General features: G+C 60.6%; 88 protein-coding genes, 2 rRNA genes and 5 pseudogenes (1 of these 95 running past the window's edge). 37 read left to right on the forward strand and 58 right to left on the reverse strand.

Annotation, left to right across the window (positions count from 1 at the left end; genetic code table 11):
• The 3 genes and pseudogenes from AC1DWG_RS08365 to AC1DWG_RS08375 all read right to left on the reverse strand — a co-directional run.
• A protein-coding gene (locus tag AC1DWG_RS08365) for a methyl-accepting chemotaxis protein (protein WP_477787664.1) crosses the window boundary here: on the reverse strand, positions 1-531 show its 5' portion. It extends 291 nt beyond the left edge of the window; the window shows 531 of its 822 coding nt (coding positions 1-531); the start codon lies at positions 529-531; the stop codon falls past the left edge of the window.
• 36 nt (positions 532-567) lie between these two features.
• Positions 568-1,392 (reverse strand): annotated as a pseudogene (locus AC1DWG_RS08370) (cache domain-containing protein); the annotation flags it as partial.
• A gap of 122 nt (positions 1,393-1,514) precedes the next feature.
• Positions 1,515-2,831, reverse strand: a complete 1,317-nt coding sequence (locus AC1DWG_RS08375; protein WP_477763414.1) for a Na+/H+ antiporter family protein — start codon at positions 2,829-2,831, stop codon at positions 1,515-1,517.
• Between the two features lie 366 nt (positions 2,832-3,197).
• Here AC1DWG_RS08375 and AC1DWG_RS08380 point away from each other — a divergent pair, with 366 nt between their 5' ends.
• Entirely contained in the window at positions 3,198-4,874 is a 1,677-nt protein-coding gene (locus tag AC1DWG_RS08380; protein ID WP_477787622.1) for an MFS transporter, read from the forward strand.
• Positions 4,875-5,002: 128 nt separating this feature from the next.
• Here AC1DWG_RS08380 and AC1DWG_RS08385 read toward each other — a convergent pair whose 3' ends face one another.
• From AC1DWG_RS08385 to AC1DWG_RS08395, 3 genes are read right to left on the reverse strand one after another with little or no spacing between them, the layout of a single operon-like run.
• Positions 5,003-6,316, reverse strand: coding sequence for a sensor histidine kinase (locus AC1DWG_RS08385; protein ID WP_477787623.1), 1,314 nt, complete (start codon positions 6,314-6,316; stop codon positions 5,003-5,005).
• On the reverse strand, positions 6,313-6,981 hold the full coding sequence (locus AC1DWG_RS08390; protein ID WP_477754510.1) for a response regulator transcription factor: 669 nt from the start codon (positions 6,979-6,981) through the stop codon (positions 6,313-6,315). The genes AC1DWG_RS08385 and AC1DWG_RS08390 overlap by 4 nt, the downstream gene beginning before the upstream one ends.
• A gap of 3 nt (positions 6,982-6,984) precedes the next feature.
• Positions 6,985-7,305 (reverse strand): PepSY domain-containing protein, encoded by a 321-nt coding sequence (locus tag AC1DWG_RS08395; RefSeq protein ID WP_477754511.1) that lies wholly within the window; start codon positions 7,303-7,305, stop codon positions 6,985-6,987.
• A 316-nt stretch (positions 7,306-7,621) separates the two neighbouring features.
• On the opposite strand from AC1DWG_RS08395, the gene AC1DWG_RS08400 reads away from it, so the two are divergent.
• From AC1DWG_RS08400 to codA, 4 genes are all read left to right on the forward strand, one after another.
• Complete coding sequence (locus tag AC1DWG_RS08400) at positions 7,622-8,701, forward strand: patatin-like phospholipase family protein (protein WP_477787624.1); 1,080 nt, start codon at positions 7,622-7,624, stop codon at positions 8,699-8,701.
• Positions 8,702-8,776: 75 nt separating this feature from the next.
• A complete protein-coding gene (gene queD, locus AC1DWG_RS08405; protein ID WP_008049817.1) occupies positions 8,777-9,133 on the forward strand; it encodes a 6-carboxytetrahydropterin synthase QueD in 357 nt (118 codons plus the stop codon).
• 95 nt (positions 9,134-9,228) lie between these two features.
• Complete coding sequence (locus tag AC1DWG_RS08410; protein WP_477763350.1) at positions 9,229-10,059, forward strand: alpha/beta fold hydrolase; 831 nt, start codon at positions 9,229-9,231, stop codon at positions 10,057-10,059.
• Positions 10,060-10,154: 95 nt separating this feature from the next.
• On the forward strand, positions 10,155-11,399 hold the full coding sequence (gene codA, locus AC1DWG_RS08415; RefSeq protein ID WP_477787625.1) for a cytosine deaminase: 1,245 nt from the start codon (positions 10,155-10,157) through the stop codon (positions 11,397-11,399).
• Positions 11,400-11,512: 113 nt separating this feature from the next.
• Here the strand turns inward: codA and AC1DWG_RS08420 are convergent, their stop codons facing one another.
• A complete protein-coding gene (locus AC1DWG_RS08420; protein WP_477763348.1) occupies positions 11,513-12,505 on the reverse strand; it encodes a diaminopimelate epimerase in 993 nt (330 codons plus the stop codon).
• A gap of 165 nt (positions 12,506-12,670) precedes the next feature.
• Between AC1DWG_RS08420 and AC1DWG_RS08425 the strand changes: the two genes are divergently transcribed.
• Positions 12,671-13,822, forward strand: a complete 1,152-nt coding sequence (locus tag AC1DWG_RS08425) for an MFS transporter (RefSeq protein ID WP_477787626.1) — start codon at positions 12,671-12,673, stop codon at positions 13,820-13,822.
• Between the two features lie 175 nt (positions 13,823-13,997).
• On the opposite strand, the gene AC1DWG_RS08430 is transcribed toward AC1DWG_RS08425, so the two are convergent.
• The 4 genes from AC1DWG_RS08430 to AC1DWG_RS08445 all read right to left on the reverse strand — a co-directional run bounded on the left by AC1DWG_RS08430 (position 13,998) and on the right by AC1DWG_RS08445 (position 19,786).
• Entirely contained in the window at positions 13,998-15,392 is a 1,395-nt protein-coding gene (locus AC1DWG_RS08430; RefSeq protein ID WP_477787627.1) for an MFS transporter, read from the reverse strand.
• 924 nt (positions 15,393-16,316) lie between these two features.
• Positions 16,317-17,225: a LuxR C-terminal-related transcriptional regulator gene (locus AC1DWG_RS08435; protein ID WP_477787628.1), complete on the reverse strand. Its 909-nt coding sequence runs from the start codon at positions 17,223-17,225 to the stop codon at positions 16,317-16,319.
• Entirely contained in the window at positions 17,222-18,640 is a 1,419-nt protein-coding gene (locus tag AC1DWG_RS08440) for an aminotransferase (RefSeq protein ID WP_477787629.1), read from the reverse strand. The genes AC1DWG_RS08435 and AC1DWG_RS08440 overlap by 4 nt, the downstream gene beginning before the upstream one ends.
• 39 nt (positions 18,641-18,679) lie before the next feature.
• Positions 18,680-19,786, reverse strand: a complete 1,107-nt coding sequence (locus AC1DWG_RS08445) for a polyamine ABC transporter substrate-binding protein (RefSeq protein ID WP_477787630.1) — start codon at positions 19,784-19,786, stop codon at positions 18,680-18,682.
• Between the two features lie 217 nt (positions 19,787-20,003).
• On the opposite strand from AC1DWG_RS08445, the gene AC1DWG_RS08450 reads away from it, so the two are divergent.
• Positions 20,004-20,786 (forward strand): enoyl-CoA hydratase-related protein, encoded by a 783-nt coding sequence (locus AC1DWG_RS08450; RefSeq protein ID WP_477765539.1) that lies wholly within the window; start codon positions 20,004-20,006, stop codon positions 20,784-20,786.
• Positions 20,783-21,964 (forward strand): acetyl-CoA C-acyltransferase family protein, encoded by a 1,182-nt coding sequence (locus AC1DWG_RS08455; RefSeq protein WP_477787631.1) that lies wholly within the window; start codon positions 20,783-20,785, stop codon positions 21,962-21,964. The genes AC1DWG_RS08450 and AC1DWG_RS08455 overlap by 4 nt, the downstream gene beginning before the upstream one ends.
• Before the next feature lie 211 nt (positions 21,965-22,175).
• Here AC1DWG_RS08455 and AC1DWG_RS08460 read toward each other — a convergent pair.
• From AC1DWG_RS08460 to vgrG, 6 genes and pseudogenes are all read right to left on the reverse strand, one after another.
• Positions 22,176-22,385 (reverse strand): annotated as a pseudogene (locus AC1DWG_RS08460) (type VI secretion IcmF C-terminal domain-containing protein); the annotation flags it as partial.
• 22 nt (positions 22,386-22,407) lie between these two features.
• Positions 22,408-23,037 (reverse strand): DUF2931 family protein, encoded by a 630-nt coding sequence (locus tag AC1DWG_RS08465; RefSeq protein ID WP_477787632.1) that lies wholly within the window; start codon positions 23,035-23,037, stop codon positions 22,408-22,410.
• A gap of 13 nt (positions 23,038-23,050) precedes the next feature.
• Positions 23,051-23,707, reverse strand: a complete 657-nt coding sequence (locus AC1DWG_RS08470) for a DUF2931 family protein (protein WP_477787633.1) — start codon at positions 23,705-23,707, stop codon at positions 23,051-23,053.
• Positions 23,694-24,323, reverse strand: a complete 630-nt coding sequence (locus AC1DWG_RS08475; protein WP_477765536.1) for a DUF2931 family protein — start codon at positions 24,321-24,323, stop codon at positions 23,694-23,696. Before AC1DWG_RS08475 ends, AC1DWG_RS08470 begins: the two co-directional genes overlap by 14 nt.
• 12 nt (positions 24,324-24,335) lie before the next feature.
• Positions 24,336-24,965 carry a DUF2931 family protein gene (locus tag AC1DWG_RS08480; RefSeq protein ID WP_477765535.1) on the reverse strand — a complete coding sequence of 210 codons (630 nt, stop codon included), beginning with the start codon at positions 24,963-24,965 and terminating at the stop codon, positions 24,336-24,338.
• Entirely contained in the window at positions 24,962-28,942 is a 3,981-nt protein-coding gene (gene vgrG / locus AC1DWG_RS08485; protein WP_477787634.1) for a type VI secretion system tip protein VgrG, read from the reverse strand. The genes AC1DWG_RS08480 and vgrG overlap by 4 nt, the downstream gene beginning before the upstream one ends.
• A gap of 334 nt (positions 28,943-29,276) precedes the next feature.
• Between vgrG and AC1DWG_RS08490 the strand changes: the two genes are divergently transcribed.
• Positions 29,277-30,398, forward strand: a complete 1,122-nt coding sequence (locus tag AC1DWG_RS08490; protein ID WP_477765178.1) for an HlyD family secretion protein — start codon at positions 29,277-29,279, stop codon at positions 30,396-30,398.
• Positions 30,395-31,987, forward strand: a complete 1,593-nt coding sequence (locus tag AC1DWG_RS08495; RefSeq protein WP_477765177.1) for a DHA2 family efflux MFS transporter permease subunit — start codon at positions 30,395-30,397, stop codon at positions 31,985-31,987. Before AC1DWG_RS08490 ends, AC1DWG_RS08495 begins: the two co-directional genes overlap by 4 nt.
• A gap of 21 nt (positions 31,988-32,008) precedes the next feature.
• Here the strand turns inward: AC1DWG_RS08495 and AC1DWG_RS08500 are convergent, their stop codons facing one another.
• From AC1DWG_RS08500 to AC1DWG_RS08520, 5 genes are all read right to left on the reverse strand, one after another.
• On the reverse strand, positions 32,009-32,449 hold the full coding sequence (locus AC1DWG_RS08500; protein WP_477754666.1) for a carboxymuconolactone decarboxylase family protein: 441 nt from the start codon (positions 32,447-32,449) through the stop codon (positions 32,009-32,011).
• A gap of 115 nt (positions 32,450-32,564) precedes the next feature.
• Positions 32,565-34,007, reverse strand: coding sequence for a mechanosensitive ion channel domain-containing protein (locus tag AC1DWG_RS08505; RefSeq protein ID WP_477765176.1), 1,443 nt, complete (start codon positions 34,005-34,007; stop codon positions 32,565-32,567).
• A 240-nt stretch (positions 34,008-34,247) separates the two neighbouring features.
• The gene (gene ycaC / locus AC1DWG_RS08510; protein ID WP_477765175.1) at positions 34,248-34,874 is read right to left on the reverse strand and encodes an isochorismate family cysteine hydrolase YcaC; all 627 of its coding nucleotides are present in this window, start codon (positions 34,872-34,874) and stop codon (positions 34,248-34,250) included.
• A gap of 56 nt (positions 34,875-34,930) precedes the next feature.
• Entirely contained in the window at positions 34,931-35,614 is a 684-nt protein-coding gene (locus AC1DWG_RS08515; RefSeq protein ID WP_477754664.1) for an isochorismatase family protein, read from the reverse strand.
• Between the two features lie 92 nt (positions 35,615-35,706).
• On the reverse strand, positions 35,707-36,573 hold the full coding sequence (locus AC1DWG_RS08520; protein ID WP_477765174.1) for a pirin family protein: 867 nt from the start codon (positions 36,571-36,573) through the stop codon (positions 35,707-35,709).
• Between the two features lie 104 nt (positions 36,574-36,677).
• Here AC1DWG_RS08520 and AC1DWG_RS08525 point away from each other — a divergent pair, with 104 nt between their 5' ends.
• Positions 36,678-37,586, forward strand: a complete 909-nt coding sequence (locus AC1DWG_RS08525) for a LysR family transcriptional regulator (protein ID WP_477765173.1) — start codon at positions 36,678-36,680, stop codon at positions 37,584-37,586.
• 143 nt (positions 37,587-37,729) lie between these two features.
• Here AC1DWG_RS08525 and AC1DWG_RS08530 read toward each other — a convergent pair whose 3' ends face one another.
• Positions 37,730-37,864: a hypothetical protein gene (locus AC1DWG_RS08530; protein ID WP_477765172.1), complete on the reverse strand. Its 135-nt coding sequence runs from the start codon at positions 37,862-37,864 to the stop codon at positions 37,730-37,732.
• A 2-nt stretch (positions 37,865-37,866) separates the two neighbouring features.
• Between AC1DWG_RS08530 and dkgB the strand changes: the two genes are divergently transcribed.
• Entirely contained in the window at positions 37,867-38,670 is an 804-nt protein-coding gene (gene dkgB, locus AC1DWG_RS08535; RefSeq protein WP_477787635.1) for a 2,5-didehydrogluconate reductase DkgB, read from the forward strand.
• A gap of 3 nt (positions 38,671-38,673) precedes the next feature.
• On the opposite strand, the gene AC1DWG_RS08540 is transcribed toward dkgB, so the two are convergent.
• The 7 genes and pseudogenes from AC1DWG_RS08540 to AC1DWG_RS08570 all read right to left on the reverse strand — a co-directional run bounded on the left by AC1DWG_RS08540 (position 38,674) and on the right by AC1DWG_RS08570 (position 47,959).
• Entirely contained in the window at positions 38,674-41,901 is a 3,228-nt protein-coding gene (locus tag AC1DWG_RS08540) for a transporter substrate-binding domain-containing protein (protein ID WP_477787636.1), read from the reverse strand.
• The gene (locus AC1DWG_RS08545; RefSeq protein ID WP_477760269.1) at positions 41,902-42,528 is read right to left on the reverse strand and encodes a response regulator; all 627 of its coding nucleotides are present in this window, start codon (positions 42,526-42,528) and stop codon (positions 41,902-41,904) included.
• A gap of 108 nt (positions 42,529-42,636) precedes the next feature.
• On the reverse strand, positions 42,637-43,038 hold the full coding sequence (locus tag AC1DWG_RS08550) for a chemotaxis protein CheY (RefSeq protein WP_477787637.1): 402 nt from the start codon (positions 43,036-43,038) through the stop codon (positions 42,637-42,639).
• A 127-nt stretch (positions 43,039-43,165) separates the two neighbouring features.
• Positions 43,166-43,882, reverse strand: coding sequence for an MgtC/SapB family protein (locus AC1DWG_RS08555; RefSeq protein ID WP_477765169.1), 717 nt, complete (start codon positions 43,880-43,882; stop codon positions 43,166-43,168).
• A 128-nt stretch (positions 43,883-44,010) separates the two neighbouring features.
• Entirely contained in the window at positions 44,011-46,725 is a 2,715-nt protein-coding gene (gene mgtA / locus AC1DWG_RS08560) for a magnesium-translocating P-type ATPase (protein ID WP_477765168.1), read from the reverse strand.
• A gap of 587 nt (positions 46,726-47,312) precedes the next feature.
• Positions 47,313-47,480 (reverse strand): annotated as a pseudogene (locus AC1DWG_RS08565) (SidA/IucD/PvdA family monooxygenase); the annotation flags it as partial.
• Positions 47,477-47,959, reverse strand: coding sequence for a sigma-70 family RNA polymerase sigma factor (locus tag AC1DWG_RS08570; protein ID WP_477765167.1), 483 nt, complete (start codon positions 47,957-47,959; stop codon positions 47,477-47,479). The gene AC1DWG_RS08570 and the pseudogene AC1DWG_RS08565, both read right to left, overlap by 4 nt.
• Before the next feature lie 192 nt (positions 47,960-48,151).
• Here AC1DWG_RS08570 and AC1DWG_RS08575 point away from each other — a divergent pair.
• Together AC1DWG_RS08575 and AC1DWG_RS08580 are read left to right on the forward strand one after the other, a co-directional pair.
• Positions 48,152-48,566: pseudogene (locus tag AC1DWG_RS08575) on the forward strand (hypothetical protein); the annotation flags it as partial.
• Between the two features lie 217 nt (positions 48,567-48,783).
• Positions 48,784-51,207: a TonB-dependent siderophore receptor gene (locus AC1DWG_RS08580; RefSeq protein ID WP_477787638.1), complete on the forward strand. Its 2,424-nt coding sequence runs from the start codon at positions 48,784-48,786 to the stop codon at positions 51,205-51,207.
• Between the two features lie 113 nt (positions 51,208-51,320).
• Here AC1DWG_RS08580 and AC1DWG_RS08585 read toward each other — a convergent pair whose 3' ends face one another.
• The 6 genes from AC1DWG_RS08585 to relB all read right to left on the reverse strand — a co-directional run bounded on the left by AC1DWG_RS08585 (position 51,321) and on the right by relB (position 54,464).
• Positions 51,321-51,815 carry a PaaI family thioesterase gene (locus tag AC1DWG_RS08585; protein WP_477765165.1) on the reverse strand — a complete coding sequence of 165 codons (495 nt, stop codon included), beginning with the start codon at positions 51,813-51,815 and terminating at the stop codon, positions 51,321-51,323.
• Positions 51,816-51,860: 45 nt separating this feature from the next.
• Entirely contained in the window at positions 51,861-52,322 is a 462-nt protein-coding gene (locus tag AC1DWG_RS08590) for a GyrI-like domain-containing protein (protein WP_477787639.1), read from the reverse strand.
• 114 nt (positions 52,323-52,436) lie between these two features.
• The gene (locus tag AC1DWG_RS08595; protein ID WP_477787640.1) at positions 52,437-52,973 is read right to left on the reverse strand and encodes a glyoxalase superfamily protein; all 537 of its coding nucleotides are present in this window, start codon (positions 52,971-52,973) and stop codon (positions 52,437-52,439) included.
• Between the two features lie 275 nt (positions 52,974-53,248).
• Complete coding sequence (locus AC1DWG_RS08600) at positions 53,249-53,710, reverse strand: GNAT family N-acetyltransferase (RefSeq protein ID WP_477765179.1); 462 nt, start codon at positions 53,708-53,710, stop codon at positions 53,249-53,251.
• A 50-nt stretch (positions 53,711-53,760) separates the two neighbouring features.
• Positions 53,761-54,168, reverse strand: a complete 408-nt coding sequence (locus tag AC1DWG_RS08605; RefSeq protein WP_477765162.1) for a VOC family protein — start codon at positions 54,166-54,168, stop codon at positions 53,761-53,763.
• A gap of 104 nt (positions 54,169-54,272) precedes the next feature.
• Entirely contained in the window at positions 54,273-54,464 is a 192-nt protein-coding gene (gene relB / locus AC1DWG_RS08610; RefSeq protein WP_477787641.1) for a type II toxin-antitoxin system RelB family antitoxin, read from the reverse strand.
• Positions 54,465-55,009: 545 nt separating this feature from the next.
• Here relB and AC1DWG_RS08615 point away from each other — a divergent pair.
• Entirely contained in the window at positions 55,010-55,369 is a 360-nt protein-coding gene (locus AC1DWG_RS08615) for a DUF6124 family protein (protein WP_477765160.1), read from the forward strand.
• Between the two features lie 76 nt (positions 55,370-55,445).
• Here the strand turns inward: AC1DWG_RS08615 and AC1DWG_RS08620 are convergent, their stop codons facing one another.
• A complete protein-coding gene (locus AC1DWG_RS08620; protein ID WP_477765159.1) occupies positions 55,446-56,618 on the reverse strand; it encodes an MFS transporter in 1,173 nt (390 codons plus the stop codon).
• 256 nt (positions 56,619-56,874) lie between these two features.
• Here AC1DWG_RS08620 and AC1DWG_RS08625 point away from each other — a divergent pair, with 256 nt between their 5' ends.
• From AC1DWG_RS08625 to AC1DWG_RS08640, 4 genes are all read left to right on the forward strand, one after another.
• Entirely contained in the window at positions 56,875-58,698 is a 1,824-nt protein-coding gene (locus tag AC1DWG_RS08625; protein ID WP_477787642.1) for a glycoside hydrolase family 15 protein, read from the forward strand.
• A 177-nt stretch (positions 58,699-58,875) separates the two neighbouring features.
• Positions 58,876-59,265, forward strand: coding sequence for a hypothetical protein (locus tag AC1DWG_RS08630; protein ID WP_458370074.1), 390 nt, complete (start codon positions 58,876-58,878; stop codon positions 59,263-59,265).
• 11 nt (positions 59,266-59,276) lie between these two features.
• Entirely contained in the window at positions 59,277-59,909 is a 633-nt protein-coding gene (locus tag AC1DWG_RS08635; protein ID WP_477753891.1) for a BRCT domain-containing protein, read from the forward strand.
• A 24-nt stretch (positions 59,910-59,933) separates the two neighbouring features.
• Positions 59,934-60,836, forward strand: a complete 903-nt coding sequence (locus tag AC1DWG_RS08640; protein ID WP_477753892.1) for an alpha/beta fold hydrolase — start codon at positions 59,934-59,936, stop codon at positions 60,834-60,836.
• On the opposite strand, the gene AC1DWG_RS08645 is transcribed toward AC1DWG_RS08640, so the two are convergent.
• Positions 60,805-61,788: a GlxA family transcriptional regulator gene (locus tag AC1DWG_RS08645; RefSeq protein ID WP_477787643.1), complete on the reverse strand. Its 984-nt coding sequence runs from the start codon at positions 61,786-61,788 to the stop codon at positions 60,805-60,807. The two genes, AC1DWG_RS08640 and AC1DWG_RS08645, sit on opposite strands and share 32 nt — an antisense overlap.
• 88 nt (positions 61,789-61,876) lie before the next feature.
• Here AC1DWG_RS08645 and inhA point away from each other — a divergent pair, with 88 nt between their 5' ends.
• Positions 61,877-62,563 (forward strand): isonitrile hydratase, encoded by a 687-nt coding sequence (gene inhA, locus AC1DWG_RS08650; protein WP_477777755.1) that lies wholly within the window; start codon positions 61,877-61,879, stop codon positions 62,561-62,563.
• Between the two features lie 267 nt (positions 62,564-62,830).
• Here inhA and AC1DWG_RS08655 read toward each other — a convergent pair whose 3' ends face one another.
• The gene (locus AC1DWG_RS08655) at positions 62,831-63,337 is read right to left on the reverse strand and encodes an SRPBCC family protein (protein WP_477753895.1); all 507 of its coding nucleotides are present in this window, start codon (positions 63,335-63,337) and stop codon (positions 62,831-62,833) included.
• Positions 63,338-63,533: 196 nt separating this feature from the next.
• On the opposite strand from AC1DWG_RS08655, the gene AC1DWG_RS08660 reads away from it, so the two are divergent.
• Positions 63,534-63,932, forward strand: a complete 399-nt coding sequence (locus AC1DWG_RS08660; protein ID WP_477765154.1) for a GFA family protein — start codon at positions 63,534-63,536, stop codon at positions 63,930-63,932.
• Between the two features lie 65 nt (positions 63,933-63,997).
• On the forward strand, positions 63,998-64,402 hold the full coding sequence (locus AC1DWG_RS08665) for a lysozyme inhibitor LprI family protein (RefSeq protein WP_477765153.1): 405 nt from the start codon (positions 63,998-64,000) through the stop codon (positions 64,400-64,402).
• A gap of 120 nt (positions 64,403-64,522) precedes the next feature.
• Here the strand turns inward: AC1DWG_RS08665 and peaD are convergent, their stop codons facing one another.
• The 4 genes from peaD to peaA all read right to left on the reverse strand — a co-directional run bounded on the left by peaD (position 64,523) and on the right by peaA (position 69,091).
• Positions 64,523-65,641 (reverse strand): quinohemoprotein amine dehydrogenase subunit beta, encoded by a 1,119-nt coding sequence (gene peaD / locus AC1DWG_RS08670; protein WP_477765152.1) that lies wholly within the window; start codon positions 65,639-65,641, stop codon positions 64,523-64,525.
• Between the two features lie 21 nt (positions 65,642-65,662).
• Positions 65,663-65,986: a quinohemoprotein amine dehydrogenase subunit gamma gene (gene qhpC / locus AC1DWG_RS08675; protein WP_008016081.1), complete on the reverse strand. Its 324-nt coding sequence runs from the start codon at positions 65,984-65,986 to the stop codon at positions 65,663-65,665.
• Position 65,987: 1 nt separating this feature from the next.
• The gene (gene peaB, locus AC1DWG_RS08680; protein ID WP_477765151.1) at positions 65,988-67,418 is read right to left on the reverse strand and encodes a quinohemoprotein amine dehydrogenase maturation protein; all 1,431 of its coding nucleotides are present in this window, start codon (positions 67,416-67,418) and stop codon (positions 65,988-65,990) included.
• Between the two features lie 92 nt (positions 67,419-67,510).
• A complete protein-coding gene (gene peaA, locus AC1DWG_RS08685) occupies positions 67,511-69,091 on the reverse strand; it encodes a quinohemoprotein amine dehydrogenase subunit alpha (RefSeq protein ID WP_477787644.1) in 1,581 nt (526 codons plus the stop codon).
• A 567-nt stretch (positions 69,092-69,658) separates the two neighbouring features.
• Between peaA and AC1DWG_RS08690 the strand changes: the two genes are divergently transcribed.
• Positions 69,659-71,149: an aldehyde dehydrogenase family protein gene (locus AC1DWG_RS08690; RefSeq protein WP_477765149.1), complete on the forward strand. Its 1,491-nt coding sequence runs from the start codon at positions 69,659-69,661 to the stop codon at positions 71,147-71,149.
• A gap of 123 nt (positions 71,150-71,272) precedes the next feature.
• Here AC1DWG_RS08690 and qhpG read toward each other — a convergent pair whose 3' ends face one another.
• The 7 genes and pseudogenes from qhpG to AC1DWG_RS08725 all read right to left on the reverse strand — a co-directional run bounded on the left by qhpG (position 71,273) and on the right by AC1DWG_RS08725 (position 79,927).
• Positions 71,273-72,568, reverse strand: a complete 1,296-nt coding sequence (gene qhpG, locus AC1DWG_RS08695; RefSeq protein WP_477787645.1) for a flavin-dependent monooxygenase QhpG — start codon at positions 72,566-72,568, stop codon at positions 71,273-71,275.
• A complete protein-coding gene (gene qhpE, locus AC1DWG_RS08700; RefSeq protein ID WP_477787646.1) occupies positions 72,565-73,242 on the reverse strand; it encodes a subtilisin-like serine protease QhpE in 678 nt (225 codons plus the stop codon). The genes qhpG and qhpE overlap by 4 nt, the downstream gene beginning before the upstream one ends.
• Positions 73,232-74,950: an ABC transporter ATP-binding protein gene (locus tag AC1DWG_RS08705; RefSeq protein ID WP_477787647.1), complete on the reverse strand. Its 1,719-nt coding sequence runs from the start codon at positions 74,948-74,950 to the stop codon at positions 73,232-73,234. The genes qhpE and AC1DWG_RS08705 overlap by 11 nt, the downstream gene beginning before the upstream one ends.
• The gene (locus AC1DWG_RS08710; protein ID WP_477787648.1) at positions 74,950-76,854 is read right to left on the reverse strand and encodes a sigma-54-dependent Fis family transcriptional regulator; all 1,905 of its coding nucleotides are present in this window, start codon (positions 76,852-76,854) and stop codon (positions 74,950-74,952) included. Before AC1DWG_RS08710 ends, AC1DWG_RS08705 begins: the two co-directional genes overlap by 1 nt.
• A 259-nt stretch (positions 76,855-77,113) precedes the next feature.
• Entirely contained in the window at positions 77,114-78,139 is a 1,026-nt protein-coding gene (locus AC1DWG_RS08715; RefSeq protein WP_477787649.1) for a histone deacetylase family protein, read from the reverse strand.
• Between the two features lie 151 nt (positions 78,140-78,290).
• Positions 78,291-78,773, reverse strand: a pseudogene (locus AC1DWG_RS08720) (M20/M25/M40 family metallo-hydrolase); the annotation flags it as partial.
• A gap of 380 nt (positions 78,774-79,153) precedes the next feature.
• Positions 79,154-79,927 carry a ParA family protein gene (locus AC1DWG_RS08725; RefSeq protein WP_477787650.1) on the reverse strand — a complete coding sequence of 258 codons (774 nt, stop codon included), beginning with the start codon at positions 79,925-79,927 and terminating at the stop codon, positions 79,154-79,156.
• A gap of 180 nt (positions 79,928-80,107) precedes the next feature.
• Between AC1DWG_RS08725 and AC1DWG_RS08730 the strand changes: the two genes are divergently transcribed.
• The 6 genes from AC1DWG_RS08730 (at position 80,108) to AC1DWG_RS08755 (ending at position 85,909) form a co-directional block, all read left to right on the forward strand.
• Entirely contained in the window at positions 80,108-80,377 is a 270-nt protein-coding gene (locus tag AC1DWG_RS08730; RefSeq protein WP_008051067.1) for a hypothetical protein, read from the forward strand.
• Between the two features lie 295 nt (positions 80,378-80,672).
• Positions 80,673-81,524, forward strand: coding sequence for a sugar phosphate isomerase/epimerase family protein (locus AC1DWG_RS08735; RefSeq protein ID WP_477787651.1), 852 nt, complete (start codon positions 80,673-80,675; stop codon positions 81,522-81,524).
• Positions 81,525-81,538: 14 nt separating this feature from the next.
• Positions 81,539-82,609, forward strand: a complete 1,071-nt coding sequence (locus AC1DWG_RS08740) for an isopenicillin N synthase family dioxygenase (RefSeq protein WP_477765141.1) — start codon at positions 81,539-81,541, stop codon at positions 82,607-82,609.
• 45 nt (positions 82,610-82,654) lie between these two features.
• Complete coding sequence (locus AC1DWG_RS08745) at positions 82,655-83,449, forward strand: ABC transporter substrate-binding protein (protein ID WP_477765140.1); 795 nt, start codon at positions 82,655-82,657, stop codon at positions 83,447-83,449.
• A gap of 64 nt (positions 83,450-83,513) precedes the next feature.
• Positions 83,514-85,061 carry an amino acid ABC transporter permease/ATP-binding protein gene (locus AC1DWG_RS08750; protein ID WP_477787652.1) on the forward strand — a complete coding sequence of 516 codons (1,548 nt, stop codon included), beginning with the start codon at positions 83,514-83,516 and terminating at the stop codon, positions 85,059-85,061.
• Between the two features lie 59 nt (positions 85,062-85,120).
• Positions 85,121-85,909, forward strand: coding sequence for an SDR family oxidoreductase (locus AC1DWG_RS08755; RefSeq protein WP_477765138.1), 789 nt, complete (start codon positions 85,121-85,123; stop codon positions 85,907-85,909).
• 74 nt (positions 85,910-85,983) lie between these two features.
• On the opposite strand, the gene AC1DWG_RS08760 is transcribed toward AC1DWG_RS08755, so the two are convergent.
• Genes AC1DWG_RS08760 through AC1DWG_RS08780 form a run of 5 tightly spaced genes read right to left on the reverse strand, consistent with a single transcriptional unit; the run spans position 85,984 to position 91,712 of the window.
• Positions 85,984-86,817 carry a class I SAM-dependent methyltransferase gene (locus AC1DWG_RS08760; RefSeq protein ID WP_477787653.1) on the reverse strand — a complete coding sequence of 278 codons (834 nt, stop codon included), beginning with the start codon at positions 86,815-86,817 and terminating at the stop codon, positions 85,984-85,986.
• Positions 86,811-87,968: an acyltransferase family protein gene (locus AC1DWG_RS08765; RefSeq protein WP_477787654.1), complete on the reverse strand. Its 1,158-nt coding sequence runs from the start codon at positions 87,966-87,968 to the stop codon at positions 86,811-86,813. Before AC1DWG_RS08765 ends, AC1DWG_RS08760 begins: the two co-directional genes overlap by 7 nt.
• Positions 87,965-88,849 carry a class I SAM-dependent methyltransferase gene (locus tag AC1DWG_RS08770; RefSeq protein WP_477756417.1) on the reverse strand — a complete coding sequence of 295 codons (885 nt, stop codon included), beginning with the start codon at positions 88,847-88,849 and terminating at the stop codon, positions 87,965-87,967. Before AC1DWG_RS08770 ends, AC1DWG_RS08765 begins: the two co-directional genes overlap by 4 nt.
• The gene (locus AC1DWG_RS08775; protein ID WP_477787655.1) at positions 88,846-90,141 is read right to left on the reverse strand and encodes a glycosyltransferase; all 1,296 of its coding nucleotides are present in this window, start codon (positions 90,139-90,141) and stop codon (positions 88,846-88,848) included. Before AC1DWG_RS08775 ends, AC1DWG_RS08770 begins: the two co-directional genes overlap by 4 nt.
• Complete coding sequence (locus AC1DWG_RS08780; protein WP_477787656.1) at positions 90,135-91,712, reverse strand: glycosyltransferase; 1,578 nt, start codon at positions 91,710-91,712, stop codon at positions 90,135-90,137. The genes AC1DWG_RS08775 and AC1DWG_RS08780 overlap by 7 nt, the downstream gene beginning before the upstream one ends.
• 424 nt (positions 91,713-92,136) lie before the next feature.
• On the opposite strand from AC1DWG_RS08780, the gene AC1DWG_RS08785 reads away from it, so the two are divergent.
• From AC1DWG_RS08785 to AC1DWG_RS08820, 8 genes are read left to right on the forward strand one after another with little or no spacing between them, the layout of a single operon-like run.
• Complete coding sequence (locus tag AC1DWG_RS08785) at positions 92,137-93,051, forward strand: GDP-mannose 4,6-dehydratase (protein WP_477787657.1); 915 nt, start codon at positions 92,137-92,139, stop codon at positions 93,049-93,051.
• On the forward strand, positions 93,048-94,019 hold the full coding sequence (gene gmd, locus AC1DWG_RS08790) for a GDP-mannose 4,6-dehydratase (RefSeq protein WP_477787658.1): 972 nt from the start codon (positions 93,048-93,050) through the stop codon (positions 94,017-94,019). The genes AC1DWG_RS08785 and gmd overlap by 4 nt, the downstream gene beginning before the upstream one ends.
• Before the next feature lie 3 nt (positions 94,020-94,022).
• Complete coding sequence (locus AC1DWG_RS08795) at positions 94,023-95,465, forward strand: mannose-1-phosphate guanylyltransferase/mannose-6-phosphate isomerase (protein ID WP_477765132.1); 1,443 nt, start codon at positions 94,023-94,025, stop codon at positions 95,463-95,465.
• Positions 95,466-96,263 carry an ABC transporter permease gene (locus AC1DWG_RS08800; RefSeq protein ID WP_477765131.1) on the forward strand — a complete coding sequence of 266 codons (798 nt, stop codon included), beginning with the start codon at positions 95,466-95,468 and terminating at the stop codon, positions 96,261-96,263.
• Positions 96,263-97,516: an ABC transporter ATP-binding protein gene (locus AC1DWG_RS08805; RefSeq protein WP_477787659.1), complete on the forward strand. Its 1,254-nt coding sequence runs from the start codon at positions 96,263-96,265 to the stop codon at positions 97,514-97,516. The genes AC1DWG_RS08800 and AC1DWG_RS08805 overlap by 1 nt, the downstream gene beginning before the upstream one ends.
• Complete coding sequence (locus AC1DWG_RS08810) at positions 97,513-98,880, forward strand: glycosyltransferase family 4 protein (RefSeq protein WP_477765129.1); 1,368 nt, start codon at positions 97,513-97,515, stop codon at positions 98,878-98,880. The genes AC1DWG_RS08805 and AC1DWG_RS08810 overlap by 4 nt, the downstream gene beginning before the upstream one ends.
• On the forward strand, positions 98,864-99,994 hold the full coding sequence (locus tag AC1DWG_RS08815) for a glycosyltransferase family 4 protein (RefSeq protein WP_477787660.1): 1,131 nt from the start codon (positions 98,864-98,866) through the stop codon (positions 99,992-99,994). The genes AC1DWG_RS08810 and AC1DWG_RS08815 overlap by 17 nt, the downstream gene beginning before the upstream one ends.
• Positions 99,995-101,125 (forward strand): glycosyltransferase family 4 protein, encoded by a 1,131-nt coding sequence (locus AC1DWG_RS08820; protein WP_477765127.1) that lies wholly within the window; start codon positions 99,995-99,997, stop codon positions 101,123-101,125.
• A gap of 36 nt (positions 101,126-101,161) precedes the next feature.
• On the opposite strand, the gene mrdA is transcribed toward AC1DWG_RS08820, so the two are convergent.
• From mrdA to AC1DWG_RS08835, 3 genes are all read right to left on the reverse strand, one after another.
• A complete protein-coding gene (gene mrdA / locus AC1DWG_RS08825; RefSeq protein WP_477787661.1) occupies positions 101,162-103,054 on the reverse strand; it encodes a penicillin-binding protein 2 in 1,893 nt (630 codons plus the stop codon).
• 187 nt (positions 103,055-103,241) lie between these two features.
• A 5S ribosomal RNA gene (gene rrf / locus AC1DWG_RS08830) occupies positions 103,242-103,357 on the reverse strand.
• A gap of 158 nt (positions 103,358-103,515) precedes the next feature.
• A 23S ribosomal RNA gene (locus AC1DWG_RS08835) occupies positions 103,516-103,619 on the reverse strand; the annotation flags it as partial.

Raw genomic sequence — 103,619 nt, forward strand, 5'->3', positions numbered from 1 at the left:
CATTGCCTCCACCGCCGACCGGGTGCCGGCCTGCAAGCGGTCGATCATGCCCTGGATTTCCTGGGTGCTGATTTGCGTGCGGCTGGCCAGCGCCCGCACTTCATCGGCCACCACCGCAAAGCCGCGCCCGGCCTCGCCGGCACGGGCGGCTTCGATGGCGGCGTTGAGCGCCAGCAGGTTGGTCTGCTCGGCAATCGAGCGGATCACCCCGAGCACGCTGACAATCGACGACACGTCTTTTTGCAGGCTGTCGAGGGACACGCCGCTGCTGCGGATGTCGTCCACCAACGCATGAATTTTCTCGATGCTGCCGGCCACCACACGCTTGGCAGCCTGGCCTTCTTCGTCGGTCTGCTGGGCAGCCACCGCGGCATTCTGCGCGCTTTTGGCCACTTCCTGAGCCGCCGCTGACATTTCGTTGATTGCCGTGGCCACCTGATCAGTCTCATGGCGCTGACGTTCCATGGCCTGGTCCGAGCGATTGGCCTGGTCGGACACCTGATTCACCAGCCCGGTCAGTTGCGAGGTCATTTCGGTGATCTGCCGTACCAGGCCGTGGATCTTGTCGACGAAACGGTTGAAGGAACCGGCCAGTTCACCGAGTTCGTCCTGGCTGGTGATGGTCAGGCGGCGGGTCAGATCACCCTCGCCTGCCGCAATGTCGTCGAGGTTGGCTTTCATCAAATGCAGCGGACGCAGAATGGTGTTGGCCAGCAACATCCCGGCAGCGGCGATCACCAGCAGCACCACGAGCGCCACGCCGACGATGCTCAGCACCATGCCTTGCATGCGCTCCTGGACCTTGGCTTCGACCACCGCCACTTGGGCTTCGATGCCGTCGAGATTGACCGAGGTACCGACCGCCATGTCCCACTTCGGCAGGTATTCGGTGTAACCGAGCTTGGGCACCAGCACCTGGGTGTTGCCGGGCAAGGGCGAGCTGTATTGCAGGTAGTGCGTACCGTCCCTGGCGACTTTCACCAGGTCGCGGTTGACGTAGACGCCGTTCGGGTCGCGGTTGTCCTTGAAGCTCTGGCCCACGCCTTCGGGGCTGTTGGCCTTGAACAGGCGCACGGTGTTGGAGTCGTAGCCGAAGAAGTAGCCGTCCTTGCCATAGGTGATGCTCGACAGCAGCTTGATCACCTGGGCCCGCGCTGTCTCATCGCCGGGGGCGGCCGCGTCGTAGAGCGGTTTGATCGTGGTCATGGCCACGGCCACGTAGCTTTGCAGGGTCGCCTTGGCATCGCTGAGCAAGCGCTCGCGGGTCTGCTCGACTTCCTTGCGCGCCTGATCCTGCAGAATGAACAGCGTGGTCAGGCTGATGACCAGCGCAAACAGCAACACCGGGAGGACGGCAAGGGACAGGACTTTGGCCTTGAGGCTCATGCGCATGACGTTCACTCTTTTGATTTTGTTGGCGTGGTTAAAAGCTTTAACGGCACGCCGGGTCAAAAGTTGAACGCCACAAAAAGATCGCAGCCTTCGGACGATCTTTTGATCTTTTGCTTGTTAGATCACAGCACCATCGCCGCAATCCAGCCAAACGCCAGCAGCGGCAGGTTGTAGTGCAGGAAAGTCGGGACCACGGTGTCCCAGATGTGATGGTGCTGGCCGTCGATGTTCAGGCCGGAGGTCGGGCCGAGGGTCGAGTCCGAAGCCGGCGAACCGGCGTCGCCCAGGGCACCGGCGGTGCCGACGATGCACACGATGGCAATCGGGCTGAAACCCAGTTGCACGCACAACGGCACGAAGATCGCCGCCAGAATCGGCACGGTGGAGAACGACGAGCCGATGCCCATGGTCACCAACAACCCCACCAGCAGCATCAGCAAGGCGCCGATGCCTTTGCTGTGATCGATATACGCCGCCGACGACTCGACCAGCGTCTGCACCTCACCGGTGGCCTTCATCACTTCGGCAAAGCCTGAGGCTGCGATCATGATGAAGCCGATCATCGCCATCATTTTCATGCCTTCGGTGAACAGGTCATCGGTGTCGCGCCATTTGACGATGCCCGACACCGAGAAAATCAGGAAACCGGCCAATGCACCGATAATCATCGAATCCAGCAACAACTGAATGATGAACGCCACCGCGATGGCCACGCCGGCCACCATCAGGCTCAGCGGGTTGTATTGCACCGCCACCTGCTCGACTTGTTCGATCTTTTCCAGGTCGTAGACACGCTTCTTGCGGTAGCTGACAAACGCGATCAGCAGGCCCGCCACCATGCCCAGGGCCGGAATGCCCATGGCGTGGGTCACATTGATGCCGCTGATGTCCACACCGCTGCGGGCGACGTTGGCCAGCAGGATCTCATTGAGGAAGATGTTGCCAAAGCCCACCGGCAGAAACATGTAGGGCGTGATCAAACCGAAGGTCATGACACAGGCGATCAGGCGACGGTCCAGTTGCAGCCTGGTCAGCACATAAAGAAGCGGCGGCACCAGCAACGGAATGAACGCGATATGGATCGGCAGGATGTTCTGCGAGGCGATGGCCACGACCCAGAGCAGGCCGATCAGCAGCCATTTGACCTGGCCACCGCCGCTGGCGTGCTGGCGATCGACCATCGCCAGGGCCTTGTCGGCCAGCGCATGGGCCATGCCGGACTTGGCAATGGCCACGGCGAAAGCCCCGAGCAAGGCGTAGGACAACGCCACCGTCGCCCCGCCACCGAGGCCGCTGTTGAAAGCCTTGAGCGTCGCTTCGATCCCCAGGCCACCGGTCAAGCCACCGACCAGCGCACCGACGATCAGGGCGATCACCACATGCACGCGGGACAGGCTGAGTACCAGCATGATGCCGACCGCGGCAATTACTGCATTCATTGTCATACCTCTGGGCAAGCGAAAAGAGTCCGGCCGGCAGTCTGCGAGAGCCGCCAGCGGATAAAAGGAATGGGTTTTATTAGAGGGCGCGCACTTTGCCGTAGAGTCGGCGCGGTGTCAAAGCTCGTGGGGACTCTGAGTGTGCAGTGGATTGCGCTCCCACATTTGTTTCTGCGCGCAGCTCAATCAAATGATGGCGAGTGGATATCTGCCGGACCTTGATTATGCTTCATGGAACCTTGCAGCATTTTCTGGCGTCAACTTGAATGCAAGCCACGTAATCCAATGACTTCAGCCCCATGGCCTGGGTACGGTAAGTGTTGGTGGGAACTCCGGCCTACAACAAGAGCAAGACGGAGAATACTCATGGCAGCAATCGACAATACAGCCACGGGCAGCGCGCCCAACCACGGAATCACCAGGGAGGAACGCAAGGTCATTTTCGCCTCGTCCCTGGGCACCGTGTTCGAATGGTATGACTTCTACCTGTACGGTTCCCTCGCGGCGATTATCGCCAAGCACTTCTTCGCCGGTGTCAACGAAACGACTTCCTTCATCTTCGCCCTGCTCGCCTTCGCTGCCGGCTTCGCCGTGCGGCCCTTCGGGGCGATTGTGTTCGGTCGACTGGGCGACATGATCGGGCGTAAACACACGTTCCTCATCACCATCGTGATCATGGGTATTTCCACGGCTGTGGTGGGTTTGCTGCCGGGCTATGCAACCATCGGCGTAGCCGCGCCGATCATTCTGATCAGCCTGCGCCTTATGCAAGGCCTGGCGCTGGGCGGTGAATACGGCGGTGCAGCGACCTACGTGGCCGAACACGCCCCCAAGGGCAAACGTGGCTACTTCACCTCGTGGATCCAGACGACAGCAACCCTCGGCCTGTTTCTTTCACTGCTGGTGATCCTCGCCTGCCGTACCGCTCTGGGCACCGAAGCCTTCGAAGCCTGGGGCTGGCGGATTCCGTTCCTGCTGTCGATCCTGCTGCTGATCGTCTCGGTGTACATCCGCCTGCAACTCAGCGAATCACCTGTGTTCATGAAAATGAAGGCTGAAGGCAAGGCGTCCAAGGCACCGCTGACCGAATCCTTCGCCCGCTGGGAAAACCTCAAGATCGTGATCATGGCCCTGCTCGGTGGCACCGCTGGCCAGGCCGTGGTCTGGTACACCGGGCAATTCTATGCGCTGTTCTTCCTGCTGCAGACGCTGAAGATCGACCCACAGACCGCCAACCTGCTAATTGCCGGCTCACTGCTGATCGGCACACCGTTCTTCGTCATATTCGGCAGCCTGTCTGACCGCATCGGTCGCAAGGGCATCATCATGGCCGGCTGCATCATCGCGGCACTGACTTACTTCCCGATCTTCCATGCGTTGACCCAGTACGGTAACCCCGACGTGTTCATTGCGCAGGAGAAGAACCCGGTCACGGTCATCGCCAATCCAGGCCAGTGCTCGTTCCAGTTCGACCCGGTGGGCAAGGCCAAATTCACCAGCTCCTGCGACCTGGCCAAGACCGTGCTGGCCAAAAAGGCCATCCCCTACAAGAACGTGAACGCCGAGCCGGGCGCTGTTGCACAGGTGCGCATTGGCGAGAAAGTGATCGAGAGCTTCGAGGGCACCGGCATGCCGGCCGCCGACTTCAAGGCCAGGAACGACGCCTTTACCGCCAACCTCGTCACTGCCCTCAAGGACGCCGGCTACCCCGAGAAGGCCGACCCGGCCAAGACCAACTACCCGATGGTGCTGTTGCTCCTGACCATCCTGGTGATCTACGTGACCATGGTCTACGGGCCGATCGCCGCCTGGCTGGTGGAACTGTTCCCGGCACGCATCCGCTACACCTCGATGTCGCTGCCCTATCACATCGGCAATGGCTGGTTCGGTGGTTTCCTGCCGACGGTGGCGTTCGCCATGGTGGCGGCCACGGGGGATATCTACTATGGGCTGTGGTATCCGATCGTCATCGCGGTGATGACGGCGGTGCTGGGTATTTTCTTCATGCCGGAAACCAAGGATCGGGAGATTCATCACACCTGAGGTAGACACAAATCACTGTAGGAGCGAGCTTGCTCGCGATGAACGCAAGGGCGCCGCTGTGAATCAGAAAGGGCGCGTCATCGTTAACGATCATCGCGAGCAAGCTCGCTCCTACAGGACGGCGATTATCAGTGCTTGGGCAATTCGATGACGACCTTCAACCCGCCCCACTCGCTTTCCAGCAACGACAGTTTGCCGCCCCAGCTATCGACGATGTCACGCACGATCCCCAGCCCCAAACCATGCCCATGGGTTTGCTCATCCAGCCGCGTACCTCGACCAAACACCTGATCGCGACGCTCTTCGGGAATGCCCGGGCCATCATCTTCCACACTCAGTTCAAACCCCTGCGCCCGCTCGACCACACTCAGCCGCACCTCGGCATCCGCCCATTTGCAGGCGTTGTCCAGCAGGTTGCCCAGCAGTTCCAGCAGGTCTTCACGATCCCAGGGCAATTGCAGGCCGGGCGGTGCGCGGTAGCTCAGCGCCAGGTGTTCGCCATGGATCATGTTCAGGGTTGCCAGCAATCCGGGGAGTTCAGCATCGCAATCAAACAGCGCGCCCGGCAGCGCATCGCCGGACAACCGCGCACGATTGAGTTCGCGATTGAGCCGTTGCTCGACCTGCTGCAGTTGTTCCTTGAGGACCTTGCGCAGTTGCGGGTGCGCGTCGAGTTGCTCGCTCGAGGCCAGGCTCAACAGCACCGCCAGCGGCGTTTTCAACGCGTGGCCGAGGTTGCCCAAGGCATTGCGCGAGCGCTTGAGGCTGTCTTCGGTGTGGGCCAGCAAGTGGTTGATCTGCGCCACCAGTGGCTCCAGCTCCACCGGCACCTGATCATCGAGTTGCGAGCGCTGGCCCTGTTGCAACTGCGCGATCTGTTCGCGCGCCTGCTCCAGCGGGCGCAAGGCGCGGCGCACGGTGATCCGTTGCAGCAACAGAATCACCAGCAGCCCGGTCAAACCGAGGCCCAACCCGAGCTGTTGCATAAGCCGGAAGCTTTCGCGTATTGGCGTGTAATCCTCGGCGACGCTGATGGAGATCGGCAACCCCGAACGTCGATAGTCCGTACGCAATACCAGCAACTGTTGCCCTTCCGGCCCCAGTTGCAGGTCGTCGTGCAGGCCGGGTTGATCGAGCGCTGGCAGCTCCTGATCCCATAAGGAACGGGAACGCCAATGGCCGTCGGCGAGATCGATGCGGAAATAATGCCCGGAAAACGGCCGCTGATAGGCCGGCGACAGGCGTCGTTCATCCAGTTGCAAGCCTTGCGGCCCGCGCACCAGTGCCGCCAGCAGGTTCTCGCTGTCATTGCGCAACCCGGCCTCGAGGTAGCGCTGCAAACCCATTTCGAACAGCCACAGGCTGGTTTGCGCCAGTATCAGGCCAACGACCACCATCACGCTGATCAGGCCCAGGCTCAAGCGGCGCTGGATCGATCTCACCGGGCTTGCCCGCCGAACAGGTAGCCCTGGCCGCGACGGGTTTCAATCACACTTTTGCCGAGCTTGCGGCGCAAATGGTTGACGTGGACCTCCAGCACATTGGAGTCGCGCTCGGTTTCACCGTCGTAGAGGTGCTCGGCGAGGTGGCTTTTGGAGAGGATCCGCTCGGGGTGCAGCATGAAATAACGCAACAGGCGAAACTCCGCGGCAGTCAGCTGAATGTCCGCACCGTCGCGGACAACGCACTGGCGACCTTCGTCCAGATGCAGACCGGCGGCCTTGAGCGTTGGCTGGTTGACCTGGCCATGGGAGCGGCGCAGCAACGCCTGGATGCGCAAAAACAGCTCTTCGGGATGAAACGGTTTGGTCAGGTAATCATCGGCGCCGGCCTTCAGGCCTTCGATGCGCTCGGCCCAGGAACCACGGGCGGTCAGGATCAGCACCGGCGTGGCCAGCCCTGTCGCGCGCCATTGCGCCAGCACCTCAAGCCCCGGCACGCCCGGCAAACCGAGGTCGAGGATGATCAGGTCGTAAGGTTCAGTACTGCCCTGATACACCGCGTCGCGACCATCGGCCAGCCAGTCCACCGCATAGCCCTGGCGGTTGAGACCGGCCAGCAGTTCGTCGGCCAGGGGCACATGGTCTTCCACCAGCAGCAAACGCATGGATCAGTCTTCCTTGTCTTTGAGTAAACGGCCGGTGGAGGCTTCGATGTCCAGTTCGCGAACCACGCCTTCAGGGGTCAGCAGCTCGACTTCATAAATGTAGACGTCATGTTTTTCTTCGAGCCCGGCTTCCAGCAGTTTCGCGCCGGGGTAGCGATCCATTGCCTGCTGCAGCAGTTGCTCCAGCGGCAGGATCACGCCCTGTTGACGCAGGCGCAGGGCTTCATCCTGGTCCAGGTCGTGGGCCATCACTGCCGAGCAAAAAGCCAGAAGCACCAGCGCTATCCAGCTGCCGGTGCATCGCTTGAATAGAAACACCTTCATTACCAATCCTGATGATCCTTGAGAACCTGCCCGCTGACAGCGTCTAATTCCAGATCCCGGTCGGTGCGAGTGGTGTGAGCTTCTCGAAAGCCACTATGGTATCAGCGTCGCGCTACCTCAGCGTTGCGTCGGGGTCCAGGCGAGCCATCTTAACCAGCTGAACTTAATTGAAGCTGAATTGCCATCATTGCCAACCCCACAAATCCTGCAGGAGCTGCCGAAGGCTGCGATCCTTTCTCACTTTCACTTGAGTCGCCTAGCAAAAGATCAAAAGATCGCAGCCTTCGGCAGCTCCTACACACACATCGAGACCGGTATGACCGCCATCCACATCAAGTCCCCTTCCCTGACCCTCAAGGCCGGTCCGCGCGCCTATGCGCACATCCGCGCCAACGGCCTTAACGCGGCCGAGGTCGGCACCTTGCCTGGCGCGGCCGGCGGTCCGAAGGCGCTGGGGATTCAGGGACTGGACCTGGCGCTGTTCGGCGAGTGGCTGCCGGCGGCACCGCGGGAACGCTCGCTGATTGGCGCATCGGTGGGTTCCTGGCGCTTCGCCAGCGCCTGCCTGCCGGACGCCGCCGAGGGCATCCGGCGTCTCGGGCAGCTGTACACCGAGCAGAGTTTCGCCAAGGGCGTGACCATGGCGCAGATCAGCCAGAGCTCCCGGCGCATGCTCAATGACCTGCTCGACGGTCGCGATGCCTCGATCCTCGGCAACAGCGATTACCGCCTGAACATCATGGTGGTCAAAAGCCACGGCCTGCTCGCCGACGATCATCGCGCTCGCCTGGGGCTGGGCCTGTCCTCGGTCATCGCCGACAACCTGCGTGGCCGGGCGCGGCTGGCCCGGCACTTCGAACGCCTGATCATCCACGACCCGCGCCTGGCGCCGCCGGTCAATGCCTTGAATGACTTCCCGTCGCGCTTCGTCGCCCTCAACACCGGCAATTTGCGCCAGGCCTTGCTCGCTTCGGGCTCGATTCCGATGGTGATGGAAGGCGTGCGTGACCTGCCGGGTGCCGGTGCGGGAACCTACCGCGACGGCGGCCTGCTGGACTATCACCTGGACCTGCCCTACAGCGGCAACGACATCGTGCTCTACCCGCACTTCACCGACCGGGTGATTCCCGGCTGGTTCGACAAGACCCTGCCGTGGCGCCGCGCCTGCCCGGCTCGCTTGCAAAACGTGCTGCTGCTGGCGCCGTCGAAGGACTACCTGGCGCGCCTGCCCTACGGCAAACTGCCGGACCGTAACGACTTCAAACGCTTCATGGGCGACGCCCCGAGCCGGCAGAAATACTGGCGCACGACCATGGACGAAAGCCGCCGCATGGGCGACGAATTCCTCGAACTGGCCGCCAACGGTCGCCTCGGCGAGCGCTTGCTGACCCTTTAGTCAGGACAAACTGGTAAACTCGCCGCCTGCCCGAATCGCTGCGGCGAACGCCACCTGAACAGAGCTGAAAACACTGTGGAAATCTTCAAGGAATTTACTTTCGAATCCGCCCACCGCCTGCCCCACGTACCGGACGGCCACAAGTGCGGCCGCCTGCACGGTCACTCGTTCAAAGTGGCGATCCACCTGAGCGGCGACCTCGACCCGCACACTGGCTGGATCCGCGACTTCTCGGAAATCAAGGCGATCTTCAAGCCGCTGTACGAGCGACTGGACCACAACTACCTGAACGACATTCCCGGCCTGGAAAACCCGACCAGCGAAGTGTTGGCCAAGTTTATCTGGCAGGAAATGAAGCCCCTGCTGCCGGAGCTCAGTGCAATCCGCATCCACGAGACCTGCACCAGCGGTTGCATCTATCGCGGCGAATAAGCCAGCGTTTCGTCAGTGACATGAAAAACAGCCTTCATCGGCTGTTTTTTTATGCCTATGCTTTTTGCCTCTTCCCCCGCCAAGAGGACAAGCCCATGACTGACTGGCCGCTGGATCAGGTCTTTGCCTTCAACGGACATCAAGTGCGCTACGCCGTGCGCGGTGACGGCCCGCCGCTGGTGTTCGTGCATGGCACGCCCTTTTCTTCCTGTGTGTGGCACCGGATCGCGCCGTACTTCACGGCCACTCACCGCGTCTACTACTTCGATCTGCTGGGCTACGGGCAGTCGGCACAACCCGACGACGATGTCTCGCTCGGTGTGCAAAACCAGTTGTTGGCGCAGTTGCTGGAGCATTGGCGCCTGGATTGCCCCGACGTGGTGGCCCACGACTTCGGCGGCGCCACCGCCCTGCGCGCGCATCTGCTCAATGGCAAGGATTACCGCAGCCTGACGCTGATCGACCCGGTGGCGCTGACGCCCTGGGGTTCGCCGTTCGTGCAGCATGTGCGTCAGCATGAAGCGGCGTTCAGCGGACTGCCCGATTACATCCAGCGCGCCATCGTGCCGACCTATATTCGCGGGGCGATCAAGCGGGAAATTCCCGACGCCGAACTCGCCCCCTACGTTCAGCCATGGCTGGGAGAGCCGGGGCAAGCGGCGTTCTACCGGCAGATCGCGCAGATGGACGAGCGCTATACCTGCGAGGCCGAGGGCCTGTACCCGACGATTCGCTGCCCGGTGCAGATCCTGTGGGGAGAGGATGACCAGTGGATTCCCATCGAACGCGGGCAGGCGCTGCATCGGATGATTCCCGGATCGCAGTTTTATCCGATTCCCAACGCCGGTCATCTGGTTCAGGAAGATGCACCCGAAGCGGTCGTCGCCGCTCTTATGCGATTTTTACCCCTGCAACTATCTACCTGAACAAACCCGCTCCCACATTTTGAACTGGCGGGATTCGCCGCAGGCGAGCTAACGTAAGGATATTGCCTACACGATTCGCTAAAAGGATCTGCCCGATGCACATCATCAACGCCCGTCTGCGCAACCAGGAAGGCCTGCATGAGTTGTACCTGGAAAACGGCCTGATCAGCAGCATCACCCGCCAGATCGAAGCCCCGACCCTGGGCCCTGACGATCTGGACGCCGGCGGCAATCTGGTGGTGCCGCCCTTTGTCGAGCCGCACATCCACCTCGACGCGACCCTGACCGCCGGTGATCCGCGCTGGAACATGAGCGGCACGCTGTTCGAAGGCATCGAGTGCTGGGGCGAACGCAAGGCGACCATCACCCTGGAAGATACCAGGACCCGCGCGAAGAAAACCATTCAGACCCTCGCCGCCCACGGCATCCAGCATGTGCGCACCCACGTCGACGTCACCGACCCGCAATTGACCGCGCTCAAGGCGATGCTCGAAGTCCGCGAGGAAAGCCGGCATCTGATCGATATGCAAATCGTCGCGTTCCCCCAGGAAGGCATCGAGTCCTACCGCAATGGTCGAGAATTGATGGAGGAAGCCATCCGCATGGGCGCGGACGTGGTGGGTGGTATTCCGCATTTCGAGTACACCCGCGACCAGGGCGTCAGCTCGGTGAAGTTCCTCATGGACCTGGCCGAGCGCAGCGGTTGCCTGGTGGACGTGCATTGCGACGAAACCGACGATCCGCATTCGCGCTTTCTCGAAGTACTCGCCGAAGAGGCCCGCAGCCGCGACATGGGTTCGCGGGTCACGGCCAGCCACACCACCGCCATGGGCTCCTACGACAACGCCTACTGCGCCAAACTGTTTCGCCTGCTCGGCCATTCGGGGATCAGCTTTGTCTCCTGCCCCACTGAAAGCATCCACCTGCAAGGTCGCTTCGACAATTTCCCGAAACGCCGGGGCGTGACCCGGGTCAACGAGTTGCTGGAAGCGGGCATGAACGTGTGCTTCGGCCAGGACTCGATCGTCGATCCGTGGTATCCGCTGGGTAATGGCAACATTTTGCGGGTGCTGGAAGCCGGGCTGCACATCTGCCACATGCTCGGTTATCGCAACCTGCAAAGTGCGCTGGACCTGGTGACGGACAATAGCGCCAGAGCCATGAACCTCGGCGATCGCTATGGCCTGGAACGTGGGCGGCCGGCGAATCTGCTGATTCTGTCGGCAGAGAGTGATTACGAGGTGATCCGCAGCCAGGGGTTGCCGTTGTATTCGGTGCGTGCGGGCAAGGTGTTGATGAAGCGGACGATGCCGGTGGTGGAGTTTGCTGGTCTGAGCTGAAATTTGCGTTGACTGGACTGGCCCCTTCGCGGGCAAGCCCGCTCCTACAGGGAATTTGTGAACGACACCGATCCACTGTAGGAGCGGGCTTGCCCGCGAAGGCTATCTAACCGTCAGCCAATCATTCGAGCCGTACCAAACAGGCTGACCCGACTCAATTCCCCCAACTCTTCCTCCAGCAAGATCGGCGCCGTGCCACCCGGCATCGTCACCTTGACCTCCCCGGCGCCGACCCAACCTGCCCGCCAGGCCGCACAGGCCACCGCGCTGGCACTGGTCCCCGACGACGCCGTCGGCCCCTCGCCCCGCTCGAATACCCGTGCGGCGATGTGCCCTTCGGACACGCGCATTGCCCATTGCAGATTGATCCCCGCCGGACAAGGTTTGCCTGCACCAACCGGCATGGCATAGGCAATCCGCGTCAGCCCCTCACCCAGCGCCGGCTCACGCATCTGCTCGTTGCTCGGCAGGTCCTCGGCACTTTCCACCAGCGTCACGCAATGGGGATTGCCGACCCGCGCGAACTGGCTGCGCGACCATGCACTATTGAGTACCGCCAATTGTTCAACGTGGCTGAGTTCGCGACCATTGAACACCACCGCTTCAACCCCGTGAGCACTGACCGCCGACGGCCCGAATCCCGGCTGGCCCAGGTCGAGCCAGAAACCCTTTACGCCATCGACCTCTGCGGCTTTCACCGAAGTCTGCCCCGGCGAAGGCGTATCAGCCTTGTCGTGATGAACCCTGAGCAGACAGGCTTCGTTCTGCGGCAACAGCCCTTGATCGCTGAGGGCCTGGGAAAAAATCGTCAGCCCGTTGCCACTGCGCTCGGCCAGGGTACCGTCGGTGTTGACGATCAACAGATCAAAGGGAGGCGACGACTGAAACGGTCCGACCAGCAAACCGTCGCTGCGATGATCTTTGCTGCCGGACGGTTGAGTACCTGGAGCCCAGCTGCAGCAAGCCTCGATCGCGGCTATCGCCCAGGCTTCCAGGGTTTGCGCTGCCTGGCTGGCCTGATGGGGCAAGTCGATGCCTTGGCGGCGCAATTCTTCTGGCGCTACCACGATGTAAATATTGCCCCGTGCATCGTACCTCTGCGCCATGGCGCCCTCCGCGTGTCATTGGAATGGCTCAACATATCGCGAAAAACACCGGCGCTGTGCAACGATGTCGTCCTGTACGACTGTAGAACTTTCCGGGCACTGATCGAACCCTCACAGGCCGATCACTGTCCGTTGAGGACGCGACGCTTTTTGCCAAGGATTGTTATGACCAGCCTCAACAGCCAAACCACCTTCGTTCCCGGCCGCCTGGAACAAATGTCCACGCGCATCGCCTTTTTCATCGCCGGGTTCGGCATCGCCGCGTGGGCGCCGTTGGTGCCCTATGCCAAGTCCCGGGCCGGGCTGGATGAAGGCACCCTGGGATTGTTGCTGCTGTGCCTGGGGGTGGGTTCGATTCTGGCGATGCCGCTGGCCGGGATCCTGGCCACACGTTTCGGTTGCCGACGGGTGACGACCGGCGGCACCCTGCTGATCTGTGCCGCCCTGCCATTGCTGGCGACGGTGTCGTCGATTCCGGCCCTGATCGCAGCCTTGTTCATGTTCGGCGCGGGTCTTGGCACCGTGGATTCGACGGTCAACCTGCAAGCGGTGATCGTCGAGCGCGCCAGCGGCAAAAACATGATGTCGGGGTTCCATGGCCTGTTCAGCCTGGGCGGGATTGTCGGTGCGGCGGGCGTCAGCGGGTTGCTTGGCCTGGGGATTTCCCCGCTGGGGGCCACGCTGGTGGTGATCGTGATGCTGCTGATCGCGCTGGCCAGGGCCGTGCCGCACCTGTTGCCCTACGGCAGCGAGAGTTCGGGACCGGCGTTTGCGGTACCCCATGGCATCGTCCTGTTTATCGGCGGCATGTGCTTCATCGTGTTCCTCGCCGAAGGCGCGGCGCTGGACTGGAGCGCGGTGTTCCTGGCACAGGAACGCGGTATCGACACGGCGTATGCGGGGCTCGGGTATGCGGCGTTTGCCCTGACCATGACCGCCGGGCGTTTGACCGGTGACAAAATCGTACGGCGGTTGGGCGCGACACGGGTGATTGTGTTCGGCGGGTTGACGGCTGCCGCAGGCTTGTTCCTGGCGACGTTCGCACCAAGCTGGGAGGCGGCGCTGGTGGGTTATGCGCTGCTGGGTGCCGGTTGTTCGAACATTGTGCCGGTTCTGTACACCGCTGTCGGCAAACAGACGGTCATGCCCGAAAGCATCGCCGTGCCGGCCATTACCACCCTGGGTTATGCGGGCATTCTGGCGGGGCCGGCCGTGATCGGCTTCATCGCCCATGGCAGCAGCCTGAGTTTTGCCTTTGCCTTGATGGCGCTGTTGCTGGTGGCGGTGGCCATTGGCGGGAAAGTGTTGAAGGTCTGAAAAAATTCCACCGGTAAGCCCCCGAACCCAATGTGGGAGATCAATCGCCTCCGACTACAAAATCCCCGCCATTCAAAGCGCACCAAACCTGAAACGCAAAAGGCCGCTGATTGCTCAGCGGCCTTGTTCAATCCGATGGGTTACTCCGTTTTGCAGACGTCATCGAAGCCGTCATTCACAGGTCGGTAATTTCCTTATGGCGAGGCACCAGCATCTTCATCACACTCCACGCCACCAGATAGGCCAGCGCGCAGACGGCGAACATGATCATGTAGCCGGTACGGATTTCACCCACCGATTTGTAATAGTCAAACACCCAGCCACCGATCTTGGTCAGCAAGACTCCGCCCAACCCACCCGCCATACCGCCAATGCCGACCACGGACGCGACGGTCTTTTGCGGAAACATGTCGGACACCGTGGTGAAGATGTTGGCCGACCAGGCCTGATGCGCCGACGCGCCCACACCAATCAGCAACACCGGTACCCAGACGCTGATGTGACCCAATGGCTGCGCCAACAGCACCACCAATGGGAAAACGGCAATCACCAGCATGGCTTTCATGCGGCCATCATACGGCTTGTCGCCACGTGCCATGAAATAGCTGGGGAACCAGCCGCCGCCAATACTGCCCACCATGGTCATGCTGTACAGCACGGCCAGTGGCACCACGATGGCTGCGCCTTTCAGGCCGTACTGCTCCGACAGGTAGGTCGGAAGCCAGAATAGAAAGAACCACCACACACCATCGGTCATGAACTTGCCGAAGGCAAACGCCCACGTCTGACGGTATTTCAGCAATTGGAACCACGAAACCTTTTTGCCAACGCCCGTCTGCACAGCGGCGCCAGCGTGGGAATCACTGCGGATGTGCGCCAGTTCCTGCGCCGACAGGCGCTTCTGCTGCTCCGGCTTGTCGTAAAACGCCAGCCATACGCCCATCCAGATAAAGCCCAGCATGCCGATTACGATGAACGCTGCCTGCCAGCCCCACAGGCCAGCGATCAGCGGCACCGAAATGGGTGCCAGGATCGCGCCGACGTTGGCCCCGGAGTTGAAAATGCCGGTGGCGAAGGAGCGTTCCTTCTTCGGAAAATACTCAGCGGTGACCTTGATTGCGGTCGGGAAGTTGGCCGATTCACCGACCGCCAGCACAGCGCGCGACAGCATGAAGCCGGCGATCGAGACCGGGATGACCGCAATACCGAGCGCGCCACAGATGGCGGCGATGCCCTCGCCCATGGGTTCTGCAAAGGCGTGCATGATCGCGCCGGTCGACCAAATACAAATCGCCACCACAAAAGCAGCCTTGGTGCCGATCTTGTCGACCACTCGCCCCGCGAACAGCATGGAAATCGCGTACGTGAACTGGAACACGGCGGCAATGTTGGCGTAATCCGTGTTGCTCCAGCCAAATTGCCTCGACAGATCCGGCGCCAACAGGCTGAGCACCTGGCGGTCGAGGTAATTGACGGTGGTTGCAAAAAACAACAATGCACAAATGGTCCATCGGTATTTACCGACAGACTGGCTGACGCGTTGCGCGGTCATTGGCTCGTTCAGGTTCATGGCATCACTTTATTGTAGATTTTTGGTGATGATCTCTCGGTATAAAACGAGATCGATTGGGCCGCGGGGCTTCAGTTCAATGCATCAGTCCACGACGAAACGGGCCATATTCCGCCGAGGGATTGGGCTAACTCATTCGGGATTTCGGACAACTCATCAGACAACGCACTGCGAAACAGAGGGCTGATTGCTCAGCCTGCGTTTCTCACGCGAGTCAGTGGCGGGCTGTCACAGGTAACGGGCGCAAGGGTGTGTGGACGTAGAAGCCGATGGCTGAACGCGGGAATTTCAGGGGCGAGAGGGAGGCGATTGGATTCATGTTGATGTCGACACTCTTATTATTTTTAAATGAGACTTCGATGTCATACGTCGTCGTATGACTTATGAGATTTATAGCCAGTACCATGGGACACTGTCAACAAGAAAACCCCTTAGATCTGAACGGCCTGACCACCTTAAAAATGCGACATACAATCGAATAACGTCGTTAAACAGGCTCTTTGACCCAATTACGCGACTCTCCGCTCGCTCCCTTGCCAGTTTTTAACGTGGTTATCGACCCCTCCTCGTTGTATGACAACCAACAGCAAACCAGTCAGGATCCGCTCCACTACGCTCAATCAGGCGCAGAGCCAATCGGTGCGAGAGCATCGCGATGGACGAGTTCGCGGCAATCCGGTGTGAGAGCGAGCTTGCTCGCGATGAGGGCGTGTCAGCCAACATCAATGGCGTCTGACACTCCGCCATCGTGAGCAAGCTCACTCCCACAGGGTTCTGGGCTGGTCGAAAATTCTGTGGTCAACCATTTACAACTGTGGGAGCGAGCTTGCTCGCGATGAGGGAGTGTCAGTCGACATCAATGGTCCCGACAGACCGCCATCGCGAGCAAGCTCGCTCCCACAGGTTGTTGGTAAACCTGAAAAGTCAGTGTTTACGCAACCACTCGATAAACAACGCAAACAACTCCGACTGCGAACCCACCTCCAGCTTCAGGTACAGGTTCTTGCGGTGCATGCGCACGGTTTCCGGCGAGATGTTCATCTGGCTGGCAGTGGATTTCACCGAATGCCCGCGCAGGACCATGTGCGCCACTTGCCGCTCGCGCTCGGTCAGCAACTCACAACCGAAGTTCTCGAACGCTGCCTGCACGCGATGCTTGAGATCATCGCGCAGGCCTTGCTCGTTATCACGCTCAATCCCGGAACTGTGCAGCAGTCCACGCTGACTGAATTCGCTGATGAATTCACGCACCAGCGGTTCGACGGCGCGCAGCAGATTCAGCTGTTCGGCGCACAGGCATTCACCGCCGAACCCCTGATACAGGCTGACGGAAATCTTCGTGTCATTGCCGGTATCGACGATGTAGTAGCTGTCTTCCGAACAGCCCGCCTTCAGGTAATAGGATTTGTAGTAGTCACTGTCGAAGAAGTTGTCCGGGGCAATTTCCTCCAGGTGATAGAACCCTTGCGCTAACCCCTGCTCCACCGCCAGGCAGAACGGGTCGAGCAAATAACCCCCGGCAAAATAGCGCTCCAGGATCGAAACCTGATATTCCTGGGCAATCCCGCGCTGATGCAGCAACTGGGGCGCGCGGTCCTTGCGCTCCAGGCTGATCATCATCGACTCGACGGACACCAGTTGCGCCAACGCCGACGCCAGGTGTTGCAGGGCGTCAGGCTCATCGACATGGGCGAATGCCTCGCGCATTCCCCCATGCCATTTGTGCAATGCCCCGAAGGGCACCGCGATCAGCGTATCGTCGTGTGGTTTGCTCATGCCCCGCAGTCTAGCGGCTGGACACGCCCTTGGTAACAGCCTGACTGACGAAATCATTGGCCCGCGTACTGTCCGCTCGCTTCAAGCTCGGCGGCCACTTCCAGAATGCACACGCGCAGGGTCTCGACGATTTCATCGACCTGGGCAACCGTCAGGATCAGCGGTGGCGACATCACGTTGAGGTGCATGATCGGCCGCACCAGCAATCCCCGGGCCTGGGCCCGCACGTGGATCTTCTCGCCGATGTTGATCTCGTCGGGGAACAGCGCCTTGGTGCGTTTATCGGCGACAAACTCCACGCAGGCCATGAGTTTCTGGCAACGCACATCCCCCACCAGCGGCAAGTCCCGCAGGGTTGCCAGGCGTTCTTCCAGATAAGCGCCCACCGTGTCGACATGGGCCAGCAGGTTTTCCCGCTCGATGATTTCGATGTTCTTCAACGCCGCCGTGCAGCACACCGGGTGGCCGCTGTAGGTGAAGCCGTGGGTGAAGCAGCGGCCCTTGCCCGGCTCGGCGATGACTTTCCACATGCGCTCGGAAAAGATGCACGCGCCCAGGGGCAGGTAAGCCGAGGTCAGGCCCTTGGCGGTGGTAATGATGTCCGGTTGCACGTCGAACACATCCCAGGAGGCGAAGAACTTGCCCAACCGCCCGAAAGAGGTCACCACTTCGTCGGCAACGAACAGGATGTCGTAGCGCTGGCAGATGTCCCACATGCGTTTGAGATAACCCTGCGGCGGAATGATCACCCCGCCCGAGCCCATGATCGGTTCGGCAAAGAAACCGGCGACCTTGTCCGCGCCAATCGACAGGATCTTGTCTTCGAACTCCTTGGCCAGAAACTCGAGGAACTGCGCCTCGTCCATGCCATCCGGCGCGCGGTACGGGTTCGGGTTGGAGACGTGGTGGATCAGCGGGTTGGCGTAGTCGAACTCCGGCACCCGGTCGGCGGCCTTGTTGCCGATCGACATGGTCAGGGTGGTGGAGCCGTGATAGGCGTTGAACCGGGCGATGACGTGCTTCTTCGCAGGTAGGCCACGGCAGTTCTGGTAGTACTGGATCAACCGGTACGCGGTGTCCACGGCGGTGGAGCCGCCGGTGGTCAGGAACACGTGGTCGAGGTCACCGGGGGCCAGGCTGGCGAGTTTTTCGCACAGCTGGATGGCGACGTTGTTCGACATGTCGGAAAACGGATTGGAATAGGCCAACTGGCGAACCTGATCGGCGATGGCCTCGGCCATTTCCTCGCGACCCAGGCCGATGTTGGTGCACCACATGCCGCCCACCGCATCGAGAAAGCGGTTGCCCTGGGTGTCGTAGATGTAGGCGCCTACGCCTGCGACGATGTTCAACGAACCTTGTTCGGCATGCTCGTCGAACATGTGGTAGCCGTGCATGTGATGGGCCTTATCGGCCTTGACCAGTCTGGACTCATCCGCCGGCGAAAGTACGGTGCGTGTTGGAGTCGCCATAAATAAACCTCTAACCGAATTGACTAATGTTCGAACAAATCAAATGCCGCTTTTCACGGTGCTCCAGACCCGGGTAATCGCTCGCATGTCCTTGGCGTCCTGGGTCTTCTGCGGGAACAGGCGCTCGCGGGTTTGTGCGTCGGGGTAGATGGCCGGGTTGTTGCGCACATCGGCGTTCAACAACGGTGTGGCCGCGGCGTTGCTGTTGGCGTAATTGATGAAATCGCTCACGTCCGCCATCACCTGCGGCTGCATCAGGTATTCCAGGAGTTTGTGAGCATTGGCGACGTGCGTCGCATCGGCCGGGATGTACATGTTGTCGAACCAGATCAGCGAGCCTTCCTTGGGAATGAAGTACGCCAGGTCGATCTTCTTCTTGGCTTCGGCGGCACGGGCCATGGCGGTGGCGTAGTCGCCGGACCAGGTCATGGCCATGCACACATCGCCGTTGGGCAGGCTGGTCAGGTAATTGACCGAGTCGAACTTGCGGATGTACGGCCGCACCGACAGCAGCAAGTCCTGGGCGGCTTTCAGATCTTCCGGTGCGGCGCTTCTCGGGTCACGCCCCAGGTACTTCAGGGCCATGGGGATGACTTCGGTCGGGGCGTCGAGCAGGGTCACGCCGCAGTCGGCGAAGCGCGAGACGATCTTCGGATCGAAGATCATCGCCAGCGAACCGATTGGCGCGTCCGGCATGCGTTCCTTGATCTTGTCGACATTGTAGGTAACGCCATTGCTGCCCCAGGTGTACGGCGCCGAGTACGCGGTGCCCGGGTCATACCCTTGCAGGTCCTGCAGGACTTTCGGATCGAGGTTGCTCCAGCCCGGCAGCAGCTTCTTGTCCAGCGGCTGGAACACCTTGGCCTTGATCAGCGGTGGCGCAAGCGACGCGTTCAACACGATCAGGTCATAACCGGAATGACCGGTGAGCAGCTTGGCCTGCACCGTTTCATAGGAATCGAAGGTGTCGTAGACCACCTTGATACCGGTGGCCTTTTCGAAATCGGCGATGGTTTTCTCACCGATGTAGTCCGCCCAGTTGTACAGCCGCAGCGTATTGCTGTCGTCCACTTGAGCGGCGTAGGCATTCAAAGTCAGCGGTACAACAAACAGACTGGAAATCACCTTAAGCAGCGTCTTGCCCATAGCAAATGCACCTTATAGCGAGTTCGGCTCTGGATGAGCGGATGCCCTCACTATTGGTGGATTCGCCGGGCACAGCCATACCCCGAATGGGTGTGTGTCGCTTTTTGGCTCACCGGCATGGCAAAAAGCGGCAGTGCAGTTGACCCGTTTTGCCATAGATCCGGGGTTTGTCCGGCGCTTAAAGTGGCCATATGATCCGAACGACCCTGGGTTTGCGATGACCGACCTGATCAAACACGAGCAACGCGACGGTATGCTGACGCTGACCATCGACCGCCCGGACAAGCTCAACGCACTGAACAACGCCATGTACACGCAGTTGGCCGACCTGCTGCTGGCCGCCGACGAAGACGAGCAGACCGGCGTGATCATCATCACTGGCGGCCCGACCTGCTTCACCAGCGGCAATGACCTGGTGGATTTCCTCCAGCACCCGCCGACTCATCTGGACGCCCCGGCGTTCCACCTGATGAAGGTCGTCACGCGCCTGCAAAAACCGCTGGTCGCGGCAGTCTGCGGGGCGGCCATCGGCATCGGCACCACGTTGTTGCTGCATTGCGATCTGGTGCTGGTCACCCGTAACGCCAAGCTGCGCATGCCGTTCGTCAACATCGGCCTGTGCCCCGAATTTGGCGCCAGCCTGTTGCTGCCACGCCGGCTCGGCCATGCCCGCGCCGCGAGCCTGCTGCTGTTGGGCAACGGCCTGGACGGCAACGAAGCTGTGGCCTGGGGCATTGCCAACGAAGCCTTCGATGACGGCGCACAATGCCTGGCGGCGGCGACAAAAATCGCCCAGCGCTTCCTGGCCATGCCCCAGCAAGCCTTGCGCCAGTCCCGGCAGCTGATGAAACAGGCTTCCCTGGCCGAACTGGAAGCCACCCTGCGCGAAGAAAACACGCTGTTCATCCAGCGCCTGAATACCGACGAGGCGAAAACCGCCTTGAACGCCCTGATCAATCGCAGTACAGACAAGAATCCACCGAAAGGAAACCAGCCATGAACACTCCAGAAATCTACGTCGTCAGCGCCGCCCGTACCGCCATCGGTACGTTCGGTGGTTCGCTCAAGGACGTGCCACTGGCCGATCTCGCGACCACGGCCGTGAAAGCCGCCCTGGAGCGAGCCGCCGTGGACCCGGCGCTCGTTGGCCATCTGGTGATGGGCAACGTGATCCCGACCGAAACCCGCGATGCCTACATCTCCCGCGTCGCGGCGATGAACGCCGGCATCCCGAAGGAAACCCCGGCCTACAACGTCAACCGCCTGTGCGGTTCGGGCCTGCAAGCGATCATCAACGCCGCCCAGACCCTGATGCTCGGCGATGCCGACATCGTCGTCGGCGCCGGTGCCGAATCCATGAGCCGCGGCCCGTACCTGATGCCGGCCGCCCGTTGGGGTTCGCGCATGGGCAACGCCCAGGTCATCGACTACATGCTCGGCATCCTGCATGACCCGTTCCATGGCATTCACATGGGCATCACCGCCGAGAACGTCGCCACGCGCAACGGCATCACCCGCGAAATGCAGGACGCCCTGGCCCTGGAAGACCAGAATCGCGCCGCCCACGCGATTGCCAACGGCTACTTCAGCGAGCAGATCGCGACCGTGGAAATCCAGGATCGCAAAGGCGTCAAACTGTTCAGCGTCGACGAACATCCGCGCGCCACGTCCCTGGAACAGCTGGCAGCGATGAAGCCGGCGTTCAAGAAGGACGGTTCGGTCACCGCCGGCAACGCCTCGGGCCTCAACGACGGTGCAGCGGCACTGGTCATGGCCAGCGGCAACGCGGTCCAGGCCAACAACCTGAAGCCACTTGCCCGCCTGGTCAGCTACGCCCACGCCGGTGTCGAACCTGAGTTCATGGGCCTGGGCCCGATCCCGGCCACGCGCCTGGCGCTCAAGCGCGCCGGCCTGACCGTCGCCGACCTGGACGTGATCGAAGCCAACATCGCCTTCGCCGCCCAGGCCTGCGCCGTCAGCCAGGAACTGGACCTCGACCCGGCCAAGGTCAACCCGAACGGTTCGGGCATCGCCCTGGGCCACCCGGTGGGCGCAACCGGCGCGATCATCGCCACCAAGGCCATCCACGAACTGCACCGCACCGGCGGCCGTTACGCGCTGGTGACCATGTGCATCGGTGGTGGTCAGGGGATTGCTGCGATTTTCGAACGCGTCTAAGCAGTAACTGTAAAAAAGGCCGGTGATCGCGCAGATCACCGGCCTTTTTTTCACTTCCGTGCGCCGATTGTTTGATGGTTTTTATCCACGAACGGTTCGCAATCCGTCATTGCCGCTCCCTCCACGCCACCTGACCACCGGCAGCAAAAATCAACTGCCTGACCCACTCCATCGCACGCTTCACCAGCAAACCTGTTGCCACGGGTCGAAATCAGCGCGGCACCTTTTCACCCTCGGCAAGAAAAATCTGCGTCGGCAGCTTGAAGCCGCGCAGCTTGAGCAGCGCCAGCGGCCGCGCGCCCAGTTCGGTGCGCAGGTGTCAGGTCAGGCCCAGGCCGTCCGGGGACTTGAGCACCATGCGGTAGTGGCTGTCGCCGTCGTCCAGCGTGGTGACCCGAGCCTGTTCGAGCAGGCGGATCAGGCGCTTCATTGGGGAGTGGCCCTTACCAAGTGCCATAGGGAATCCCGTGTTGATCGATATAGGCCTGCGCCTCAGGCTTCGGTGCGCGGTAATAGTTACCCTTACCGTTTTGATAAGGCCCAAGCGGCTCGATCTCGGCCTGAAAACGCCCGACTTCCTTGAATCCAAGACATCCCGCGCCCACCCAAACCTTGACGATGCCACCGGGCGCCATCCCCAACGTGATTCTGTTGCGATACAGCGTTACATTCTCCTGATCCGCTTTACAAAAAACCCGCTCCGGCCTGACCATCTCATCGCGCACCCACTGCGGGATCCGGATACCGATCTTGTAGGTTTGCGGCTCCACCAGCGATTGCCAGCGCACGAAGATGCGGTCCGGCAGGTCGACATTGTTCACCGGCATCATCGATCCGCCCCCTTTGTGCCAACCTTCAGGTTTGCGCGTGTAACCGGCCACCCCGGCAGACACGCGAAAGAACGCCAGCCCGCGCTGATCGAGCACATCCACGCTCTCGACCCACACTTCCATGAAACGCGGTGCCGCCAGGCCGACGTACCAGCTGTGGTAGGGCAACTTGGGCGGTGTGGGACCATTGGCGCAGGCACACAGGCTGAACAGCAGGCCGACCAGCAGGCTCAGGCGCTTCATTGGGGAGTACCCCTTACCAAGTGCCATAGGGAATCCCGTGCTGGTCCACGTAGGCTTTGTTTTCAGGTTCTATGGGCACGTATTGGCCGTTGCTCTTTCCTTTGTAAGGGCCTAGCGGCTCGATCTCCGCCTGAAAGCGTCCAACCTCCTTGAACCCCAGGCACGGCCCACCCACCCAGACCTTGACGATGCCACCGGGAGCCATGCCGAGGGTGATCATCTGTCGATAGTCATCAATCCACTCTTTTGAGCCAAGGCAAAATACCCGCTCCGGCCTGACCATCTCCTCGCGCACCCACTGCGGGATCCGGATACCGATCTTGTAGGTCTGCGGCTCCACCAGCGATTGCCAGCGCACGAAGATGCGGTCCGGCAGGTCGACGTTGTTTACCGGCATCATTTTCCCCCCTCCTTTGTGCCAGCCCTCCGGGTTACGGGTGTATCCAGCCACGCCCCCAAACACGTGAAAGAACGCCAACCCGCGCTGGTCCAACACATCCACACTCTCGACCCATACTTCCATGAAGCGCGGCGCGGCCAGGCCGACGTACCAGCTGTGGTAGGGCAACTTGGGCGGTGTGGGACCATTGGCGCAGGCACACAGGCTGAACAATAGGCCGACCAGCTGGCTCAGGCGCTTCATTGGGGAGTGGCCCTTACCAAGTGCCATAGGGAATCCCGTGCTGGTCCACGTAGGCTTTGTTTTCAGGTTCTATGGGCACGTATTGGCCGTTGCTCTTTCCTTTGTAAGGCCCAAGCGGCTCGATCTCGGCCTGAAAACGCCCGACTTCCTTGAACCCAAGACATCCCGCACCCACCCAAACTTTGACGATGCCACCGGGCGCCATCCCCAACGTGATTCTGTTGCGATACAGCGTTACATTCTCCTGATCCGCTTTACAGAAAACCCGCTCAGGCCTGACCATCTCATCACGCACCCACTGCGGGATCCGGATACCGATTTTGTAGGTTTGCGGCTCCACCAGCGATTGCCAGCGCACGAAGATGCGGTCCGGCAGGTCGACGTTGTTCACTGGCATCATCGACCCTGCCCCTTGGTGCCAGCCTTTTGCTTTGCCGGTGTAACTGGCTACTCCTCCCGACACGTGAAAGAACGCCAACCCGCGCTGGTCCAACACATCCACGCTCTCGACCCACACTTCCATGAAGCGCGGTGCCGCCAGGCCGACGTACCAGCTGTGGTAGGGCAACTTGGGCGGTGTGGGACCATTGGCGCAGGCACACAGGCTGAACAGCAGGCCAACCAGCAAGATCAGACGCTTCATTGCGGATAGCCCTTACCAAGTGCCATAGGGAATCCCGTGCTGGTCCACGTAGGCTTTGTTTTCAGCTTCTATGGGCACGTATTGGCCGTTGCTCTTTCCTTTGTAAGGCCCAAGCGGCTCGATCTCGGCCTGAAAACGCCCGACTTCCCTGTAGCCCAGACACGCTCCACCTAACCAGACCTTGACGATGCCGCCAGGGGCCATGCCCAAATTGATCGTATCTTCGTAGAGCGTCATTTCCTTTTGAGCAGGTTTGCAGAACAACCGCTGTGGCTTGATCATCTCGTCACGCACCCACTGCGGGATCCGGATACCAATCTTGTAGGTCTGCGGCTCCACCAGTGATTGCCAGCGCACGAAGATGCGGTCTGGTAGATCGACGTTGTTCACTGGCATCGTCGACCCCGCCCCTTGGTGCCAGCCTTCCGCTTTGCCTGTGTAACTGACTACTCCTCCCGACACATGGAAAAACGCCAACCCGCGCTGGTCGAGCACATCCACGCTCTCGACCCAGACTTCCATGAAGCGTGGCGCGGCCAGGCCGACGTACCAGCTCTGGTAGGGCAACTTGGGCGGTGTGGGACCACCGGCGCAGGCACACAGGCTGAACAATAGGCCGACCAGCAGGCTCAGGCGCTTCATTGCGGATAGCCCTTTTGCGGCTGATGCGGATGGATCTTGCGTGTGCTGTCGGGTGCCGGTTTGTTGATCATCAAACCTTTGTTGGGCGTCCAGTGGGCGGACTGGTGGATATAACGAGCACGCAGCAAGCGTTCCTGCTCGGGGTCGAGGATGACCTCGGTGCCCGACAGTGCATGCCCAAGGATTTGTGCAGCGATCGGTTGCAAATCCGTGGGTAGTGCCAATCCGGGTTGCGCTTCAAGACTTTTGAAGGGCACACCATGGCGCACACCCAGTTCGCGCATCAGGCGCAGGGCAATCAGCGCCAACTCGCCCCGGACCGGGCGGTCCAGAACAATCGCCAGCAGATAGTCGTCCTGGTTGGACTCCAGCTTGCCCCGGGCGGCCGGGGTGAACGGCCAGGCCTTGGCCTCGATGCTGCCGTCGTCGGCCAGACCACTGGACCGCAAGGCCTGCACTTGAGCCAGGGCCTTGGCCCACTGCGGTGAAGACTGCACCGGCTGGTTACGGCGCAGGGTGATACGACCGGGCGGGGTCAACCACAGCCGCTCCCGGGCACGCGGTAAATAACCGCCGCCGATGTCCGAATGCACCCCGGGCAAACTGATTTGCCGATGGTCGTGCAGTACCCCGTTGAGGGAAAAGTTAAGCCGGCACTCATCGCGGGCCTGCAGCTGGACGATCTGACGCGCACAACCGGGCGGCAGGTACAGGTTCACGCCCGGGTTGTGATCATCGGACACGTTCAGGTCCATGCCAGCGATGGCGGCCACGGTGTCGAACAGGCCAATCAGGTTGAGGCTGATATCGACCGCCGGATCAAAGCTGTAGAGCAGGCCGAAACGGCCTCCCTGCAGCAGTTCACCGAACACACCGCGACTCGGTTTGAGCAGTTCATTAGCACAGTGGCGTGCGGCGGCGGCTCCACGACTAAAGCCGAAGATATCGAACTCAATATTACGAACAGAGGTACCGGGGTTAGCCGTAACGAAGTCGAGCAGAGCCTTCTCTATCGCAGCGGGCGCCTGCTGGACCCGCGCCACTACCCCAGTTTCCCCCAGCCCTAAGCCTTGGCCGAACAGCGAGTCGTCCCCTCCGCTGCGGGTACCGATGCCCTCCAGATAGACTTTTAAATAACCAATCTCTGCCTCCGGCGTTACCGGTGTCGCCGTATTGTCCGGATACAGATCATACAAATGCACCACATTACTCGGCGCATTCCCATAACTGTTATCCGGCGTACGACCAAAACCACTGCCATCAAACTCGTCAAACCCATACTGGTTGCACAACTGAATGATGGATGCAAGATCGCTTTCATCGAACAGTTGCAGATCCTCGCGTCGGCATTGTTCGGTGAGGGCCGCGTTGGCCTGGTTGTTACCGGTGCCATCAAAAAACAACCCGATGCGCAGGGTGATGCCTTCGAGTTCTTCCTCTTCCTCCTCTTCGTCCATGTCGTAGATCAGCGAGAGTTCCTCCGGAGCGGCGGTGTACACCCGCTGGGTGAAACCCTGGCTGTCGGTGGTGCCTTTCCACACGTTGCCGCTGGCACTGGAGATCTTGTACGGGACGCCGGCCAGGACTTGCTCGCCATCGTTGGCAAAAATCTGGTACTGCTGATCGAACGCCAGCGGCGGATCAATCACCGCCGGCAGCGGCGGCAAGCGCGCCGCCTGCGTGACCTTGGTCGGGACGTACTCCAGAAACGCCGCCTTGATGTTGTGATCGCCCGCCGTGCCCGACTCGATGCCACACGTCTCCAGGCGCAGGTAGCTGCCCCCGCCGTTGAGGACGATTTTCTTCTTCGCGGTGATGTGGATTTCGTCTTCGGTGCTGGTGATGTCCAGCCCATGCCGAGCGATCAGCTCCAGGCGATCGTTTTGCGCCTGCACCCTCACCGGGCCCTGATTGGCGATCAGCTTGAGGCCGAGCTTGCGCACGAACAGGCTCAGGCCCTGGCCCACGCCGATGAACAGGCGCTTGACCACACTGAGGTCGGCTTGGCCGCCGGCGTTGAGCATCAGGTTGTCCTGCGCGGCCAGTTGCAGGTGCTGGCCGCTGGTCAGGGCGATGCCTTGGGGCGCGCTGAGCAGCAGCACCGAGGCTTTCAGTTCATCGAGTTGTTGGCGCATCAGCGCCAGTTGCGCGGACACATCCGCGGGGTCGGCGTGGGCGGTTTGGGCGTCCGTGGACAGCTGTTGCAGTTGTTCGCCGGCCTGTCGCAGGCGCTCGATCGCCGGGCCCATTTCCAGCACCTGGCCCTGGGCTTTGCTCTGTTCATCGGCACTGATAAACAGCCCGTTGCCCGCGCGAATCGCCCCCCAGGCATCGGTGCGCAACTCAAAGCCTTCCCCACGTTTGGCCTTCTGCGCATCCACCACATGCCCGAGGTTGAGCTGGCTCTTGCCACTGTGTTCGGTGCTGAGCTTGATGTGCTCCTGCCCGCGGGTATCGTCCAGGCGCAGCTTGTTGTTGGCCGGGGTGCGCAGCACGTTGCGCTTTTCGTTGTACATCGTGACGGGGTCGGGGTGCTGGCTGTCGTGCAGGGCGTGGGCGATGTAGGGGCGGTCGGGGTCGCCTTGTTCGAAGGCCACCGCCACTTCGGTGCCGGCGATCAGCGGCAGGTGCAGGCCGTGGGTGTCGCCGGCGTACGCCCGGGCCAGGCGCAGCCAGGTGCTTTCGCGACCGGCATCCCAGGTGTCGCGGTCGAACAGGAACTGCACCCGGTAGCGGCCCTCGGCGTCGGTATCGGCGTAGGGGTTGTGGGCCTGCGCGCTGGTCACCCGGGCCGGCACGGTGCCGGCGATCAACGGCTTGGGCGGCACCTCAGGGCGGAAGCACACCGTCTGCGCGTAGGGGATGGCCTGGAAGCTGCACTCGAAGCTGCGGTCGCGGGCGGCGCCGGCCTTGAGCGCGATGATCACCGCCCGCGGCGCGAAGGCCTGGGGCGCGCCGTCGGTGACTTCCAGCACCTGCCCCGGCGCCAGGCGGGGACTGCTGCTCATGCCGCGCAGGCGGGTGCGGCGGTTGAGGTAACGCTCGTGGCGCAGGCGCGCATAGAAGTAGCCGCTTTCGCACTGCACGTCTTCGGGGAAGGCATGGCGGTCGCCGAGTGCGGTGTAGGGCTCGGCGTAGTGATAGGCCTCGCCGTAGGTGCCCTTGGCGCCGCGCGTCTGGTCGATGTCGCCGTCGAGGTGCGCGCGGGCGTCACGGTGGTGGTAGGCGCGGATGTTCACGTGCTGCTCCACCACCTGGTGTTCCGACTGCAGGGTCCAGACGCTGTCCACACCGCTGCTGTTCAGCCCGGAGAGCGGGCGCAGCGGCAACTCGACGTCGAACTGGTAGGCGCGCGGGGAGTCGTGGAACTCGACGACATCGATGCCCAGGCGTTCGTCGCTGGTGAAGCGGTACCAGATGCCGACTTCGGCCAGCAGGCGGGCAATAAAGGCCAGATCGCTTTCGCCGTATTGCATCACCTGTTCACGCCGGGGGTATTCGCGGTGCAGGTGGAAGAGGAAGTCCTGGCCCCTGAGCTCGTGGCGGCCGCGCAGGATGTGTTCGACGATTTCCGGCACCGACCGGTGCTGGTAGATCCGGTATTGCCGGCCCCGCGCGAGCAATGCCAGACGCGGCTGCAGGGTGACTTCGTAGCGCGCCTCGTCGATGGAGGCGGACAGGCGTTTGAAGCCACTGATCACCCCGTGCAAGGTGCGCAGCGGCTTGACCTCGGACGGTTCGAAGATCAGGGACGAGACCTTTTCCGGCAGCGCGTGCAGGCTGAAGCTGGCTTGTTGGCCGAGCAGGCGTTCGGCGGCGATGTCGAGCTGGCTGGAGGTGAACTCGATGTAGTAGCTGAAGGGCTGGCTGAGGTGCTCTTCGCCGTGGAAGGCCAGGACGTCGAGGGGGGCATCCACCTCGCGGACCCAGAGTGTGTGGCGGCTGTGGTCGAAGAAAACGGGCAATACGGGGTGCATGTTGCAGACCTCCCTAGTCTATCGATGCAGGCGGGGAGGCTTCGTTGCCGCCCTCGCTCGAGCGCTGGGAAGCTTTCAAGAAGCTGACAATGGTTGATATAGGACGTTTCTAATAAGCGTGTAGGGTGTTTCCGAATAATGCAGCAGGCCACAACACCCTAAGACTCTACCTACAACAGCAAAAGAATCCTCGGCATCTCGACAGCGGCCATGAATGAGTCTTCCTGATCAGAATTCCACCTGACGACCGGCAGCAAAAACCATTTGCCACGAAATATTACATGCGTCATATTACAGTCATCATAATTAACCTCGCCCTGACAGGTATCCCTCCATGACCAGCATGTCCACCGTAGAACCCGATCTGGACTCCCCGGTGAAACCGGCAAAACCTCCCCTGCTCAAACGCCTGCTGTTGCCAACAGTGGGCATCGCAGCGCTGGTGCTGGCCGGTGTGTATGGCGCGCATTGGTGGACCGCCGGCCGCTTCATCGAGGAAACCGACGACGCCTACATCGGCGGCGATGTGACGGTGATCGGGCCGAAAGTGGCGGGTTATATCGACGAAGTGCTGGTGGCCGATAACCAGAAGGTCAAGGCCGGCGACGTGCTGATCCGTCTCGATTCGCGCGACTACCGGGCCAACCTGGCCAAGGCCGAAGGCGCAGTGGCCGCCCAGCAAGCCTTGCTGGCCAACCTCGACGCCACCGAACAACTGCAACAGGCCGTCATCGGCCAGGCCCGCGCCGGCATCGATGCCGCCGGCGCCGAGGCCGCACGCTCCCGGGATGACGATGCCCGCTACAAAAAACTGGTGACCACCAACGCCGTCTCGGTGGAAAGCGCCCAGCGGGCCAACGCCACGTTCAAGACGGCCCAGGCCCAAAGCAACCGCGCCCAGGCTGAACTGCTGGCCGCGCAGCGCCAGTTGAATGTGATCGACACCCAGAAACAACAGGCCCGCGCCGCCTTGATCCAGGCCAGGGCCGAGCGCGACCTGGCGCAATTGAATGTCGGCTACACCGAACTGAAGGCGCCGGTCGATGGAGTGATCGGCAATCGCCGGGCACGGGTCGGCGCCTATGCCCAGGCCGGCTCGCAATTGCTCTCGGTGGTGCCGTCCAGCGGATTGTGGGTCGATGCCAACTTCAAGGAAGACCAACTGGCGCACATGGTGCCGGGGCAACGGGTGGTGATCCATGCCGATGTGCTGTCGGGTCAGGAGTTCCACGGTTACCTGGACAGCCTGGCCCCGGCCAGCGGTTCGCAATTCAGTGTGTTGCCACCGGAAAACGCCACCGGCAACTTCACCAAGATCGTGCAGCGGGTACCGGTGCGGATTCACCTCGATCCGGCCGACAGCGTACTCGGCCACCTGCGCCCGGGGTTGTCGGTCACCGCTGAAGTGGACACGCGCAAGGAGCCTGAAGCGCCAGCCGTGGCCCGCGCGCCATGAGCCGCGCCCTCGCCGCCCCGGCGCAACCGTTCAATGCCGCGAACATGGCGACGGCGACCAAGGTCTTCGCCTTTGCCAGCATGTGCATCGGTATGTTCATTGCGCTGCTGGATATCCAGATTGTCTCGGCTTCGTTGCGTGACATCGGCGGCGGGCTCTCCGCCGGCACCGACGAAACCGCGTGGGTGCAAACCAGTTACCTGATCGCCGAAATCATCGTGATCCCGCTGTCGGGCTGGCTGTCGCGGGTGTTTTCCACGCGCTGGCTGTTTTGCGCGTCGGCCGTGGGCTTCACCCTGACCAGCCTGCTGTGCGGCGCGGCCTGGAACATCCAGAGCATGATCGCCTTCCGTGCCCTGCAAGGGTTTCTGGGCGGCTCGATGATCCCGCTGGTGTTCACCACCGCGTTCGTGTTCTTCACCGGCAAGCAACGGGTGATCGCCGCCGCGACCATCGGCGCAGTGGCCTCATTGGCACCGACCCTGGGGCCGGTGATCGGTGGCTGGATCACCGACATATCGTCCTGGCACTGGCTGTTCTACATCAACCTGGTCCCCGGTATCTTTGTCGCCGTGGCCGTGCCGATGCTGGTGAAAATCGACCAGCCGGAACTGTCGCTGCTCAAAGGCGCGGATTACTTGAGCATGGTGTTTCTGGCGCTGTTCCTCGGCTGCCTGGAATACACCCTGGAAGAAGGCCCGCGCTGGAACTGGTTCAGCGACCGCACGATCCTGACCACCGCGTGGATCAGCGGCCTGGCCGGCCTGGCATTCATCGGCCGGACCTTGCATGTGGCCAATCCGATTGTCGATTTGCGCGCCTTGAAGGATCGCAACTTCGCCCTTGGCTGTTTCTTCTCGTTCGTCACCGGCATCGGCCTGTTCGCCACCATTTACCTGACGCCGCTGTTTCTCGGCCGGGTGCGGGGCTACGGAGCGCTGGACATTGGTCTGGCGGTTTTCTCCACCGGGGTGTTCCAGATCATGGCGATTCCGCTGTACGCCTTTCTGGCCAATCGCATCGACCTGCGCTGGATCATGATGACCGGCCTTGGGCTGTTCGCATTATCGATGTGGGATTTCAGCCCGATCACCCATGACTGGGGGGCCAAAGAATTGATGCTGCCACAAGCCTTGCGCGGGATTGCCCAGCAACTGGCGGTGCCGCCAACGGTGACCTTGACCCTCGGCGGCCTGGCGCCGGCACGGCTCAAGCATGCGTCGGGGTTGTTCAACCTGATGCGCAACCTGGGTGGGGCTATCGGCATCGCCGCGTGTGCGACCATTCTCAATGACCGCACCAACCTGCATTTCACCCGGCTGACGGAGCACCTCAACAGCACCAACGAGGCGCTCAACCAATGGCTGTCCCAGGTCGGCAACAACTTCGCCGCCCTCGGCCAGAGCGGTGACGCCGGAGTCACCGCAAGCCTGCATCAACTATGGTTGCTGACCTACCGCGAAGCCCAGACGCAAACCTATGGCGACGCGTTTCTGATGATCGGGGTGTGCTTCGTCATCGCCACGGCGATGGTGCCCTTGATGCGCAAGGTGCAACCACCGGCCGCGCCGAGCGCCGATGCGCATTGAGCCTCGGCTCCCTTTTCGACATCAGGCCTGAGGAGTTTTGCGGAAACCGACGGCCAAACGGTTCCAGCTGTTGATGGTGCTGATCGCCACGGTCAGATCGACCATTTCCTTGGGCGTGAACTGAGCGCTGACCACTTCGTAGTCTTCATCTGGCGCGTGGGTCAGGCTCAGTTGGGTCAGGGATTCGGTCCAAAGCAGCGCGGCACGTTCGCGATCGCTGAAGAACGGTGCCTCGCGCCACGCCGTTACGGCGAACAGGCGACGCGGGGTTTCGCCGCCCTTGATAGCATCGGCGGTGTGCATATCGATGCAAAATGCGCAGCCATTGATCTGCGAAGCCCGCAGCTTGACCAGTTCAACCAGGTTTTTTTCCAGCGGCAGCTTCGAAACCGCCGTTTCCAGAGCGATCATCGCTTTGAGGGCATCAGGGGACGCGGTGTAGAAATCGGTACGCGGTTGCATCGTGTGCTCCAGGGCAAGTGGGGGTGTGACTACCTTAGCCCCCTGCCCCGTTTGCACAAATAGCCAATATTCCAGAAGTCGAGGAGGCCACTTGCGGTGTCTTGTTGGCCGCTGGTCATACCCGACTGCGCAACCACCGCAGAAAGCCCTTCTTCTCCACTGTCACCGGCAGGTCCTGAGTCAGGGTTTTCGCTTTGAGCAAGCGGTAGTCGAGCAAGGTTTTCATCGCATCGTTGATGTCCTGACGGGCATCCAGGCATGGCTTGAGGTATTCCTTTTCGATGCGGTACAAGCCACAAAAGGTCTTGGCGGTAAACTGCGCAGGCACCGAACTGTCGTCCAGGATACCGGCCTCGCCGATCACCTCTCCGGGCCCCATGCGGCCTGATTCGAACGGCGAGCCATGACGGGGCAGCGTCACGCTGACGACACCGGACTCGATAATGAACAAGTGATCGCTGACCTCCCCCGCGTCGAGGATCGTTTCGCCGGCACGGAAGGTTTGCAGGGTCATGTTCTGGCTGAAGGTGTCTTTTTCTTCCTGACGCAACGTGGAGAAAATCGGCGAACTGTCGAGCAGTGCCCGGGGCCGCGACAGGTTGCCCGCCAGCGTGGGTTCGACGCTCGACAACAGGTTGACCCCGGACGCCTGCAAGTGTCGGTACGCCAGGTCGAACAGCTGATTGCGCACCGTGCGTTTCTCGCTCATCGACGCGACAAACCCATTGATTTCGTATTCCACTCCGGTGCTGCTGGAGCTTTTCAGCGAGACGCTCGGGGCCGGTGTGTCCAGCAGAAAACGGCAACCTTGCATGGCGCGTTCAAGGGCATCAATCACCGTGTTCGGCCGTGCATGGGGGCTCACTTGAAGGGTGATGGAAACGCCAAACATATCGCTCGGGCGGCTGAAGTTGATGATCTTGGCCTTGGCTGCCAATGAGTTGGGAATCACCGCCAGGCTGCCTTGGGCGGTTTGCAGGCGCGTGGCCCGCCAGTCGATGTCGGTGACCCGGCCCTCCATGCCGTCTATGGAGATGTAGTCATCCAGTTGATAGGGTTTGGTGGTGTTCAGGACGATCCCGGAAAACACGTCACTGAGGGTACTTTGCAAGGCCAGGCCGACAATGATCGCCAACGCACCGGACGTCGCCAGCACGCCCTTGACCGGCAGATCGAGTACATAGGCCAGGGCGGCAATGATCGCGATCAGGAAAATCACCGCACCGAGCAAATCCTGGAGCAAGCGCCCGGTATGCCCCACCCGTTGCATCATCACCGCGCCGATCAGCACCGTCAGCATCCGCGCGCCAAACAGCCACCAGCCGATCTGCAATCCGGTGGCCGCCAGGTGCAACGGTACGTTGTCGGCCCAGGGCGGCGGCTCCATCGGATTCAGGCCTTCATTGAACAGCAGAAGGCTGTATAGCGCGAAAATCGTGACCCGCAACAGAAGCTTCCAAGGGTTGCGGTTGTCACCGATTAAACGCCACAACCCGAGGTCGATCAGGATCAGCACCATGGCGCAGATCAATGGGTGTTCGGTGAGGAAAGACAGCATCAAGCAACTCCAGCCAAGGCTAATAACGCGAAGATCGCACAGATTGGCCATAGTGTAGGAGCAATTGATTTGGCGGGATTGTGCAACCGCCACAAAAACAAAGGTAAGAGCGAGCCTGCTCCGGGCGGCGTTCCGACGATAGCGGTCTGACAGTCACTACATCAGTGTCTGTTCTACCGTCATCGTCGGAACGCCGCCCGGAGCAAGCTCGCTCCTACAGGGGAAGGCGTGTTGGCTGGATTACTTGCTATTGGCCAGCGTGCTGTAGCTGGTCATCAGGTTGCGGTAATCCGGAATATGGTTGGAGAACAGCGTGCCCAACCCTTCGATGTCGTTGCGCCAGTCGCGGTGCAGTTCACAGGCCAGGCCGAACCAGGTCATCAATTGCGCGCCCTGAGCGGTCATACGGTTCCACGCCGATTCGCGGGTCAGTTCATTGAAAGTGCCGGACGCGTCGGTGACCACGAACACCTCAAAACCTTCGGCCAGCGCCGAAAGCGCCGGGAATGCTACGCACACTTCCGTCACCACACCGGCGATGATCAGTTGTTTCTTGCCGGTGGCCTTGATCGCCTTGACGAAATCTTCGTTGTCCCAGGCGTTGATCTGCCCCGGGCGAGCGATGTACGGCGCGTCCGGAAAAAGTGCCTTGAGCTCGGGCACCAGCGGGCCGTTGGGACCGGTTTCGAAACTGGTGGTGAGGATGGTCGGCAGCTTGAAGTACTTGGCCAGGTCAGCCAGGGCCAGCACGTTGTTCTTGAAACGATCCGGATCGATGTCGCGCACCAGCGACAGCAGTCCCGCCTGATGATCAACCATCAAAACCGCGGCGTTGTCCTTGTCCAGACGCTTGTAGGAAGTGCTCATTGCAGTAGTCCTCGCATGTTATCGATGCCGAATGAAAATCGGCGTGGGGTCACCGGTCAGCGCTGGGAGTCCAGCACCTCGTGTTCGTTCGCCACTTGCTGGGCCTTGAGGTAACTCTCGATCAGCAACTGATAATGCGGCATGGCCTGGGCGTAGACAGCGGCCCACTGCTCGGCATCCGGACGGTTCCACGAGCCTTGCAGCTCGGATAGCGTCGCCATGATGTCGATCGGCACCACCCCGGCCTGGGCCAGACGGGCAACGGTCAACTCGGTGGCCAGTTTCGAGTGGTTGCCGGAGGCGTCAACCACGGCAAACACCTTGTAGCCTTCATGCACCGCCGCGATGGACGGGAACGCCAGGCATACGCTGGTCAAGGTGCCGGCGATCACCAGGGTTTTCTTGCCGGTGGCTTTGACCGCCGCGTGAAACTCCGGGTTGTCCCAGGCGTTGATTTCACCTTTGCGCGCCACGTACTGCGCATGGGGTGCGGCCTCGTGGATTTCCGGGATCAACGGCCCGTTCGGCCCCTGGGGAACGGAAGCGGTGGTGATCACCGGCATCTTCAGCAGGGTCGCTGCCTTGGCCAGGGCAATGGCATTGGCGCGCAGTTGGGGCACGTCCATGTCCTTGACGATCTGGAACAGTCCGCTCTGATGGTCGATCAACAACATGGCGGCATCGTTGGGATCGATAGTCGGTTTCTGGCCATTGAAATTGGCCGCGTTGACGGTACTCATGTGCGTTTCCTCTTTCTTTCAGGCAATAGCCATCCCTGGCCTCGGACCGGCCTACGCATCCTGTGTAGAACGGGTGTTTGAAACGAAACGGGTTAAGCGTGCATCCGGCCGAAGCGACCGGACTGGAAGTCGGCGAAGGCCTGGTGGATTTCCTGCTCGGTGTTCATCACGAACGGCCCGTGGCCAACAATCGGCTCGTCGATCGGCTCGCCGCTGAGCAACAACACCACCGCGTCTTCGCTGGCTTCGAGGGTCATTTGATCGCCCTTGCGATCGAACAGGGCCAGTTGCCCCTGGCGCACCGACTCCAGGCCATTGACCTGAACCGTGCCGCGCAGAACCACCAACGCGGTGTTGCGCCCTTCATGCAGATCAAGGGTGAGCAACTTGCCGGCATTCAAACGAATGTCCCACACGTCGACCGGGGTGAAGGTGCGCGCCGCGCCCTTGTGGCCGTCGAACTCACCGGCGATCAGGCGCAGGCTGCCGGCGTTGTCCTGCAAGGAGATGGCCGGAATGTCACGGTCGAGAATCGTCTGGTAGCCGGGGTCGGCCATCTTGTCCCTGGCCGGCAGGTTGACCCACAGCTGCACCATCTCCAAGGTGCCACCGCTCTTGGCGAAACCCTGGGAGTGAAACTCTTCATGCAGGATCCCCGAGGCCGCGGTCATCCATTGCACATCGCCGGGGCCGATCTTGCCGCCGCTGCCGGTGGAGTCCCGGTGCTCCAGTTCGCCCTTGTAAACGATAGTCACGGTTTCGAAGCCACGATGAGGATGCTGACCAACGCCACGTCGTTCGGTGGTCGGGGTGAATTCAGCGGGGCCGGCGTGATCCAGCATCAGGAACGGGCTGATGTGCTTGCCCAGGTTGTCGTAGGAAAACAGCGTGCGAACCGGAAAACCGTCGCCAACCCAATGGGTTCGTGGACTGGTGTAGATACCGATGATGTTTTTCATGGTGTCTCCTTATGAGGTGGGTGAAGCCATGGACAAAGCTTAAAACCGTGACCTTTGCTGCGCTAGACTGCAAAAATCAGCTTTAGCGTTCTATTTGGAGAACGATGGTGGAAGACCTCAACACCCTCTACTACTTCACCCAGGTGGTGGAGCATCACGGTTTCGCAGCGGCGGGCCGGGCACTGGACATGCCCAAGTCCAAGCTCAGCCGACGCATTGCCGAACTTGAAGAGCGCCTCGGCGTGCGCCTGCTGCACCGCACCAGCCGGCATTGCTCGTTGACGGAAATCGGCCAGGCCTACTACCAGCGCTGCCTGGCCATGCGCGTGGAGGCAGAAAGCGCCGCCGAACTGATCGAGCGCAACCGCTCCGAGCCCCAGGGCCTGGTACGTGTCAGCTGCCCGACGGCGCTGCTCAATTCCTGGGTCGGGCCGATGCTGACCCGCTACATGCTCAAATACCCGTTGGTGGAGTTGTTCATCGAGAGCACCAACCGCCGGGTCGATCTGATTCACGAAGGCTTCGACATTGCCCTGCGGGTGCGCTTCCCTCCGCTGGAAAACACCGACATGGTGATGAAGGTGCTGGGCAACAGCACCCAGAGCGTGGTTGGCAGCCCGGTCTATTTATCGCGCCTGTCGACACCGGCCTCCCCGGCCGACCTCAGCGGCTTGCCGAGCCTGCACTGGGGCGCGGCGCAGCGCGAATATCAGTGGGAACTGTTCGGTGCCGATGGCAGCACCGCGATGATCCGGCATACACCGCGAATGGTCACCGATGACCTGTTGGCCTTGCGCCATGCAGCGGTCGCTGGGATCGGCATCGTGCACCTGCCCAGCGTGGTGGTGCGCGATGAAATCGCTGCCGGGCAACTGGTGGAACTGGTGCCGGGCTGGGCACCGAAAAGCGGTGTGATCCATGCGATCTTCCCCTCGCGCCGGGGGTTGCTGCCATCGGTGCGCACGTTGATCGATTTTCTTGGGGAGGAATTCAGCCGCAGCGATATTGCTTGAGGGCAGCTACAAGCTTTTAGCTGCAAGCGGCAAGTTGATGGGGGGCAAGGCTTCGGACCGAGTCACGGCCTTCGCTGGCAAGCCAACTCCTACAGGGCTTGCGCAAACCTTGTAGGAGCTGGCTTGCCAGCGAAGGCGTCGGATCAGATACCGACACCAAACCGGACTGCCACGGATTCATGACTTTCGGTAAACATTGCTTTGCCGATCCAGCGGTTTTTCTCACGGATGCAGGCGCGGATACTGCCGCCCATTCCCACTGCAACCTCTGGAGTCATCAATGTCTATTCCCGCCTTCGGTCTGGGTACGTTTCGCTTGCAAGGCCAGGTGGTCATCGATTCGGTGAACACCGCCCTGGCGCTCGGCTACCGGGTGATCGATACCGCACAAATCTACGAGAACGAAGCCGAAGTCGGCGAGGCTATCGCCGCCAGCGGCATCGCCCGGGAAGAACTGTTCATCACCAGCAAGATCTGGGTCGCCAACCTGGCCGGTGATCGTCTGATCGACAGCCTGAAGGAGAGTCTGCGCAAACTGCAGACCGATTACCTGGACCTGACCCTGATCCACTGGCCGTCGCCGGACGATCAGGTGCCTGTCGCAGAATTCATGGGCGCCCTGCTCGAAGCCAGGCGCCTGGGCCTGACCCGGCAGATTGGCGTGTCCAACTTCACCATCGACCTGATGCAGCAAGCAATTGCGGCCATCGGTGCAGAGCACATCGCCACCCAGCAGATCGAACTGCACCCGTACCTGCAAAACCGCAACGTCGTCGCGTTCGCGCAGAGCCAGGGTATCGGCATCACGTCATACATGACCCTGGCTTACGGTGAAGTCCTCAAGGACCCGCTCATCCAGCAGATCGCCGAACGCCTGCAAGCGACGCCGGCTCAGGTCACCCTGGCCTGGGCCATGCAATCGGGTTACGCCGTGATCCCGTCTTCCACTCGCCGGGCCAACCTCGAAAGCAACTTGAAGGCTCGCGAACTGACCTTGAGCGAGGCCGACATGGCCTTGATTGCGACACTGGATCGCGGCCACCGGCTGACCAGCCCAAAAGGCCTCGCACCGAACTGGGATTGAGCCTCAATCCTGCCCGATACTTTGCTCAAGGCGGGTCATGGCTTGCTGCAACTGGTCGACGGCGGCGTCGATCAGCGCCGCATGGCCGTCATTGCACGCCTGCTCCAGTTGTTCGCAACACTCGACCAGGGCAAGCGCTCGCACCATCAGCGCCCCGCCCTTGACCCGGTGTGCCAGCGTCTGCAAACCCGGGCGATTGCCGCCGGCGTGCAACGCCAGCAAATGCACGCGGTCCTCGCGATTGGTCTGCGCCAGATCGTGCATCAGTTGCTCGATCAGCTCAGGGTCCGAATCCGCATAGCGTTCCAGCCCGCTCAAATCGAACTCGGGGAAACCAGGGTCGTCGATTGCCGCTGGGGGTGCGCCGGGAAACCGCTGGGCCAGCCACGCCTGCAAATCCACCAGGCGAATGGGTTTGAACAGGCAATCGTCCATGCCCGCCGCCTGACACCGGGCCTTCTCCTCGGCCTGCGCATTGGCGGTAAAGCCCAGAATCAGCGTCGACGACAGCCCCTGCAGCCGCTCTTGCTTACGTATCGCGCCCGCCAATTCATAGCCACTGAGCACCGGCATATTGCAGTCGGTAATGACCAGATCGAACCCCTGCCCACGCCATTGTTCAAGCCCCTGCGCCCCGTCCTCCGCCAGCACCACACGGTGGCCCAGATAGCTCAGCTGCCGCGAGAGCAACAGGCGATTGGCCGGATAATCGTCGACCACCAGAATCGACAACGCCCGGGTCGTGAGCTGCACCGAATCCCGAGGCATTCCCGCCGCAGGCAACGCTTGCAGGGTGGGCAACACCAGGCTGATGTCTACTCGCGTCCCGCGCCCCGGCTCACTGTCGAGTTGCAACTGGCCGCCCATCGTTTCGCACAGGGTACGACTGATCACCAGGCCCAGGCCGGAACCTTGCCGGGCTGTCTGCTGACTGTTACCCGCCTGCACGAACGGGCTGAACAGGCGTTGCTGGTCGAAAGCGCTGATACCGATGCCGCTGTCTTCGATCTGTACGCTGACGGCGAGGTGCGCCGGGGCTTGAGGCCGAACCCGCAGTATCAGGCTCACCTCACCTTCTCGGGTGAACTTGATCGCATTGCTCAGCAGATTGGACAGCACCTGTTTGAAGCGCGTGGGATCGAGCATCACGTCACAGTCACTGCGCGCGTCGAGATCGACCCGCCACTGCAGATTCTTTTGCATCGCCAGCCCTTCGAAAACCCGGCAGACCGACGTCACCAGCGCGTGCAGATTGACCCGCTCCGGCGCCAACGACAAATGCCCGGATTCGATCCGCGCGACATCCAGAATGTCGCCGATCAAATCCAGCAACTGCTGCCCGGCGTTGGACGCCACCTCGATGGCGGCGCGGTCGGTCACCCCTTCATCGGCCCGTTTCAGTGCCAGTTCGAGCATGCCGATCAAGGCGTTCATCGGCGTGCGGATTTCATGGCTCATGGTGGCCAGGAACGTGGTCTTGGCCCGGTTGGCGTCGTCCGCCGCGTCCTTGGCTTCCTGCAATTGCCCAAGCAATTGCTGGCGCTGACGAATCTGCCGCCGCTGCCAGACGATCCCGGCCAACGCGAGCAACAGCATGACACCCGCCGCCGCAAACGCCTGCACGATCGCTTGTCGGTGTCGCAGCCAGTAACTCTGCTCGACCATCGAGTCATAGCGCCAGGGTTGAGTCAGCTCGTCAATTTCTTCGGGGGGAATACTCAGTAATGCCTTGTCCAGAATCGAATGCAGTTCGGTGGCCTCGCGATTGGTTGCCAGGGTGCTTCGGGCGGGGTCGGTGCCCACGGTGCTGGTCACTTGCAGGCGATCGCGATACTGCCGGGAAATCAGGTAACGGGCGCTGATCAACGAGTTGATACCGCCATGGGCCTTGCCCTGGGCGACCATCTCCATGGCGTCCGTCGACAGTGGCGCATCCACCAGCTCGATCAGCGGGTATTGCTGGCGAATGTACTCGCCGGCAATGTTGCCCTGGGTCAGCGCCAGGGTTCTCCCCGCCATGTCATCCAGCGTCCTGGGGCTGTCCGCGTCCACGCGGGTCACCAGCACCGACGGGCTGCTCAGAAACGACCGGGTGAACCGCAATTCATCTTCACGCTGGGAACTGAGGCCGATACCGGCCAACACATCGATCTGGCCGCTCGTGATGCCCGTCATCATCTCGGCCACCGACTTCATGCCCTGGATATCAAATTGCAACCCGGTGCGCAAAGTGATTTTCGCCAGCACATCGACGCCGATACCGCGAAACTGGCCTTCGCTGTCGACAAATGAAATCGGCGGGATATTTTCGTTGATCGCGACCTTCACCCGCGGGTGGCGTTCGAGCCAGTGCTGTTCGGCCACGCTCAATTGCAAAGACTGAGTGCCCGGGATATGCACCCCGTTGGCCCCCCAACGGCGCAGGATGTTCATTTGTTCATTGGTGGTGATGGCCGCCAGCGCCTTGTTGACGATGCGCAATAGCGCAACGTTGTCGCGGGCTATCGCAAAGGCAAAACGCCCGGACTCCATGGGCGAGAAGTCCGTCAGGTGCACGTTGTTCAGGTAATTCCTGCTGATCAGATAATGGGCATTGATCGCATCACCGAGGTAGACATCAGCCTGGCCGAACGCCACGGCGCCCATCGCCGCCAGTGTCGAGGGAAACAGCTGGACCTGCGCTTTGGAATAGAACTGTTGCACGCTGTATTCGGGCAAGTAGTGATACAGCATCACCAGTCGCTTGCCGGCCAGCGTCGGGTCGAGCACCGGAGGGAAATCGGTGCGGGTGACCAGCACCGGTTGATCCACCGCGTAGGCGCTGGACATCTGTAGCTGCGGATCTTCGGCTTCGAATCGGTTGGCCGTTCCCAGCAGGTCGGCCTGCCCGTCCTTGATGGCCTGCACCGCGTCGGCCCGCGACGGATAACGTTGAACCTCGATGACGACATTCAACAATTGTTCCAGCAATCCGGCGTAATCGGCTGTTACGCCTTCGAACACCTTGCCTGCCGTGTTGAACTCGAAGGGGGGATAGTCGGGAGCCGAGACAGCCAGTACCAATCGGCCCTTTTGCTGCAACCAGCGCAACTCGGTTTCCGACCACCTGACGCTCAGGCCTTCGGCACTCGAGCGTCCCAACAGGGTCAACGACTGTTGTGCACAGACCGTCGATGCCCAGAGTAGAAGGCCAATCAGCACCCCGCCTGCCAGTCGTCGGAGAGCGTTCATTCAGATCAATTGATTGCGCAGGGCGAAATCCCTCAAGTGCACCGACGAGCTCACGTTGAGCTTGAGGGTGAGACGGGTCTTGTAGGTACTGACGGTCTTGTAGCTCAGGTGCATGATTTCGGCGATTTCCAGGTTTTTCGAACCCCGGGCCAGGTACTGCAGAATGGTCAACTCACGGTTGGAGAGCTTGTCGATCAACTGCTTTTCACTGCGTTGCAACTCCCCCATCGACACGGAACTCGAGGGGAGCTGGGCGAAATAGGTATAGCCGGCCATCACGCAATTCACCGCCGCCTTCAAGTCATCCAGGTCCTTGCTCTTGGAAACATAGGCAACAGCCCCGGCCCGCATGCAGCGGTCCTGATAGAACTGGGCCTCCAGCGAGGTGAACACCACCACGCGACATCGCGTGTTTTCGGCCTTGATACGGTCCATCACCTCAAGCCCCGCCACACCCGGGAGACCCAGATCAAGCAGCACGACATCCGGTTGATGCTCGCGGATCAATGCCAGGACCTCATCGCCACGGGAAGCCTCGTAAATACTCTTGAATCCTTCACCCTTGAGTACGAGTTTGATCATGGATCGAACCACCGGATGATCTTCCACAATCAGTGCTGACTTCATGACAACTCCCGTGCAAAACAACACGATCGGGCAAAAAATGCCCTCCAGGCACTGCAGCGATTGGGCACAACGCTGCGCATAGACTTTTGCATGGAAGGCTGGAAAGTACTACCTGACAGAAATGACAGTTCCGACGAATGGTAGCCGACAATCGACAGCGCTCATCAACTGCGTAATGGACGCCAGGTCCGGCAGAGCGGCCTGGCTCAACCGGACTTTGCCCGCGACTGGCGACAACGGCGCCTGCCGTTCATTGAAGATAAACGCGTGATGAACCTGCGGGTTGTCGGCAAGGAAACTGAACAGGTCCAGCGCTCCAATTGCCATCGCCCCATTGACCAGCACCAGGTCCAGAGGCTCGCAACCGTACTCCACCAGTGCAAGGAGCTCGTCGAGGCTCTGCACCGGAGCCACCCGAAAATAGCCGAGCTGGTTGAACAGTCGCTCGATCCGCAGGCGGTTGAAGTGCTGCGCATCGGCGATCAGGATGCGCAAGGATTTGTTCGGCAAGGTGACCTCCAAAAGGATGTCGGTTTCAAGAGGTCGCAAAGCCTACGGAAGACCTTCCCGGGTTTATGTAGGAATATTCCTAAATAAATGCCGGTTAATCTGACGCTTGCCCGGGAAACCTTGGCCGTTACTCCGTGGTACTCGGACTCCAGAACGCCTGCACCACCAGGCTCGACGTCGAAATCCGCGCCACCAGCGCATCCAGTTCATCACCATCGACCGAGGTGGTGGCCAGGGTGGCTTCGATTTCAATTTCATCCGCGCCGAAGGCATGCACATCGACATCGCTGGCCGGATAGTTGCTGCGCGCAAGCTCGGCTTCGAGCAAGGCCAGCACGGTTTTCTGCTGCGTACGCCGGGCAATGACATAGACGATGTTGGTGACTTCCGCCGAAATCACATCCAGCGGCTGACGGTTGATGTTGTTGACGATCGGCCGCAGCAAGGTGTTTGCCGCGAGCACGAACAAGGTGCCAAGCAAGGCCTCGGCCAGCAGGTCGGCACCGGCGCAGGCACCGACTGCCGCCGAGGTCCAGAGCGTGGCGGCAGTATTGAGGCCGCGCACGTTGCCCTCCTCACGCATGATCACCCCGGCACCGAGAAAGCCGATGCCGGAGACCACGTAGGCTATGACCCGCACCGCACCTTCGGCACCGGCCAGCCGGTTGGCCATGTCGACGAAAATCGCCGCCCCCACCGCCACCAGCACGTTGGTGCGCAGGCCGGCGGTGCGTTGCCGGTACTGACGCTCGAAACCGATCAGGCCACCGAGGATGAAGGCCGCGCTGAGGCTGACCAGGGTGTCGAGCAGGGAGGCCAGGTTGAGGTTGTTGATGGCTTGCATATGAAACTCCTGGAAAAACACACGATCCCTGTAGGAGCGAGCTTGCTCGCGAAAGCGGCGGGTCAGTCACATCGATATCGAATGTGCCGCCGTCTTCGCGAGCAAGCTCGCTCCTACAATTGGCAGCATTACTGCCAGCCAAACCGGCGAATGTAGAACCCCTTCACCGCCTGGGTCAGCGCCATGTACGCCAGCAGGATCACCGGCAGGAACACGAAGTACAGCGACGGCAACGCCTGCAATTTGAAGTAATGGGCCAGCGGTCCCATCGGCAGGAAAATCCCCACGGCCATGATCAGTCCGGTCATCACCAGCAACGGCATGGCCGCGCGGCTTTGCAGGAACGGGATCTTCGGCGTGCGGATCATGTGCACGATCAGTGTCTGGGTCAGCAGCCCGACCACGAACCAGCCGGACTGGAACAGGGTCTGGTGATCCGGGGTGTTGGCATCGAACACGTACCACATCAAGGCGAACGTGCTGATGTCGAAGATCGAACTGATCGGCCCGAAAAACAGCATGAAGCGCCCGACATCCGCCGGCTGCCAGCGCTGCGGTTGCTTGAGCATTTCGTCATCGACGTTATCGAACGGGATGGCGATCTGCGAAATGTCGTAGAGCAGGTTCTGCACCAGCAGGTGCATCGGCAGCATCGGCAGGAACGGGATGAACGCACTGGCCACCAGCACCGAGAACACGTTGCCGAAGTTCGAACTGGCGGTCATCTTGATGTACTTGAGCATGTTGGCGAACGTCCGGCGCCCTTCCAGCACGCCCTCCTCCAGCACCATCAGGCTCTTTTCCAGCAGGATGATATCGGCCGCTTCCTTGGCGATGTCCACGGCGCTGTCCACCGAAATACCGATGTCGGCGGTGCGCAGGGCCGGGGCGTCGTTGATGCCGTCGCCCATGAAACCGACCACATGGCCGTTGCCCTTGAGCAGACGGACGATACGTTCCTTGTGCGATGGCGTCAGTTTGGCGAAGACGTTGGTGGTCTCCACGGCTTTCGCCAACTCTGCATCCGTCATGCGTTCGATGTCGTTGCCCATCAGCAGGCCTTGCTGTTCCAGACCGACTTCGCGGCAGATCTTCGCCGTCACCAGTTCGTTGTCGCCGGTCAGCACTTTCACCGCCACACCGTGGGCCGCCAACGCCTTGATGGCTGGCGCAGTGCTTTCTTTCGGCGGATCGAGGAACGCCACGTAGCCGATCAGCGTCAGTGCCTGTTCATCGGCCAGGCTGTAGGTGTCGCGCCCTTCGACCATCGGCCGTGCCGCGACCGCCACCACCCGCAGGCCCTCTGCGTTGAATGCGCCCGTGACCTGACGGATTCTCGCCAGCAGTTCTTCGGTCAAGGCTTCATCGAATTCGCCGTGACGCACCCGCGAGCAGACCGCCAGCACTTCTTCCACCGCGCCCTTGCAGATCAGCAGGTGCGGTTGATCGCGCTCGGCGACCACCACCGACATGCGCCGGCGGGTGAAGTCGAACGGGATTTCGTCGACCTTGCGAAACGCTGTGCCGACTTTCAACTCACGATGGATCTCGACGTGTTCGAGCACCGCCACATCCAGCAGGTTTTTCAGGCCGGTCTGGTAGTAGCTGTTGAGGTAGGCCATTTCCAGCACGTCATCCGAGTCGTTGCCCCAGACGTCGACATTACGTGCCAGGAAGATCTTGTCCTGGGTCAGGGTGCCGGTCTTGTCGGTGCACAGCACGTCCATGGCGCCGAAGTTCTGGATGGCGTCGAGGCGTTTGACGATGACTTTCTTGCGTGACAGGAACACCGCGCCCTTGGCCAGGGTCGAGGTGACGATCATCGGCAGCATTTCCGGGGTCAGGCCCACGGCAATCGACAGCGCGAACAGCAGCGCTTCGGTCCAGTCGCCCTTGGTGAAACCGTTGATGAACAACACCAGCGGCGCCATCACGAACATGAAGCGGATCAGCAGCCAGCTGACTTTGTTGACCCCGGTCTGGAACGAGGTCGGCGCCCGGTCAGTGGCGCCGACACGCTGGGCCAGGGCACCGAAATAGGTGCTGTTGCCGGTAGTGAGAATCACCGCCATGGCCGTGCCGGACACCACGTTGGTGCCCATGAACAGGATGTTGTCCAGGTCCAGCGGATTGAGCGTGTCGCGGTCCTGCTGGCGGGGAAACTTTTCCACCGGCATCGATTCGCCGGTCATCGCCGCTTGGCTGACGAACAGGTCCTTGGCGCTGAGCACCCGGCAATCGGCGGGAATCATGTCACCGGCCGACAGCACGATCAGATCGCCCGGCACCAGTTGCCTGATCGGCAATTCGATACGCTGCGTGCCGCGGTCCTCAAGATCCCGGCGCATCACTGTGGCGGTGTTGCTGACCATGGCCTTGAGGGCATCGGCGGCCTGGTTGGATTTGGTTTCCTGCCAAAAGCGCAGCAAGGTCGAGAGCACCACCATGGAGAAAATCACGATGGCGGCTTTCATGTCTTCGGTCAGCCAGGAGATGACCGCCAGCAACGTCAGCAGCAGGTTGAACGGATTCTTGTAGCAGTGCCACAGGTGCGTCCACCACGGCAGCGGCTGTTCGTGCTCGACTTCATTGAGGCCGAATTGCTCGCGCAGGGCATCGGCTTCGAGTTCGCTCAAGCCGTCGGTGTGACTGCCCAGGGTGTTGAGCAATTGACCGGTGTCGCTGCCGGCAGCGGCCACCAGAGTTTGCGCCAGGGTGGGGGGGACTTCACGGCTGACCGTGGTGTCGGTGAAGGTTTCCAGCAACGCCAGGCGACGGAAGTGCCGGGCGATGTGGCGGTTACGCAGGAAGCCTGCGAAGAATTCCTTGAGGGTAAGTTTCATGGCTGGTGCCCCTTTGGTCAGCCGGGAAACCGTCGAGCAGGCAGGTCCACGCCGCTGCCGCCGGAACAACCGGCAAAGCAAGGCCTGGCGCGCCGGTCACGAATGACAGGCGTGTCGATAGAGCGGCGGCCACGACAAAAAGTCGAAACCACGCACTGTTCAGCGTCGATGAGAGGGACGTCGGGACATGGCCCGGACTGGCCATGATCAGGATGCCGCTGCTCGCTTTTCGGCGAGACAACGGCACAGGAGACTGCGCGTTATCTTGCCGAGAAAATGCCGGTTACCGAGACCGGCCGACAACTGTCACTCGAACAAGTACCCACTGTGGGTCTCCGTAATGGATGAAAACGCGCGAAGCTTACGCCCCGATGTTTGGCGAGTAAACCCGTTACAAAAGCTTGCAGGGGCAATCTCGGGGATCTTCAGGAAGGGTTCAGGATTGAGTGTATTGGGTGATTTCAATCGCCCCATCGCGAGCAGGCTCGCTCCCACAATGGACCTGTGTTCACTGGACTACTGTGGGAGCGGGCTTGCTCGCGAAGGCGGCCTTACAGACGCAGCAAATCTCAGCTCGCCGTCGCCAACAACAAATCCATCACCACCGAGTAATAGGTGTTGTGGTACTCGTTCACCAGTCGTTCGCGCTCGCTGTCGGGTTGCTGGAGCACCAGGTCGGTGAACTCCGGCGAGAACACTGCGTTGACGAAGGGGCTGTCGTCGACCGGCTTGAGTGCCGAGCCGCGCAGAATCACTGGGCGTCCCACTGGCGCATCCGCACACGGCAATGCTTCATGGCATTGACGATGTTCTTTTCGACCAGCGCACGGGAAATACCCAGTTGCTCGGCGATTTGCGGATGGGACAGGCCCTCGATCTTGCGCAACAGGAAGCTCTCGCGGCACAACCGTGGCAGCTCCGCCAAGGCCCGCTGGAGCATGTCCAGGCGCTGGCCGTGATCGAGGACCTTGTGCGGCGAAGGCGTGAAGTAGCGTTCTTCGCTGTCGAGTACGTCCAGCGGCTCGGCGCGACGCAAGGCGTTGCGTCGATGGTCATCGATGACCAGATTCAATGCAGTGCGATAAAGAAACGCCCGGGGCTGCTCGATCGGCGCTTCGCTGGTGCGTTCCAGCACGCGCAGGTAAGCGTCATGCACCACATCTTCGGCCACCTGGCGGTTGCCCAGCCTGGCGTTCAGGAAACACACCAGCTCGCGATAGTAGTTTTCCAACATGACTCCCGTCCGCATGGGGTGCGGTTTCTGTCCTTGAGCCGTTCCGGCGACCGCTGAATCACGCAGCGACACGATAGTGGCAATTTGAGTCGCGTAATTTATAGTAATTCTCATATAGATTTAAAGTACTGCTTCGACTTGCCCGCTAATTAGCCACGGGCCCTGTAGGAGCGAGCTTGCTCGCGAAGGCGGCGGCACGTCATTGCCAAACTGCGCAAAGCGCTGGGGGAAAAAGTACTCTCGGCGCCCATCGAACAGATCGAGCGCTACCGCAGCCACCGGCTGATGATGGTGCTGGCGATTGCCATCGGCACCGGCATCCAGGGCACCGCCGATTTCATCTGTAACACCCAAGTGCGCTCGATCAACACCTTCGATCGCGGAGCTGTCCAGCCAGTTTTCCTCGCCCGAGCCGCACCTGCTGCTCAACGACAACGGTACCCGGCCGACCGTGGTCAACCATCTGCAACTGGACAACGTCAGCTACACCTTCCCGGCCGCACCGGGCAGTGATGCGTTTCGCCTGGGCCCGGTAAACCTGAACATCGAGCAAGGCGACATCATTTTCATCGTCGGCGAAAACGGCTGCGGCAAAACCATCATCGTCATCTCCCACGACGACCGCTATTTCGACATGGCCGATCAACTGGTGCGCATGGAATCGGGCCGGGTCGTCACCGAGCGCGCGACCGCCTGACGGTGGTTGTCGCACGCAAATCATTGTTTTTTTGAAGTTTGTTTTCCGGTTTAGCCAAAGTGGTCCGTCTAATAATAATTATCATTAACTAAAACGCTGCACACACCATTCTGGAGCGATTAGAGCAATGCAAAGCCTTACTCTGTCCCGCGCACCCTTGGCATTAGCCATCGAACGGCAAAAGAAATTCCGAACGGTCGTGCCGGGCGCGCTGTTGACCCTGTTGCTGCTGGGCACATCCCAGGTCGAGGCAGCCCCGGTCAGCGTCAATGTGCCGGCTCAATCGCTGGCCAGTGCATTGCGCCAACTGGGCCAGCAGACCAACCTGCAGATTCTCTACAGTCAGGACATGGTCAACAGCATCAAGTCCACGGCGGTGTCCGGCAACATGGAACCGGAACAGGCACTGAAAACCTTGCTGCTGGGGAGCGGCATCAATTTTCAGTTGAATGGCAACACCGTGTCGCTGGTGCCTGCGGCCGGTGACTCCAGTGCGTTGCAGCTGGGTGCGACGTCCATCACCGGCCTGGCGCTGGGGCCGACCACTGAAGGCACGCACTCCTATACCAGCGATGAAGTGACCATCGGCAAAGGCAACATCAAGGTCAAGGTCAAGGACATCCCGCAGTCGGTGTCCGTCGTCACGCGCCAACGCATGGACGACCAGAACCTGAACAGCCTGCAGGACGCCCTGCGTCAGGTCACCGGCGTGACCATCAAGACCTACAACTCCGGCTCCAGCCTCAACGACATCTACATGCGCGGCTTCCTCGTCGATCAGGTGCAGGTCGACGGCGTCTCGCAACCCACCGGCCAGGGCGACATGGCCACCAGTTTCGACCTGGCGATGTACGACCGCATCGAAGTGCTGCGCGGTCCTTCGGGCCTGTACCAGGGCGCGGGTGAACCCGGCGGTACGATCAACGTTGTGCGCAAGCGCGCCCTGAGCCAATTCGCCCTCGGTGGCGAACTGGCCGCAGGCTCCTACGATCGCTACCGTTCTTCGGTGGACGTCACCGGCCCGTTGAACGACCAGGGCACCGTGCGCGGTCGCTTCATCACCGCTTACGAAAACAACAAGTCTTTCGTCAACTACGCGCAGAACGAACGTCCGATGGTCTACGGTCGCCTGGAGTTCGACCTCGACCCGGCCACCACCCTGTCGGTCGGCGGCGCTTACCAGCAGAACCATTCCACCCCGGCCTTCGGCTTGCCGGCCTACGCCGACGGCTCATTGCTCGACGTGCCGCGCTCGACCTTCGTCGACGCCAAGTGGAACACCCTCGACGAAAAAGTCTGGGAAACCTTCGCCGAACTCGACCACGAACTGGACAACGGCGGTCAGTTCAAGACCACCCTGACCTACCGCGACGCCGAAACCCCGCAGCGTAACTTCACCTGGGCCGACGGCGCGGTCGACCCGGCCACCGGTGACAGCTGGGCCGTGGCCTACGACTACTACACCCACATCAAGACCATCGGTGTCGACAGCTTCGTCACCACGCCGTTCGAATTCGCCAATCGCCGACACGAGTTCACCCTGGGCGCCGAGTACCAGCACCTGGACAAGGACTTCACCTACGGCGGCGGCGAGTACTTCCCGATCAACGTGTTCGACCCGGGCAGCATCGACATTCCCCACAACGACTATGCGCACGTCAACGGCAACTGGTCCAAGTCCGATCAGTACGGCGTCTACACCCGTGCCAAGTTCAACGTCACCGACTGGCTCGATGTCATCGGCGGCAGCCGCGTCACCTGGTACGAAAGCGATGCGAAAAACGCCAACGCCTTCTTCAACAACTTCGGCGAAGCCCACACCAGCATCAACCGCAAGGTCGTGCCGTACGGCGCCATCATCGGCAAGATCACCCCTGAACTGTCGACCTACTTCAGCTACACCGGCGTGTTCAAACCGCAGAGCGAAATCGGCACGGACGGTCAGCCGGTCGGCCCGCGCGAAGGCAAGCAGTACGAGATCGGCCTCAAGCGCGAATTCTACGACGGACGCCTGAACGCCAGCGTTGCGGCCTTCCGCATCTACGATGAAAACCGCGCCGAATACGACAACACCTCCGGTGCCTACATGACCGAAGGCAAGGCCCGCAGCCAGGGCTGGGAAACCGAGCTGAGCGGCAACCTGACCGAGAACTGGAGCATCGTCACCGGTTACGCCTACACCTCCACCAAGTTCCTGGACGGCGATCAGGCCAACAAAGGCAAGACCTTCAGCACCATTACGCCCAGGCACAACTTCAACCTGTGGAACAAGTACGAGTTCACCGACGGTGCGCTCAAGGACTTCAGCGTCGGCGGTGGCGTGCGTGTGGTCAGCGACACCTACTACCAGCGTGACGTGAAGTTCCAGCAAGGCGGCTTTGCCATCGCCACGGCGCAGGTCGGCTACAAGTTCAACGAACACCTGTCGTCGACACTGACGGCCAACAACCTGTTCGACCGCAAGTACTACGACCGCGTCGATGCCTCCTGGGGCACCAACTTCTACGGCGACCCGCGTACCGTGACCCTGAGCCTGCGCGCGCAGTACTGACGGCCGGCAGCTTCCACATGTAGGAGCGAGCATGCTCGCGATGGTCGTTAACGATAACGCGTGTTTACTGGTTGAACGCTGCGCCTATGAGTCCATCGCGAGCGAGCTCGCTCCTACATTGGCTGCGCGGCGGCCCTGAGTTGCTCGGTATCGGCGCGGACAAAGATGGAGTCCCCGACTGCGGTCAGGACATCTCCGGCGAAGACCTCACAGATGACGCGACTTTTGCGCCCGACATCGCCCTCGACTTTGGCACGCAGTGTCAGGGGTACGCCCATCGGGGTGGGCTTGATGAACTTGATGCCCAGGTTACCGGTGACGCAGGTGATGTGAGGCAAGCTGCCCGCTTCGCGCTGTTCTGCCCGGTAGTGATAAGCCATCGCGGCCCAGTTGGAATGACAATCCACCAGCATCGCAATCAAACCGCCGTAAACCAGATCCGGCCAGCCGCAATACTTGTCATCCGGCAAATGCTGCGCCATGACATGCACGCCGTCTTCATGCCAGAAGCTCTTGATGTGCAGCCCGTGCGGATTCTGGCTGCCGCAGCCATAACAAACGCCTTCAGGCGCGGCGATGTCTTGAAGCGAAGTGTCCTGCGTGGTCATAGCGTGTTCGTCCTTAAGATTTAACCCACACATTTCGTTCAGCGCTTATGCCACAACGCCAATATGAATCCGGACTTCGTCAGGGCCGCCATAGGATTCAAAGTCCGTGGCGTAACGACGTTGCACCTGTTGATGCTGTTCAAAGTAGTTCCAGATGTCCCCCCAGGCCTGAATGACCGCAGCGGGCATTGGGCCACGGGCTTCGAAGACCAGATACTTGCCTTCCTGAATCTCGATGCTGTCGAAGTCCGCGCTCGTCGCGGTCACGGGCACACCTGCCGTCACGTTGTACAAACCGTTGGCGTCAGATTCATAAGTTGAGTACACACCAACAACAGGGGCGTTGGGTAAACGGTCCGGGATCTGGTCAGCAACGCTGGCCGAAAAGAACTGGCCCCACAACCCGGGGATCTTCGCACTCTCCTGCCGGAATTCATCCTGGTTCTTCGTACGTACGGTCAGACCTGATACGAGGAAGCGAGAAATGTGTGCGATGTTGGGTTCCATTCCGAGATCTCCTGATTGAAGGTTTCAGATTAAAGCACAGCCTGAATCGGTGCGAGCGAGGTCGAATCGTTGTGCCTTGAAGCGGACCGGGTCACCCCGGTCCGCACCGTCGAATCAGTATTGGCAGAAGCGAATCCGATTGCCGAACGGGTCGTAGACTTGCAGCTCTTTACCCCAGCCCTGCTGAACAATATCCGGACGCCCGTATCCGTAGCGCTTGCCGAGCAATTCGTCCCGCAGCAGTTCAATATTTTTCATCGGCACAAATACCGTCGAGCCAGGACTGGCATCGCCATGATGTTCGGAAAGATGCAGTTGCAGCCCGTCGCGACTGATGCCCAGGTACAGCGGCAGATCAGCCTCGAAGCGGTGCTCGAACTCGACGCTGAACCCCAGGAAATCCAGATAAAACTCGCGCGCCTTGCCTTCGTCGAACATCCGCAGGATTGGAATGGGTTTGTCGAAAGTCGCAGCAGGCGTGGACGGTATGCTTGCCGGGGCAAGCATCGCTGACGCGGTGTTCCAGTCCTTGTAGCCCAGTTGCTGCGCAACCAGTTCCAGCGCGGTGGAATGGGTCACCACTTGATTGCGTTCCTCCAGCGAGGCGCGCAACTGTTTGGCCATTTGCTTGGCTTGCTCGATTGAAAACATGACTGCTCCTGTAGCCGAGATGCCTTGGTGCTCGCATTGCCAAACCTCGACCGTCAAGAGAGGCGACAGGGTTCGTACAAGAAGGAGATGCTTTCACCTTTCCCAGCGGGAGCGAGCGGCGGGCAGCATCGGGCCGATGCCGATAATACATAGGCGATACGGGATGCGGAAGACGGCTCGGCAGAACCCTGTCCGAGGCCTGAGGACTATTCCTTCAGGCGTGAAAGTTGCTGAACCACAAATGCCCCGACGGTCCATCAGTGAGTTCGCATTGGCTATGTCACATCCACCAATGACTTCATATGCGTCGCAAAATCATCCTGTATCGGCCGGAACCCGCAGCGAAGGTAAAAGGCAGCGCCCTCGGGTGTGTCCGTGGTCAGTCGCACAACGCGGAAATGCTCAGACGCCAATTCCAGCAGTTGCTGCACCAACGCTTTGCCTACGTTCTGGCCCCTTGATGCACGTGCGACGTAGACCCGCCGTAATCGCCCTACATCCGGTTCGGCAAAGGGGTCGGATGAAAGACCTCCGATGGCAATCAGCCGTCCGTTGCGGAACGCCCCGAAAAGACACTCACCCTGCTGATCGAATCGATTGGCACCGTTTTCCCATTCCTCGATCAACCGGGAGAGGAACCTGAAGCCTTCTGCAACGGCCTCCGTTTCCAGCTCGCGGATTTGCGGCGCGAGCCCAGAGATTTTACATATCACCAATTCGTCCATTGACGTGACCATATGCTGGCTGCTGCCTGAGTTGTCCGCGTGGTTCGCTACACGCCCGGCTTTCAAGACTCACTCTCGGTAGCGTTTACGGGTGTGCACAGCTCAACCAGCGTTCCGTCAGGGCATCGAACGTAAGACACGGTTTGCCCCCAGGGCTTGGTAGTCGGGGCAGCGATTTCGCTAGCGCCTGCTTGAATCGCTTTGGCATGGGCTACGGGGACATCCTCGGTTATCAGCCCGACTTCGATGCCTAACGGTTTGAGGGAAGAGTGTGCCGGGACGTGGCCGGTACTGAAGTTCGTGGAAGCCAGCTCATCGGCGGCGAACGCCAGCGCGGTTTCGCCTGTTTCGAGTTCGCCATAAGTGCCCGACTCATGGAGAAACCGAACGCTGAGCCCGAAAGCCGATGAGAAGAATTTGAGTGAGGCCTCTACATCCTTGACGTAGATGATCAGGTAGCCAAATTTCATCAACGAACATTCCTTGTCGTGCCAATCGGGCGGTGAATTTAGCAGTTTTGAACCGAGTGTCGAAGTAGTAATAGTGAGACGGTGGACCGCGCAGCGATCACCACTCAAGCACCATCGTGTCCATTAGACTTTGATTCGAGAAGAGCTCGCATATCAGCCATTACCTGATCATGCGGGACGTTCGGGTACGGGCCGTCAAGCGAAGCTTGCACTTTGATGCGGAACCAGCAGTCATAGCTGGCGGCATGTTCGTCAGTCTCAACCTCTGGGGTGGTGGTGGAAAGCTCGGCGCTCACATTGACCTCCGGGATCGCTGTCGTCGCGGGCAAGATGAGGTGTCATTTGCCGGACCAACTGTTCATTGCGCGTTAGATCGTAAGCAACGGACTTCCGACGGCCAACCGCAAAGTTACGTAGGATTCTTCCCGGCATTTTCCAATGTTTCTGTCGCACTTTGGTAAGGCATAACAGCAGGTTAAATACCGCTCTGCGGCACTTGTTTAAGCGGCCTACAGGTTACTTCGTGAAAGCCACAACGCCTTGCGCCGTTGCCTACAGGTACGCCAGAATCCGCCGGCTTGTGCGCCTTGGGGGTGGTCGGTAACTTGATTCGGGTCACTGATTGTCAGTGATCGGGTTTAGTAGCCCACCTCATCATCCAAAATCGGTGCATAAGTGTCCTTCAGTCAGGTGTTTGCCTGCATTTGATGGTGGCTGTGCGCATGGCGCCTTCGGGTGCGCCGGATTTGGATGGTTGTCCGGTCTACTAACTTGCGTACAGCCGCCACCCTTCCGTTTAGTAGCGAGACAGGTTGCGGCTCAACTGAGAGGTTTACCATCCATGTTCAAGCCCACACCCAATCCGCCAGACACCGACCCGGCATCCCCGTACGAAAGCCCCGACTCAAAACAATTCCACGAAGCCGCCGAGCGCGCCCTCGACCACGACCTCAACCCGGGCGCCCACATCATGGCCACCCCGCGCAAACCCAGCTCCATGTTCATCGTCAATCCCGAACTCAGTACCGAAACCCTGCTGGTGCATGCGTGCGAATCGCTGGCTTCGGCCAATGTCATGGCCAACGATCTGGTGGATCATCTGCAGGGGACAAGTCGCCATGCGCTGTTGGGGATTGCGCAGGTGATCATGCTCGGGGAACTGGCGGTGAGTCGGGCGCTGGATCGGCTCGATCCGCCTTAGTTATCTGAGTCAGTGCAAGACAACCTGTGGGAGCGAGCTTGCTCCCACAGGGGGGGCTGTTTTCAGCAATGGATCTTCATTTCAGATGGCGATAGCTCGGGATCGCGGAACCGAGCACCGCCGCCCCCGCCGCAATCGCCAGCCAGAACCCGCTGCGCGCGCCGAAGGCGTCCACCAGCCAACCGGAGCCGGCGGCACCGATCGCCACGCCGATGCTCAGGCCGGTGACCAGCCAGGTCAGGCCTTCGGTGAGTTTGGCCGGCGGCACGATCTGCTCCACCAGGGCCATGGCGACAATCAGCGTCGGCGCGAAAAACAGGCCGGCGACAAACACCGCCAGGGACAAGCCGAAAATGTTCACCGCCAGCAGCAACGGCAAGGTGGTCACCGCCGTCGCTACCCCGCCGTACAGGAACAGGCGCGCCAGCGGCACTTTCGAGCGCAGTGCGCCGAACGCCAACCCGGCCAGGCACGAGCCGATGGCGTACACCGACAGCACGATGCTTGCCGCCGCCGGTTGGCCCTGCTGCTGGGCGAAGGCGACGCTGACCACGTCCACCACGCCGACGATGGTGCCCATGGCCACCATCAACAGCATCAGCAACTGAATGTCGCGGGAACGGATGATCGAGCCCTGGTGATGTTCTTCATGGGGATGCACCGGCGGTTCCGTGCTGCGCTGCAACACGAACGCGGTGACGCCGATGGCCAGCGCCAGCAAGGCCGCCAGCGGCCCGGCCTCGGGGAATGCCACCACGCACAACCCCACCGACAGCGGTGGCCCGACGATGAAGCAGACTTCGTCCAGCACTGACTCCAGGGCGTAGGCGGTCTGCAACTCGGGACGGCCGCGATACACCTCGGTCCAGCGCGCCCGCACCATTGCCGACATGCTCGGCATGCAACCGGCCAGCGCGGCGAAGACAAACAGCGTCCAGTGCGGCGCCTGCAACCGCGTGCACAACAACAGCAACAACAGTGCCCCACCGCCCAGCAACGCCGCCACCGGCAGAATCCGCCCCTGGCCATATCGATCCACCAGGCGCGAGACCTGCGGCGCACAAAAGGCCGTGGCCAGGGCGAACGTCGCCGCCACCGCACCGGCCATTCCGTAGCCACCCTGCAACTGCGAGAGCATGGTGATCAGGCCGATGCCGGTCATGGAAATCGGCATGCGCGCGATCATTCCGGCCAGCACGAATGCGCCACTGCCGGGGGCTTTGAACAACTCGCGATAGGGGTTTGCCATGGGTCCGGCCTCAGTCAGGGCATGCACGTTGCCATAACGGCGAATCGAGGGGGAAGCAGCAATTTGTTGGTTGAATGTGAAGGCCCCTTCGCGGGCAAGCCCGCTCCTACATTGGACGGTGTACACCCATCAACTGTAGGAGCGGGCTTGCCCGCGAAGAGGCCCTCACAGACAACTCACCCCCCTCGCCAAGTGAACTCTCGGCCACCCAAACCAGTCAGCTGATTAGGCCCCCGGTTCCCGGAGTTTCGCGACAATGGCTGATCCCCCTGAACGCCAAAGCCCCATCGACGCCCACGGCATCATCGGCGACATGCGCAGTGCGGCGCTGGTCAATGACAAAGGCAGTGTGGATTTTTTCTGCTGGCCGGAATTCGACAGTCCGTCGATCTTCTGCTCACTGCTGGACACCCCCGAGGCGGGGATTTTCCAGTTGTCGCCGGACTTGCCCGATGCCCGCCGCGAACAGATTTACCTGCCCGACACCAATGTGCTGCTGAGCCGCTGGCTCAGTGATCGCGCCGTGGTCGAAGTCACCGATCTGCTGCCCGTCGGCGACACCGAAGATGACCTGCCGCTGCTGATGCGGCGGATCCGTGTGGTCAGCGGCAGCGCCACTTTCCACATGCGTTGCGCTGTGCGCCATGACTACGCCCGTGCCACGACCCACGCACGCGTGGACAAACGGGACGTGATCTTCGAGGCCGACAGTCAACCGTCGCTGCGGCTATCTTCGGATCAGGCCTTACGCATCGACGCCAATGTGGCGGTCGCCGAATTCACCCTCGAGCAAGACCAGACAGGCCAGTTCCTGCTCGGCGCCGTCAACGATGCTCGCTTCAAGGAAGGCGCAGCCGAACTGTGCCTGGAGCGCACCCTGAAGTTCTGGCACGACTGGATCGGTCAGTCCAACTACCGCGGCCGCTGGCGCGAAATGGTCAACCGCTCGGCCCTGGCGATGAAGCTGCTGACCTCGCGCAAACACGGCGCGATTCTCGCCGCCGCGACGTTCGGCCTGCCGGAAAGCCCCGGTGGCAAACGCAACTGGGACTATCGCTTCACCTGGATCCGCGACGCCTCCTTCACTGTCTATGCGTTCATGCGCCTGGGCTTCGTCGAAGAGGCCAACGCCTACATGCGCTGGTTGCGCGGGCGGGTCAGCGATTGCCATGGCAAACCGATGAAACTCAACATCCTGTACGCCATCGACGGTCGCCAGGAATTACCCGAGGTCGAGCTGCCGCACCTGTCCGGCCATGCTGGCGCACAACCGGTGCGCATCGGCAATCAGGCCTACGAACAGGTCCAGCTCGACATTTTTGGCGAGCTGATGGACGCGATCTACCTGGTCAACAAATACGGCGAAGCCATTTCCCATGAAGGCTGGAAACACACGGTGGAAGTGGTGGATCAGGTCTGCGTAACCTGGGAGCAAAAGGATGTCGGCATCTGGGAAATGCGCGGCGGGCAATACCATTTCCTGCATTCACGGCTGATGTGCTGGGTCGCCCTGGACCGCGCCATCCGCCTCGCCTCAAAACGTTCGCTGCCGGCACCGTTCGCACGTTGGGACCAGACCCGTCAGGCGATCTACGCCGACATCTGGGAGAACTTCTGGAATGAAGAGCGCGGGCATTTCGTCCAGCACATCGGCGGCACCGGCCTGGACGGTTCGATGCTGCTGATGCCGCTGGTGCGTTTCGTCAGCGCCCGCGACCCGCGCTGGCTGGCGACCCTGCAAGCCATCGAAAAGAGCCTGGTGCGCGACGGCATGGTCTACCGCTACCGCAACGACGACAGCCAGATCGACGGCCTGCCCGGCAGCGAAGGCGCCTTCGCCGCGTGCTCGTTCTGGTACGTCGAATGCCTGGCCCGCGCCGGCCAGCTGGACAAGGCTCACCTGGAGTTCGAACAGTTGCTCAGGTACGCCAACCCGCTGGGGTTGTATGCCGAAGAGCTCGACAGCCATGGGCGGCACATGGGCAACACACCGCAAGCGCTGACGCACCTGGCGTTGATCAGTGCGGCGTGTTTTCTGGACCGGAGGTTGAGTGGGGAGAAAAACGTCTGGCAGCCGTGAGTACAAGCTTCCAACACCATCCACAGGTTTCGCAAACTTAGCCCTACACTTTTTAAACACCTGCCGTCAGCAAACACCCCCGAAATTACCCTTTGCCAGCCACTACATCCCCACCTAACATCCTTGCTCAACGGGTACAGCGGAGCTGTCCAGCCTCCCCGAATTCAAGGAACCAGAATGACCCAACGCATCCAACGCAGTATCGATTCCCCGCTCCGAACCGGTTTGAACCGCGAAGAACTCTGGGAGGCCGGTGACAAGGGCTTGATCAAATGCTGGGAAGTCGGCCGTCAGCGCGCCGCCCGCTTCCCTGACCTCGCCCGACAGTGCCTCGCCGGCGAGTTGCCGGTACTAGGCTGGAAAGGTGGCGTGAGCCGCAGCCTGAAGAAACTCGAAAAATATGGCTCCCTCAAATACCTCGCACAGTGGCAAGGGTTGCGTGGGGAAGACCTGGACGTGGATCTGGCACAGGAACGAGCACTGACATGTACTCGGACCGGCATGGTGGTGACGTTTACGCCGGATCGGGCGAAGTATTTCAATCAAATAGCGGAAGTTGAATCCTAGGAGCATGGACGATGGTCGATTTGCATCAGGAATTTCAAAACAGTGGATTCTTCCACGAAGCACGCATTGATAAACGTTCAGCCGACGCGCTGGTAGGCATTGCGGCTGGACTCGCTGCCGATGGCAAGATCAACCAGCAGGAAGCCGAGTTTCTCAAGAGCTGGATCGAAGTTCATTTGTGTCATCTGGGTGATCCAGTCGTGAACATCCTCTATAAACGCCTCTCCAACATGCTGAGTGATGGCGTGCTGGACTCCGAAGAATCGGCTGAGCTACTGGACATGCTGCACCAGTTTGCAGGTCTGCCGATTGGCTCTGACCAGATCTTCACAACTCCTTGCTGTCTTCCACTCGATAACCCTGCACCCGCACTGAACTGGATTGATCGGGTTTTCCTGTTCACCGGAGTTATGGCTTACGGTCCGCGCAAAGAATGCGAGTCGCTGATAGTCGAACGCGGCGGCCTGATTGGTGGCTCGGTCAGCAAAAAAATCAACTATCTGGTGGTTGGCAGCATCGGAAACGATCAATGGCTTCATAGCACTTATGGCACCAAGATCAAAAAAGCCGTTGAACTGAGAGAGAGCGGTGTTCCTATCGCGATCATCAGTGAAGAACACTGGCAAAGGGTGCTGTTCGGGTAACACAACTATCGGCACCAAGGGGGGATGATGATTGAGCAGCCACTAAAGACCGTCCGCACGTCACAACTCGACATTGCCTACGAAGAACACGGCCCCGCTACCGGCGACCCGGTCATCCTGCTTCATGGCTTTCCCTATTCACCGCGCGCCTACGACGAAATCGCCCCTGCTCTCGCCGCTAAGCGTTACCGCGTGATCGTCCCGTATCTGCGGGGATACGGCCCGACGCGCTTCATCAGAGCCGATACGCTGCGCTCTGGCCAGCAAGCCGCCCTTGCCCAGGATTTGCTTGACCTGATGGATGCCCTTTCCATTAAACAGGCGTCCCTCTGTGGCTACGATTGGGGCGGTCGGGCGGCGTGCATTGTGGCGGCACTGTGGCCGGAACGGGTGCGCTGCCTGGTTACGGGCGATGGCTATAACCTTCAGGACATCCCCCATTCGACACTGCCTCTGGCTCCTGAGGCCGAGCATCGCTATTGGTATCAGTACTATTTCCACACACCTCGTGGCGTCGCGGGCCTGACCGAAAATCGCCACGCTTTTTGCGAATTGCTCTGGAAACTGTGGTCACCCACCTGGGCCGACAACGCTGCACGCTATCCGTTGAGCGCCCCGGCCTTCGATAACCCGGATTTCGTCGACGTTGTGATTCACTCCTACCGCCACCGTTTCATGTATGCCCTTGGCGATCCGACGCTGGAATGGATGGAGCAGGCCCTGAGCAAACAGCCGAGTATCAGCGTACCGACGATTTCCTTGTGCGGTGCCGATGATGGCGTCGGTCCCGCGGAAGAAATCGACGAAGATATCAGGCATTTCACCGGCTCCTATGAGCGTCGAGTACTGGCAGGCGTTGGCCACAACATTCCCGAAGAAGCGTCAGAAGCAACACTCAAGGCGCTATTGGATCTGCTCCAGCACTGACCGAAAACCGCTCCCGATAAGCCTGCGGCGTCACGCCCATGGCCCGCAGGAAACTGCGGCGCAGGGTTTCTTCGCTGCCGAAGCCGCATTGCACCGCCACCCGTTTGATCGGCACGCCAGTATCGCTGAGCAAACGCCGTGCGGTTTCGACGCGGATCAGTTCGATGGCCCGGGCCGGGGTCTGGCCGGTGTCGGCGCGGTAGTGGCGCACGAAGCTGCGTTCGCTCATGCCGGCCTGCAAGGCCAGGGTCGGGATGCCAAGGTCGTGGGTCAGGTTTTCGCTGATCCAGGCGTGAAGTTCGTCGAAACGGTTGCCTTCCTGTTGCAGGGACAGGGTCACGCTGAATTGCGACTGGCCACCCGGACGCTTGAGAAACACCACCAGTTGCCGGGCGACCTCCAGGGCCATGTTGCGCCCCAGGTCCTGTTCGACCATGGCCAATGCCAGGTCGATACCGGCAGTCACTCCGGCCGAGGTCCAGACCGGACCGTCGTTGATGAAGATCGGATTGGGCTCGACCTGCAAGCGCGGGTGCTGCTGCGCCAGTTGCTCGCAACGGGTCCAGTGGGTGACCACGCGCCGGCCATCGAGCCAGCCGCTGGCTGCCAGCAGAAACGCACCAGTGCACACCGAAGAAACCCGCCGGCAGCCATGGGCATGTTCGCGCACCCAGGCGACCAGCGGCGCATCTTGCGCCGCTGCGTAAACGCCCCAGCCACCGGCGATGATCAGAGTATCGCTGCCCCCATCCGGCAAAGGTTCGGCCAACAGCGCCAACCCCGCCGACGACATCACCGCCCCGCCGCCGCTGGCAATCACCGTCGGCGTGTAGGGTCGCGGCAGGCCTTGCTGACGGGCAATGTCGTTGGCCGAAGCGAATACCTGCAGCGGCCCGGTGACGTCGAGCAATTGCACGTTGGCGAAAGCGAGTACATGGATGGTTTTCGACATTTGGCGTAATTCGTGGGGATATTGGCGTATGCGCCAAAGCCTACGAGCCTACAGTCAAACCGTCCACCCACTTCACGAGAAAAACACCATGACGTTGCAGATCGGTTTTCTGTTGTTTCCACAGGTTCAGCAGCTGGACCTGACCGGCCCATATGACGTGCTGGCCTCGCTGCCGGATGTGAAAGTGCATCTGATCTGGAAAGACCTGATGCCGGTCACCGCCAGCACCGGCCTGCTGTTGAAACCGACCACCACCTTCGATGATTGCCCGGCACTGGACGTGATCTGCGTGCCCGGTGGCAGTGGCGTCGGGCCGTTGATGGAAGATGACCAGACCCTGGACTTTCTCAAGGCACAGGCCGCCAACGCCCGCTACATCACGTCGGTGTGTACCGGCGCACTGGTGCTGGGCGCGGCGGGATTGCTCAAAGGCAAACGCGCCACCACTCACTGGGCATATCACGAACTGCTCAAGCCGCTGGGCGCAATCGCGGTGAAAGACCGGGTGGTTCGCGACGGCAATCTGTTGACCGGTGGCGGCATCACCGCCGGTATCGACTTCGCCCTGACCCTGGCCGCCGAGCTGTTCGACCAGGCCACCGCCGAACTGGTGCAGCTGCAACTGGAATACGCCCCGGCCCCGCCGTTTACCGCGGGCAGCCCCGAGACGGCCCCGGCCAGTGTGCTGGAGGAGGCTCGCCAGCGGGCTGCCGGTTCATTGAAGCTGCGGGCGCAGATCACCGAGCGCGCGGCGGCGAAACTCGACCGACAGTGAAAAAAATGGCGGCGGGAACCCGGTTCCTGCCGCCACGACTTTTCATGCGCGCAAAAAAAACCCGCCGAAGCGGGTTTTTCCAAGACCATGACGACTCCTTGTCGTAGCGTTCCTTGCAGATGGTCGATCATCCGTGATCCTGAGCACATCCTGTGCTTCAGTGGGTGAAGCGAGATTACGCATCGGATCCAATTTATAACAGACGACATCGCTACCATCGTGTGTAAGACATTCGCTATAAACCACCTTCCAAAACCCTTAAACGCCTCAGGTTTCGAGCCGACTTCCGCCACTCTGTTGCTCGTGGGACTTGGCATTATCGATCAAAAACTGCTCGATATTGTTCATTTGCTCTTCCCAGCCACGACTGTCCATGCGGAAAGCCCTTTCGCGACGGGCCTGGGGAATGTGATCGAAACCGGACTCGGAGACTTTGAGCAATGTGCCGTTGTCCATGTCTTCGAGCTCGAATTTCACCAGTGTGGTGGGCTCCTGGGAGTAATCGACTTCCGGTTTCACGGCATAAGGGTGCCAGCGAAACGAAAACAGCCGTTCCGGCTCGACTCGCTCCACCAGTACGTTCCAGCGCAAATGCTCATAACCGGGGTAGGTAACCTGCCCCTGGGTCCACTCGCCTGCCACAAAACGCTTGCCCTCCAGCGCCACGCCAAACCACTGTCCGAACATTTCGGCATTGGCCAGCACGCGCCAGACCTGTGAACGCTTGGCCTTGAGCAGGATTTTCCTTTCGATGCGATCAGATGCTGGGTTCATAAGTCACCTCCTGTACTGGAACAGTAGTCAGTAAGACCACACGACCACCCCTAAAGTTGTACCAATCGGGATGTGCAATCAACCATGCCCGAGACATTCGATTGCATTTGTGCGGATAGTTCTGGGGCAATCACAAAGCCAGAGGGTCGAAACTGCTAACGTTCTCCCTCGAAACAGCATCGAAAAGGATAGCGCCATGAAAAAATTGCGCGGCAGTTGCCTGTGCAAAGCCATCGAATACCAGCTCGACAGCCTCGACATGCCCATCAGCCACTGTCATTGCCAAACCTGCCGCAAGGCACACGCAGCCGCTTTTGCATCGACCGCCGGGGTCATGCGCGAGCATTTTCGCTGGACCAAAGGCCAGGATCGCCTGAGCCGCTACGAATCGTCACCGGGCAAGTTTCGGTATTTCTGTTCGGCCTGCGGTTCACACCTGATAGCCGAACGGCTGGCCCAGCCGCACGTGATTGTTCGTGTGGCGACACTGGATACCGATCCGCAGATGACGCCACAGGTGCATATCTGGACATCCCATGAGCAGCCTTGGCTTGAATATGAGTCGGTAAAAAAGTACCCGCAATGGCAGGCGTAGATGGCTGAACGTCCCACAGCGCTACACTGCCCCCCAAACTTCCCCTGTCACAGCGAGGTTCTGCCATGCACGCACGCTTTCTCCTGGCACTGACGCCTTTGTTGTTCACCTCCCTGGCCCATGCTGCCGTGAACTGCGACAACGCCACCGACCAGGCCACGATGAACCAGTGCGCGGCGCAGCAGCATGCGGCGGCGGACAAGGAGTTGAATGCGCTGTACCAGCAGATCACTTCGCGACTCAAGAGCAACCCGGACAGCAAGAAGCAGTTGGTGGGTGCGCAGCGGTCGTGGATTGCGTTTCGCGATGCCGAGTGCAAGTTCTCGGCGTCCGGGGTGGAAGGCGGGAGTGTGTATCCGCTGATCTACAGCAATTGCGTGACGGAATTGACCAAGGCGCGGGTGGAGACGTTCAAGACTTACCTGAAGTGTCAGGAGGGGGATTTGGGGTGTCCGGTGCCGGGGGTTTGATTTTGTGCTGTTCTTGAGGGCCTCTTCGCGGGCAAGCCCGCTCCTACAGTGGATTTGTGGTGTTCACGAAAACCTGTAGGAGCCGGCTTGCCGGCGAAGGCGTCAGGTCAGGCGCCGCAATTACCGGACAAATATCTGCGCCGTGGTAATTGCCATGTCCCCGCCCGGCAACTTGATGCTGCCCGTCTGCTTCAGGCTGTCGGCATCGAAGATCGCCACGTCGTTGAACGTCCCCGCCAGGTAAATCTTGCTGCCGTCCTTGTTGAAGGAAATGCAGTAGTAGGAATGATCCAGTGTGGCGGACTGGAGCATTTTCTTCTGTTTGATGTCGTACTTGGCCAAGCGGTTGAGCACGCCAAACATCAGGTTCGGGTCTTTGGGCGAGCGCATGCCGCTGAAGTAGATTTCGGTCAAGGGCCCGAAGTCGGTGGTTTCGGTCTTGCCGGTCTTCAGGTCGACGCTGAACAGGCCGTACAGGTATTCGGCGGTGGCCGGGTCCTGTTTCTTGTCCTTGAACTTCGCCGCGGTGTACAGCAGCGAGAAGTCATGCCGATACGTCTGCTGGTTCCACACGTAGAGCACGTCTGGCGCGCTGTAGTTCGGGCGTTTCCAGTGACGGCTGGGGATCAGCACGTCGAACTTGCCGGTTTGCACATTGACCTTGTAGACATCTGCCCCCGCCACATACAAGGTGCCATCGTTGCCACTCTGCATGATGGTCAGTTGCCGCGGTGCCGGGAAACTGCGCACCGGCTTGGCGTCCATACCGGCATCGGTCTTGTACACGTCGAGCCGTGGCTGCTGCACTTCGTAGCGATCATTCATCATCAGCGTCGGGTTGGCGACGGTGTACAGCTCCTTGCCGTCGTGGCTGAGGGTGAAGGCGAACATCGACTTCGCTTTCTCCCCCGGTTTCTGGGTGATGCTGGCGTGGAACACCTGCTTGCAGCTGTCCAGTTCGACACCGTAGACATCCGCATAGTGATTGTTCAGCACGTAGGCGGTCTTGCGGTCCGGCGACAGTTGCACGGTGCCGGGGCCGAAGGCATCGGGCATCTTGCAGGTCTTGAACAGGGTGTCGGTGGCCAGGTCGATCACGTGCAGGTTGTTGGGGTAATTGGTGGTCAACATGTATTCGTGACCGGCTTGCAACGCAGTGTTTTCATCGGCCAGAACACTGACCGAACAGCTGCTCAGGACGGCGAACGCGGCCAGGCCGCAGGCTTTGATGTTGTGCATGCTGGAATCCTTCTTCTGTGATCACTTGTCTTTGGGGAAGACAGTGCCGAGGTTGCGCCAGTTGTCGTTGGACGCCTGGGCATCCTTGTTCCAGTCCGGGTAGGTGCTCATCATGTCGGGCACCTGGGCCGGCCACCAGCAAGGGTCGGAGCAACCGTAGAGGTCGGCCTCCATCGGCTGGCACAGCGACGACACACCGCCAAACGCATCGATTTCCCAGCCCGGGTCGGTGGTCGAGGCACAGCCCGCCACGGAACTCATGGCCACCACTTCTTCAATGCGGTTTTCATCCGCGGCCTGATCCAGCTTCAACGCTTTGTTATTGATTGCCTTGAGATGTTTCATATCAGTGAGCCTTGCGCGGAGTGATGTAGCTGCTGATGAACGCAGGGTTATTGGCCATGATCCGGGTGTAGACCTCGATGCCGAAGTCGACCCAGTCACGCATCAGTTCGCAGTAGTGATAGGTCGGATGCGTCGGGTCGCCGTAGCGGGCGTAGCTCTCGTGGTAGCAGCCTCCGGAGCACAGGTTGCGGATCTGGCAGTCCTCGCAACCGGTGTTGGTGCGATCCAGACGCTGGGACAGGAAGTCGTTCAACTCCACCTGTTTCACGCCGCTGTGGACGTTGCCGAAGGTCGGCAGACTCGAACCGGTAAAGCGGTGGCACAGGTTCAGCTCGCCCTTGTGATCGACCGCCAGCATCTTCAGGCCCGCGCCGCACGGTAGGGCTTTTTTGTGGCCTTCGTGGATGTCGGTGATCAACTGGTGCAGGTTGGAGAAGCCAATGTTGCGATGCTCCAGCGCCGCTTCCAGGTAACGCCGACCGAGCTTCTTCATGTTGGCGAAGACTTCGATCAGCTCGTCACTGGTCAGGTTGAACGTGCTGATATCGCCGGAGGTCACTGGGGCGAAACCGACTTCGGCAAAACCCAGTTCATTGAACAGGTGATCCCAGATGGTTTCGACGTCGGTCACGCCGGTGGTCAGAGTCACCCGCGCGCCCACCGGGCGACTGTTGTAGCGCGACAGCAACATCTCGGCCTTGCGCCGCACCACGTCGTACGTGCCCTGCCCGCCCACGGTGATGCGGTTGCGGTCGTGCACGGTTTTCGGCCCGTCGATGCTCACTGACAAACCAAAGCGGTGGGCATTGAGGTAGTCCACGGTTTCTTCGGTGAGCAGCGTGGCGTTGGTGGTCATCACGAACTCGACGAACTTGCCGGCCTCGCGAAAACGCTTCTCGCAATAGTCGACCATGTACTCGATCAGCTTGCGGTTGCTCAGCGGTTCGCCGCCGAAGAACACCACGGTGAAACGCTCTTCGTCCGGGGATTCGCGCAGCAGCATTTCCACCGAGGCAATCGCCGTCTCGACGTCCATCTTCTTGCCGGCCGAGGGCTTGTCGAGGTCTTCCTTGTAGCAATAGGTACAGCTCAGGTTGCAGCCGGTGTTGACGTTGAGTACCACGGTATTGATCGCCGTGCGCTCGACGCGCTTGGTGGCGATGTCCGGGGTCAGCGGCGAACCGTCGCTGACCAGTTCCAGGGCCATCAGCTCGCGCAGGGTCTCGGTGATTTCCTCGCCGTTGAAACGCGCGGCCAGGCGCTGGATCAGGTCGTCCGAGGAGCAGCCAGGGCCGCGCAGGGTATCGATGATGGTGCCCGTCAGTTCATCGCTGGCGAACAGCGAACTGCTGGGGATGTGAAACAGCATGCGGTCGGCATCGACCTGCACTTCGTGCAGGTTGCGTTCGACCAGATTCAAGATAGCGCCCATTGCCAACCTCCTGTGCAAGCCCCGGTCTGCGGGGCTTGCGGTCATTCCGAAAAGTGTCTGAAAACGTTTTCAGCCAAGCTCACGTTTCAACATCACGGAATGGGTGGATTGTTCCAGCGTTGCACGGTCACGATCATGTGGCCTTCGCCGGTCAGGGATTTCCCAGCGTCGTCGACGGCGGCGATCACCTTGAGGTTGCCGGCATTGTTGGTGGACATCTTGCGTGCCGGGTTCGGTCCGGCATCGCCCGGGGTGAACACGCCCGCGTCGGCCTGCATGGTGCCGGCGAACTTGACGTCTTCGTCTTCCTTGGCGCGGTCGTCGAAGGCTTCGACTTTCCATTGCGCCGGGAACACGCCGATGCGATACGGCTTGCCGTCAGCGCCCTTGCCCCAGGCTTCCGCGTCGAAACGGCCCTGGACCTTTGGCGTCGAACCGCCGCCCTCGCCGATCCGCGCCACCGAAAATTCCGGCACCACTTTGACCGAAGCGATCTTGCTGTACACCGACAGGCTCGGGCCTTTCAGCGTGCCGACGCTGACCGCGCGTGCACCCGGTTGGGCATTGGCGGCGGCCTTGAGTTTGACTTTGATCTGCTGCGGGCTATGCGAGACCACTTCGAGCACTTCCACGCCTTTGCCAAAGTTCGGCTTACCGGCCAGGCCACTGCCGATCAGGGTCACTTCGGTTTCACTGCCGGCCTTCAGGTAGCCCGGTTGCACCGCCAGCAAACGCTGGGAACCCTGTTTGGCGGCGACGAAGTCCAGGCCACGCTCGTCGTGCTCGGCCTCAAACATCCGGCCCTGCATCGCATTGCCCTGGGCGGCGAACACCTGGCGCATGGTCACGCCATCGATGGTCACGTTGCCGCGCCATTCGTAGCCGGTGTAGAGAATCGCACTGCCGTCGCCATTGAACGGGCTGCCGTCGGCGTACTGGCCCTTGACGCTGACCTTGAAGGTGTCGCTGCCATCGGCACTCACGGTCATGACACCGGCCAGTTCACCCTTGCCCGGCAAGTGACCGCTGAAGCTCCAGTCGCCCACCAGCGCATCGGCTTTCGGCGTCACGCTCTGCCATTTTTTCCAGGCCGGATTGTCCAGCGGATAACGCTTGGCCAGCAGCGGCACCATGTCCTTGCGGGCGATGTCGAACCAGTCGCGGTCCCGGGCCAGCGCCTGATACTCCAGGGACGGCCACTGACCGAGGTGGAAGTTCACCAGGCGTTCCCACTCCTGCGCCGGACGCCGTTGCAGGGCCACCCGCGCACCGGAGTGGCAGCGGCCGCACATCTGGCTGGTCTGGTCGTCGAAGTGTTCGACGGTGTTGAGCCGACGCTCCAGCGCATAGCGCACGCCGTCGGTCTCGCTCGGCGCCAGGCCCTGGGTGTCGGCCAGGTACTTGACCAGCGTCCGGCGGTCGTCATCGCTGATCTGCAAGCCGTGCATGGTCTGCATGCGGGCGATGCTCATCAACCAGCCTTCCGGCGTTTTGCGCTGGTGGCTGATGCGGCTGAGGGCGTTATCGGCTTCGGGGGTGTGACAGCCCTGACAGGTTTCCTTGAGGATGGTCTGGGCGTCGCGGGCTGCCAGGCTATGAGGCGAATGCAGCGCTACACAAGCGGCTACGGCCAGCAGGCTGGCGCTCATGCCTGATCGGAGTTTTCTCTTCATCAACGTCGAACCTCGCACGGTGCGTTCTTATTTTTGTGGCTTATCGTTTTTATGGTTTCTGCCGCCGGCTTTGATCCGCTGACGGAGGCAAGAGAAACGTCTGAGATGAGCAATACACGGAGCGTGCCAGCTTGCGAATACCTCAATGAATCAATGATTTGCCGGAATCGGCGGGAGTTTTTCCAGTCATGCCATCGCGGCAACACGTTCAATTTCGCGACAACTGTTGCACTCTGAGACGAGCATAGGTGAGCGTGCGGCGGGCGGATGACCTTCTATCAATTCACCCGGCTTTTGTAGGAGCTGGCTTGTCGGGTCGCCGCATCGCAGCGATGGTCGTTAACGATAACGCGTGATGACTGGTTCAACGCGGCGCATTCGAGTCCATCGCTGGCAAGCCAGCTCCTACAGGACGCTACGAGTGTGTCAGCGACGTCTCAGTTTGCGACAGTCCTGCGCTCGTTCAAGAGCTGCTTTTTCCGCCAAAGCCTGCTAACACGGCGCTTTTGGCAAACTGGCACAACCGTTGCGAAAGACCTCGCCACACGAACAAGACGAGGTTTCAACATGTCGCTCCCAAACCTGCTTCCCGCCACTTCGGCGTTTATCCAACGCGCCCCGCGCATGCTGATCGGCGGTGACTGGGTCGAGGCCGCCGACGGCCAGACCATGCCCCTGCACAACCCGGCCACCGGTGAGGTGCTGTGCGTGGTGCCACGGGCAACGCCGGAAGATGTCGACCGCGCCGTTCTCGCCGCCCGCCAGGCGTTCGACGATTCAGCCTGGGCCCGCACCCGTCCCCGGGAGCGGCAGAACCTGTTGTGGAAACTCGCCGACCTGATGCAGCGCGACGCCGAGCTGCTGGCGCAACTGGAATGCCTGAACAATGGTAAGAGCGCGGCGGTGGCCCAGGTGATGGACGTGCAACTGGCCATCGACTTCCTGCGCTACATGGCCGGTTGGGCGACCAAGATCGAAGGCTCCACGGTTGACGTGTCGGCACCGCTGATGCCCAACGACCAGTTCCACAGCTTCATACGTCGCGAAGCGGTGGGCGTGGTCGGCGCCATCGTTGCCTGGAACTTCCCGCTGCTGCTGGCCTGCTGGAAACTCGGCCCAGCCCTGGCCACCGGTTGTACCGTGGTGCTCAAACCCGCCGACGAAACCCCGCTGACCGCACTGAAACTCGCCGAGCTGGTGCTGGAAGCCGGGTATCCCGAAGGCGTGTTCAATGTGGTCACCGGCACCGGCATCACGGCCGGTTCGGCCCTGACTCACAACCCGCTGGTGGACAAGCTGACCTTCACCGGTTCCACCGCCGTGGGCAAGCAGATCGGCAAGATCGCCATGGATTCCATGACCCGGGTCACCCTGGAACTGGGCGGTAAATCGCCGACCATCGTCATGGCCGACGCCGACCTGAAAACCGCTGCGGCCGGGGCTGCCAGCGCGATTTTCTTCAATCAGGGCCAGGTCTGCTGCGCCGGTTCCAGGCTGTATGTGCAGCGCAAGCATTTCGACAATGTGGTGGCGGACATCAGCGACATCGCCAACGCCATGAAACTCGGCAATGGCCTGGACCCGAGCGTCGACATGGGGCCGTTGATCTCGGCGCGCCAGCAGGAGCGCGTCTACGGGTACATCGAAAAAGGCCGCGAGAGCGGTGCGACCATTGCCTGCGGCGGTGAGCAGTTCGGCCCGGGGTTCTTCGTCAAGCCGACGGTGATCGTCGATGTCGATCAGAAGCACTCACTGGTGCAGGAGGAAATCTTCGGGCCGGTGCTGGTGGCGATTCCGTTCGATGATGAGGCCGATGCATTGCGCATGGCCAATGACAGTCCGTATGGATTGGGCGCGAGTATCTGGTCCAACGACCTGGCGGCGGTGCACCGGATGATTCCACGGATCAAGTCAGGGTCAGTGTGGGTCAACTGCCACAGCGCCCTGGACCCGGCGCTGCCGTTCGGTGGCTACAAGATGTCCGGGGTCGGGCGTGAGATGGGGTATGCGGCGATCGAGCATTACACCGAGTTGAAGTCGGTGTTGATCAAGTTGTGATTCGTAGCGTCCTTTAGGCCGCCTTCGCGGGCAAGCCCGCTCCTACAGGGGATTTGTGTTCAACGCAAAACCACTGTAGGAGCGGGCTTGCCCGCGAAGAGGCCGGTCCAGGCAGCTCAAATATCAGGGTTTGAAACCTTGAGCCAACAACCAACTCCTGACCATCCTTCCCTGTTCTGTGGTTAACCCAGCCAACACCTGCTCTGCCGGTTCACTGCGCAACCGCCGCACCAACGCCGCCACCTCAATCCCCTGCACATGCCAGATGCCCAACGGCTGATCCGACGTGATCACCACCTCGGCCTCATCGACAAAACCTTCACGCAACACCGGCGCCCGTTCGATTTTCAGTGCCGCAAAATCCACCGCGGCATGGGCCACCTCGGCGTCCGGCCAACTCCGTCGTGCCTGCCAGAACGGCTGATCCGGCCAGCGCTGCTCATCGGCATAAAAATCCCGGCCGATTCGCGCAAAACGCAAAAACAACTGCTCCACCCGCTGCTGATGGAAACGCTGGGCCAAAGCCGCTCGTTCGGGTTTGCACAGCAGCGTGTTGATCACCGCCGGCGCCTGCAACGCCGAGGACAACGACTGAAAGATCCCGTTGCCCGACAGCGGGTCGACGGCCATTGCCGCATCGCCGACCCGAATCCAGTTTTCGCCACACACCTGCGGGCTCAGAATCGCCGTGCTGCTGCGGGCGTGCAGTTGTAGATCACACTCCGCTTCGCCGACAAAAAATGCGGCGGCCAGCTTCGAACCCAGGCGCCGCTGCCGGCAGTAATCGAGCAACATGGCCTTGCCCGGCAACCCGGCGCTGGCCACGTCCACCGTCCATTGCCAGTAGCACTGACCGTCGGTGCGTCGCGCCATCCACGCCCAGCCATCCTCAAGGCTTTCCACGGCACTGGCGGTGCTGCCCGGCGAGCCTTGCCAGCGATTGAGCAAGCTGACCGTCTCGGGTCCACGCAAGCCTTTGCCGATAGCGGGGGCCTGACGTCCGCGGGCCTCGACGAGAAACGGAGTGAGCAGCGGTTCGCGGCCGTCGATTTCGATTCGATGGCCATTGGTCGATGACTGAACCGTCAGCACCCGGCCTTCGATCAGCTCAACCCCCGCGAGGCGCAAATCTTCGCGCAGGCCTCGGTCAAACACCGGACGGTCGAGCAAGTATTCGATGTTCTGCGCATGCTGCTGGCCATTCCACGAGACCTGGCGCTGGGACGGCAACGCCGCATCCGCCAGTGCTTGATGCAGACCGGCGCTGCGCAAGGCTTCTAGCACCCGCACGGACACACCTTCGAGCGCCGCAAACCGGCGCCATTCGCTGATCAGCGTGACGCCATGACCCAACCGCCGCAGCCCCAGCGCGACCGCGGCCCCCGCCGGCCCGGCACCCAGAATGACGATGTCCGTCATGGCCCGATTCGCCGTTCAGGACCACGGTAACGGGCATGCTCGCGCAACCACTCGACGACTTGCTGATTGCTGGCGTCAGGCTGTTCGGCGAGGAACCCGGCGATGTGCCCGCTCAACGCAGCACAACCGAGACTCGCCCCGGATTGCCCCGGATAGGTGCCCTGCACACATGCAGCGAAATCCGCCTGGGCACTGTTGAGCCACGACCATTCCTGCTCGGCGCAGCGCGCATCACCGGTCACCCGCAACACCTGCGGATAGTTGGCCGGAAACACCCCTTCGCCCTGGGCGGGACTCGACGCACACAGCAGCACGCCCCGTGCCACCGCTGCCGCACAGGCTGCGCGCAACAGGCTGCGATCCTGGCGAAGGCCAAGGCTCAGATTGATCAGTCGCACGTCCTGCGCCAGCAGCCAGTCAATCGCCGTGGCGATCTGCAAGGCGCTGGTGACACCGCGCTGGTCGAACACCTGCGCCACGCAAAACAGCGCCGAGGGGGCACGCCGGCCGATCGCCTCGATCACCGCACTGCCATGCCCCAGCGGATCGTCGCGCAAGTCGCCCTCGGCCAGGCCGTCTTCAAGCAATGCAAAGCGCCGACCGGCGATCACTCGCACCCGTTGTGCTGCCGAGTGGCCGCTGTCCACCACACCAATGCGCAACTCAGGTTTCATGCAGCACCGTTTTCGAGGTCAGCACGCCGTCGAGCAATTCGAAACGCAGATCGGCATCGGCCAGGGTTGATGGGCGATGGCTGATCAGGATCCGCGTGCGCCCGGCAAACAAGCGGTCGATGGCGTCGATGACTTCGCGCTCGGTGGCTTCATCCACAGCGGACGTGGCTTCATCGAGCACCAGAATCAAAGGGTCCTGCAACAGCGCCCGGGCAATCGCGATGCGTTGCTTCTGCCCGCCGGACAACTGCTGGCCCCGCTCGCCCAAGGGGCTATCGAGGCCTTCGGGCAAGGACTCGATCAGGCTGTCGAGTTGCGCCAGTCGCGCCACGTCGGCAATCGCCTCGCGGCTGGCGTCCGGCACCGCGTAGGCCAGGTTGTCGGCGAGGCTGCCGCGAAACAGCACGATGTCCTGGCTGACCACCGCAATGCGCCGGCGCAACTGGAACAGATCCAGTTCGCGCACATCGACGTCACCCAGCAGGACCCGACCCGACTGCGGATCGTGGTGACGTTGCAGCAGGTCGATCAGGGTGGATTTACCCACGCCCGAGCCGCCGCTGAGGGCCACTTTCAAACCGTAGGGAATCCGCGCTTCGATGCCGCGCAGGGTCGATTGGCGGCCGGGATGGGCAAAGTGCACATTGTCGAACCAGAGGTCACCGGAACTCGGCATCGGGCGTGGCGTGACGGGCGTCGACACGGTCGGTTGTTCGCCGCGCAACTCCATGACCCGGCCGAGGCTGACGGTCATCCGCTGAATGGCAACGTAGAGCCCGAGCAGGCTTTGCACCGGCCCCACGGCCATGCCCAGGTAGGTGGAAAACGCAATCAGGGCGCCGAGCTGCCAGGTGCCCTGCACCACCCAGTAACCGCCGATCAAAAATGCGCAGGCCCGGGACAGCGAGGTCAGGGTACCGGGCACGGCCTGGGTGAAAAATTCGGTGACTTGCAGGCGCAACAACTGGCTCATGTAGCCCTGCCCCAGCGTCTCGAGGCGCCGCGCTTCGCGCTGTTGCTGGCCGGCGGACTGGATGAACTTCATCACCGGCAGCGTCTCGACCATGAACGACGACATGTCCGCCGAACGCTCGCGCAACTGCCGCACATCGCGCTCGACCTTGCGCCGCATCCAGCGCAGCCAGAGGACATCGAGGGGAATCAGCACCACCGCCAGCAGCGAGAGTTTCCAGGACAGCGTCAACAGCATCGCGATGGCAACCACCAGGCCGATCACACTGGACACGGCCGAGAACAGCGAATCCACGGCAAACCGCTGGATTTCCGCGACATCGCCATCGAGGCGCGACATCAGGTCGCCGATGCGCCGCTGGCCGTAGAAGCTCGGCGACAGGGTTTGCAAATGCCGGTAAAGGTCATCGCGCAGGGCAAACAGCATGCGCCCGGACAGGCGCGTGTGCAGGTAGCGGTTGATGCCCGACAGCGCCGTGCCCAGCAACCCGGCGACGATCATCAGCCCGGCAATCAACACCAGCATCGGGAAGTTGCGCGCCAACAGGCCATCGTCGATCAGCAGTTTGGTCAGCCACGGCTGCACCAGCACCAGCGCCGAGGCGCAGACCGACAGGCCCAACAGCCCGGCAATCGCCAGGCGATGGGGCCGCACAAAGCTGTACAGCCAGCGCAGCGACGCTTGCAGCGCCTCGGGGTTCTGGCTGTCGATCAGCCGAACGATCAGGCGCTGCATCACGAACGCAACTGTTTGAGCTTGCGATAAAGGGTCGCGCGGCTGATGCCCAGGGCGTCGGCGGCGGCCGAGACGTTGCCCTGGTGCGTGTCCAGGGACTGACGGATCAGCTCCAGCTCGTTTTCCCGGATGCTGCCGGCCTGGGGCCGTTCGCTGGCGGTCAGCTCGTCGAGCATGCTGTCGGGCAAGTGATCGAGGGTCAGCACGGTTTCATCCGGCTCGCGCATGGCCAGCGCGGTGCGCAGGACCATCTCCAGTTGGCGGATGTTGCCCGGCCAGTGATAACCGCCGAGCAAGCGATTCAGATCGTCGTGCAGGACAGCGTTGGGGGCGCCCAGTGTCGTCAGCATGCGGTTGACCAGCGCGGCGAAATCTTCGCGCTCGCGCAGGGCCGGGAGCATCACGCTGATGCCGTTGACCCGGTAGAACAGGTCCTCGCGAAAGTGTTTTTCTTCCACCAGACGCTTGAGGTCGCGATGGGTGGCGCAGATCAGCGCGACGTCGATGTCCTGCTCTTCCCCAGCGCCCAGGGGCGCGACCTTGCGATCCTGCAATACCCGCAACAGTCGGGCCTGCAAGGCCAGGGGCATGTCGCCGATTTCATCGAGGAACAAGGTGCCGCCATGGGCCTGCTGCAAGCGCCCGACCATGCCGCCCCGGCGTGAACCGGTGAACGCGCCTTCGCGATAGCCGAACAGTTCGGACTCGATCAGGCCTTCGGGAATGGCCGCGCAGTTCACTGCCACGAAGGGTTTGTCGCAGCGCGCTCCGGCCATGTGCAGGGCGCGGGCGATAACCTCTTTACCGGTGCCGGTTTCGCCCAACAACAAAACCGGCAGTTCATTGGCCAGCCCCTGGCGGGCCATGCGCAAGGCACGGGCGTAGCGCGTATTGCTGCCGGCGAGCGCTTCCAGATCCGGTTGCGCCTTGGCCGGTTTCGCGACAGTGCGCGGCGGGCTGCTGACGTTGATCGAGCGTTGCGGCGCACGCAGGGTTTTGTAGAAGAATTCACCCTTGGCGGTTTGCAGGCTGCCGGCCCCGCCCTGGTGCAGACGCRCCAACAACTGCAGGCCGTCGACTCCGAGAAACTCCTCGCAGCGTCGCCCGACCAGGGCCGAGCGCTCGGCGTTGAGCAACTGGCAGGCCTGGGCGCTGACCGCCAGGATCTGCCCGCCAAGACTCACGGCCAGCAGGCCTTGCCACGGCGATTCCAGGTATTGCCTGCGGCTGTGGAAGGCCAGGACGATTTCGTCAGGATAACTGGCGTTGAACACCCGGCTTTCAATCTGGCTGACCGCCATGGCCAGCAGCGCAGTGCTGTCGTGGGCACGGCCGAGCGGGCCTTCGCGGGTCAGGTCGAGGACGCCAAGAATGTCGCCTTGAGGGCAATGGATCGGTACCGAGGTGCAGGAAAAATCACTGAGGCGATCCAGATAATGTTCGCCGCAATCGATCAGGGTCGGCCGGGCTTCCACCAGTGCCGTGCCGAGGGCGTTGGTGCCGCGGACCGCTTCGCTCCAGCAGGCGCCCAGGGTGATGTCCTGCAGGCCGCTGCCCTTGAGACGGTCGGCGCGGCCTTCGACGGCGAGGATGGTGGCGTCGGAGTTGGCCAGGATGATCAGCCCTTCTTTGCCCTGACGCTCGGCCAGGTAATCGATCGCCGGCAACGCGGCATCGATCAATAAGCGATTGCTGGCCAACAACACGTCCAGGCTGGCACTCGATTCCAGCGCCAGCTCATGCTTGGCATTGAAATGCACGCCATGGCTCAGGCTGCGTCGCCACGAGGCATCGATTTCCGCACGCAGGACGCCATCCGGCACTTCGCCTTCCAGGTGCAGTTTTTCCCGGGCCAGCCGGGCTTCGCGATGCAGTTTGGGGGAGTTTGTTTTTATTAGCGTCATCAAGCGCTCCGGGTCGTCCGCCCTGCGCCTTCATACGTCGGCGCCCTGCCGCAATCTTTACGTTAACGTAAGGGCTATGGCAAGTGCCGTAGGGCGCTTGTGTTCCGTCAGGTGGACCGGGTTATCGTTCATCGCGGGCAAGCCCGCTCCCACAGTGTCCGAGTAGAACCGCAGATTTGTGGACGACGCGAAACCTGTGGGAGCGGCGGTGCGGCGATCCGACTTGCCCGCGAAAGCAATCTTCCAGACACCCAAGATCTCAGAGCTGCCAAACCTCAGGGCTCACAAAAAACGCCCGCGCATTATCCTCCAGACTCTCCAGGTGATACCCGCCCTCCTGCACGATCAGGCACGGCAACCCAAGGCTGCGAATCCGCTCACCGAGCACGGCAAACCCTTCGCGGGTCACCGCCACTTTGCTTTGCGGGTCCAGTTCGAAAATGTCGAAGCCCAGGGACAGCACCAGCACCTCGGCGCCAAAGTCCGTCACCGCCTTCAGTGCTACATCCAATTGCTCCAGAAAGTCGGCCTCGCTGGCGCCATGGGCCATCGGCAGGTTGAGGTTGAAACCCTCGCCCGCCCCGACACCGCGCTCATCGGCGAAACCTGCGACACCCGGATAGACGTTGGTCGGATCGCCGTGCACCGAAACGTAGAGCACGTCATCACGCTCGTAGAAGATCTCCTGAATCCCTTGCCCGTGGTGCATGTCGGTATCCAGCACCGCTACCCGCGAAAAACCGGCGCGCAATACCTGGGCGGCCACCGCCGCATTGTTCATATAACAGAAACCACCCGCCGCTTCGGCCCGGGCGTGGTGACCCGGTGGACGGCACAGGGCATACGCTGCCGGTTCACCCTCGAGCAACGCCCGGGCACCGGCGATGGCGCTTTGCGCCGACCAGTAAGCCGAACGCCAGGTTTGCTCGCCCACCGGGCAACTGCCATCGGCCAGATAGCGCGCGGCTTGCGCGAGAATTCCGCGCAGGGCATTGGGTTCGCGGACAAAGATGTTCGACATCACTTCGTCACCCCAATCTTCGGGAATCTCTTTCCAGCGCTGATGGGCTTCCTGCAAGAACGCCAGGTACGGTGCGCCGTGCACCGTCAGCAGCAGAGCGAGCCCGGCATCGGCCGGTTGCTCAACGGTAAAACCCAACGCATGAGACGCCTGCACCAGGCGCTGCGCACGCTCCGGCACTTCCTGCGGCGTACGCATCTGGCCACGGGAGTAGTAACTGCGTGGATGGTGGAGCAATTGTTCGGGGTGGAAAAAACTGCGCATGGGATAAATTCCTGTCAGCGAACGTAGGTCTTGAAACCAACCGCATCCCACTGTGGGAGCGAGCTTGCTCGCGATGAGGCCAGCACATTCAACATTGATGGCGACTGATCCACCGCTATCGCGAGCAAGCTCGCTCCCACAGGGATCGTGTTTATTCAGTGCTTCCGGCGCGGGCCAACACGGCGTTGAGCAACACATCAGTGCCCTGGCGCACATCCTCGGGCAGTACGTCTTCGGCTTCGTTGTGGCTAAAACCGCCCACGCACGGGATGAACACCACGGCCGTCGGGCAGAACCGCGCCAGGTGGATCGCGTCATGTCCGGCGCCTCTGACAATCGACTGCTGAGCGTAGCCCAGCGCGTCCATGGCCTGTTGTACCGCCGCCACGCAGTCCGCGTCGAACGGCGTCGCCGGGCTGATCCAGTGCGGGGTGATCGCCAGTTTCAAACCGCGAGCGTCGGCGATCGCCTGCAGCCGCCCACGGACCTGTTGCTCCATCGCCTCGATGGTTTCATCGCGGTGATGACGCAGGTCGACGGTGAAGTTCACTAGACCCGGGATGGTGTTGTGCGACGACTTGTTGATGCCCAACTCACCGACCGTGGTCAGGCCTTCGGGGGCGAAGTCCGTCGCTTTTACTGTTTGTAGAACGCTTATGCGTGGGCCTTCAGTAGAAATTAAAAATGTGTGCATGCCTCAAGGTAAAACTTGAGCCTGGCCTTAAACCGCTGGAGCACCTGTGGGCGGAGGCTTCCACCTGTGAACTTCGACAAGCCGAGGACGAAATGCAAAAACTGAAAATGCTGCGTCCAAAAATCTCGGGCAAAAAAAATGGCCATCCCAAAGGCGGCCAGGAAAACAGGTGTTGATTCGAAGCAGGAGCTAGCGATTGCGCGCGAGTTATCGTACTGGCATTTCAATTTCAATTTTATGTTCAGCGCACGGAATCAGATGGCGAACCAAGGCGTGCCATCCCATCGTCAGACGCTGAATTTTCAACCTTGCTCTTACGATCAACCGGCTCTTTCCAAAGCGGAAAACAGGCTGACGAACTCCAATGACAGCTTATGGCGTGGAGCCAAGTGGATCATGGGCACCGACGTTTCATGGGACTCACGCATTTTGACCGTGCTGCTCAAGTAATCCGGTAACACGGGCAAGCCTTCGGCCACCAACTCGTCGATCAGCATCTGGTGCAAGCTGGCACGTGCCACAAATTGGTTGACCACCACACCTTCCACGATCAACGACTCATTATGGTCAGCCTGCAACTCGGCCACTTGCGCGATGACGCTATAGAGCGCCTGACGAGAAAAGCTGTCGCAATCGAATGGAATCAGCACGCGGTCGGCGGCGATCAGTGCGCTGAACGTATAAAAATTCAGGGAAGGCGGCGTGTCGATATAAATGCGTTCGTAATCTTCGGAAAGCTCCACCAACAAGCGGCGCAGCTTGTTGATCTTGAATTTGGACTCAAGCTTTGGCTGCAGATCGGCAAGCTCGCGGCTAGCCGTGACCAGGTGCAGATTTTCGTAGCGAGTATCGGTGATGGCCACCCGATTCTTTTTGCTGGCCGGGCCGCTGGATAAGGTTTGCTTGAAGAAATCGGCAATCCCCATGGGGATATCATCGCCTGTCAGCCCTGTCAGGTATTGAGTCGAGTTAGCCTGGGGATCGAGATCCACCAGCAGCGTCCTGTAGCCTTCGGCAGCACTGACAGCCGCGAGATTGCAGGCGATGCTGGATTTGCCAACGCCTCCTTTTTGATTGAACACAACTCGACGCATGTGGGAGGTAACCTGAAAAAAGATCTCCCTCGATCATAGGATTGAAACATTTCAGTAATATTTCTACGCGACAATTTTGTTTCATTTTTAAGACAGCAACTGCCATACCCTGACTGTGTCATCCGAGATGCAGTTAACGATAGGCGTGCCTGTACTTATGGCATTACAAGGAGGTCGACAATGCAATGTTCACTGGATGAAATACGCCACCAGATCCTGGACGCACAGCCGGTGTTGAAACGACTCGATATCGAGATGGAAGGGATTCAGTTTGATCCGCTGGTACCTTCAAGCGTCACGGCTGCCTACGCCAAGGTAGATCGGGTGATTGAGCATCTGTTGGCCCGGTTCAAGGCAAACCCCATCCTTGGGCCGTTAACGACAGAGCTGAAGTCCCAATATCTTGATGGCATTCGAGCGAAGGTAGCGCATGCCAGGAATGGCAAGTAGCCTGGAACTTCGTTAGCCCGGTGTCGCTTGGGACTCTTCAAAATGATGCCGTAACAATGGCATCTCTCGCTAATAGCCAACGCAGACACGCTCTCGCCCATAAAAATCCCTCCTGGCAAGCGAGATAAATAGCTAGCTATTTGTTAGTGAAAGTCTGAAGTATTCATTTGAACTTTCAGATTCTTTCTGTGTGCGGCCTGTGTCTAACATCGACTCCACAGCGAACCAGGCGCTTGGCAGCCTGGCGCCGTCGAAGTGCTTTTGCAGCAGGCCCTGGGATTTTTGAGGATCACCGATGAAGCTGGAAATTTTCCGAACGCTGTGGGGCTATACCGCCAGCAAGGCTCAGGCGCTCGAGGAGTTGCTGCACGCGGGCTTTGACGGCATGGAAGCACGCCTGCCACTGAACGCCCGTGAACGGACCGAGTTCGGCGCTTTTCTCCAGGCCAATCGCCTGGGCTATATCAGCACAGTCTTCACCGCGTACGACGTGCTGCCGGACCAGTCGGCAACGCCTGCCGTTCACCTCGATGACCTCGACCAGAAACTCGCCTGGGCTGCCGAACTCGGCCCACGCTTCGTCAACGTGCTGGCGGGCAATGACCGCTGGTCCTTGCCACAACAAGTGGAATTTTTTGGCCAGGCGCTGGATCTGGCGCGCAAGCACGGCCAGGTCTGCAGCTTTGAAACCCACCGCTCGCGCTCGCTGTTCAACCCTTGGGTGACCCTGGAGTTGATCCGCCAACTGCCCGACTTGTTGTTCACCAGTGACATCAGCCACTGGGTCGTGACCTGCGAACGCCTGTTGAATGATCCGGCCGATGACCTGAGCGCTTTCATCGAGCGGGTTCACCATATCCAGGCCCGGGTCGGTTACGACCAGGGCCCGCAGGTTCCGCACCCGGCAGCACCCGAATATGCAAAAGAACTGGCTTTCCATCAGCAGCACTGGGAAAGCATCTGGCGCTCACAGCAAGCCCGCGGTTACCAGGTCAGCACCCTGACCCCGGAATTCGGCGCCGACGGCTACCTGCATCATTTGCCCTTCACCAATGTCCCGGTCGCCGACCTGTGGTCATTGAACGTGTGGATGGGCCAGACCGAGCGCGAACACTTCGAGCGTTTCACCCACTCAAGCCATCCTTAGGGAGCCGATGCGTCATGCCTGACAATAAAAACAACAGCGCCAGCACTGACACACACAAAGCCAACTTCAACAGCATTCCGGTGGTCAACATCGCCGGTCTGTTCAGCTTTGAACTGGAACACAGACTGGCCGTGGCCGAACAATTGGGGCGCGCCGCCAGCGAGGTCGGGTTCCTCTATATCACCGATCACGGCATCGACCCGCAACTGATCGCCAACCTGCGCCAGGCTGCCAAAGACTTTTTCGACCAGCCCTTCGACACCAAGATGCGTCACTACATCGGCACCTCACAAACCCACAAGGGCTTTGTGCCCGAAGGCGAAGAGGTCTATTCCAAGGGCAAGCCGGACCACAAGGAAGCCTTCGACGTCGGCTTCGAAGTCCCGGCCGATGACCTGCTGGTGCTGGCCAACACCCCGTTGCTGGGGCCCAACGACTGGCCGCAGCTGCAAGGTTTCAAGGCCTCGGTGCAGGCCTACTATGCAGCCATCTTCGCCTTGGGCCGGCGCCTGTTCGGCGGCTTCGCCCTGACCCTGGGCCTGGAAGAAAACTATTTCGACAGCCTGGTCACCCGTCCGCCGTCCAAGCTGCGCCTGATCCACTACCCCTTCGACGGTGCCGCCCATGATGCACCGGGTCTTGGCGCCCATACTGATTACGAGTGCTTCACCATCCTTTTGGCCGACAAACCGGGCCTTGAGGTGATGAACAATCTTGGCCAATGGATCGATGCACCACCGATGGCCGATGCCTTTGTCGTCAACATCGGCGACATGCTGGAAGTGATGACGGCAGGCGCTTTCGTTGCCACTGCGCACCGGGTGCGCAGCGTGAAGGAGGAGCGTTATTCCTTTCCGCTGTTTTATGCCTGCGACTATCACACCCAGATCAAGCCGCTGCCCGGGTTCGCCCAGGCAGGTAACGACTACGAAGAAATTACGATCGGCGAACACATGTATGGCCAGGCGCTGCAGACCTATCAGTATCTGCGCCAGAGGGTGGCCAACGGGGAGGTTCAACTGCCAGGCAAGGCACGCAAGCCCGCCAGTTTCGGACATTTGAAAAATCAGGCGCAACCGTCCTGATTGAAGTTTTCAGCTACCCCCTACCTACGCCGGAGTCAGTAAATAATGAAAAACAATAAAAAAACCCTTTTGAGCCTGGCTGTATTGGCAGCCGGCATGTTCGGTGCTTCGGTGAGCATGGCCGCGGCAGACACGTTCAAGGTCGGCATGGAAATCACCTACCCTCCTTTCGAGTCCTACGACAAGGACAAAAACGTGGTGGGTTCGGACCCCGAGCTGGCAACGGCTCTGGCCAAGCAAATGAACGCCGAGGTGGAGTTCGTCGACACCAAGTTCCCGAGCCTGATCCTCGGCTTGAACTCCGGCAAGTACGACGCGGTCATTTCCGGCATGTACATCACACCGGAGCGCCAGACCCAGGCCCAGACCATCGCCTATGCCAACACCGGTGCCGCGGTCATGGTGCCCAAGGGCAGCGAGATCAATGCAAAAAAGCCTGAAGACCTGTGCGGCTTGAAACTGGGCCTGGAACAGGGCACGACCTGGGTCAAGGAATTCCGCAAGCTGTCCGATGAATACTGTGTGCCGAACAACAAAGGCGCGATCACTGTCAGCGAGTACCCTTCGGCACCCGAAGTAACCCAGGCCCTGCTGTCCAAGAACATCCAGGCCCAGGTCGAAATCGCCGGCGCGGCAAAAATGATCGCAGAAAAGACCAACGGCCGGGTGGTGATCACCACCGAGCATCCGATCTATCAGCAAACCCTGGGCATCTTCGTCAAGAAAGGTAACGACGAAACCTACCAGGCCGTGCAAAAAGCCTTCGAGGAGAGCAAAAAGAGCGGAGAATACGCCGCAATCCTCAAGAAATATGGTTTGGAAGAACCGACTGCCAACTAAGAACCTGTCCTTGTAGTCTGGTTATCTGCCTGCCCTGCACCGGGGCGGCAGATCGAGGTGCCCCATGCAATTCGATTGGTCGTATTTCTTATCCCTGTTCTCCCTGCCGGACTTCTGGAAGGCCTGCGTCACGGTGGTCCAGCTCAGTGCACTGGCCTGGTTCATCGGCATGCTGCTGGGTTTTGTCCTGGCCACGGCCAAGCTGTCCCAATCGCCCCTGCTGCGCATTCCCGCGGCGGTCTACATCTGGTTCTTCCGCAGCATCCCGTTGCTGGTGCTGGTGGTGTTCGTCTACAACCTGCCGCAATTGTTTCCCGGCAGCGGACCGATTCTGTCCAACCCCTTCTACGCAGGCCTGCTGGCCCTGGTGGTCACTGAAGCGGCGTACATGGCGGAAATCCATCGTGGCGGCCTGATCTCCGTGGCCAAGGGCCAGAAGGAAGCCGGACGCGCGCTGGGTGTCGGCCTGTTCGGCATGCAACGCCTGATCGTGATCCCCCAGGCTTTCCGCATTTCGCTGCCCACCCTGATCAATGAATACATCACGGTGGTCAAGCTGACGTCGCTGGTCTCGGTCATTTCCCTGACGGAAATCCTCACGGTCGGCCAACGCCTCTATGCCACCAACTTCCTGGTCATGGAAACCCTGGCGGCGGTGGGCGTCTACTACGTGTTGATCGTCACCGTGTTCGGTTATTTCCTGCAGCGTCTGGAGCGCTACCTGGACCTGAACTTCCGCAAGCCGCACACGCTCGACGCGGCCACCATCGCCCGCTTCAAGGCCAGCGCCGAAGCCTTGCCCGACACTGCGCGCAAAGCCGCCGGCAACAACGCAACGCCCATCCTGCAACTGAAGAACATCCAGAAGAGCTATGGCACGCACAAGGTGCTGCTGGGTATCGACCTTAATGTCGAATACGGCCAGGTGGTCTCGATCATCGGGCCATCCGGCTCCGGCAAGACGTCGCTGATCCGCACGGTCAACGGCCTGGAAAGCATCGATACCGGCGACATTCTGTTGTTCGGCGAAAAATTCATCGAGGCTTCGGACAAGCCCAACAGCTCCCGCCTGCGCAAAGGCGTGCGGCACATCGGCATGGTGTTCCAGAACTTCAACCTGTTCCCGCACCGCACCATTCTCGACAACGTCACCCTGGCACCGCGTTACCACGGCCAGCCGGGCGAGCTGAGTGAACATCGCGCCTATGCGCTACTGGACAAGGTCGGCCTGCTGGCCCATGCCCACAAGTACCCGCACCAGCTCTCCGGCGGGCAGCAACAGCGCGTGGCGATCGCTCGAGCCCTGGCGATGGAGCCGCAGATCATGCTGTTCGACGAGCCGACCTCGGCCCTCGACCCGGAACTGGTCAACGACGTGCTGAACGTGATCCGCGACCTGGCGAAAGAAGGCATGACCATGCTGATCGTGACCCACGAAATGGACTTTGCCATGTCGATATCCGACCGGGTCGTGTTCATGGAGAACGGTAATATCCAACTGGATGCCGCACCTGAAACCATACGATGCGATGCCAAAGGAGAACGAGTGCGACGCTTCATGGGAATCAGTACCCCATCGCCAAGCCTGTCTGCAACGCTGGATCATGCATGAGCAGGGTGCTGCCATAGGCGCCCCCTTACATTGAGCTTCCTTCTTTCAGGAAAACCCGCATGAATCTTGGAATAGCAGGACGCTGGGCGCTGGTATGCGCCGCCAGCAAAGGTCTGGGCAAAGCCTGTGCACAGGCTCTCGTTAACGAAGGCGTGAACGTGGTGATCACCGCACGGGGCGAGCACACGCTGAATGAAACAGCCCGTCAGCTCAGGGTGATAAACCCTGAAGTGACGGTCATCGCCGTAGCCGGAGACATATCGACGCCCGAGGGCCGGGCGGCAGCGCTCAAGGCCCATGAGCATTTCGATATCCTGATCAACAACGCTGGAGGCCCTCCCCCCGGGGATTTCCGCGAATGGAATCGCGACGCCTGGCTGAAGGCGCTGGATGCCAACATGCTGACCCCTATCGAGCTGATCAAGGCAACGGTAGACGGTATGGCGGCACGCGGATTTGGCCGAATCATCAACATCACGTCGAGTGCCGTGAAGTCCCCTATCGAAAGCCTGGGTCTGTCCAATGGTGCGCGCAGTGGTCTGACGGGGTTTATCGCAGGGCTTGCCCGGCAAGAAAACATTGCCAGTCGTAATGTGACGATCAACAACCTGCAACCGGGCTCATTCGACACCGATCGACTGCGTGACAACCTGGTCGCTGCTGCCCAGGAGTCAGGGCAAGACAGTGAGGCATTCCTTGACCAATGCCGTCGCGAAATTCCTGCCAGACGCTTCGGCTCAGCCGAGGAGTTCGGAGCGCTGTGTGCCTTCGTTTGCAGCAGCCATGCGGGCTACCTGACCGGGCAGAACCTGTTGATCGATGGCGGGGCCGTTCGCTCCAGCCAATAATGGGCAAGGGCTATGTAGGTGTACCCGGGCAATCAGGCTTGAGTTCGCGGCCCCGCCCGGGCGAGCTTTGCTGATCAGGGTTTACGCGCAATGATCACCTGACTTTTCGCCACCACGGCATCCAGCGCCTGCTTGATCTGTGCACCCCGTGGCGAGGCCAGGATCGCCTGCCAGGTATCCGCCCAGTGATTGAGCAACGGATGGTCCGGGTTGCTGAAATCGACCTTGGCTTCCCAGAACAACAGCATCCACATCGACCAGTAGAATCCGTACTGGCTGTGGCTGATCACTTCCAGGCCGGCATCGCTGACCATGGCCTTGAACTGCTCTTCGCTGATGATGCGAATGTGGTTGGGTTTCTGGAAATACTCGGCCGCCGCGATATCTTTCTGCAGGTCTTCGGAGCTGGGATGCGGGACGCTCAGCAGGTACAGCGCGCCCGGTTTACCGACACGCACCAGTTCAGCGAGGAACTGGGCCGGATCGTCCACGTGCTCGATGACCTCGGTCGACACCACCCGCGTGGCGGTCGCATCGGCAATCGGCAGCGGGTTGCAGTCGGTGACGTGGCATTCGACGTCGCGGGCCGGTGTATCGCCCAGGCGCTGGCGGGTCGCTTCGACCTTGGCCGCGTCGATGTCGGCGATGATGATCTTCGCCCCGCGCATCCCGCAGAAATGCACGTTGCCGCCGTCGCCGCAGCCTACGTCCAGCAGCGTGTCCTCGGGGGTTACCGGGAAGCCGGTGAACAGTTCGCCGGTTTGCTGGTTGAACCAGCCACTGAGCATCGCGTCGTGCAGGCCGAGCATGTAGGGGTCGACTTTCTCCGCCACTGGCGCCGCGGGCGCTGTCTCTGGCTGCACAGGCGCGGGCGTGCCCGCCGTGAGTTTCTTTAAAAGGCTCAGCATGAGGTAGCTCCAGAGGATGGGACGGCTGTTCGGGAGGTGCCCAGGCGTTTGACCAGCGAGGCGCCGCGGTTGCGCATGGGCATTTCGATGTAGCGATAGTTGAGTTCGCTCAGCAGCACGATCAGGCCGCCAGCCATCAGCAACATCAGAATCGGATGGCCAGCGGGACTGGGCAGCCCGGCAGCCTGTAAACGGAAAATGAATTCACGAACCAGCAAGTAGGCCGGGATATGGATCAAGTAGATCCCGTAGGAACGGCTGCCGACCCACGTCATCAGGTTTTTGAACACGCCGCGCGGCAACAGGTAATCGCGGTTGTAAGAAGCGATCCACACCAGCAGCGCACACAACAGCGCAATCACGCCGATCCGGTAAGAAGTGAAGGTGAAACGATCCGTTGCCATGAAGCTGAGCAGCAGCGACACCGCGATCAGTGCGGCAACACCCACCCATGGACGACGCAGGAATTTTGGCTCCCAGCGCCGGTACGAAGGCTGCACGCTCCACATCGCCAACAGCACGCCAAGGGCCAGCGCGTCGGTGCGCACCACCATCAGGATCGGCGTGCGCAAGGTAAACAATTGCAGCGCCACCAACGCCAGCAAGGCCCACACCAGGTGTTTGCGCAACAGCACGATCAGCAGCGGAAACAGCAGGTAGAACTGCTCTTCCAGCGACAGGCTCCAGTACACGAAACTGGTGCCGTACTCGTAGTGATAAAAACTGTCGGCAAAGCGGAAATTGGCGTACTGGGCGACGCCGGCCAGGGTCGCCTGAAGGTTCGCGTACAGCGTGCCGAACGCGCCGGAACGGTTGAGAAAAAGACACGCCAGCAACATCAGCGCCAGCCATAACCAGGCCGACGGCAGCAAACGAAAGGCCCGACGCAACCAGAAATTGCGCGTCTGTTGCCAATACTCCCGACGCGTGGTGCAGCGGCGCAAGGCCGGGATCAGGCTGCGGGCAATGACGAAGCCCGAGATCGCGAAAAACAGATCCACGCCCCACCACGGCTGGCTGTACAGCGTGATGCTCTGCAACAACGGAACAGCCGCCGCGAACAGGCTGTCCTGCAGGTGATGAAACAGCACGCCAAGCACCGCAATGCCGCGCAGCAACTCGATGTCCATGATCCGTTTTTCGTTGCTCATGCGCCCTCCTGGACATACGGTTTGCGAGCAATGATCACCTGGCTCTTGGGCATGAACCGGTCCAGCATCTGCTTGATCGCCAACCCGTCGGGCTGGGCCAGCAAGTCCTGCCATGTTTTCGCCCAGCTCTCCATCAGCGGCGGATACGGCGCCTGAATCCGGTCGCGAACCGCACCACCCAGATCGCGCCCGGCGGCCCGTTCACTGGCCCAGAAAAAAATCATGCCCATCACCCAGAAAAACCCGGTGGCCTGACGATGTTCGATGACCAGGCCCGCGTCTTCCACCAGCGCGGCGAATCGCTCGGGACTGAAAATCTGCACATGATTGGGCGATTGAAAATAACTGGCCGGGGCGATGCCTTTCTGCAAATGCTCGCCCACCGGGGACGGTACGCTCAGCAGGTAGAGCGCGCCGGGGCGGCCCATGCGCACCAGTTCGGCCATGAAGGGTTCTGGCTGATCGATGTGCTCCAGCACTTCCATGCACACGACTTTGCTCGCGCAACCATCGGCCAGAGGCAGTGGCAGGCTGTTGCTGACCAGACCTAGATTCGCCTTGTCCGACTGCGCTTGCACTTGCCGCGCCAGGTCGCGGACCTTGTCGTACTCACTGTCGGTGAAGATCACCGACGCGCACTGGCGCACCGCAAACAAGGTCGCGACCCCTTCACCACAGCCGACATCCAGCAAGGTGTCGTCGGCGGTAATGGCAAACCCTTTGAGCAATTCGCCGCTGTCACCCGAAAACCAGCCGTCATGCATTGCATCGTGCAAGCCCACATCTCTTGGCGACACACGAGATTGCTCGACCGGCAACGGCGCGGGCCGGGGCTCGGGTTTCGTCTCTGCAAAGAAACGTCTGACCAATGCGCGAATCATGCCTCAGGGGTTTCCACGACACGGTTCTCGAACAGGCGCTCAAAAAATACGCCAAGCCGTTGCTCGGCGGTGGCCTGACAGCAGAATTTCTTGAGGCTGGCCACTGCGTGCGCGGACATCTGTGCATAACGCCCCGGATCACCCTTGGCCACGTCATAGCTTGATTGGTAAGCCCTGCACAACGACGCCCAATCGGTGACGTAGCGCAAGGTACGAAACGCCCTGCGCGGGTCATGTGGCCAGGCCGTCAGCTCATCGGTGGAGTCAATCAGGAATGCATTATCGGCATCCAGATAATCGATCATCGCCGTGGTCCGTGGCGCCACGGCCGGTTTGCCACAGGACATGAACTCCATCAGCGGAAGACATTGGCCTTCGCCGTAGGACGTGTTGACCACGTAACTCGTGGCCTGCACCAGCTGCTCATAGTCCGCGTCAGCCAGATAGCCGTAAATCAGCACGACCCGGCAGCGGTAAGACTGGTTTTTGTACAAGTGGTGAAGGATGTCGGTCAGCGCTTCTTCGGCATCGTGATGCGTCAATTTGAGCACCAGCGTTGCGTCGTCCACCTCGCGAAACGTCACGCAAAAGGCACTGAGCATGTCTTCCCAATTCTTGCGCCCGTCACTGGGGTTGAACACAGAAGTGTAGATCACGCCGTCGAGGACCAACTCGTGTTCACTCGGCGGGGCCTCGAAATCAATACCCACACCTTGACGAGTGGCCACGGGGCCGAAGGCTCGCAAGTCGAGTTCACGGCTGTCTGCCAGCAACCCCTTGAGCGTCAACCGCACCTGACTGGCCAAGGGCTGACATTGCAAGTGGGCGCCGCGCTCGGAAAACCGATCCCATACCGGGGCCGGTACCGCGATGACCGGATAGTCGGTGCCCATCGCCTCGCGCACCGCATTCACGGTGTAGCTGGAATGTGTAATCGCTGCACCCGCTGCCCGCAACACCGTGCGCCAGTCATTGAGCGGGTCACCGGCAAAGGGTTCGTTGGGGATGGTGCTGAATTCCCACGCGAACACCGGCAGCGTCGGGCAGGCGAAATTGACCGGCGTGCGATGAGGCGGTGAGAACGACAGGAACACGCATTCTTCACCACGGGACAGACAGTCCATGTACAAAGCATCGACTTCGGTCTGCGGGTCGCTGACTTCTACCACTCGCCCCAGCCGCTCCAGCACGGGTCGGTACTCCTTGAGCACGAAGTAATAGCTGTACTCCGAGCGGCCAAGGTTCTGGGCAATGGTGTGCTGGTTGGTTTCCGAATGAATGATGATCAGCATGAGGCGGTATCCGTCACGGTTGCTGTCGGCAAAGCCTGTGGTGCCAGCCCGAAAAAATCCGCCATGCGTTTCTGTACCGGGGCGAAAGCGCAGTAATCGTGCATGCGCTCGACGGCGGCGAGGGACATGCGCTGATACTCCAGGGGTTGTTCCTTGGCCAGACGGTAGCTGTTTTCGTAAGCGGTTTTCAGCGAACCCCAATCCGGCCGGTAACGCAGGGTGCGGTAGATGATGCGAGTGTCCTGCGGCCAGATGGTCAGCTCTTCGCTGGACTTGACCACAAACGCCACACGCTCATCGATGTAGTCCTCCATGGCCGTGTGATCCGGGGCAATCACCGGTTTACCGCTGGCCATGAACTCCATCAGCGGCAGGCACAGCCCTTCGCAGCGCGAGGCATTGACGTAGTAACTGGCGGCTTCGTACAGCCGGGCGTATTGCGGGTCGTCCAGGTAGCCGTGCATGACCACCACCCGACAGGCGAACGGCGAAAGCTGCGCGAGCAACGTCATCAGTTCGTCGTGGTAGGACGACAGATCGCTTTGGGTAATCTTCAGCACCAGTGTCGCGTCAGGCGTTTCGCGGAACGCCCAGCAGAATGCAGTGATCAGTTGATGCCAGTTCTTGCGACCGTCACGCGGGTTGAACACGGTGACGTACACCACACCGTCAACCTGTGTTTCGACCTGGGCGGTGGTGTCCGGCCACTGTCGCGGTTCTGGCTCGGGTACTGCAATCGTCTGCGGGCCGGCGATGGCCGGCAGCCAGCCAGCGAGACGCTCATGGGCGGCATCCGACAACAAGTCGCGAATCCCTTCCCAGTACCACTGGCTTAGAAAATGCGTGCGATGCACCGGGATCGGCAGCGATTTACCTTTGTCCAGGCGCCACATATGCAGGTAATGGCGAGCAATCACCAAGCGGCGCTTGAGCGTCAGCGGCGGTGGCTTCAATGCCTCCAGCTCGGCCTCGAGCGCCGCCAGTTCCTCGGCGGTCGGCACGACGGGAATCAGTGCATCGGCACTCAGCCCGAGTGTGCGCGTATCGAAGATGCACCCCTTGATGTCCAGGGTCGAGCCGGCGCTGATCGGGACGCTGGTGTGGCGACTACGAATGTCGGCGAAGTTTTCCCACAACGGCGTCGGCAACACCAGCACCGGAAAGTCTTCACCCATGGTCCGGCGAATCGCCCGGGCGGTATGGCTGGAGAGTGTGATCACCCGGCCCTGCCGCGCCAGCATTTGCGTCCAGTCCTGACGCGGGTCGTTATCCCATTGTTCATCGGGAATCGAATCAAACTCCCAGGCCACCACGCAGATCGTCGGGCACTCAAGGTCGTTCGGGGTTTTCTGCGGCGGCGTAAACGACAGGAACAGACTGTCTTCGCCGGCGGCCAATAACTGTTTGTAGAGCGGATCGACCTCGGCGGTGGAGGACACCACATGCACTCGCCCAAGGCTTTCGAGCGCAGGGCGATACGCCTTGAGCACGAAGTAGTAACTGTATTCGGGACGACCAAGGTTCTGGCTGATGGAGCTGTCGTTGATGTCCGAGTAAAGAATGAAATTCATGGCATCCCACGATGAAACCGCCATCCCGGCGGCCTCACTCTATGACGGAAAAACCATGGATCGAGCCGGCACTCGCCAGTCCTCGTCCATCGTCTTTTTGCCCGTCTACGTTCTTGTTTTAAAGGACAGATTCGCAGAGTCCCGGAACAACCCACACGAACGCCGGTTAATCGTGACGAGGGGCATTCTAAACACATCCATTGAGGATTCGTGAACCGCCCGGCGAGAATAAATCAGGCTACGCTGAGGAGAACCGATCAGTCACTTTTGGACTTGTTGAAATTACCGAGCAAATGGCACAGATTGGCTACCAAACAACTACAACAAACATTTCACCTGTCTTTCGAGCGATCATATCGACTCGTGAGACCTTTCCATGAAGACTGTGGAAACTGGATGAAATGCATGACCAAGGGGTCGCTGTTTGAAAAAGCGTCTGTTTGTCACGGGTCTGACCGGATTCGTAGGACAACACATCCAATCGCGTTTGCAGGCTGATGCCTCGGAATGGGAGCTTCTACCTGCTCCTTGTCGCTACGATCTCTGCGAGCCGGACAGCCTCGAAGGCCTGTGGCCGGAAATGCCCGATGCGGTGATTCACCTGGCCGGCCAGACTTTCGTCCCGGACGCCTTTCGTGATCCGGCGCGCACCCTGAAAATCAACCTGCTGGGCACCCTGAACCTGCTGCAAGCCCTCAAGGCGCGCGGCTTCACCGGCACATTTCTGTACGTCAGCTCCGGTGATGTCTATGGCCAGGTCACCGAAGAGCATCTGCCCATCACTGAATTGCAGCCACCCTGCCCGCGCAATCCATATGCCGTGAGCAAACTGTCGGCAGAATTCCTGAGTTTGCAATGGGGCCTGAGCGAAGGCTGGCCGGTACTGGTCGCCCGCCCGTTCAACCACATCGGCACAGGGCAGAAAGACAGCTTCGTCATCGCCAGCGCCGCCCGTCAGATCTGCCGGATCAAGCAAGGCCTGCAAGGGCCAGAGCTGGAGGTCGGGGACATCGATGTCACGCGCGATTTCCTTGATGTCGCGGACGTGGTCTCGGCCTATCTGGCCTTGCTGGAAAAAGGCACACCGGGGCAGGTGTACAACATTTGCTCGGGGCACGAGCGGAGCATTCGCAGTTTGATCGAGCAGCTGGCAGATCTTGCCCAGGTCGACCTGCAATTGGTCCAGGACCCAGCGCGACTTCGCCGCGCGGATCAGCGTCGGGTGTGTGGCAGCCCTGCCAGGCTGGTCCAGACCACCGGATGGAAGTCTGAAATCACAACACAACAATCCCTGCGGGCGATCCTGTCCGACTGGGAGAAGCGAGTACGACAAGAATGACTAAAAGTGCATTGATCACAGGTATCACCGGCCAGGATGGCGCGTATCTGGCCAAACTGCTGCTCGACAAGGGCTACAAGGTCCACGGCCTGGTGGCGCGTCGCAGCAGCGACTCGCGCTGGCGCCTGCGCGAGATGGGAGTCGAAGCGGACATCGTCTACCTGGACGGCGACATGGCCGATGCCTGTTCAGTGCAGCGCGCGGTGATCAAGTCGGGGCCGGACGAGGTCTACAACCTCGCCGCGCAAAGCTTTGTCGCGGCCTCCTGGGATCAACCGGTGACCACCGGCATCGTCGACGGTCTGGGCGTTACCCACCTGCTCGAAGCGATCCGTCAGTTCAGTGCGCACACGCGTTTCTACCAGGCGTCGACCAGCGAAATGTTCGGCCTGATCCAGGCCGAACAGCAGGACGAGAACACACCGTTCTATCCGCGCAGCCCTTATGGCGTAGCCAAGTTGTACGGCCACTGGATCACCGTGAACTACCGCGAGAGCTTCAACCTGCACGCCAGTAGCGGCATCCTGTTCAACCATGAATCACCGCTGCGCGGCATCGAGTTCGTCACACGCAAAGTCACCGACGCCGCCGCCCGGATCAAGCAGGGCAAGCAGCATGAACTGCGCCTGGGCAACATCGACGCCAAGCGCGACTGGGGCTTTGCCGGGGACTACGTCGAAGCCATGTGGCTGATGCTGCAACAGGACAAACCCGACGACTTCGTGGTGGCCACCGGCGTGACCACCACCGTGCGCGAGATGTGCCGGATCGCCTTCGATCACGTGGGCCTGAACTACCGCGATTACGTGAAGATCGACCCGGCGTTCTTCCGCCCGGCCGAAGTCGAAGTGCTGCTCGGCAACCCGGCCAAGGCCCAGCGTGTGCTGGGCTGGAAACCAAAAACCGATCTGGATACCTTGATCCGCATGATGATGGATGCGGACATGAAACGCGTCGCCAAGGAGTAGGCCATGCTGATTCCCGTGATTCTCTCCGGCGGTGCCGGGACCAGATTGTGGCCGGTGTCGCGTGAAGGCCATCCCAAACCGTTCATGACCTTGCCTGACGGCCAGTCGCTGCTGGGCAAGACCTATCGGCGGGCCGCGGACCTGCTCGACGGCTGGGGCGATATCGTCACGGTGACCAACCGCGAGTACTACTTCCAGAGCAAGGATCACTTTCGGGACGCGCACCTGGGCCGTCATCGCGGGCACTTCCTGCTGGAGCCGACGGGGCGCAATACGGCGCCGGCCATTGCCGCCGCCGCCCTCTCCCTGCAGGCCCTGCATGGTGACGACGCGATCATGCTGGTCATGCCCGCCGACCACCTGATCGTCAATGTCGACGCGCTGAAGGACGCAGTCGAGCATGCCGTGACATTGGCCAGGTGTGGTCACCTGGTGACCTTCGGTGTCGTGCCGACCGCTGCGGAAACCGGTTTTGGCTACATTGAAGCCGGCACATCGCTGGACGATAAAGGCGCTGCCAGCGTGCGGCGCTTCGTCGAAAAACCCGACCTGCAAACCGCGACGCATTACCTGGAAAGCGGCAACTTCCTGTGGAACTCCGGGATGTTCTGCTTCTCGGTCGCCAGCGTACTGGCCGAGCTGAAAACCCATGCTCCCGACCTGCTGGAGCAGACGCAGACCTGCATGACCGCCAGCGCTGCGGTGGAAAACGCCGGGAGCCTGCAACAGGAACTGTCGCCGGCCCTGTTTGGCGAAATCATGGATATTTCCATCGACTACGCGTTGATGGAGCGCTCCGACAAGGTAGTCGTCGTGCCGGCCCGTTTCGACTGGAGCGACATCGGCTCCTGGGGTGCGGTGGCCGCGCTGGTACCGGCGGATGCACAAAACAACCGCGCCGTCGGCGAGTCGATATTCATCGACAGCCACAACAACTTCGTCCAGAGCGATAACCGTCTGGTCGCGACCGTCGGTGTGGATAACCTGATCATCGTCGACACCGCCGACGCGGTGCTGGTGGCCCACGCCGACCGCGCCCAGGATGTGCGCCGGGTGGCCAGGCAGCTCAAGGATAAAGAGCACGAAGCCTATCGCCTGCACCGTACGGTCAGCCGGCCATGGGGTACCTACACCGTGCTCGAGGAAGGCCCGCGCTTCAAGATCAAACGCATCGTGGTCAAGCCCGGCGCCAAGTTGTCATTGCAGATGCACCACCATCGCAATGAGCACTGGGTGGTGGTCGAAGGCATGGCCAAGGTCACCAACAATGGCACCGGCACGCATCTGGTGGCCAAGAACGAATCGACCTTCATTGCAGCCGGTCACAAGCATCGCCTGGAGAATCCCGGCGTGATCGACCTGGTGATCATCGAGGTGCAAAGCGGCGAATACCTGGGAGAGGACGACATCGTCCGCTTCGAAGATCAATACGGCAGGACGGTTTGAATGCTGCTTTCCCTTTACCGCACGCTGGGCAGCTATCGAGGGTTCATTCTCGGTAGCGTCCAGCGAGAGTTTCAGGCGCGTTATCGCAATTCGTTGTTCGGTGCCCTGTGGACCGTGCTCAATCCGCTGTCGATGATCATTGTCTACACCGTGATTTTTTCCCAGATCATGCGCGCGCGTTTGCCAGGGGTAGATGATGGCATGGCCTACAGCATCTACCTCTGCGCCGGGTTGCTGACCTGGGGCTTGTTCGCAGAGATCACCGTGCGCAGCCAGAACATGTTTCTGGATAACGCCAACCTGCTGAAAAAAATCAGCTTTCCACGGATCTGCCTGCCGGTGATCGTGCTGTTGAATGCCGGTATCAACTTCGCAATCATCATCGGCCTGTTCCTCGGTTTTCTGTTGATCACCGGTCGACTACCGGGCCTGGCGCTGTTGGCGCTCATTCCTCTGCTGGCATTACAGGTGATGTTCTGTGCCGGCTTGGGGATTATTCTTGGCGTATTGAATGTGTTTTTTCGCGATGTCGGGCAATTTTTCGCCATCTGTCTGCAATTCTGGTTCTGGTTGACGCCAATCGTTTACCCGATGAGCATCCTGCCCGACTGGGTGCAGCGCTTGCTGCAATTCAACCCCCTGACCAACCTGATCACCAGCTACCAGAACATCTTCCTGTACGGCCAATGGCCCGTCTGGAGTTCGTTGCTGCCGATCATGGTCGCCAGCGTATTGCTCTTCGTCATCGGCCTGCGGCTGTTTCGGCAGAGGGTCGGTGAAATGGTGGATGAACTCTGATGGGGCACATACGCGTCACCGGCCTGGGCAAGGCCTATAAACAATACCCAACCCGCTGGAGTCGACTGGCCGAGTGGCTGATCCCGTTTTCGCCGATCCGCCATCGCCAGCATTGGGTGCTGCAAGACGTGACCTTCCAGATTGCCCCCGGAGTATCGGTGGGCATCGTCGGGGTCAACGGCGCCGGCAAAAGCACTTTGTTGAAGATGATCACCGGCACCACCCAACCCACCTGCGGCACCATTGAGCTCGAAGGCCGCGTCGCCGCCCTGCTGGAATTGGGCATGGGTTTTCATGCGGACTTTACCGGCCGCCAGAATGCGGTCATGGCCGGGCAACTGCTGGGTATGCAGGTCGAAGAAATACAAGCCTTGATGCCGGAAATCGAACGTTTCGCGGAGATAGGCGACGCCATCGACCACCCGGTGCGCACCTATTCCAGCGGTATGCAAATGCGCCTGGCGTTCAGCGTGGCCACCGCACGGCGCCCGGACATTTTGATCGTCGACGAAGCGCTGTCGGTGGGCGACGCCTATTTTCAGCACAAAAGTTTCGACCGCATCCGCAGCTTTCGCAAAGCCGGTACCACGCTGTTGATCGTCTCCCATGACCGCTCGGCGATTCAGTCGATCTGCGACTCGGCGATCCTCCTGGAAAACGGCCACATGGCCATGCACGACACACCCGAAACCGTCATGGATTACTACAACGCCCTGCTCGCCAAGCGTGAAGGACAGACCGTGCGCCAGGAAGCCCTCGCTGGCGGCCAGGTCAGTACCATTTCGGGAACGGGTGAAGCCAGGATTCTGAGCGTGCGCTTGCTCGACCAACATGAACGCTCCATCGACGCCGCCGAAGTCGGCCAGCCGGTCGTGCTGGAGGTCAATGTCGAGGTTCGCCAGGACATCGAACGGCTGGTACTGGGCTTCATGATCAAGGATCGCCTGGGCCAGGCCATGTACGGCATCAACACCCATCGCCAGGATCAGGCATTGACCGATCTGCAGGCTGGCGAGCGCGTGACCTATCGCTTTGCGTTCGTCATGGGGCTGGGCAAGGGTAACTATTCCGTGGCGTTGAGCTTGTCACGCCTGGATTCGCACCTGGACCGCAACTTCGAGTGGCGCGATTACGGGTTGGTGTTCCATGTGATCAACAACCGCCAGGAAGATTTTGTCGGCTGCTCGTGGCTGGCCGCGAAGACCACCGTCACGCGCTCGAGCGCGCCGGTCACCTCGGAGAGCACGCCATGACGCGTCTTTTGGTGGAGTGCACGCACGTATTCCAGCACCCCAAGGTCAATTCGGGCATTCAGCGGGTGGTGCGCAACGTCGTCAACCAGCTACCGGAATCGGTCGACGGTGTTGAATGCATCCCGGTTGTGATGCTCAAGGGCAAACTCTATCGGGTACTGAAACTCGGCGCGCTGAACATTCCGTTTTTCGATCAATTGATGATGTTCGGCGGGCGACTTGGCCGGCTGGCACATCGTTTCTGGCAATGGCACCAGCGGCTCGACCAACGTTTGGCATCGCGGTTCGCCCGACGCGTAGTGTACGTGGCTTATCGACTGACAGCGCTGACCTGCTTCAGCGTGCCGCTGCACCTGATCGACCAGCTCGATCAGTATCAACTGCCCAAACGTTGCGCACCGTTGCAGCATCAACCGGGGGACCAACTGGTGTTGCTGGACTCGTCCTGGCACACCGACTTTTTCCCGTTTGCCGAACAGCTCAAACGTGAAGGCGTGGGTATTGTTTCAGTAATCTACGATTTGATTCCCCTGACTCACCCGCAGTTTTACGACTCACGGCTGGTGCAGGTGTTCAACGAGTGGTTCGACTGGATCACCCAAACCGCCGATGGCTACGTGGCCATTTCCGCCACGGTGCGTGACCAGGTGCGTGAGGAAGTTCAGCGCCGTCTGGGCTCCGCCAAGGCCGCCGAGTTGTGGTTCGATTATTTCCACCTGGGCTCCGAACTCGATCTGAGGGAAGTCAACGCCACCGTGGAACCGCGTCTTGCCCGGCTGTTCGCGACATCGGAACCGGTGTTTCTGATGGTCAGTACCATCGAGCCGCGCAAGAACCACGCCTATCTGCTGGACGCCTTCGAACGGGCCTGGGCGGCAGGCTCCACTGCCCGGCTGTGCATTGCCGGGCGAGTCGGCTGGAAATGCGATGCACTGCTGGCCCGGGTCCGTAATCACCCGCAGCTGAACCAACGACTGTTCATGTTCAATGATCTGAGCGACACCAGCCTCGAGCATGCCTACACCCACGCCAGCTCACTGGTGTTTCCGTCTTTTGTGGAAGGCTTCGGCCTGCCGCTGGTAGAAGCCATGCAGCGTGGACTGCCGGCCATGGGCAGCGACATTGCGGTCTTTCGCGAAATCGGCGGCGAGTTCATGGCGTACTTCGATCTGGCCAAGCCACAAAGCCTGGCTGATCTGGTCATTGGTTTCGAGGGCAGCGGTCAATTCCCGGCCACTCGCGACGTCGCGGACTGGCGCTGGATCGGCTGGCGTGAAGCCAGTGCGCAACTGGCTTCACGCACCCTGCGCAATCTCCCGGACGTGCCGCTCATACAAGAGAGGCAACATGCGCATTGCCCTTAACGCGCGGATTCTCCAGGCGCCGCGCACCGGCATCGGCCACTACGTCGCCGAACTGGCGAACGCCCTGGCGGGTGAACCGGATATTGAATTGGCGCTGTTTCATGGCTGGGGCTGGAGTGATGTGCTGCCGGAAGCGGCCATGCCCGGTTATTCCCGACTGACGCCATTGCTGCGGCAGATTCCGGGGGCTTATCAGGCCCGACGGTGGCTGGAGCAGAAACGCTTCGATCAGGGCCGCGCGCAAGCCATCGACGTCTACCACGAACCGAGTTTGTGGCCGCTGTCGTTCGACGGTCCGACCGTCATCACCCTGCATGACCTGACTCACCTGCACTATCCCGAAACGCAGCCACCGGCGCGCTTGCGAGAAATCGAACGGCGCGTGGCCGACGGCGTGCGACAGGCAAGCCTGATTCTGACCGACTCGCAGTTCATTGCTGACGAAGCCCAGGCACATTTCGGGTTACCGACCGAGCGATTTGTCGTCGCCCCACTCGGTGTAGCCGCGCGTTTTCACCCGCGGTCCCCCGAGGCTATCGACGCCGTACTCAAGACCCATGGCGTCGAAGCGCGGGAATACTTCCTCTGTGTCGGTACCCTGGAACCGCGCAAGAATCTGTCCCTCGCCCTGCGCGCCCACGCCCGACTGACGGAATCAGTCCGTCAGCGTCTTCCATTGCTGATCGTCGGCATGGCCGGCTGGCAGCGCGAGCAGTTCAGCGAAGAATTGCACCAGGCCCTGGCCAGCGGTCATGTCTGTTTGCTCGGCTATTTGCCTGACGAGCACGTTGCACAGCTACTGGCCGGCGCCCGGGCATTGATTTTTCCGTCGCTTTACGAAGGTTTTGGCCTGCCGGTGCTGGAGGCCATGGCCTGCGGCACACCGGTCATTCTGACCAGCCGTGCGGCCATGCCCGAAGTCGCAGGCTCTGCGGGTAACTATGTTGAACCGGATGAAACCGACGGCTTGCGCGATGCAATGAGTCGTCTGATCGAGGATCTAGCGCATTGGCAGGCATGCCGAGAAGCCGGATTGCTACAGGCAAGGCTTTTTACCTGGGAAGGCTGCGCGCAAGTCACGGCCAGCGCTTACCGCCAGGCAATGGGAGGTTGAATGCGAGTTCTTCATTTTTTCAAGACGTACCTGCCTGACTCGGTCGGCGGGATCGAACAAGTGATTTTCCAGTTGTGCGAAAGCGGTGCCCTGCACGGCGTTGAAGGCAAGGTGCTGACCCTCAGTGCCGATCCGACACCGCCGGTGATGCAGATCGCTCAACATGAAGTCCATCGAGCCAGACTCGACATTCAGTTCGCCTCCACAGGGTTTTCCTGGAGCGTCTTCAAACAGTTTCGCGAGCTGGCAGCCGAGGCCGACGTGGTCAATTACCACTTTCCCTGGCCGTTCATGGACCTGGTGCATTTCGCCAGCGGCCTGAACAAACCCAGCGTGGTGACGTACCACTCGGACATCATCCGCCAGAAACACCTGCTCAAACTTTACCGGCCGCTGATGAATCGCTTTCTGCACAGCGCCGACCGGATCGTCGCTGCATCGCCCAATTACCTGCACACCAGTGATGTGCTGCAACAGTTTCAGCACAAGACCCGAGTGATTCCCTATGGACTGAACAAAGCAGGTTACCCACAGCCTGACAGTGATCGAGTGGCCCACTGGCGGCAAAAGCTCGGCGACAAGTTCTTTCTGTTTGTCGGTGTGATGCGCTACTACAAAGGTTTGCACATTCTGCTCGACGCCCTGAAGGACCTGGATTACCCGACAGTGATTGTCGGTGCCGGCCCACTGGAAGCAGAGCTGCATGCCCAGGCGACCGCCTTGGGTTTACGCAATGTCCACTTCCTCGGGCGTCTGGGGGACGAGGACAAAGTAGCGCTGCTGCAACTGAGCTACGCCATCGTGTTCCCGTCACACCTGCGCTCCGAAGCCTTCGGCATTTCGCTGCTTGAAGGCGCGATGTATGGCAAACCGATGATCTCCAGTGAGATTGGCACTGGCACCAGTTACATCAACATCCATAACGAGACCGGGCTGGTGGTGCCGCCGAGCAATCCATTGGCGTTTCGTGAGGCGATGCGCACGCTTTGGGAAAACCCGGCGCTGGCGGCGCAAATGGGCGAGAAGGCGCAGGCCCGTTATCAAAATCTGTTTACCGCGGACGAAATGGGTCGCAAATGGACGGCCTTGTATGAGGAACTGCTGGAAGAAAAAGCCCTCGCCTACGCATGAGCATCCGTGATGCCTGTGCTATGAAGCCATGTGGGCTCAGACGTGAGGATCGCCCGGCACCTTGCTCGGCGCGGCGTACTGCGGCTTGAGGTGCCCTTCTTGATCGAGTAGCCAGGCGTCCATGATCTCCCGGACGACCGGTCCGGCGACGCGGCCACCCGCCTCGCCGTTTTCGATCATCACCGAAATCACGATCTTCGGATGTTCGGCCGGGGCGAAGCCGACGAACAAGGCATTGTCGCGGTTACGCTCGCGGGTTTTCTCCCGGTTGTAACGTTCGCCCTGCTTGATCGCCACCACCTGCGCGGTACCACTCTTGCCGGCGATACGATACTGCGCCCCTGCCGCTGCGGCCCGGGCAATCCCGCGGGCATCGTGCATCACCATCTGCATACCATGGTTGACCTGCTCCCAGTCGCGCGGATCCTTGAGCAGAATATTCGGCATCGGATGTTCATCCACCGGCGCGACGCCGTCCACGGTTTTGGCCAGGTGCGGGCGATTCCACACGCCTTTGTTGGCAATCAGCGCCGTGGCCTGAGCCAACTGCAGCGGCGTAACCTGCATGTAGCCCTGGCCGATGCCGAGAATCACCGTCTCGCCCGGAAACCAGGCCTGACGGCGGGTGGCGCGTTTCCAGGCTTGGGATGGCATCAGCCCAGGGGCTTCTTCATTCATGTCCAGGGAGACTTTCTCCCCCAGCCCGAACATGGCCATGTAGTCGTGCAGGCGATCGATACCGAGCTTGTGTGCGAGGTCATAGAAATAGGTGTCGTTGGAACGCATGATCGCCGCATCCATATCCACCCAACCATCGCCGCTGTGGTTCCAGTTGCGGTACTTGTGATCGAAATCCGGTAGCTGGTAATAACCGGGGTCGAACACACGGGTCTGTGGCGTGACGACACCTGCATCGAGGCCAGCGATTGCCACTTCCGGCTTGATGGTCGAACCCGGGGCATAGAGACCACGCAGCACACGATTGAACAGCGGCCGATCAATGGAATCCCGTAGCGAAGAGTATTCCTTGGAACTGATACCGGTGACGAACAGATTCGGATCGAAACTCGGGTTGCTGACCATGGCCAATACTTCGCCGGTCGACGGATCCAGCGCGACCACCGAGCCACGGCGATCGCCCAGGGCTTGCTCGGCGGCTTCCTGCAGCTTGACGTCGAGGCTCAGGACAATGTTTTCGCCTGGCACCGGGTCAGTGTGCTTGAGCACTCGCAGCACGCGGCCCTGGGCATTGGTTTCGACTTCCTCATAGCCGACATGGCCGTGCAGTTGCGCCTCGTAGAATTTTTCGATTCCGGTCTTGCCGATGGATTGGGTGCCTCGGTACTCGACCGTATCCAGAGCCTTTGACTCTTTCTCGTTGATACGTCCGACGTAGCCGACCGAATGAGCGAAGTGCTCGCCCAATGGATAGTGCCGAACGAACTGCGGCTCTACATCAAGGCCCGGCAGGCGGAACTCGTTGACGGCGAGAATGGCAATCTGCTCTTCGGTCAGTTCATAGAACAGCGTCACGGGTACGAAGGGGTGACGAGCCTGCTTCATCACCTTGTCGAACTGCGAGCGGTCTTCAGCGGGCAGGTGCAGGAGATTTACGACTTCGTCCAGCTCTTCGCTGACATTGGAAGCACGTTCGCGGGTGATGGTCAGGTTGAAGCTGGGACGGTTGTCAGCGAGGAGTACACCGTTGCGGTCATAGATCAATCCGCGGGTAGGCGTAATCGGCAGGACATGAACGCGATTGTTTTCGGAGATGGTCGAGTGATAGTCGAATTCGACGACTTGCAGGACGTACAGGCGTACTACCAGCGCACAGGTGACAGCGGCAACGAACAAGGCGCAGGCCATGAGTCTCTTGTTGACCAGGCGTGTCTCTTTTTCGTGGTCCTTGATCGGTATCGGTTCAGGCACTTGTGCAGCAACTCATTGAAAGGAATGCCGATCCGTGGGCGCAAACTCAGTCCATTAAAAATGAGCTGCACCATAGCAAAACCGTGGAGTCAGATTTGTGTGATTTTTTTTAAAAAGCTCGCCCTGCTTTTCGAGCGCAAAAACAAAACCCCTACCTGCATGCGCAGATAGGGGTTTCGGAATTTAATCTTGACGATGACCTACTCTCACATGGGGAAACCCCACACTACCATCGGCGATGCATCGTTTCACTGCTGAGTTCGGGATGGGATCAGGTGGTTCCAATGCTCTATGGTCGTCAAGAAATTCGGGTACTGAGTCGTGACCAGGTGGCCTCGCTTCAGCAAATTGGGTAGGTGATAGCTTTCGGTGTTTTGTGAGCGTCGAACTTTCGGTTCATTTTCGTCTTCACACACCGCAATCTGATGCTCTTTCGAGTAGTCAAATTGCTTGGGTGTTATATGGTCAAGCCTCACGGGCAATTAGTATTGGTTAGCTCAACGCCTCACAGCGCTTACACACCCAACCTATCAACGTCGTAGTCTTCGACGGCCCTTCAGGGGAC

The organism is Pseudomonas sp. P4_B3, assembly GCF_056402295.1.

Excerpts from the sequence above, each read along its gene's own strand:
- AC1DWG_RS08620 (WP_477765159.1), bottom strand. The coding sequence starts at position 56,618 with ATGGCAAACCCCTATCGCGAGTTGTTCAAAGCCCCCGGCAGTGGCGCA.
- AC1DWG_RS08390 (WP_477754510.1), bottom strand. The coding sequence starts at position 6,981 with ATGCGTTTGCTGCTGGTGGAAGACCATGTGCCCCTGGCCGACGAACTG.
- AC1DWG_RS08505 (WP_477765176.1), bottom strand. The coding sequence starts at position 34,007 with ATGCTGTCTTTCCTCACCGAACACCCATTGATCTGCGCCATGGTGCTG.
- AC1DWG_RS08545 (WP_477760269.1), bottom strand. The coding sequence starts at position 42,528 with ATGAAGTCAGCACTGATTGTGGAAGATCATCCGGTGGTTCGATCCATG.
- AC1DWG_RS08465 (WP_477787632.1), bottom strand. The coding sequence starts at position 23,037 with ATGAAGCGCCTGAGCCTGCTGGTCGGCCTGCTGTTCAGCCTGTGTGCC.
- AC1DWG_RS08635 (WP_477753891.1), top strand. The coding sequence starts at position 59,277 with ATGGTCGATTTGCATCAGGAATTTCAAAACAGTGGATTCTTCCACGAA.
- AC1DWG_RS08375 (WP_477763414.1), bottom strand. The coding sequence starts at position 2,831 with ATGAATGCAGTAATTGCCGCGGTCGGCATCATGCTGGTACTCAGCCTG.
- qhpC (WP_008016081.1), bottom strand. The coding sequence starts at position 65,986 with ATGAAACATCTCAAGGCAATCAATAACAAAGCGTTGAAGCTGGATCAG.
- AC1DWG_RS08530 (WP_477765172.1), bottom strand. The coding sequence starts at position 37,864 with ATGACTCCAGAGGTTGCAGTGGGAATGGGCGGCAGTATCCGCGCCTGC.
- AC1DWG_RS08450 (WP_477765539.1), top strand. The coding sequence starts at position 20,004 with ATGACCGACCTGATCAAACACGAGCAACGCGACGGTATGCTGACGCTG.
- AC1DWG_RS08805 (WP_477787659.1), top strand. The coding sequence starts at position 96,263 with ATGGGGCACATACGCGTCACCGGCCTGGGCAAGGCCTATAAACAATAC.
- AC1DWG_RS08665 (WP_477765153.1), top strand. The coding sequence starts at position 63,998 with ATGCACGCACGCTTTCTCCTGGCACTGACGCCTTTGTTGTTCACCTCC.
- AC1DWG_RS08555 (WP_477765169.1), bottom strand. The coding sequence starts at position 43,882 with ATGCAAGCCATCAACAACCTCAACCTGGCCTCCCTGCTCGACACCCTG.
- AC1DWG_RS08735 (WP_477787651.1), top strand. The coding sequence starts at position 80,673 with ATGAAGCTGGAAATTTTCCGAACGCTGTGGGGCTATACCGCCAGCAAG.
- codA (WP_477787625.1), top strand. The coding sequence starts at position 10,155 with ATGCACATCATCAACGCCCGTCTGCGCAACCAGGAAGGCCTGCATGAG.
- qhpE (WP_477787646.1), bottom strand. The coding sequence starts at position 73,242 with ATGAAACCTGAGTTGCGCATTGGTGTGGTGGACAGCGGCCACTCGGCA.
- AC1DWG_RS08435 (WP_477787628.1), bottom strand. The coding sequence starts at position 17,225 with ATGATTTCGTCAGTCAGGCTGTTACCAAGGGCGTGTCCAGCCGCTAGA.
- AC1DWG_RS08445 (WP_477787630.1), bottom strand. The coding sequence starts at position 19,786 with ATGGGCAAGACGCTGCTTAAGGTGATTTCCAGTCTGTTTGTTGTACCG.
- peaD (WP_477765152.1), bottom strand. The coding sequence starts at position 65,641 with ATGCACAACATCAAAGCCTGCGGCCTGGCCGCGTTCGCCGTCCTGAGC.
- AC1DWG_RS08815 (WP_477787660.1), top strand. The coding sequence starts at position 98,864 with ATGCGCATTGCCCTTAACGCGCGGATTCTCCAGGCGCCGCGCACCGGC.
- AC1DWG_RS08795 (WP_477765132.1), top strand. The coding sequence starts at position 94,023 with ATGCTGATTCCCGTGATTCTCTCCGGCGGTGCCGGGACCAGATTGTGG.
- AC1DWG_RS08755 (WP_477765138.1), top strand. The coding sequence starts at position 85,121 with ATGAATCTTGGAATAGCAGGACGCTGGGCGCTGGTATGCGCCGCCAGC.
- AC1DWG_RS08630 (WP_458370074.1), top strand. The coding sequence starts at position 58,876 with ATGACCCAACGCATCCAACGCAGTATCGATTCCCCGCTCCGAACCGGT.
- AC1DWG_RS08585 (WP_477765165.1), bottom strand. The coding sequence starts at position 51,815 with ATGACCACGCAGGACACTTCGCTTCAAGACATCGCCGCGCCTGAAGGC.
- AC1DWG_RS08705 (WP_477787647.1), bottom strand. The coding sequence starts at position 74,950 with ATGCAGCGCCTGATCGTTCGGCTGATCGACAGCCAGAACCCCGAGGCG.
- AC1DWG_RS08715 (WP_477787649.1), bottom strand. The coding sequence starts at position 78,139 with ATGCGCAGTTTTTTCCACCCCGAACAATTGCTCCACCATCCACGCAGT.
- peaA (WP_477787644.1), bottom strand. The coding sequence starts at position 69,091 with ATGAAGAGAAAACTCCGATCAGGCATGAGCGCCAGCCTGCTGGCCGTA.
- AC1DWG_RS08800 (WP_477765131.1), top strand. The coding sequence starts at position 95,466 with ATGCTGCTTTCCCTTTACCGCACGCTGGGCAGCTATCGAGGGTTCATT.
- AC1DWG_RS08600 (WP_477765179.1), bottom strand. The coding sequence starts at position 53,710 with ATGGTCACGTCAATGGACGAATTGGTGATATGTAAAATCTCTGGGCTC.
- qhpG (WP_477787645.1), bottom strand. The coding sequence starts at position 72,568 with ATGACGGACATCGTCATTCTGGGTGCCGGGCCGGCGGGGGCCGCGGTC.
- AC1DWG_RS08420 (WP_477763348.1), bottom strand. The coding sequence starts at position 12,505 with ATGGCGCAGAGGTACGATGCACGGGGCAATATTTACATCGTGGTAGCG.
- AC1DWG_RS08780 (WP_477787656.1), bottom strand. The coding sequence starts at position 91,712 with ATGAATTTCATTCTTTACTCGGACATCAACGACAGCTCCATCAGCCAG.
- AC1DWG_RS08595 (WP_477787640.1), bottom strand. The coding sequence starts at position 52,973 with ATGTTTTCAATCGAGCAAGCCAAGCAAATGGCCAAACAGTTGCGCGCC.
- AC1DWG_RS08645 (WP_477787643.1), bottom strand. The coding sequence starts at position 61,788 with ATGTCGAAAACCATCCATGTACTCGCTTTCGCCAACGTGCAATTGCTC.
- AC1DWG_RS08740 (WP_477765141.1), top strand. The coding sequence starts at position 81,539 with ATGCCTGACAATAAAAACAACAGCGCCAGCACTGACACACACAAAGCC.
- AC1DWG_RS08430 (WP_477787627.1), bottom strand. The coding sequence starts at position 15,392 with ATGAACCTGAACGAGCCAATGACCGCGCAACGCGTCAGCCAGTCTGTC.
- AC1DWG_RS08410 (WP_477763350.1), top strand. The coding sequence starts at position 9,229 with ATGACTGACTGGCCGCTGGATCAGGTCTTTGCCTTCAACGGACATCAA.
- AC1DWG_RS08520 (WP_477765174.1), bottom strand. The coding sequence starts at position 36,573 with ATGAAAAACATCATCGGTATCTACACCAGTCCACGAACCCATTGGGTT.
- AC1DWG_RS08615 (WP_477765160.1), top strand. The coding sequence starts at position 55,010 with ATGTTCAAGCCCACACCCAATCCGCCAGACACCGACCCGGCATCCCCG.
- AC1DWG_RS08820 (WP_477765127.1), top strand. The coding sequence starts at position 99,995 with ATGCGAGTTCTTCATTTTTTCAAGACGTACCTGCCTGACTCGGTCGGC.
- AC1DWG_RS08525 (WP_477765173.1), top strand. The coding sequence starts at position 36,678 with ATGGTGGAAGACCTCAACACCCTCTACTACTTCACCCAGGTGGTGGAG.
- vgrG (WP_477787634.1), bottom strand. The coding sequence starts at position 28,942 with ATGCACCCCGTATTGCCCGTTTTCTTCGACCACAGCCGCCACACACTC.
- AC1DWG_RS08690 (WP_477765149.1), top strand. The coding sequence starts at position 69,659 with ATGTCGCTCCCAAACCTGCTTCCCGCCACTTCGGCGTTTATCCAACGC.
- AC1DWG_RS08440 (WP_477787629.1), bottom strand. The coding sequence starts at position 18,640 with ATGGCGACTCCAACACGCACCGTACTTTCGCCGGCGGATGAGTCCAGA.
- AC1DWG_RS08475 (WP_477765536.1), bottom strand. The coding sequence starts at position 24,323 with ATGAAGCGTCTGATCTTGCTGGTTGGCCTGCTGTTCAGCCTGTGTGCC.
- AC1DWG_RS08625 (WP_477787642.1), top strand. The coding sequence starts at position 56,875 with ATGGCTGATCCCCCTGAACGCCAAAGCCCCATCGACGCCCACGGCATC.
- inhA (WP_477777755.1), top strand. The coding sequence starts at position 61,877 with ATGACGTTGCAGATCGGTTTTCTGTTGTTTCCACAGGTTCAGCAGCTG.
- AC1DWG_RS08760 (WP_477787653.1), bottom strand. The coding sequence starts at position 86,817 with ATGCTGAGCCTTTTAAAGAAACTCACGGCGGGCACGCCCGCGCCTGTG.
- AC1DWG_RS08500 (WP_477754666.1), bottom strand. The coding sequence starts at position 32,449 with ATGCAACCGCGTACCGATTTCTACACCGCGTCCCCTGATGCCCTCAAA.
- AC1DWG_RS08515 (WP_477754664.1), bottom strand. The coding sequence starts at position 35,614 with ATGAGTACCGTCAACGCGGCCAATTTCAATGGCCAGAAACCGACTATC.
- AC1DWG_RS08590 (WP_477787639.1), bottom strand. The coding sequence starts at position 52,322 with ATGGAACCCAACATCGCACACATTTCTCGCTTCCTCGTATCAGGTCTG.
- AC1DWG_RS08495 (WP_477765177.1), top strand. The coding sequence starts at position 30,395 with ATGAGCCGCGCCCTCGCCGCCCCGGCGCAACCGTTCAATGCCGCGAAC.
- dkgB (WP_477787635.1), top strand. The coding sequence starts at position 37,867 with ATGTCTATTCCCGCCTTCGGTCTGGGTACGTTTCGCTTGCAAGGCCAG.
- AC1DWG_RS08570 (WP_477765167.1), bottom strand. The coding sequence starts at position 47,959 with ATGTTGGAAAACTACTATCGCGAGCTGGTGTGTTTCCTGAACGCCAGG.
- AC1DWG_RS08470 (WP_477787633.1), bottom strand. The coding sequence starts at position 23,707 with ATGGCACTTGGTAAGGGCCACTCCCCAATGAAGCGCCTGAGCCAGCTG.
- gmd (WP_477787658.1), top strand. The coding sequence starts at position 93,048 with ATGACTAAAAGTGCATTGATCACAGGTATCACCGGCCAGGATGGCGCG.
- AC1DWG_RS08395 (WP_477754511.1), bottom strand. The coding sequence starts at position 7,305 with ATGAAGGTGTTTCTATTCAAGCGATGCACCGGCAGCTGGATAGCGCTG.
- AC1DWG_RS08640 (WP_477753892.1), top strand. The coding sequence starts at position 59,934 with ATGATGATTGAGCAGCCACTAAAGACCGTCCGCACGTCACAACTCGAC.
- AC1DWG_RS08455 (WP_477787631.1), top strand. The coding sequence starts at position 20,783 with ATGAACACTCCAGAAATCTACGTCGTCAGCGCCGCCCGTACCGCCATC.
- AC1DWG_RS08765 (WP_477787654.1), bottom strand. The coding sequence starts at position 87,968 with ATGAGCAACGAAAAACGGATCATGGACATCGAGTTGCTGCGCGGCATT.
- AC1DWG_RS08480 (WP_477765535.1), bottom strand. The coding sequence starts at position 24,965 with ATGAAGCGCCTGAGCCTGCTGGTCGGCCTATTGTTCAGCCTGTGTGCC.
- AC1DWG_RS08770 (WP_477756417.1), bottom strand. The coding sequence starts at position 88,849 with ATGATTCGCGCATTGGTCAGACGTTTCTTTGCAGAGACGAAACCCGAG.
- AC1DWG_RS08380 (WP_477787622.1), top strand. The coding sequence starts at position 3,198 with ATGGCAGCAATCGACAATACAGCCACGGGCAGCGCGCCCAACCACGGA.
- AC1DWG_RS08540 (WP_477787636.1), bottom strand. The coding sequence starts at position 41,901 with ATGAACGCTCTCCGACGACTGGCAGGCGGGGTGCTGATTGGCCTTCTA.
- AC1DWG_RS08400 (WP_477787624.1), top strand. The coding sequence starts at position 7,622 with ATGACCGCCATCCACATCAAGTCCCCTTCCCTGACCCTCAAGGCCGGT.
- AC1DWG_RS08490 (WP_477765178.1), top strand. The coding sequence starts at position 29,277 with ATGACCAGCATGTCCACCGTAGAACCCGATCTGGACTCCCCGGTGAAA.
- peaB (WP_477765151.1), bottom strand. The coding sequence starts at position 67,418 with ATGGGCGCTATCTTGAATCTGGTCGAACGCAACCTGCACGAAGTGCAG.
- AC1DWG_RS08580 (WP_477787638.1), top strand. The coding sequence starts at position 48,784 with ATGCAAAGCCTTACTCTGTCCCGCGCACCCTTGGCATTAGCCATCGAA.
- AC1DWG_RS08775 (WP_477787655.1), bottom strand. The coding sequence starts at position 90,141 with ATGCTGATCATCATTCATTCGGAAACCAACCAGCACACCATTGCCCAG.
- AC1DWG_RS08810 (WP_477765129.1), top strand. The coding sequence starts at position 97,513 with ATGACGCGTCTTTTGGTGGAGTGCACGCACGTATTCCAGCACCCCAAG.
- AC1DWG_RS08730 (WP_008051067.1), top strand. The coding sequence starts at position 80,108 with ATGCAATGTTCACTGGATGAAATACGCCACCAGATCCTGGACGCACAG.
- mgtA (WP_477765168.1), bottom strand. The coding sequence starts at position 46,725 with ATGAAACTTACCCTCAAGGAATTCTTCGCAGGCTTCCTGCGTAACCGC.
- AC1DWG_RS08725 (WP_477787650.1), bottom strand. The coding sequence starts at position 79,927 with ATGCGTCGAGTTGTGTTCAATCAAAAAGGAGGCGTTGGCAAATCCAGC.
- AC1DWG_RS08660 (WP_477765154.1), top strand. The coding sequence starts at position 63,534 with ATGAAAAAATTGCGCGGCAGTTGCCTGTGCAAAGCCATCGAATACCAG.
- AC1DWG_RS08745 (WP_477765140.1), top strand. The coding sequence starts at position 82,655 with ATGAAAAACAATAAAAAAACCCTTTTGAGCCTGGCTGTATTGGCAGCC.
- AC1DWG_RS08425 (WP_477787626.1), top strand. The coding sequence starts at position 12,671 with ATGACCAGCCTCAACAGCCAAACCACCTTCGTTCCCGGCCGCCTGGAA.
- ycaC (WP_477765175.1), bottom strand. The coding sequence starts at position 34,874 with ATGAGCACTTCCTACAAGCGTCTGGACAAGGACAACGCCGCGGTTTTG.
- AC1DWG_RS08605 (WP_477765162.1), bottom strand. The coding sequence starts at position 54,168 with ATGAAATTTGGCTACCTGATCATCTACGTCAAGGATGTAGAGGCCTCA.
- AC1DWG_RS08655 (WP_477753895.1), bottom strand. The coding sequence starts at position 63,337 with ATGAACCCAGCATCTGATCGCATCGAAAGGAAAATCCTGCTCAAGGCC.
- AC1DWG_RS08750 (WP_477787652.1), top strand. The coding sequence starts at position 83,514 with ATGCAATTCGATTGGTCGTATTTCTTATCCCTGTTCTCCCTGCCGGAC.